General features: G+C 63.6%; 115 protein-coding genes, 3 tRNA genes, 1 pseudogene and 2 riboswitches (2 of these 121 cut by a window edge). Of the genes and pseudogenes, 45 read left to right on the top strand and 74 right to left on the bottom strand.

Translation table 11 applies throughout. The annotated features are described in order from the left end of the window. The 4 genes from ACVJ19_RS35835 to ACVJ19_RS35820 form a co-directional block, all read left to right on the top strand. A protein-coding gene (locus tag ACVJ19_RS35835; protein WP_453953748.1) for a hypothetical protein crosses the window boundary here: on the top strand, positions 1-259 show its 3' portion. 122 nt of this gene lie to the left of the window's left edge; 259 of the gene's 381 nt are visible here — the last part of the coding sequence; its start codon lies off the left edge, out of view; its stop codon occupies positions 257-259. A gap of 151 nt (positions 260-410) precedes the next feature. Further along, positions 411-611, top strand: coding sequence for a hypothetical protein (locus ACVJ19_RS35830; RefSeq protein WP_456739492.1), 201 nt, complete (start codon positions 411-413; stop codon positions 609-611). A 242-nt stretch (positions 612-853) separates the two neighbouring features. Then, positions 854-1987 carry a glycosyltransferase family 2 protein gene (locus ACVJ19_RS35825; protein ID WP_453953747.1) on the top strand — a complete coding sequence of 378 codons (1134 nt, stop codon included), beginning with the start codon at positions 854-856 and terminating at the stop codon, positions 1985-1987. 6 nt (positions 1988-1993) lie between these two features. Further along, a complete protein-coding gene (locus ACVJ19_RS35820) occupies positions 1994-3496 on the top strand; it encodes a glycosyltransferase family 39 protein (protein ID WP_453953746.1) in 1503 nt (500 codons plus the stop codon). Between the two features lie 180 nt (positions 3497-3676). On the opposite strand, the gene ACVJ19_RS35815 is transcribed toward ACVJ19_RS35820, so the two are convergent. Both ACVJ19_RS35815 and ACVJ19_RS35810 read right to left on the bottom strand, forming a co-directional pair. Next, positions 3677-5563, bottom strand: a complete 1887-nt coding sequence (locus tag ACVJ19_RS35815) for a CHASE2 domain-containing protein (protein ID WP_453953745.1) — start codon at positions 5561-5563, stop codon at positions 3677-3679. A 66-nt stretch (positions 5564-5629) separates the two neighbouring features. Then, complete coding sequence (locus ACVJ19_RS35810) at positions 5630-6151, bottom strand: FecR domain-containing protein (RefSeq protein WP_453953744.1); 522 nt, start codon at positions 6149-6151, stop codon at positions 5630-5632. Between the two features lie 651 nt (positions 6152-6802). On the opposite strand from ACVJ19_RS35810, the gene ACVJ19_RS35805 reads away from it, so the two are divergent. Further along, positions 6803-7876, top strand: a complete 1074-nt coding sequence (locus ACVJ19_RS35805; protein WP_453953743.1) for a DUF2778 domain-containing protein — start codon at positions 6803-6805, stop codon at positions 7874-7876. Positions 7877-7886: 10 nt separating this feature from the next. Here ACVJ19_RS35805 and ACVJ19_RS35800 read toward each other — a convergent pair whose 3' ends face one another. After that, entirely contained in the window at positions 7887-8516 is a 630-nt protein-coding gene (locus tag ACVJ19_RS35800) for a glutathione binding-like protein (RefSeq protein WP_453953742.1), read from the bottom strand. Positions 8517-8528: 12 nt separating this feature from the next. Beyond that, positions 8529-9122, bottom strand: coding sequence for a cysteine hydrolase family protein (locus tag ACVJ19_RS35795; RefSeq protein WP_453953741.1), 594 nt, complete (start codon positions 9120-9122; stop codon positions 8529-8531). Positions 9123-9250: 128 nt separating this feature from the next. On the opposite strand from ACVJ19_RS35795, the gene ACVJ19_RS35790 reads away from it, so the two are divergent. The 5 genes from ACVJ19_RS35790 (at position 9251) to lepB (ending at position 12810) form a co-directional block, all read left to right on the top strand. Further along, a complete protein-coding gene (locus ACVJ19_RS35790) occupies positions 9251-10084 on the top strand; it encodes a LysR family transcriptional regulator (protein WP_453953740.1) in 834 nt (277 codons plus the stop codon). A 193-nt stretch (positions 10085-10277) separates the two neighbouring features. Continuing rightward, positions 10278-10347: transfer RNA gene (locus tag ACVJ19_RS35785), tRNA-Phe, on the top strand. A 4-nt stretch (positions 10348-10351) separates the two neighbouring features. After that, positions 10352-10417 (top strand) — tRNA-Lys (locus ACVJ19_RS35780). Between the two features lie 335 nt (positions 10418-10752). Beyond that, positions 10753-11916, top strand: a complete 1164-nt coding sequence (locus ACVJ19_RS35775) for a slipin family protein (RefSeq protein ID WP_453953739.1) — start codon at positions 10753-10755, stop codon at positions 11914-11916. A 156-nt stretch (positions 11917-12072) separates the two neighbouring features. Continuing rightward, entirely contained in the window at positions 12073-12810 is a 738-nt protein-coding gene (gene lepB, locus ACVJ19_RS35770) for a signal peptidase I (RefSeq protein ID WP_453953738.1), read from the top strand. 16 nt (positions 12811-12826) lie between these two features. On the opposite strand, the gene ACVJ19_RS35765 is transcribed toward lepB, so the two are convergent. The 4 genes from ACVJ19_RS35765 to ACVJ19_RS35750 all read right to left on the bottom strand — a co-directional run bounded on the left by ACVJ19_RS35765 (position 12827) and on the right by ACVJ19_RS35750 (position 18787). Beyond that, positions 12827-14587, bottom strand: a complete 1761-nt coding sequence (locus ACVJ19_RS35765; RefSeq protein ID WP_456739491.1) for a B12-binding domain-containing radical SAM protein — start codon at positions 14585-14587, stop codon at positions 12827-12829. A 296-nt stretch (positions 14588-14883) separates the two neighbouring features. Beyond that, positions 14884-16260 (bottom strand): group II intron reverse transcriptase/maturase, encoded by a 1377-nt coding sequence (gene ltrA, locus ACVJ19_RS35760; protein WP_028144467.1) that lies wholly within the window; start codon positions 16258-16260, stop codon positions 14884-14886. 526 nt (positions 16261-16786) lie between these two features. After that, on the bottom strand, positions 16787-18427 hold the full coding sequence (gene groL / locus ACVJ19_RS35755; RefSeq protein WP_211403841.1) for a chaperonin GroEL: 1641 nt from the start codon (positions 18425-18427) through the stop codon (positions 16787-16789). A 45-nt stretch (positions 18428-18472) separates the two neighbouring features. Continuing rightward, positions 18473-18787 carry a co-chaperone GroES gene (locus ACVJ19_RS35750; RefSeq protein WP_453953737.1) on the bottom strand — a complete coding sequence of 105 codons (315 nt, stop codon included), beginning with the start codon at positions 18785-18787 and terminating at the stop codon, positions 18473-18475. Between the two features lie 399 nt (positions 18788-19186). On the opposite strand from ACVJ19_RS35750, the gene ACVJ19_RS35745 reads away from it, so the two are divergent. Beyond that, positions 19187-19474 (top strand): usg protein, encoded by a 288-nt coding sequence (locus ACVJ19_RS35745; protein WP_453953736.1) that lies wholly within the window; start codon positions 19187-19189, stop codon positions 19472-19474. 155 nt (positions 19475-19629) lie between these two features. Here the strand turns inward: ACVJ19_RS35745 and ACVJ19_RS35740 are convergent, their stop codons facing one another. Beyond that, entirely contained in the window at positions 19630-21756 is a 2127-nt protein-coding gene (locus ACVJ19_RS35740; RefSeq protein WP_453953735.1) for an O-linked N-acetylglucosamine transferase, SPINDLY family protein, read from the bottom strand. A gap of 218 nt (positions 21757-21974) precedes the next feature. Here ACVJ19_RS35740 and ACVJ19_RS35735 point away from each other — a divergent pair, with 218 nt between their 5' ends. Both ACVJ19_RS35735 and ACVJ19_RS35730 read left to right on the top strand, forming a co-directional pair. After that, positions 21975-22502, top strand: a complete 528-nt coding sequence (locus ACVJ19_RS35735; protein WP_453953734.1) for a cupin domain-containing protein — start codon at positions 21975-21977, stop codon at positions 22500-22502. A 107-nt stretch (positions 22503-22609) separates the two neighbouring features. Then, the gene (locus ACVJ19_RS35730; RefSeq protein ID WP_453953733.1) at positions 22610-23095 is read left to right on the top strand and encodes a hypothetical protein; all 486 of its coding nucleotides are present in this window, start codon (positions 22610-22612) and stop codon (positions 23093-23095) included. 23 nt (positions 23096-23118) lie between these two features. Here the strand turns inward: ACVJ19_RS35730 and ACVJ19_RS35725 are convergent, their stop codons facing one another. Further along, positions 23119-24369: a NupC/NupG family nucleoside CNT transporter gene (locus tag ACVJ19_RS35725; protein ID WP_456739490.1), complete on the bottom strand. Its 1251-nt coding sequence runs from the start codon at positions 24367-24369 to the stop codon at positions 23119-23121. A gap of 161 nt (positions 24370-24530) precedes the next feature. On the opposite strand from ACVJ19_RS35725, the gene ACVJ19_RS35720 reads away from it, so the two are divergent. Continuing rightward, positions 24531-25769 (top strand): MFS transporter, encoded by a 1239-nt coding sequence (locus ACVJ19_RS35720; RefSeq protein WP_453953731.1) that lies wholly within the window; start codon positions 24531-24533, stop codon positions 25767-25769. A gap of 152 nt (positions 25770-25921) precedes the next feature. On the opposite strand, the gene ACVJ19_RS35715 is transcribed toward ACVJ19_RS35720, so the two are convergent. The 7 genes from ACVJ19_RS35715 to ACVJ19_RS35685 all read right to left on the bottom strand — a co-directional run bounded on the left by ACVJ19_RS35715 (position 25922) and on the right by ACVJ19_RS35685 (position 32770). Then, positions 25922-26680, bottom strand: a complete 759-nt coding sequence (locus ACVJ19_RS35715; protein WP_453953730.1) for an SDR family oxidoreductase — start codon at positions 26678-26680, stop codon at positions 25922-25924. A gap of 26 nt (positions 26681-26706) precedes the next feature. Continuing rightward, positions 26707-27465, bottom strand: a complete 759-nt coding sequence (locus ACVJ19_RS35710; protein ID WP_057740901.1) for a proteasome-type protease — start codon at positions 27463-27465, stop codon at positions 26707-26709. Positions 27466-27694: 229 nt separating this feature from the next. Further along, positions 27695-28036: a carboxymuconolactone decarboxylase family protein gene (locus ACVJ19_RS35705; protein ID WP_453955271.1), complete on the bottom strand. Its 342-nt coding sequence runs from the start codon at positions 28034-28036 to the stop codon at positions 27695-27697. Positions 28037-28152: 116 nt separating this feature from the next. Next, positions 28153-29349 carry an acyl-CoA dehydrogenase family protein gene (locus ACVJ19_RS35700; RefSeq protein WP_453953729.1) on the bottom strand — a complete coding sequence of 399 codons (1197 nt, stop codon included), beginning with the start codon at positions 29347-29349 and terminating at the stop codon, positions 28153-28155. Positions 29350-29452: 103 nt separating this feature from the next. Next, on the bottom strand, positions 29453-30301 hold the full coding sequence (locus ACVJ19_RS35695; RefSeq protein WP_453953728.1) for a transglutaminase family protein: 849 nt from the start codon (positions 30299-30301) through the stop codon (positions 29453-29455). Positions 30302-30402: 101 nt separating this feature from the next. Further along, positions 30403-31347 carry an alpha-E domain-containing protein gene (locus ACVJ19_RS35690; RefSeq protein WP_122402567.1) on the bottom strand — a complete coding sequence of 315 codons (945 nt, stop codon included), beginning with the start codon at positions 31345-31347 and terminating at the stop codon, positions 30403-30405. Between the two features lie 4 nt (positions 31348-31351). Then, positions 31352-32770 carry a circularly permuted type 2 ATP-grasp protein gene (locus ACVJ19_RS35685; RefSeq protein WP_453953727.1) on the bottom strand — a complete coding sequence of 473 codons (1419 nt, stop codon included), beginning with the start codon at positions 32768-32770 and terminating at the stop codon, positions 31352-31354. A gap of 221 nt (positions 32771-32991) precedes the next feature. On the opposite strand from ACVJ19_RS35685, the gene ACVJ19_RS35680 reads away from it, so the two are divergent. From ACVJ19_RS35680 to ACVJ19_RS35670, 3 genes are all read left to right on the top strand, one after another. Next, the gene (locus tag ACVJ19_RS35680; RefSeq protein ID WP_283025482.1) at positions 32992-33729 is read left to right on the top strand and encodes a competence/damage-inducible protein A; all 738 of its coding nucleotides are present in this window, start codon (positions 32992-32994) and stop codon (positions 33727-33729) included. 37 nt (positions 33730-33766) lie between these two features. Beyond that, a complete protein-coding gene (gene gpt, locus ACVJ19_RS35675; protein WP_453953726.1) occupies positions 33767-34294 on the top strand; it encodes a xanthine phosphoribosyltransferase in 528 nt (175 codons plus the stop codon). 166 nt (positions 34295-34460) lie between these two features. Continuing rightward, on the top strand, positions 34461-35078 hold the full coding sequence (locus ACVJ19_RS35670; RefSeq protein WP_453953725.1) for a hypothetical protein: 618 nt from the start codon (positions 34461-34463) through the stop codon (positions 35076-35078). On the opposite strand, the gene ACVJ19_RS35665 is transcribed toward ACVJ19_RS35670, so the two are convergent. After that, the gene (locus tag ACVJ19_RS35665) at positions 35075-35308 is read right to left on the bottom strand and encodes a hypothetical protein (protein WP_453953724.1); all 234 of its coding nucleotides are present in this window, start codon (positions 35306-35308) and stop codon (positions 35075-35077) included. The two genes, ACVJ19_RS35670 and ACVJ19_RS35665, sit on opposite strands and share 4 nt — an antisense overlap. Continuing rightward, positions 35305-36327 carry a methionine synthase gene (locus ACVJ19_RS35660; RefSeq protein ID WP_453953723.1) on the bottom strand — a complete coding sequence of 341 codons (1023 nt, stop codon included), beginning with the start codon at positions 36325-36327 and terminating at the stop codon, positions 35305-35307. The genes ACVJ19_RS35665 and ACVJ19_RS35660 overlap by 4 nt, the downstream gene beginning before the upstream one ends. 136 nt (positions 36328-36463) lie before the next feature. Between ACVJ19_RS35660 and ACVJ19_RS35655 the strand changes: the two genes are divergently transcribed. The 4 genes from ACVJ19_RS35655 to ACVJ19_RS35640 all read left to right on the top strand — a co-directional run bounded on the left by ACVJ19_RS35655 (position 36464) and on the right by ACVJ19_RS35640 (position 40465). Then, on the top strand, positions 36464-37165 hold the full coding sequence (locus ACVJ19_RS35655; protein WP_453953722.1) for a glutathione S-transferase N-terminal domain-containing protein: 702 nt from the start codon (positions 36464-36466) through the stop codon (positions 37163-37165). Positions 37166-37299: 134 nt separating this feature from the next. After that, positions 37300-37908, top strand: coding sequence for a DsbA family protein (locus tag ACVJ19_RS35650; protein ID WP_453953721.1), 609 nt, complete (start codon positions 37300-37302; stop codon positions 37906-37908). Further along, positions 37908-38885 carry an NADPH:quinone oxidoreductase family protein gene (locus ACVJ19_RS35645; RefSeq protein ID WP_453953720.1) on the top strand — a complete coding sequence of 326 codons (978 nt, stop codon included), beginning with the start codon at positions 37908-37910 and terminating at the stop codon, positions 38883-38885. The genes ACVJ19_RS35650 and ACVJ19_RS35645 overlap by 1 nt, the downstream gene beginning before the upstream one ends. 329 nt (positions 38886-39214) lie before the next feature. After that, complete coding sequence (locus ACVJ19_RS35640; protein ID WP_453948482.1) at positions 39215-40465, top strand: IS110 family RNA-guided transposase; 1251 nt, start codon at positions 39215-39217, stop codon at positions 40463-40465. A gap of 205 nt (positions 40466-40670) precedes the next feature. Here ACVJ19_RS35640 and ACVJ19_RS35635 read toward each other — a convergent pair whose 3' ends face one another. The 4 genes from ACVJ19_RS35635 to ACVJ19_RS35620 all read right to left on the bottom strand — a co-directional run bounded on the left by ACVJ19_RS35635 (position 40671) and on the right by ACVJ19_RS35620 (position 45827). Continuing rightward, positions 40671-41561, bottom strand: coding sequence for a crotonase/enoyl-CoA hydratase family protein (locus ACVJ19_RS35635; protein ID WP_453953719.1), 891 nt, complete (start codon positions 41559-41561; stop codon positions 40671-40673). Positions 41562-41720: 159 nt separating this feature from the next. Continuing rightward, the gene (locus tag ACVJ19_RS35630; protein WP_453953718.1) at positions 41721-43142 is read right to left on the bottom strand and encodes an amidase; all 1422 of its coding nucleotides are present in this window, start codon (positions 43140-43142) and stop codon (positions 41721-41723) included. A 2-nt stretch (positions 43143-43144) separates the two neighbouring features. Beyond that, the gene (locus ACVJ19_RS35625; RefSeq protein ID WP_453953717.1) at positions 43145-44308 is read right to left on the bottom strand and encodes a M20 aminoacylase family protein; all 1164 of its coding nucleotides are present in this window, start codon (positions 44306-44308) and stop codon (positions 43145-43147) included. A 13-nt stretch (positions 44309-44321) separates the two neighbouring features. Continuing rightward, the gene (locus ACVJ19_RS35620) at positions 44322-45827 is read right to left on the bottom strand and encodes a M81 family metallopeptidase (RefSeq protein WP_453953716.1); all 1506 of its coding nucleotides are present in this window, start codon (positions 45825-45827) and stop codon (positions 44322-44324) included. A 395-nt stretch (positions 45828-46222) separates the two neighbouring features. Between ACVJ19_RS35620 and ACVJ19_RS35615 the strand changes: the two genes are divergently transcribed. Continuing rightward, entirely contained in the window at positions 46223-47179 is a 957-nt protein-coding gene (locus ACVJ19_RS35615; RefSeq protein WP_453948408.1) for an IS481 family transposase, read from the top strand. A 24-nt stretch (positions 47180-47203) separates the two neighbouring features. Here the strand turns inward: ACVJ19_RS35615 and ACVJ19_RS35610 are convergent, their stop codons facing one another. From ACVJ19_RS35610 to ACVJ19_RS35590, 5 genes are all read right to left on the bottom strand, one after another. Further along, positions 47204-48853 carry an ABC transporter ATP-binding protein gene (locus ACVJ19_RS35610; RefSeq protein WP_453953715.1) on the bottom strand — a complete coding sequence of 550 codons (1650 nt, stop codon included), beginning with the start codon at positions 48851-48853 and terminating at the stop codon, positions 47204-47206. 127 nt (positions 48854-48980) lie between these two features. After that, positions 48981-49868 carry an ABC transporter permease gene (locus ACVJ19_RS35605; protein ID WP_211403860.1) on the bottom strand — a complete coding sequence of 296 codons (888 nt, stop codon included), beginning with the start codon at positions 49866-49868 and terminating at the stop codon, positions 48981-48983. A gap of 18 nt (positions 49869-49886) precedes the next feature. Beyond that, the gene (locus tag ACVJ19_RS35600) at positions 49887-50828 is read right to left on the bottom strand and encodes an ABC transporter permease (RefSeq protein WP_018647027.1); all 942 of its coding nucleotides are present in this window, start codon (positions 50826-50828) and stop codon (positions 49887-49889) included. Between the two features lie 182 nt (positions 50829-51010). Then, entirely contained in the window at positions 51011-52312 is a 1302-nt protein-coding gene (locus ACVJ19_RS35595) for a D-amino acid dehydrogenase (RefSeq protein WP_453953714.1), read from the bottom strand. Between the two features lie 67 nt (positions 52313-52379). Further along, positions 52380-52485, bottom strand: a riboswitch (glycine riboswitch). Positions 52486-52488: 3 nt separating this feature from the next. Beyond that, positions 52489-52593: riboswitch (glycine riboswitch) on the bottom strand. Positions 52594-52787: 194 nt separating this feature from the next. After that, entirely contained in the window at positions 52788-53918 is a 1131-nt protein-coding gene (locus ACVJ19_RS35590) for a M20/M25/M40 family metallo-hydrolase (RefSeq protein ID WP_453953713.1), read from the bottom strand. Between the two features lie 270 nt (positions 53919-54188). On the opposite strand from ACVJ19_RS35590, the pseudogene ACVJ19_RS35585 reads away from it, so the two are divergent. The 3 genes and pseudogenes from ACVJ19_RS35585 to ACVJ19_RS35575 all read left to right on the top strand — a co-directional run bounded on the left by ACVJ19_RS35585 (position 54189) and on the right by ACVJ19_RS35575 (position 59379). Beyond that, positions 54189-55797, top strand: a pseudogene (locus tag ACVJ19_RS35585) (ABC transporter substrate-binding protein). A gap of 133 nt (positions 55798-55930) precedes the next feature. After that, complete coding sequence (locus ACVJ19_RS35580) at positions 55931-57538, top strand: ABC transporter substrate-binding protein (protein ID WP_453953712.1); 1608 nt, start codon at positions 55931-55933, stop codon at positions 57536-57538. Positions 57539-57783: 245 nt separating this feature from the next. Continuing rightward, a complete protein-coding gene (locus ACVJ19_RS35575) occupies positions 57784-59379 on the top strand; it encodes a glycosyltransferase family 39 protein (RefSeq protein ID WP_453955270.1) in 1596 nt (531 codons plus the stop codon). Positions 59380-59388: 9 nt separating this feature from the next. Here the strand turns inward: ACVJ19_RS35575 and ACVJ19_RS35570 are convergent, their stop codons facing one another. Together ACVJ19_RS35570 and ACVJ19_RS35565 are read right to left on the bottom strand one after the other, a co-directional pair. Then, positions 59389-59532 carry a hypothetical protein gene (locus ACVJ19_RS35570; protein WP_453953711.1) on the bottom strand — a complete coding sequence of 48 codons (144 nt, stop codon included), beginning with the start codon at positions 59530-59532 and terminating at the stop codon, positions 59389-59391. Between the two features lie 53 nt (positions 59533-59585). Beyond that, entirely contained in the window at positions 59586-60836 is a 1251-nt protein-coding gene (locus ACVJ19_RS35565; protein ID WP_453953710.1) for a multidrug effflux MFS transporter, read from the bottom strand. Between the two features lie 278 nt (positions 60837-61114). Between ACVJ19_RS35565 and ACVJ19_RS35560 the strand changes: the two genes are divergently transcribed. After that, positions 61115-62434: a hypothetical protein gene (locus ACVJ19_RS35560; RefSeq protein ID WP_453953709.1), complete on the top strand. Its 1320-nt coding sequence runs from the start codon at positions 61115-61117 to the stop codon at positions 62432-62434. 71 nt (positions 62435-62505) lie between these two features. Then, positions 62506-62712 (top strand): hypothetical protein, encoded by a 207-nt coding sequence (locus ACVJ19_RS35555; protein WP_453953708.1) that lies wholly within the window; start codon positions 62506-62508, stop codon positions 62710-62712. 170 nt (positions 62713-62882) lie between these two features. Here ACVJ19_RS35555 and ACVJ19_RS35550 read toward each other — a convergent pair whose 3' ends face one another. The 8 genes from ACVJ19_RS35550 to ACVJ19_RS35515 form a co-directional block, all read right to left on the bottom strand. Then, positions 62883-63317, bottom strand: a complete 435-nt coding sequence (locus ACVJ19_RS35550; protein ID WP_453953707.1) for a PPC domain-containing DNA-binding protein — start codon at positions 63315-63317, stop codon at positions 62883-62885. Positions 63318-63497: 180 nt separating this feature from the next. Then, complete coding sequence (locus tag ACVJ19_RS35545) at positions 63498-63872, bottom strand: PRC-barrel domain-containing protein (RefSeq protein ID WP_453953706.1); 375 nt, start codon at positions 63870-63872, stop codon at positions 63498-63500. Positions 63873-64092: 220 nt separating this feature from the next. Continuing rightward, positions 64093-64181, bottom strand: a tRNA-Leu gene (locus ACVJ19_RS35540). A 79-nt stretch (positions 64182-64260) separates the two neighbouring features. Continuing rightward, entirely contained in the window at positions 64261-65367 is a 1107-nt protein-coding gene (locus tag ACVJ19_RS35535; RefSeq protein ID WP_453953705.1) for a tyrosine-type recombinase/integrase, read from the bottom strand. 214 nt (positions 65368-65581) lie between these two features. Continuing rightward, positions 65582-65902 (bottom strand): hypothetical protein, encoded by a 321-nt coding sequence (locus ACVJ19_RS35530; RefSeq protein WP_453953704.1) that lies wholly within the window; start codon positions 65900-65902, stop codon positions 65582-65584. Then, positions 65902-66090 (bottom strand): hypothetical protein, encoded by a 189-nt coding sequence (locus tag ACVJ19_RS35525; protein WP_453953703.1) that lies wholly within the window; start codon positions 66088-66090, stop codon positions 65902-65904. The genes ACVJ19_RS35530 and ACVJ19_RS35525 overlap by 1 nt, the downstream gene beginning before the upstream one ends. A 265-nt stretch (positions 66091-66355) precedes the next feature. Continuing rightward, positions 66356-66610, bottom strand: a complete 255-nt coding sequence (locus tag ACVJ19_RS35520; protein ID WP_453953702.1) for a hypothetical protein — start codon at positions 66608-66610, stop codon at positions 66356-66358. Continuing rightward, positions 66607-67440: a hypothetical protein gene (locus ACVJ19_RS35515; RefSeq protein ID WP_453953701.1), complete on the bottom strand. Its 834-nt coding sequence runs from the start codon at positions 67438-67440 to the stop codon at positions 66607-66609. The genes ACVJ19_RS35520 and ACVJ19_RS35515 overlap by 4 nt, the downstream gene beginning before the upstream one ends. Before the next feature lie 479 nt (positions 67441-67919). On the opposite strand from ACVJ19_RS35515, the gene ACVJ19_RS35510 reads away from it, so the two are divergent. Both ACVJ19_RS35510 and ACVJ19_RS35505 read left to right on the top strand, forming a co-directional pair. Next, complete coding sequence (locus ACVJ19_RS35510; protein WP_453953700.1) at positions 67920-68333, top strand: MbcA/ParS/Xre antitoxin family protein; 414 nt, start codon at positions 67920-67922, stop codon at positions 68331-68333. Continuing rightward, positions 68327-69043, top strand: coding sequence for an RES family NAD+ phosphorylase (locus ACVJ19_RS35505; RefSeq protein WP_453953699.1), 717 nt, complete (start codon positions 68327-68329; stop codon positions 69041-69043). The genes ACVJ19_RS35510 and ACVJ19_RS35505 overlap by 7 nt, the downstream gene beginning before the upstream one ends. An 88-nt stretch (positions 69044-69131) precedes the next feature. Here ACVJ19_RS35505 and ACVJ19_RS35500 read toward each other — a convergent pair whose 3' ends face one another. Together ACVJ19_RS35500 and ACVJ19_RS35495 are read right to left on the bottom strand one after the other, a co-directional pair. Then, positions 69132-69398 (bottom strand): DUF3892 domain-containing protein, encoded by a 267-nt coding sequence (locus tag ACVJ19_RS35500; protein ID WP_453953698.1) that lies wholly within the window; start codon positions 69396-69398, stop codon positions 69132-69134. Positions 69399-69741: 343 nt separating this feature from the next. Then, positions 69742-70026, bottom strand: coding sequence for a DUF3892 domain-containing protein (locus tag ACVJ19_RS35495; protein WP_453953697.1), 285 nt, complete (start codon positions 70024-70026; stop codon positions 69742-69744). A gap of 447 nt (positions 70027-70473) precedes the next feature. On the opposite strand from ACVJ19_RS35495, the gene ACVJ19_RS35490 reads away from it, so the two are divergent. Beyond that, positions 70474-70842, top strand: a complete 369-nt coding sequence (locus ACVJ19_RS35490; RefSeq protein ID WP_453953696.1) for a hypothetical protein — start codon at positions 70474-70476, stop codon at positions 70840-70842. A gap of 3 nt (positions 70843-70845) precedes the next feature. Here the strand turns inward: ACVJ19_RS35490 and ACVJ19_RS35485 are convergent, their stop codons facing one another. Beyond that, positions 70846-71079 carry a type II toxin-antitoxin system HicB family antitoxin gene (locus ACVJ19_RS35485; RefSeq protein ID WP_453953695.1) on the bottom strand — a complete coding sequence of 78 codons (234 nt, stop codon included), beginning with the start codon at positions 71077-71079 and terminating at the stop codon, positions 70846-70848. A 333-nt stretch (positions 71080-71412) separates the two neighbouring features. Here ACVJ19_RS35485 and ACVJ19_RS35480 point away from each other — a divergent pair, with 333 nt between their 5' ends. Next, complete coding sequence (locus tag ACVJ19_RS35480) at positions 71413-71742, top strand: hypothetical protein (protein ID WP_453953694.1); 330 nt, start codon at positions 71413-71415, stop codon at positions 71740-71742. Positions 71743-71763: 21 nt separating this feature from the next. On the opposite strand, the gene ACVJ19_RS35475 is transcribed toward ACVJ19_RS35480, so the two are convergent. The 10 genes from ACVJ19_RS35475 to ACVJ19_RS35430 all read right to left on the bottom strand — a co-directional run bounded on the left by ACVJ19_RS35475 (position 71764) and on the right by ACVJ19_RS35430 (position 78449). After that, complete coding sequence (locus ACVJ19_RS35475; RefSeq protein ID WP_453953693.1) at positions 71764-71925, bottom strand: hypothetical protein; 162 nt, start codon at positions 71923-71925, stop codon at positions 71764-71766. Between the two features lie 14 nt (positions 71926-71939). Continuing rightward, entirely contained in the window at positions 71940-73757 is a 1818-nt protein-coding gene (locus ACVJ19_RS35470) for a terminase large subunit (protein WP_453953692.1), read from the bottom strand. Then, complete coding sequence (locus ACVJ19_RS35465; protein WP_453953691.1) at positions 73711-74061, bottom strand: phage terminase small subunit P27 family; 351 nt, start codon at positions 74059-74061, stop codon at positions 73711-73713. The genes ACVJ19_RS35470 and ACVJ19_RS35465 overlap by 47 nt, the downstream gene beginning before the upstream one ends. A gap of 558 nt (positions 74062-74619) precedes the next feature. Further along, positions 74620-75417 (bottom strand): LamG domain-containing protein, encoded by a 798-nt coding sequence (locus tag ACVJ19_RS35460; protein ID WP_453953690.1) that lies wholly within the window; start codon positions 75415-75417, stop codon positions 74620-74622. 18 nt (positions 75418-75435) lie between these two features. After that, on the bottom strand, positions 75436-75645 hold the full coding sequence (locus ACVJ19_RS35455) for a hypothetical protein (protein WP_018647102.1): 210 nt from the start codon (positions 75643-75645) through the stop codon (positions 75436-75438). A gap of 21 nt (positions 75646-75666) precedes the next feature. Next, a complete protein-coding gene (locus ACVJ19_RS35450; protein ID WP_018647101.1) occupies positions 75667-76809 on the bottom strand; it encodes a hypothetical protein in 1143 nt (380 codons plus the stop codon). A gap of 25 nt (positions 76810-76834) precedes the next feature. After that, entirely contained in the window at positions 76835-77566 is a 732-nt protein-coding gene (locus ACVJ19_RS35445) for an ATP-dependent Clp protease proteolytic subunit (RefSeq protein ID WP_018647100.1), read from the bottom strand. Continuing rightward, positions 77566-77778 carry a cold shock domain-containing protein gene (locus ACVJ19_RS35440; protein WP_018647099.1) on the bottom strand — a complete coding sequence of 71 codons (213 nt, stop codon included), beginning with the start codon at positions 77776-77778 and terminating at the stop codon, positions 77566-77568. Before ACVJ19_RS35440 ends, ACVJ19_RS35445 begins: the two co-directional genes overlap by 1 nt. Positions 77779-77790: 12 nt before the next feature. Beyond that, complete coding sequence (locus ACVJ19_RS35435; protein ID WP_018647098.1) at positions 77791-78027, bottom strand: hypothetical protein; 237 nt, start codon at positions 78025-78027, stop codon at positions 77791-77793. Next, a complete protein-coding gene (locus tag ACVJ19_RS35430; protein WP_453953688.1) occupies positions 78024-78449 on the bottom strand; it encodes a hypothetical protein in 426 nt (141 codons plus the stop codon). Before ACVJ19_RS35430 ends, ACVJ19_RS35435 begins: the two co-directional genes overlap by 4 nt. Positions 78450-78453: 4 nt before the next feature. Here ACVJ19_RS35430 and ACVJ19_RS35425 point away from each other — a divergent pair, with 4 nt between their 5' ends. Next, complete coding sequence (locus ACVJ19_RS35425) at positions 78454-78651, top strand: hypothetical protein (RefSeq protein WP_456739489.1); 198 nt, start codon at positions 78454-78456, stop codon at positions 78649-78651. A gap of 28 nt (positions 78652-78679) precedes the next feature. On the opposite strand, the gene ACVJ19_RS35420 is transcribed toward ACVJ19_RS35425, so the two are convergent. From ACVJ19_RS35420 to ACVJ19_RS35405, 4 genes are all read right to left on the bottom strand, one after another. Beyond that, positions 78680-79210 carry a hypothetical protein gene (locus ACVJ19_RS35420; protein ID WP_453953686.1) on the bottom strand — a complete coding sequence of 177 codons (531 nt, stop codon included), beginning with the start codon at positions 79208-79210 and terminating at the stop codon, positions 78680-78682. Positions 79211-79554: 344 nt separating this feature from the next. Further along, positions 79555-79779 (bottom strand): hypothetical protein, encoded by a 225-nt coding sequence (locus tag ACVJ19_RS35415; RefSeq protein WP_453953685.1) that lies wholly within the window; start codon positions 79777-79779, stop codon positions 79555-79557. Between the two features lie 19 nt (positions 79780-79798). After that, a complete protein-coding gene (locus tag ACVJ19_RS35410) occupies positions 79799-80551 on the bottom strand; it encodes a hypothetical protein (protein WP_453953684.1) in 753 nt (250 codons plus the stop codon). Next, positions 80548-81456 carry a hypothetical protein gene (locus ACVJ19_RS35405; protein WP_453953683.1) on the bottom strand — a complete coding sequence of 303 codons (909 nt, stop codon included), beginning with the start codon at positions 81454-81456 and terminating at the stop codon, positions 80548-80550. The genes ACVJ19_RS35410 and ACVJ19_RS35405 overlap by 4 nt, the downstream gene beginning before the upstream one ends. Before the next feature lie 528 nt (positions 81457-81984). Between ACVJ19_RS35405 and ACVJ19_RS35400 the strand changes: the two genes are divergently transcribed. Then, on the top strand, positions 81985-82413 hold the full coding sequence (locus ACVJ19_RS35400; protein ID WP_453953682.1) for a twin-arginine translocation pathway signal: 429 nt from the start codon (positions 81985-81987) through the stop codon (positions 82411-82413). A 100-nt stretch (positions 82414-82513) separates the two neighbouring features. On the opposite strand, the gene ACVJ19_RS35395 is transcribed toward ACVJ19_RS35400, so the two are convergent. Further along, positions 82514-83716 carry an FAD-dependent monooxygenase gene (locus tag ACVJ19_RS35395; protein WP_453953681.1) on the bottom strand — a complete coding sequence of 401 codons (1203 nt, stop codon included), beginning with the start codon at positions 83714-83716 and terminating at the stop codon, positions 82514-82516. Positions 83717-83735: 19 nt separating this feature from the next. Further along, the gene (locus ACVJ19_RS35390; protein ID WP_007602543.1) at positions 83736-83981 is read right to left on the bottom strand and encodes a zinc-finger domain-containing protein; all 246 of its coding nucleotides are present in this window, start codon (positions 83979-83981) and stop codon (positions 83736-83738) included. A 308-nt stretch (positions 83982-84289) separates the two neighbouring features. Here ACVJ19_RS35390 and ACVJ19_RS35385 point away from each other — a divergent pair, with 308 nt between their 5' ends. Together ACVJ19_RS35385 and ACVJ19_RS35380 are read left to right on the top strand one after the other, a co-directional pair. Then, positions 84290-85426 (top strand): hypothetical protein, encoded by a 1137-nt coding sequence (locus ACVJ19_RS35385; protein WP_453953680.1) that lies wholly within the window; start codon positions 84290-84292, stop codon positions 85424-85426. A gap of 163 nt (positions 85427-85589) precedes the next feature. Further along, positions 85590-86345, top strand: coding sequence for an alpha/beta fold hydrolase (locus ACVJ19_RS35380; protein ID WP_453953679.1), 756 nt, complete (start codon positions 85590-85592; stop codon positions 86343-86345). On the opposite strand, the gene ACVJ19_RS35375 is transcribed toward ACVJ19_RS35380, so the two are convergent. Next, the gene (locus ACVJ19_RS35375) at positions 86331-87707 is read right to left on the bottom strand and encodes a hypothetical protein (protein ID WP_453953678.1); all 1377 of its coding nucleotides are present in this window, start codon (positions 87705-87707) and stop codon (positions 86331-86333) included. The two genes, ACVJ19_RS35380 and ACVJ19_RS35375, sit on opposite strands and share 15 nt — an antisense overlap. Positions 87708-87983: 276 nt before the next feature. Here ACVJ19_RS35375 and cysE point away from each other — a divergent pair, with 276 nt between their 5' ends. Continuing rightward, positions 87984-88808, top strand: a complete 825-nt coding sequence (gene cysE / locus ACVJ19_RS35370) for a serine O-acetyltransferase (RefSeq protein WP_183240541.1) — start codon at positions 87984-87986, stop codon at positions 88806-88808. A gap of 121 nt (positions 88809-88929) precedes the next feature. Next, positions 88930-89148, top strand: a complete 219-nt coding sequence (locus ACVJ19_RS35365; RefSeq protein ID WP_007602550.1) for a DUF3126 family protein — start codon at positions 88930-88932, stop codon at positions 89146-89148. Positions 89149-89242: 94 nt separating this feature from the next. On the opposite strand, the gene ACVJ19_RS35360 is transcribed toward ACVJ19_RS35365, so the two are convergent. Genes ACVJ19_RS35360 through ACVJ19_RS35350 form a run of 3 tightly spaced genes read right to left on the bottom strand, consistent with a single transcriptional unit; the run spans position 89243 to position 92990 of the window. Continuing rightward, on the bottom strand, positions 89243-90559 hold the full coding sequence (locus tag ACVJ19_RS35360) for an FAD-dependent oxidoreductase (RefSeq protein WP_453953677.1): 1317 nt from the start codon (positions 90557-90559) through the stop codon (positions 89243-89245). Further along, positions 90556-90861, bottom strand: a complete 306-nt coding sequence (locus tag ACVJ19_RS35355) for a 4Fe-4S dicluster domain-containing protein (protein ID WP_453953676.1) — start codon at positions 90859-90861, stop codon at positions 90556-90558. The genes ACVJ19_RS35360 and ACVJ19_RS35355 overlap by 4 nt, the downstream gene beginning before the upstream one ends. 2 nt (positions 90862-90863) lie before the next feature. Then, entirely contained in the window at positions 90864-92990 is a 2127-nt protein-coding gene (locus tag ACVJ19_RS35350) for a molybdopterin-containing oxidoreductase family protein (RefSeq protein WP_453953675.1), read from the bottom strand. A 236-nt stretch (positions 92991-93226) separates the two neighbouring features. Here ACVJ19_RS35350 and ACVJ19_RS35345 point away from each other — a divergent pair, with 236 nt between their 5' ends. Beyond that, entirely contained in the window at positions 93227-94081 is an 855-nt protein-coding gene (locus tag ACVJ19_RS35345; RefSeq protein WP_453953674.1) for a helix-turn-helix domain-containing protein, read from the top strand. Between the two features lie 186 nt (positions 94082-94267). On the opposite strand, the gene ACVJ19_RS35340 is transcribed toward ACVJ19_RS35345, so the two are convergent. The 6 genes from ACVJ19_RS35340 to ACVJ19_RS35315 form a co-directional block, all read right to left on the bottom strand. Beyond that, a complete protein-coding gene (locus ACVJ19_RS35340; RefSeq protein WP_453953673.1) occupies positions 94268-94600 on the bottom strand; it encodes a cupin domain-containing protein in 333 nt (110 codons plus the stop codon). Between the two features lie 244 nt (positions 94601-94844). Further along, entirely contained in the window at positions 94845-96269 is a 1425-nt protein-coding gene (locus ACVJ19_RS35335; protein ID WP_453953672.1) for a TRAP transporter large permease, read from the bottom strand. Next, complete coding sequence (locus tag ACVJ19_RS35330) at positions 96266-96829, bottom strand: TRAP transporter small permease subunit (protein ID WP_453953671.1); 564 nt, start codon at positions 96827-96829, stop codon at positions 96266-96268. Before ACVJ19_RS35330 ends, ACVJ19_RS35335 begins: the two co-directional genes overlap by 4 nt. 112 nt (positions 96830-96941) lie before the next feature. Next, positions 96942-98048 (bottom strand): TRAP transporter substrate-binding protein, encoded by a 1107-nt coding sequence (locus ACVJ19_RS35325; RefSeq protein WP_453953670.1) that lies wholly within the window; start codon positions 98046-98048, stop codon positions 96942-96944. 398 nt (positions 98049-98446) lie between these two features. Further along, on the bottom strand, positions 98447-98842 hold the full coding sequence (locus tag ACVJ19_RS35320; RefSeq protein ID WP_453953669.1) for a PaaI family thioesterase: 396 nt from the start codon (positions 98840-98842) through the stop codon (positions 98447-98449). A 181-nt stretch (positions 98843-99023) separates the two neighbouring features. Further along, positions 99024-99731 (bottom strand): hypothetical protein, encoded by a 708-nt coding sequence (locus ACVJ19_RS35315; protein ID WP_456739488.1) that lies wholly within the window; start codon positions 99729-99731, stop codon positions 99024-99026. Between the two features lie 226 nt (positions 99732-99957). Between ACVJ19_RS35315 and ACVJ19_RS35310 the strand changes: the two genes are divergently transcribed. Next, positions 99958-100287, top strand: coding sequence for a DUF6949 family protein (locus tag ACVJ19_RS35310; protein WP_453953668.1), 330 nt, complete (start codon positions 99958-99960; stop codon positions 100285-100287). A gap of 82 nt (positions 100288-100369) precedes the next feature. Next, positions 100370-100900 (top strand): gamma carbonic anhydrase family protein, encoded by a 531-nt coding sequence (locus ACVJ19_RS35305; RefSeq protein ID WP_018647061.1) that lies wholly within the window; start codon positions 100370-100372, stop codon positions 100898-100900. Positions 100901-100903: 3 nt separating this feature from the next. Here ACVJ19_RS35305 and ACVJ19_RS35300 read toward each other — a convergent pair whose 3' ends face one another. Next, positions 100904-101068 carry a hypothetical protein gene (locus ACVJ19_RS35300; protein WP_453953667.1) on the bottom strand — a complete coding sequence of 55 codons (165 nt, stop codon included), beginning with the start codon at positions 101066-101068 and terminating at the stop codon, positions 100904-100906. A gap of 94 nt (positions 101069-101162) precedes the next feature. On the opposite strand from ACVJ19_RS35300, the gene ACVJ19_RS35295 reads away from it, so the two are divergent. After that, positions 101163-101480 (top strand): hypothetical protein, encoded by a 318-nt coding sequence (locus ACVJ19_RS35295; RefSeq protein WP_453953666.1) that lies wholly within the window; start codon positions 101163-101165, stop codon positions 101478-101480. 103 nt (positions 101481-101583) lie between these two features. Then, positions 101584-101937: a hypothetical protein gene (locus tag ACVJ19_RS35290; RefSeq protein WP_453953665.1), complete on the top strand. Its 354-nt coding sequence runs from the start codon at positions 101584-101586 to the stop codon at positions 101935-101937. Between the two features lie 196 nt (positions 101938-102133). On the opposite strand, the gene ACVJ19_RS35285 is transcribed toward ACVJ19_RS35290, so the two are convergent. Next, a complete protein-coding gene (locus tag ACVJ19_RS35285) occupies positions 102134-102622 on the bottom strand; it encodes a hypothetical protein (RefSeq protein WP_453953664.1) in 489 nt (162 codons plus the stop codon). A gap of 381 nt (positions 102623-103003) precedes the next feature. On the opposite strand from ACVJ19_RS35285, the gene ACVJ19_RS35280 reads away from it, so the two are divergent. After that, positions 103004-103963: an arginase family protein gene (locus ACVJ19_RS35280; protein ID WP_453953663.1), complete on the top strand. Its 960-nt coding sequence runs from the start codon at positions 103004-103006 to the stop codon at positions 103961-103963. Here ACVJ19_RS35280 and ACVJ19_RS35275 read toward each other — a convergent pair whose 3' ends face one another. Genes ACVJ19_RS35275 through ACVJ19_RS35255 form a run of 5 tightly spaced genes read right to left on the bottom strand, consistent with a single transcriptional unit; the run spans position 103964 to position 108870 of the window. Beyond that, entirely contained in the window at positions 103964-104701 is a 738-nt protein-coding gene (locus ACVJ19_RS35275; protein ID WP_453953662.1) for an aspartate/glutamate racemase family protein, read from the bottom strand. 4 nt (positions 104702-104705) lie between these two features. Then, complete coding sequence (locus ACVJ19_RS35270; RefSeq protein ID WP_018647069.1) at positions 104706-105584, bottom strand: ABC transporter permease; 879 nt, start codon at positions 105582-105584, stop codon at positions 104706-104708. Between the two features lie 3 nt (positions 105585-105587). Then, the gene (locus ACVJ19_RS35265) at positions 105588-106547 is read right to left on the bottom strand and encodes an ABC transporter permease (RefSeq protein WP_453953661.1); all 960 of its coding nucleotides are present in this window, start codon (positions 106545-106547) and stop codon (positions 105588-105590) included. Between the two features lie 4 nt (positions 106548-106551). Beyond that, positions 106552-107841, bottom strand: a complete 1290-nt coding sequence (locus ACVJ19_RS35260) for an ABC transporter substrate-binding protein (RefSeq protein WP_211403896.1) — start codon at positions 107839-107841, stop codon at positions 106552-106554. 42 nt (positions 107842-107883) lie between these two features. After that, positions 107884-108870 (bottom strand): ABC transporter ATP-binding protein, encoded by a 987-nt coding sequence (locus tag ACVJ19_RS35255; RefSeq protein ID WP_453953660.1) that lies wholly within the window; start codon positions 108868-108870, stop codon positions 107884-107886. 255 nt (positions 108871-109125) lie between these two features. Between ACVJ19_RS35255 and ACVJ19_RS35250 the strand changes: the two genes are divergently transcribed. Together ACVJ19_RS35250 and ACVJ19_RS35245 are read left to right on the top strand one after the other, a co-directional pair. Then, positions 109126-109833, top strand: coding sequence for a GntR family transcriptional regulator (locus ACVJ19_RS35250; protein ID WP_453953659.1), 708 nt, complete (start codon positions 109126-109128; stop codon positions 109831-109833). Between the two features lie 384 nt (positions 109834-110217). After that, positions 110218-110524 carry the 5' end (the start) of an FAD-dependent oxidoreductase gene (locus tag ACVJ19_RS35245; protein WP_453953658.1) on the top strand. The gene runs 1241 nt beyond the window's last position, so 307 of the gene's 1548 nt are visible here — the first part of the coding sequence; its start codon is at positions 110218-110220; its stop codon lies off the right edge, out of view.

Genomic DNA, 110524 nt, shown 5'->3' with positions numbered 1-110524 from the left:
CGATTACTGGCGTTGCCTGGCGCGGGAATATTCGCGCGACTCCAATCAGGGCCTGTCGGAGCAGGATTTCGGCCGCTCGGTCGCGAGCGCCTGTCCGTCCGAGCGGCAATATTATCGTGTGGCCTTGCTGGACTATCTCACCACGCAATATCCGAACATCGATGCGGGCGCTCATCTCGCGACCGCGAACAGGGCGGTGGAGTCGGCGCAGAAGGACATCGTGACGGCCTTCGTCAAGCACAGGCCGCCGGCGAAGTAGGGAGTGGGGAGTGGCGAACAGCGAGTAGGGCAGAAGCCCGGGTTGTCTCATTCGCTACTCACCATTCGCCATTCGCCCCCTTCGGCAGCCCTTCCGGCTGTACGTTCATCCGTGGTATCACTCGCCGCATCTGGAACAGGGATGGGTTTCCATGTCGTCTGAGTCGGTGGGTGGCATTCTGGGCGCGATCGTCGCGGCGGTCGTACTCGCGGTCGCCGTCGTCTTCGGGCCGATCGGCCAGTACGGCAAGCCGCCCAAGCCGGCGAAGGTCGAGCCTACTGCTGCGGCGCCCGCAGCCCCCGCCGCGCCCGCGCCGCGAGGGCCGGTCATCCGGGAAGTCCCCAACCAATAGGGCGCGAAATCGACCCATTTGCCCCCTTGCGAAGCGGTTTTGTCGTTCCTATCTAGCTTCTAACGGCGACGTTGAGCGAAAAACTCCGGCGCTGGGACGACCTTGGAATAGCTTGGGCCTGCGCCGGATGTACGCGCGGTCCGCCGTTCCGGGGTCGTTGGCATTTTAGGGCCCTTTTTTCGCCCGCACCCTTCCAAACCCCGGCTTGGCAGCGCAGGACGCGGCGGATATACGCTGCCGTCATGAATGAAGCGATCAGACCGGGCTCCGACCATCCGCCGCAGGCTCAAGAGGGGCCGGAACTGTCGGTCATCGTCCCGACCTTCAACGAGCGCGACAATGTCACGGTGCTGTACCGGCGCCTGGAGGCGACGCTCGTCAACGTCGCCTGGGAAGTCGTGTTCGTCGACGACAATTCGCCCGACGGCACCTGGGACGTCGTGCGTGCGCTGGCGCAGCGGGACAGCCGCGTGCGCTGCGTCCGCCGCATCGGTCGCCGCGGCCTGTCGGGAGCCTGCATCGAGGGCATCCTGGCCTCCAGCGCGCCCTATGTGGCCGTGATCGACGCCGACCTGCAGCACGACGAGACGCAGCTGCCGAAGATGCTGCTGCTGCTCGCCAGCGACCAGGCCGAGCTCGTGGTCGGCAGCCGCTATATCGAGGGTTACAAGAGCGAAGGCTTCAACAAGCAGCGAGCCGGCGCCAGCGCGCTGGCGACCGAGGTCGCCAGGAAGATGCTGCGGGTCGAGATCGCCGATCCCATGAGCGGCTTCTTCATGGTCCGCCGCGACCGTTTCGAGCAGCTCGCGCCAAAGCTGTCGGTGCACGGCTTCAAGATCCTGCTCGATGTCGTCGCGACCGCGCACGGCAGCTTGCGCGCCGTCGAGATTCCCTACACCTTCGGCGCCCGCCAGCACGGCGAGAGCAAGCTGGATTCCATGGTCGCGCTCGACTTCATGGGCCTCGTGCTGGCCAAGCTGACCAACGACATCGTCTCGCTGCGCTTCATCCTGTTCGCGATGGTCGGCGGCATCGGCCTCGTGGTGCATCTGACCACGCTGTTCATCGCCCTCCAGCTGTTCAAGGCACCGTTCGCGGAGGCGCAGGCTGCCGGCGCCATCGTCGCCATGACCAGCAACTTCATCCTCAACAACTTCCTCACCTATCGCGATCAGCGGCTGAAGGGCTTTGCGCTGCTGCGCGGGCTGATCGCCTTCTACATCGTGTGCAGCGTCGGCCTGCTCGCCAATGTCGGCGTCGCTTTCTCGGTCTACGACCAGGAGCCGATCTGGTGGCTGGCCGGCCTGGCCGGCGCACTGATGGGCGTGGTGTGGAATTACGCGATGTCCGGACTGTTCGTCTGGCGCAAGAAATAGCTCACAATGGGCGGAGCTGACGCGCGGATCGTCCGCAACACCGCGCTGGTGATTCTCGCGCTGGTGGCCCTGCGGCTCGTCGCGGCCGCCTTCACGCCGATCACCTTCGACGAAGCCTATTACTGGATGTGGTCGAAGAACCTGGCCGGTGGTTATTACGACCACCCGCCGATGGTCGCCTATGTCATCCGCGCCGGCACCATGATCGCCGGCGACACCGAGCTCGGCGTCCGTCTCGTCTCGATCCTGCTCGCGCTGCCGATGAGCTATGCGATCTACCGCTCCGCGGCGATCCTGTTCGGCGGTGCCCGTGTCGCCGCGACCAGCGCCATCCTGCTCAACGTGACGCTGCTGGCCTCCGTCGGCACGCTGATCGTGACGCCCGATGCGCCGCTGCTGGTCGCCTCGAGCTTCGTGCTGTTCTTTCTCGCCAAGGTGCTGGAGACCGGCCGCGGCGTCTGGTGGCTTGCGGTTGGCGTGGCGGTAGGTGCGGCGCTGCTATCGAAATACACCGCGATGTTCTTTGGCGCCGCCATCCTGATCTGGCTCGCGTCCGTGCCGAAGCTCAGGCGCTGGTTTCTCTCGCCCTGGCCCTATCTCGGCGGCCTCGTTGCCCTGGCGCTGTTCTCTCCTGTGATCCTCTGGAACGCGGACCACCAATGGGTCTCGTTCGCAAAGCAGCTCGGGCGCGCCAGGATCGAGGACTTCCGGCCGGTCTTCATCGCCGAGCTGATCCCGACCCAGGTCGCGTTCGCGACCCCGCTGGTCTTCATTCTCGGCGCGATGGGTCTGCACGCGCTGACCTGGCACCGGGCCGGCGCGCTGGCCTCGCGCGTGCTGATCGAGACGATGTTCTGGACCATCGTCGCCTATTTCGTCTGGCATTCGCTGCATGCCCGCGTCGAGGCCAACTGGTTCGCGCCGGTCTATCCGCCCTTCGTGGTCGCGGCCGCGGCCGCCGCCAACCTCGTGCAGTGGAAGCCGCGCCAGCGGCGCCTGGCGGACTTCTGCCTGCGCTGGGCCGCGCCCGTGGGCATCGTGATGTTTGCAGCGCTGATCGTGCAGGCCAACACCGGCTGGCTGTCCGGCTATCGCCGCGACGCGACCGTGCGCAGCGTCGGCGTCGGCTGGCGCGAGCTCGCCGCGGCAATCGAAGCCGAGCGCGCGCGCGTCGGTGCGACCTGCGTGCTCGCGCCGGATTACGGCACCACGGGCTGGCTCGCCTTCTATCTGCCGCGCGGCAGCTGCGTGGTGCAGCAGAACCAGCGCATCCGCTGGGTCAACATGCCCGAGCCCGATCCCAAGCTGCTTGCCGGCAAGCTGCTCTATGTCGACGAGCTGCGCGGCGACGGGCATCCCGCCCTCAACGGCCTTTTTGCGAAGGTGACGCAAATCGCGCAATTGCAGCGCAAGCGTGGTCCCCTCGTGGTCGAGACCTACGGCATCGATCTGCTCGAAGGCGCCAAGGGCGATGTGCTGGACCGCTCGCCGCCACCGGAAGCGCGGTAGCTCTGGATGGTCGTCCCGGCGAAGGCCGGGACCCATACCGCGTGATCTGTCGATAAACGCAGGTATCCGTACCGCGGGAAGATCTGTTCACAACGAGTCTTCGCCAAACCACTCCCTGTGGTTATGGGTCCCGGCCTCCGCCGGGACGACGGCGGAGTATTGGGCGAGCAGAGTGGCTGTTCAGTCCATCAACTCTGCCCCGGTGGCCGCCGCGCCCGGCTTGCTCTCATCGCGCCAGAACCAGACGGCGACTGTGCCGGAGCGGCCGCGGACCTGCGTGCGCAGCGGGCCTCGCAAAGTGCTGTCGGGATCGCCGAGGTAGTCGGCCGCATCCAGCAGCGTATCGCTCAGCGCGAGCCGCGCGCCGTTTTGGGCCGCCACCTCCATCAGCCGGTTCGCGACGTTGACGGTGTCGCCCGTCGCGGTGATGTGCTGGTGGCTGCCGCCAAGGCGCGAGGCGACGATGGGGCCGCAATGCGCGCCGATCTTGAAGTCGAGCTGATCCCCGATTGCGGGCGGCAGCGAGGCGATCCAGCGATCGACGCTGCGATGCAGCTCGATGGCGCATTTGAGCGCGCGCGCCGCATCATCGGGCATCGCGCTTGGCAGGCCGAACAGGATCATGGCGCCGTCGCCGAGGACGCCGGTGACGATGCCGCCGCACGCGGTCGCCGCCGTGTCGATCTGCGCGTGAAACGCATTCAGGATGTCCCGCAACGCATCGGGATCGGTCCGTTCGCTGAGCGCGGTGAAGCCCGAGAGATCGATGAAGACGACGGCCGCATCCTGCCGCACCGGCTTTGCCAGGAAATCGGGATCCCGCGCCAGCCATTCCTGCACCGCCGGCGCCTGGAACTGCGCCAGCGACCGGCTCTTGGCGGTGAGGTATTGGGCCTTGCGGCCTCCCGCCCACAGCTGCACGCCGGCAAAGAACGCAACCGGCGGGACCGTCGCTGCGAGCGTGGTCGCGGCGTTGAGCCAGACGCCGTGCGTGAAGGCGAACAGGTTGAGCCCGGCCCAGGCGATCATCACGGCGGCGGCCGCGATAAGCCCGAGCGCGCTGCGCCGCCAGGCGAGCAGGCCGACCAGCAGCACCGGCAACGGGATCGCGGTGAGCGCGTCGGCGATGTGAACCTTGTGGTTGCGCACGATGCCATCGCCGGCGACGAGATGCGTGATCGCAGTGGAGATCACTTCGACGCCCGGCATGAGGGAATCGAACGGCGTCGGATAGAAGTCGCCGCCGCCGGCGACTGAGGCGCCGATCACCACGATCCGATTCTCGATCGCCGCGCGATTGAGCGTGCCGTCGAAGATGCTCTGCGCGCTGACGGTGCGGATGGTGCGGCGCGGGCCGTAATAGGTGATCGGCAGCGCGAAGTCGCTGTCGGTCGGCACTGCGCGATCGCCCAGCATGAGACGGTCCGGCTCGATCGTCAGCGGCTTGTCGAGCGCGCGGGTGGCGACGCGCAAGGGGAATGACAGCTCGACCTTGTCGTGGGTCCGGAACAGCATCGGCACCGAGAGCGGCGAGCCCGACTGCCCGGTGGCGACGTTGACGACGCCGACCTCGGCATGGTCGGCAAACGCCGGCAGCGGCAGCAGGAAGCGCTCGGCCTGCGGCAGGACGGCGAGGGGGCCGTGGCTGCTTGGGGTCACGGTCTCGCTGGCCGACGGGAAGATCGCCGCGGCGGCAAGCACCATGGGGCCGGTGGCGAGCGTATTGGCCAGCGTGGCATCGCCGATCGCGGCGCTGCGGTCGACCAGCAAGAGGTCGATGGCGATGACCTTGGGCTTGAACTGCACGATGGTGTCGACGACGCGGGCGAGATCGGCGCGTGGCAACGGATAGCTGCCGCCGCGTTTGACGACGGTGTCGTCGATCGCGACGATGGTGACGAGATCGGGCGGCACCTGCACGCCGCGGACCTGTGTCCGCCAATCCGTCAGCGTCGCCTCGAGGCGATCGAGAAAGCGCAGATGACCGTTGGCGTGCGCGGCATAGATGCCGGCGCCCCACAGCGCGGTGAGGACGAGGGCCACCAGGATCTGAACGCGTCTAGTCATTACGTACTGCAATCTTCTTTGTCGCCCGGGCCTTGCTGCGCGAGCCTTAATTGTATTGTCGGAGCCTTATTGGCCCAGTCTTGCCATCAGGGCGTCGACGCGCGGCTGGCCCCATGTCTTGACGGTCAATGGACCGGTCGCCTCGACATCGACGCCTTCGCCCGGTCCGAGCACGACGCCGCGTCCGCCGCTCCTGCGGGAGACGCCGACACGGCCGTCGGCGACGAAGACCGCGGTCTTGGCCTCTGCGACATCGACGGCCCATTTCGTGCCGCGCACCGCGGCGATCGCCCGTGGCGTCAGCACCTTGAAAGGATTGCCGCCGGGCTTTTTGGGCACATCGACGAGCAGCGCCTTGCTGCTCAACTCCACGGAGTCAATATGTCCGTCGCGGTTGGCGTCCTTAAGTTCAAATCTGGCGCCATTCTCCGCAACAATCGTTATTCCGCTGTCGCAGCGCCAGGTCTGCGTTCCGGCCGCGGACGGCGACGGCGTGCAACCCGCATGGGTCGGCTGCGCACGCGCGTATCCCATCAACAACAACGACCACGCCAGAGCAATGAATCCGGCGCGTGCGATCCCTTTCATGCCAGCCTCCGTTTGCGTGCTCGGCACAGTTCAAGGCGATGCTGATACGGTACCGTATCACACGCAGAGGCTGCTGAATAGTGCCGCTTCTCGCAGCTATTTTCTCGCTGCGGTATTTTCCAGTCCGGCGCGATCAACTTTCAGTCAGGGCGCCGTGCTGCGTGAGCGCCAAGCTTCTCGCGCTCATCGCAAGCGGGGAGAGGCGCGAATGGGAGATGGCGCGCACCAGCCTCGCGCAATGCTTCCCCGTTATCATCAGGGCATTGAAGACCACGAAAATGACTTGGTTGGTGCGTTTAGAGAGGCGGCCGTAAGACGTCCGCGGATCGCCCGATCCAGCCGAGAATTATGGTTAACAAACGCGACTAAGTCCGTAGTTCTGCGGGCTTTTTTCTCAGAATGAGACAGCGTTAACGAGTTGCCCTACATCCGCCCGAACTTAATCTGCATTTAACTAAAAGTCGCCTTAATGACGCTCCGACCCTCTGCGAGATGCTGTTCCCGGATCGTGACCAGCGGCACTTCGAAGGGGGACTGAGTGACACCGTCCTGGACGCAAGGCGAATGAGTACGAGTATCGCTGCGCAGAGTAACGCGGCACGGAAGTCCAAAAATCCTGGCAAGAATTCTCTTCGGAAGCCTTCCCGGAAAATGAGCACGACCAATTGGCTTGGCGCCGCGGCGATCGGCTGCGTCGTGATGGGCGCCGGCTGGACCATCCACAGCAACATCTTCGGCGCGAGCGTCTATCCGATGGTCGGCAGCATCGGCTACGACGAGCCCGTGATCAAGCGCGCCCCCAAGGTGGCGCTGCGTGAGGCCGGCGAGGCCATCAGGGAAACCTTCGCCCTGCTGCCCGACCGGCTCCAGGTCGCTGCCCCAATCTCGCGCGAGATGTTCAACGAGCGCTTTGCCGCCGCTGCCACGCAGGGCGTGCCGTCGAATGCGGCGAGCGCAACGCCCGCGACCCAGGTTGCTACGGCCAAAGACGCCCCGAAGCAGAGCGTGATCGCGAAGGTCGCGGACGCGCTGAAGCCGGCTCCCGCCAAGGTCGCTGATGCGGCCAAGGCCAAGCGCGCGCCGGAGGGCCAGATGCAGCTCGCCTCGGCTGATCCGGCCGAGATCGTGTCGGCGCCCGAGGCAAAACCGAAGTCCTTCGCCGACCGCGCCAAGGCCGCGGTGATGTCGATCACCGGACCGCGCCAGTCGATGGTGGACAAGCTCTGGGGCAAGCGTGAGCCGTCCGGCGGGCTGCTCGCCTACGCCTCGGCCGATGCCAGCGTGACCGCATCCATCGCGCCGAAGGAGCAGAACCCGATGCTGGGCGGCGCGCCGCCCTATGAGCGCGACACCGCGGTCTACGACATCACCGCCAAGATGGTGTATCTGCCTGATGGCACCAGGCTCGAGGCGCATTCCGGCCTCGGCTCCAATCTCGACGATCCGCGCTCCTCGAAAATCCGCATGCGCGGCGTGACGCCGCCGCACATCTACACGCTCAAGCCGCGCGAGGCGCTGTTCCACGGCGTGCCGGCGCTGCGCCTGACCCCGATCGGCGGCGAGAGCGCGATCCATGGCCGCGACGGCCTGCTCGCGCACACCTTCATGCTCGGGCCGAACGGCGACTCCAACGGCTGCGTGTCGTTCAAGGACTATTACGCGTTCCTCGACGCCTACCGCAACAAGGGCATTCGCAAGCTCGCGGTGCTGGCGCGGGTGGAGTAGTGATCCGCGCCTAAGCCGCCACGGTCTTGCGCAGCACCATCTCGGTTGCGATCGCTTCCTTCACGGCGGGCCGCGCCTGCATGCGTTCGAGATAGGCCGACAGCGACGGCCACTCTCCGATGTCGATTCCTGCGGGGCGGAGTAGCAGCAAGGCCCAGGTGAGATGGGCATCCGCGACGGTGAAGCGGTTGCCGACGAGGAATTCGCGGTCTGCAAGATGCGCTGACGGCACCGACAGGGTCTGCGGGATTCGTGCACGCGGCTTGGCGAGCGAGCCGTCGTCCCTGTACCAGAAGGTGGGAAACAAAAACGCCTTGTGGATCTCTGCGCCGATGAAGCTTAGCCATTCCTGCAGGCGATAGCGATCGGGATCGCCGAACCGCGGCGCAAGACCCGTTTCCGGTTTCAGGTCGGCGATGTATTGCAGCACCGCCGCGCTTTCCGTCAGCCGCTCGCCGTTTTCCAGCACCAGGACCGGCACCGCGCCCATCGACGAAATGCCGCGAAAGTCGCTGTCGTCGTCCGCGACCTGTTTGGTTCTGAGATGCACCAGATGATAGCGCGCATCGAGGCTTGCTTCCATCAGCGCGATGCGGCTCGCAAGCGAGCAGGCCATCGGCGAGAAATAGAGTTGCAGCATCGCGTTGCTCCGTTATCTCAGCGCATCGCCGCGCGCGATGATGGCGAAGCGGTCGGATAGCTCGGCGAGTGCAACCTCATGGATGGTGCGAGCGTCCAGCGTGCCGCCGCGGCCGTCCGGCAGGTCGCGCGTGGCGCAGGCGTCGGCGTCGACCGTCGTGCGAAAGCCGAGGTCGAGCGCGGCGCGCGCCGTGGAGCTGACGCACATATGCGTCATGAAGCCGGCCAGCACGATGTTCTTCCTGTCGGTTGCGGCAAGGCGCGCCTGCAAATCAGTGCCGGCAAAGGCATTCGGCAACTCCTTCTCGATCACCAGCTCGCCGGCACGGGGGCTCAGTTCGGCGACGATGGCGCCGCGCTCAGTGCCGCGATCGAACAGGCTGCCGGCCTTGCCGCGATGGGCAATGTGGATGATCGCAGCTCCGCTCTCGCGCGCCCGTGCAAGCAGCGCAGCCGCCCGCGCGATCGCGGGTCTTGCGTCGGGCAATGCGAGAGGACCTGCGAGATATTCGTTCTGGATATCGATCAGCACCAGCGCGGCGTCGGCAAGACGCGGCGGGTTGAGATCGGCACCGGCGAGCTGCAGCAGGGTCTTTGCGGTCGTCATGGTCTTGGAGATCTCCAGGGCAAAAGGCGCGACAAACATAGCCCCGGGAAGGCCTGCCGATACGCAGGGATATTGCAGCGGGTGGCTGCGATATTGCAGGCTGCGCCCGGCCGGTATAGCCTCGCGCCATGAACTGGGACGATCTGCGCATCATCGCTGCCGTCAGGGACGAGGGCACCTATGCGGGTGCCAGTGCGCGGCTGCGCATCGACGAGACGACGGTCGGGCGCAGGCTGTCGCGCATCGAACGTGCGCTCGGTTTGCGTCTGTTCGAGGCCGCCGACGGTGTCCGCAGGCCGACGCGGAGTTGCGAGGCGGTGCTGGCGCATGTCGAGGCGATGGCCGCGCACGCCGCCGAGATCGGCCGCCTCAGTGAGAGCCTGGAAGGTCCGGTGGGACGCCTGCGCATCGCCTCCACCAACACGGCCGCCGAGGAGGTGCTGTCGCCGCGCGCAAGCGATTTCCTGCGTGCCAATCCCGGCCTGACGCTGCAATTCCTTACCTCGAGCGAGAACGTCAAATTCTCGCGCTGGGAGGCCGATCTCGCCATCCGCCTGCGCAAACCCGACAAGGGCGATTTCGCGATCTCAAAGCTCGGTGACATCAAGCTCTATTATTTCGAGCCTGATACGACCGAGGGCGAGCCGATGCTGTGCGCCTATCCGGACGAGCTCGGGGCCATTCCCGAGATGCAATTCATGCGCACGAAGAAAGCCCGCGCGCGCTGCGTCACCGACAACGTTCGCGTCATCCGCAATCTGATCCGCGCGCATCAGGCCGCCGGTGTGTTGCCGGAGTATGTTTGCGCGGACTTGCTCGGCGATCGTCGCCTGCGCGCCACCCTGCTGCCGAAACGGCGCGACGTATGGCTGCTGGTGCAAAACCATCTCAAGCGCGACGCTGCAGCGCGCGTGACCATCGACTGGGTGAGGGCGTGTTTCCAGGAGATGTCACGTAACTGACGTCGCGTCCTGGTGTGACGATCGCGTCACAGCGCGCAACCTGCGACGAAAAATCTTGAACCTCCCCCTTGCAACCCGAACGTGCCTGGTCTATTAGCGCCGTCCTTCGCTAGGCCATGGGTTCGGGCTCTCTGAGATCCCGACTGGCGCGGGCCGGTCTCCGGTTTCGTGTTCCGCCGAATGAAGGAGAAACGCAGGACGTAGCTCATGGAGAGCGTCGGGCTGAACACCCGAAGGCATCGGTTCGATTCCGGTCTCTTGCACAAAGGATAGCTCAGTTTGGTAGAGCAGATGACTTTTAATCATCCTGTCGCGGGTTCGAATCCCGCTCCAGCGCTCCGTTTCAGCCTGAAAAGCTGATACCTCTGAAGGGGACCGGACGCGCGCTTCAGTCGCCGTCCGGCCGCATTGCCCAAAAGGCATTCGTCCGAACAACGACACTGTGAGACCGGCTTTGCGCCGCGGGTAGATACCGCTTGCGCTGATGCCGGGTGGCTCCGCACGGCCGCGCGACACGCGTCGCGCGATCGCGCGCGTGCGCCCGTCGTCATGCAAGCTCAAGCCCCGGCCCGCCGATTTTTCAGGAAGCGTCGTCCGCGTCCTCAAATCCTTTGCGAACGAAACCTGTCGTCCGGCATCCGGCCGGGCGCAAACGAAGGAGGCGTGCCATGACGTCTGAGAAGACTTGGCACTTGCTGATGCTGAACGTGACGGTGAAGGATGGCGAGCGTGCGTTGCTGACGCGCAACGGGCAGCTCGTGCGCGTGCTCGCGCCCGGCAAGCATCGCCTGTTCGATCCCCTGCACGAGCTGAAGGCCGAGGTGCTCGACGTGGTCCGCAGCGAATTTTCTGCGGAGCGCTACGCGGTGCTGAAGGCTGCGCGGCCCGATCTTGCCGCCGAGCTGTTCGAGGCGGTCGAGACCAGGGCGGACGAGATCGCCATCGTCAGCCTCGACGGCCGGCCCGTGCATCTGATGACGCCCTGGCAGGTGCGCGTCTACTGGAAGGTCGCGACCCGCATCGATGTCGAGCGCATCGATGTGTCCGCTGATCCCAAGGTCAGCGCGCGGCATCTGGCCATGATCGAGCGCAACCGCTCGGCCGTGACGTCGGAGACGGTGGTCGAGAACCACGAGGCGGGCCTGCTCTACGTCGAGGGCCGGCTCGTGGAGCGGCTCGCGCCCGGACGGCACGCCTTCTGGACCGTCGGCCGCAAGATCGAGGTGAAGCGCCTCGACCTGCGGCCCCAGGCGGTCGAGATCACCGCGCAGGAGATGCTGACCAAGGATCGCATCGCGCTGCGGGTGACGCTGACGGCGTTCCGCCGGATCATCGATCCCGAGCGGACGGTTGCGACCGTGCCCGACGTGGATGCGTGGCTGTACCGCCTGGTGCAGTTCGCGATCCGCGAAGCGGTTGCGGGCCGGACGCTGGACGAGGTGCTGTCGGCGAAGGCGGCGCTGGATGCGGAGCTGCGCGACTATGTGCGCGCACGCGTCGCGGAGTCTGGCGTTGAGGTCACCGAGCTCGGCGTCAAGGACGTGATCCTGCCCGGCGAGATCCGGGAGCTGGTCAACAAGGTGGTGGAGGCGGAGCGGGTCGCGAAGGCGAACCTGATCCGCCGGCAGGAAGAGACCGCGGCGACGCGTTCGCTCCTGAACACCGCCCGCCTGATGGAGGAGAACCCCCTGCTGCTGCGGCTCAAGGAGCTGGAGTCGCTGGAGCGGCTGGTCGAGAAGGTCGGCCGCATCGACCTCCATGCCGGTGACGGCCAGGGCCTCGATGCCCTCCTGACCCGGCTCGTGCGCCTGAAGGCGCCCGAGAGCGCATGAAACAGAAGGGCCGCCCACGGGCGGCCCTTCACATATCCGTTGTCCTTGCTTGCAGTGAACGCGTGAGCGGGCCCGTGCGACCAAAATCCTGATGAGGGATTGCGCGCGCGCAAGGGTTGCGTAATCTCATGATGACGATCTTGATCAGGCAGGCGAATGACCACTCTTGAGCAAACGATCCGCCCCTCGGTACGATCCAGCGACTGGAAGGCGATCGTCGTCCTGATCCTGCTGATCCCGGTGCTATGGTCGCCGCCGTTCCTGGTTCGCTTCTTCCTGTACAAGCCGTTCAACATCCCGTCCGGCTCGATGACGCCGACGCTGGTCGTTGGCGACTATGTCCTCGCCGCCAAATACGCCTACGGCTATGGCCGCTATTCTTTCCCCTTCGCACCGTCGGGCCGCATCCTTGCCGCCGACCCCGAATACGGCGACATCGTGGTGTTTCGCACGCCGAAGGACACCTCGTCCGATTACGTCAAGCGCGTGGTCGGCCTGCCCGGCGACCGCGTCCAGATGCGGGGAGGGCAGCTCATCCTCAACGATCGCCCGGTGACGCGCGTGGCGCTCAAGGAGGTGTTCGCGGGCGCGGCCTGCGGAGGCGATGACGAGGCGAAGGCCAAACGCTGGCGCGAGACGCTGCCGAGCGGCGCGAGCTATGTAACCTATGACTGCATCGACAATGGCTTCCTCGACAACACCAGCGTCTACACGGTGCCGCCAGGCCACTTCTTCGTGCTCGGCGACAACCGCGACAACTCCACCGACAGTCGCATGATGAGTGCGATGGGCTTCATCCCGATGGACAATCTGATCGGCAAGGTGACGCGGATCTTCTGGTCGCTCGACGAGAACGGCGATCCGCACATGGAGCGGCTGGGCAAGGTGGAGTGAGGCGCGACGGAGCGCCTCACGTGGCGGGCAGCTTCCGCCCCTGCGCTTCTTCGATGTGTCGCCGCTGATCGAGAAAGGCCCGGCTTGATCTCGTCTTGAACAATTCGAGGCTCTCGGTTTGATCGGTCGAAGGCGTCAGCGCCTTGTCGGCATATGCGAGCCGATACGGATCGCGCTTGACCTTGCGCGCGAGCCGCTCGAGATGGATTGCGAGCGTCGCCCAGCGAGCTGCCTTGGTCGCCGTTTCCGCGACGAGGCGCGGATAGAACAGCCACGCCGGTTCTGTCGGCAGATGTGGACGGCGCTCATTCCGGCTCTTCAGGCGGAGCACACCACCCTCGAGCGGATGGACATGCTCGATAGGATGGTAGCCTTTGAAATAGAGAACGAAGGTCTTGATCCTGTTGACGCTGTTGCCGGTTGCTGCGGCCCGCCGCATGATCGTTTCGACATGCGCCCAGCTATAGTAGGTGGTCCAGGCCGTCGCATAGGCACTTTCCCATTCGGCCTGGGACATCGTCGCGTGCGCAACCGTGACATGGTCCAAATCGTACTTGTTGAGATCCGGATCCATCGCGACGCTCTTGGAGTACAGAGTCTTGTGGTCCTCTGACCCGGGCAGCGGCGTCAGGAAAAAGAATTCCAGCATGTCGATCGGCAACTCGTCCTGGATGATCTTGATGTCACGGACGATCGACGCCAGCGTGTCGTTCGGGAAACCCAGGATATAGCCGCCGACGGTGACGATCTTGGCCTGCTTCCAGGCAAGCATCATCTCGCGGTAATCCGTGATCTTGTTCTGGCGCTTCTTGGCGCCGAGCAAACTGTCCGGATTGATGTTCTCCAGACCGATGAAGCACCTTCGCACGCCAGCCCTTGCGCATTTCTCCACGAAATTCGGCAGCTTATGGCAAAGGGTATCGACCTGGATCGTGAAGCTCAACTGCCATCCTTCCTTCTCGCGAAGCTCGATGATGCGGTCGAGCAGCACCTCCCAGTCCTTGTTGCGGGCGAAATTGTCGTCGGTGATGAAGAAGGCATGAATGCCCTGCGCGACGTTGGCGCGGATAAGGGCCTCGATGTCATCAGCGGTTCGGCGTCGTGACTTGCGACCCTGCACGTTGATGATCGTGCAGAACGAGCACTGAAAGGGACAGCCGCGGCCGGCGTCGAAGCTGGTGGTGCGACCTATCACCCGCTTGATCTGCTCTCGGGGTATGATCGGCAGTGGCTGGCCTTCGAGGTGCGGGAGGTCATTGAGGAAATTGTATTGCGGCTGAAGCTGCCCAGCGACGGCATCCTTCAGGACCTGCTCGAGACGCCCCTCGGCCTCTCCGGCAAAAACCGACACGCCGAGATCCATGATCTTGCGAACGTCCGGGTCGCAATCCGGCAACATCGCCAGTGTTCCCGAAACATGGAAGCCGCCGACAGCGACCTGGATGCCCCGGCTTCGAAATTGTCGAGCGATATCAATCGCTCGTGGAAATTGGTTGGACTGTACGCCGACCAGCATCACCATGCCGGCTTTGGCGGCCTTGATCGAGCGCGCCAGAGCTTCGACCCGCACCTTCCGGTTGGTTTCGTCGATCGCTTCAATGTCGATGTCGAATTCAGCGCCGAGAACCCGGCGCTCGCGGCAATCGAGCGCGATGCCATGAAGACACGCCAACGAATTGGAAGGCAGGCCTCCCCGCCACCATCGGATCACATAGCCATCACTGTCGTAATGCGACGGCTTGATGAGAACAAGCCGGAATGTCTGGTTCGTTCGCATGCGCGGAGGGTATCCTGCGGACGCTCGATCGCCAACCTCGTTTTGATTGCATCTTGCGACGACAGAAATATTCGATCGATCGTGCGCGCCCTTGATCATACACGAATGGAGCGATCGGGATAGGAGCAGTCAGGAGCCATGGTCTCTGTCATTCCGGGCTCGGCGCTTCGCGCCGCCCGGAACGACGAAAGAGGGGGCCGCTGCACCGTGTGTCAAATCGGGATAGGGGGAAGCCTCGCGGCTCCGCCCCTCCCACACCACCGGACATACGGGTCCGTATCCGGCGGTTCAGCGGATTATGCGGGTCGCCGTGCCGCGACGGAAGCCAAGCCGAGTGAGGCAAAGAAGCCGTTTGGCAGAGCAATGGTGAGCGCGGGGCTGTTCGCGAGCCGCCAAGGGCCACGTGGGCTGCCGGCGGTTTGCGCCGCCAGATCCCGGCCGACGCCGCGGCGTCGCAACTCGGCAAAGCGAGCGGGTCCATACTTCCATTGCTTCCAGGCAACGGCGCGCAACCGTCGCCTGATCCACTGGTCAAGCACGCGCAACACCGACGGGGTTTGACAGAAGCCGAAGTAGCCGTGCCACCCAATCAGGTAGGTCGACAGTTCTTTGGCGATCTGCACGAGGCATCGACCACGCGTGCGTCGCGTGAGCTCCCGAACCTTCGCCTTGAAGCGGGCGAGTGCCTGCGGCGCGATGCGCCGCCGCGGTTCTTGCCCGCCGGTGAAGCTGAAGCCCAGGAACTTGCGAACACTCGGTTTGGCAACCGCGCTCTTCGCTTTGTTGATCTTGAGCTTGAGGCGCTTTTCGAGGAACCTCTCGACGCCAGCCAGCACCCGTTCGCCCGCCCGCTGACTGCGCACGTAGATGTTGCAGTCGTCGGCGTAACGCACGAAGCGGTGGCCGCGCTTCTCCAGTTCCTTGTCCAGCACATCCAGCATCAGGTTCGACAACAGCGGCGAGAGCGGACCGCCCTGCGGCGTGCCCTCTTCCGTCGGACTGACCAGCCCTCCTTCCAACACACCCGCATTCAGGAAGGCGCGGATGAGCTTCAGGATGCGCTTGTCAGCAACCCGCTTGGCAACCAGTCCCATCAGGATGTCGTGGTTGACCCGGTCAAAGAACTTCTCCAGGTCGATGTCCACCACGATGCTGTGGCCGGCCGCAATGTACGCCTGCGCCCGTTCCACCGCCCGATGTGCCGAGCGCCCCGGCCGAAAGCCGAAGCTCGTCTCGGCGAACGTCCTATCCCAATCCGCCTGCAGCACCTGCATCACCGCCTGCTGGATCAAGCGGTCGAGCACCGTCGGAATGCCGAGCGGCCGCAGGCCGCCCGACGCCTTCGGTATCTCCACCCGCCGCACCGGCTGTGGCTTGTAGGTGCCGTCAAGCAACTGGGCTCGGATCGCAGGCCAGTGCTCCTTCAGGTGGGCTGACAGCTCGCCGACGGTCATCCCGTCGACGCCCGCCGCGCCCTTGTTGCGCTTTACTTGCGCCAACGCTGCCTTCAGATTCTCACTCTCGACAACGTCTTCCATCGACGGTCCTGCGACCGCCGGGCGTTCGAGACAGACTTCCGCCGCACGCGCTTCAGGCTCTCGGGCGCCGGCGCTTCGGGCTTCACCCTCCGCTCCGGGGCTCAAGTTCAGCTCGACCTGATTCTTCTGCCGCATGGCTCGCACGAGATCGCCGCTCTACTGACCACTTCCACCGTTCAGGCCTTCAGCGGCGCGCTGCCGCCTACTGCGCCCTCGGCTGACTTCTGCGCTGCGGTCAGGCCGTCTTGCGACGGTCTCAGTCTCGTTGCCGAGACACAGCGCAGACCTCCCGAGGTAAGACCGACCGCCTTCACCGCACGCCCGCCGAATTTACCACCCCGACCTTTGATGACCTTGGACTTCGCGATCAATTGCTCGCTCGTCCGGCCGGGTAGGCCTCGTTATCCGGTGTTTGTCCATCGGGCCGCGGCTTTGCTCCACGCTTTCTTCAGACCCCACCTCACGATGACGCCCTTGCGCTTCGCTAATCCTTCGCCGCCATCAGGCTGGATAGAGGACTTCCACCTCCAAGCTGTCGCTCATACTCGGCACACAACAAAAACCCCGGCATCGCTGCCGGGGTTTCGTAGTCGTTGAACGAGATCCCGGATCTGCGGTGCACCGCTTTGCGCTGCACCGCGTCCGGGACGACTTCGTCGCCTTAGAAGTCCATGCCGCCCATGCCGCCGCCCGGGGGCATCGCCGGACCGGCGCCGCCCTTCTTGGGCAGCTCGGCGACCATGGCTTCCGTGGTGATCAGGAGCGCGGCCACCGAGGCTGCGTTCTGGATCGCGGTGCGGACCACCTTGGTCGGGTCGATGATGCCCTTCTTGACGAGGTCGGCATATTCGCCGGTCTGGGAGTCGAAGCCGTAATTGTAGGCCTTGTTCTCCAGGATCTTGCCGACGATCACCGAGCCGTCTTCACCGGCGTTGATCGCGATCTGGCGAGCGGGAGCCGACAGCGCCTTGCGCACGATCTCGACGCCGGTCTTCTGGTCGTCGTTCTTGGTGCGCAGGCCCTTGAGCTGCTCGGAAGCACGGAGCAGGGCGACGCCGCCGCCCGGGACGATGCCTTCCTCGACAGCCGCGCGGGTCGCATGCATCGCGTCATCAACGCGATCCTTGCGCTCCTTCACCTCGACCTCGGTCGCGCCGCCGACGCGGATCACCGCGACGCCGCCCGCGAGCTTGGCGAGACGCTCCTGGAGCTTCTCACGGTCGTAGTCCGAGGTGGTCTCCTCGATCTGCGCCTTGATCTGGGCCACGCGCGCCTCGATGTCGGCCTTCTTGCCGGCGCCGTTGACGATCGTGGTGTTCTCCTTGTCGATCATCACCTTCTTGGCGCGACCGAGCATGTTGAGCGTGACGTTCTCGAGCTTGATGCCGAGATCTTCCGAGATCGCCTGGCCACCGGTCAGGATCGCGATGTCCTGCAGCATGGCCTTGCGGCGATCGCCGAAGCCCGGAGCCTTGACGGCCGCGACCTTCAGGCCGCCGCGCAGGCGGTTCACGACGAGGGTCGCGAGGGCTTCGCCTTCGACGTCCTCGGCGACGATGACCAGCGGCTTGCCGGTCTGCACCACGGCCTCGAGCAGCGGCAGCAGCTCGTTCAGCGAGGAGAGCTTCTTCTCGTTGATGAGGATGTAGGCGTCGTCCATCTCAACGCGCATCTTGTCGGCGTTGGTGACGAAGTAGGGCGAGATGTAGCCGCGGTCGAACTGCATGCCCTCGACGACGTCGAGCTCTGTCTCGAGCGACTTGGCTTCCTCGACGGTGATGACACCCTCGTTGCCGACCTTCTTCATGGCGTCGGAGAGGAACTTGCCGATCTCGGCGTCGCCGTTGGCCGAGATGGTGCCGACCTGGGCGATCTCCTCGTTCGAGGTGACCTTCTTGGAGTTCTTCTGCAGGTCCGCAACGACGGCCTCGACCGCGAGGTCGATACCGCGCTTGAGGTCCATCGGGTTCATGCCGGCGGCAACCGACTTGGCGCCTTCCTTCACGATCGCGGCCGCGAGCACGGTCGCGGTGGTGGTGCCGTCGCCGGCCGCGTCAGCGGACTTGGAGGCGACTTCGCGCACCATCTGGGCGCCCATGTTCTCGAACTTGTCCTCGAGCTCGATCTCCTTGGCGACGGTGACGCCGTCCTTGGTGATGCGGGGAGCGCCGAACGACTTGTCGAGCACGACGTTGCGGCCCTTCGGACCGAGCGTGACCTTCACCGCATTGGCGAGGATGTCGACGCCGCGCAGCATCTTGTCGCGCGCTTCAACCGAGAATTTGACTTCTTTGGCTGCCATCTGGAATTTTCCTTGAGATGTTTGACTGGAGGGAGAGAGGGGCTCTTAGGCCGCCTTCTTCTTGGAAGCGGGGACGTCGAGGACGCCCATGATGTCGCTTTCCTTCATGATCAAGAGATCGACGCCGTCGATCTTGACCTCGGTGCCGGACCACTTGCCGAACAGCACGCGGTCGCCGACCTGCAGGTCGATCGGGATCAGCTTGCCGGCTTCGTCGCGGCCGCCAGGGCCAACGGCGACGACTTCACCCTGGGAGGGCTTTTCCTTGGCAGTGTCGGGAATGATGATGCCGCCAGCGGTCTTCTCTTCTGCGTCGATGCGCTTGACCACGACGCGGTCGTGAAGCGGACGGAATTTCATGCAGTCCTCCTAAGTAGTTGCACGATATGGGAATTTTTTGGCGTTAGCAGTCTGTGCCCGCGAGTGCTAGCACGAGCGAGGTTGAAATAGGACAGGAATTTTGCGGGGGCAAGGGCTTCTAGCAGAAAAATCAGCACCCGGAAGCCTGGACTGCCAGAATCTCTTTTCCATCGTTAACCAGCCTCGGAGGCCTCTTCGAGGCCCCCTGGGGGACCGTATTAGCACGGGGGCATGTCTGCTGCTAACGCATTGAATTTCAACAGCTTGTTAAACTTTTGGGCTTGAGATGGGTTGTCAGTTTGCGTCACATTTCTCTCATGTGAGCGCATCGTTTCCGGGTGGCTCCCGGGGCACGGATCAAGCCACCCCCTGTATGCGCTCCTGCAAAGGAGGTTTGGCATGGGACTGCGCGTTGGGGGCGTTTCCGAGGACTTCCGGAAACAGATGCTGGGCTACGGGCTGACGACGGCACAAATTCTCTACCGGATGCCGGATCATCCCTCGCTGCTCCAGACCTATGTCTGGCAGAACTACGACATGTTTCCGAAATTCCCGGCGCTGACCGACTTCCTGGCCTTCTGGCAGGAGAAGCTCGACGGTCCGCTCCATTCCGTCACCGTGGCGCATTCCAAGCTGATCAAGCCGGCCGAGTTGCGCGCCATCGACGGCGTGTTCCGGCTGCATTGAGGGCGAGCACCGGTCTCGTAGGGTGGGCAAAGGCGCGGCTTGCGCGCCGTGCCCACCATCTCTCCGCGATCGCATCCGGCATGGTGGGCACGCTTCCGCCTTCGCTCTTCGAGCTACGGCGGACAAGTCGCTTTGCTCACCCTACAAACACGCGATCAGACGCCGCCGCTGCAATAGCGCTTCCACATCGCGCGATAGGCCTCGTCCACCGCTTGCGCGTAGGCGACCGGGTTGCAGGCGGCCGCAGCCCTGACCTGTCCAGGCAGTTCGCGGCGCAACTTGTCGAGATCACCGAGCTCAGCCGCGCGGTTCACCGCGATGTCGACATAGGCCTCCTCGCTATCCGTAACCCAGTCCGGCAGGCCAAGCGCGGAGAGGATGGACCCGGCCGCACGGCTGGGCAGACTGTTCCCGAGCTTCGCCACCACGGGGACGCCCATCTGCAAGGCCTCCAATGTGCTGACGCCGCCATTCTGCGGGAACGGGTCGAGGGCAATATCGACGCGATTGAACGCCGCCAGATGATCGACGCGCAAGGTGGTTCCGAGCAGATCGACGCGTTCGGCCGGCACGCCGCAAGTTGCAAGCCGTGCCAGCAGATTGTCGCGGACCAGTTGATCGTCCAGCGCAACATCCTTGATCAGCAGTCGTGACCCCGGCACCCGCTCGAGAATCCTGGACCAGGCTTGCGCGGCCTGGTCCGAAATCTTGCTGATGCGGTTGAAGACACCGAAGGTGACGAAGCCGTTCGAGATCGCCGGCGTCGACGCCCGCGCAAGCTCGATCGGCAGCGGCTCCAGCGTCACAAAGCACGGCAGATCGACGACGGTCTCCGCAAACAGATGCCGGACCGCGGGAGGAATCGCGACCGGGTCCGAGAACAGATAATCGATCGTCGGCAGCCCGGTGCCGGTGCCGTGACCCCAGCCATGGGCCTGGATCGGCGCCGGCTTGCGCGCAAACACGCTGAGGCGGTTTCCCTTGGTATGGCCGGACAGATCGATCAGGATATCGACGCCATCGGCGCGGATCTCGGCGGCGAGGCGATCGTCGCTCCATTGCGAGGCGTCGCGCCAGCGATCGGCGATCTTGCGAAATTCGTCGGTCGCCGCATCCACTTTCGACGAACAGGAGTAGCACACGACCTCAAACTGTGCCCGGTCATGGTATTGCAGGACCGGCTTGAATATGAACGCGGCCGAATGCGCGTTGAAGTCCGACGAGACATAGCCAAGCACCAGAGGGCGATCCGGATCGCGGCTGTTGTCGTGCGGCCTCGCCGATTCTGAAGCGAACGTCGCGCCGATCCGCTCCCACCATACCTGCCGCGCTTCCTGATGCTGCTCGACGCTGGCATCGGCCACGAAGTCGAGCGTGAATATCTTGTTGGAGATCGCGCTCGGGAAGTCAGGCTCGATCTCGAGGGCTCTGTCGTAACTGGCCAGAGCTTCGTCGACCCGGCCAAGTCCGGAGAGACAAATGCCCCGTACCAGGTGAGCTTGAACGGCTTCGGGATCGACCGCGATCGCTTTCTCGCTATCGTGCAATGCTTCGGCCACTCGCTGGATCTGGAGCCAGACACTGGCGCGCCCGAGCCACCCGTTCATGTCGTCAGGCGCCAGGGCGATTGCCTGATTGCAATCCGCCATGGCTTCGTCAAATCGCAGAAGTTCCTGCAATGCGATGGCGCGGTTCGCCAGCGCCGAGGCATAGTCGGGCTTGATCGACAGCGCGCGGTTCAGGCTTGCGATGGCCTCGTCATAATTGCGCAGACGGCAGAGCACCCAACCCCGGCCGTTGTGGGCTTCGGCAAGGTTTCCGTCGATTGCGAGCGCCTTGTCGTAGCACTCGAGCGCTTGCTGAAGATCGAGGGTTACGCTCGCGTTGCCGAGATTGGACAGGGCTACGGCGTAGTTGGGGCGCAAGGCGAGGGCCCTTCGATAGCTCTCGCAAGCCTCATCGTGACGTCGCAGCTTGTTCAGCGCGATGCCTCGGCTCATGTGAGCGTCGGCAGATTGCGGATCCACGGCAACCGCCCGGCTCAGCAGAATTTCGGCTTCCTGATAGTTCTTGGTATCAGACTCCAAGCTGCCGAGCATATGCAGCGCGATGAACTGGTTGGGCGCGAGCTGCAGGACCCGGCGATAGCCAGCCCGGGCCTCGGGGACAAGCCCTTGCTTGTGCAATTGGAGGGCCAGCCCGAGCAATGGCAGCACCTCGGCTTTCTGCCGCTTCTGAAGCCGGGCATTTTGAAATGCGCGCTGACCTACGCTGTTGCTCATGAATCAATCCCCCAGAATCTCTTGCGGGAGATTAGGTCGGCGGGGGAACGAATACGAGACGACGGCCGCTCGCCACGACAGCTTCGGACAAGCTACGAGCGAGCGGGGCATCGCGCTTGCTGGCCCAAGCCCGCAATTGCTGCCCGGTCCAGGACTGGCTAGTCTGCCGTCGGGTTGTCCCCGTCCGGCGGGCGCGGCTCAGATCAGGGAGGTAGACAATGGCGAGGCAAAAGGCATCAAGACCCGCAACCAAGGCTGCCGTGAAGAAGCGGAGTGGCACCAAGACTGCGGCGCGATCCCCGGCGCGCAAGGCGGTGAAGGCAAAGGCGCGCACGGCCGCACCGAAGAAGCCCGCACGTCCCAGGCAGCGCATCGCAATCAGCCATCACCGCGAGGAAGATTTCAAGGCCGACGGCCTGCGCGCCTACGCGAAGTACCGCGACCTCGGCATTGCCGATGCGACCCATGGCCTCGCGCAGGCGCATGTGATCCGCCTGCAAGGCCCCTGCAATCCGGCGGAGGTCTCGAAGCTGCATTTCCACGACGTCGAATTCCAGATGGTCTACGTGCTCAAGGGCTGGGTGAAGACCTACATGGACGGGCAGGGCGAGACCTTGATGAAGCAAGGCAGCGCCTGGACCCAGCCGCCGAAGATCAAGCACATGATTCTGGACTATTCGGACGACGTCGAGCTGCTGGAGGTGATCCTGCCGGCGGAGTTCAAGACGGTGGAGTTGAAGGCGTAGACTCTCTCCACGTCATTGCGAGGAGCCCTTGCGACGAAGCAATCCAGACTATCTCCGCGGATGCATTTCTGGATTGCTTCGCTTCGCTCGCAATGACGGGGCCTTTGGTGATGCTGGAACTAGGAGAAGCGGTGTACGGATTTCCTAGCGATCAATTTTGGATATTTCTAACGGATTTGAACGAGCCCGAAGACAATTCTTTGCGGCTGATGGTTGCTGAAGCGAAGACGTTGGGGGACGTCGAGCATTCTCTATTTCCCGCCAGTTCGACACGACCAATCGTCATCACTGAGGACTCAAGGCGCTTTGAGTTTGTGTGGAAGGACTACGTTGCTTATCTGGTCCGCAATGAGTCATTTGCATCGCTCGAAGAAGGCCAACCGACCGGCATATTCCTTGAAAAGCAATCTTCAGCCTATCTACGGTTTCTCGATGAGACGACGTTCGCAACAGCGGTCATGAACAAGCCCATCAGGCATTGGGTAGTAAACTGTCTCAACCATTGCATCGATGTTGCCTCCTTTAGCGAGCCAGTAGTTAGGGAATTATTGGCCGAGCCCAACGACGGCGGCGGCGCGGTAAAGGCGAACTAGCCTCACGCGAACGCGGGGTCAGATTACACCACCACCCCCACCACGGCCCCCATCAGGCACGTCGTCAGCGTCCCCGACACGATCGACTTCAGCCCGAGCGCGTTGATCTCCTCGCGCCGCTCCGGCGCCATCACCCCCAGGCCGCCGATCATGATGCCGAGGCTGGCGAAGTTGGCGAAGCCGCACATCGCATAGAGCATGATCAGGCGCGAGCGCGGGTCGAGCGCATCGGGCGGCAGCTTCGAGAAATCGACATAGGCGATCAATTCGTTGAGCACGGTCTTGGTGCCCATCAGGCTGCCGGCCGTCACCGCCTGATCCCAGGGCAATCCCATCAGCCAGCACACCGGCGCCATGACGAGGCCAAGCAGACGCTGCAGCGAGATCGCGGCGCCGCCGATGTTTGGCAGGAGTCCGAGGACGGCGTTGACGAGATAGACCAGCGCCACCAGCACCAGCAGCATGGCGACGATGTTGAGCAGCAGCTCGAGTCCTGCGCTCGTGCCTTTCACGATCGCGTCCATCGTGCTGGCGACCTCCATCTCCGGATCCTCCAGTGCGCCCCCGGTGCGCTTGTCCGAGGTCTCGGGCACCATGATCAGGCTGACGAGGATTGCGGCCGGCGCGCCCAGCACGGAGGCGATGACGAAATGCGCGGCCGAATCGGGAATGAGCGGCGCCAGCAGCGTCGCATAGAGCACCAGCACGGTGCCGGCGATGCCGGCCATGCCCCCGGTCATCACCAGAAACAATTCGCTGCGGGTCATCTGCGCCAGATATGGCCGCACGAACAGCGGCGCCTCGACCATGCCGAGGAAGATGTTGGCGGCGGTCGACAGCCCGACCGCGCCGCCGACGCCGAGCGTACGCTCCAGCAGCCAGGCCATGCCGCGCACGATCGGCGGCAGCACGCGCCAATAGAACAGCAGCGTCGTCAGCACGCTCATGACCAGCACGATCGGCAGCGCCTGGAACGCCAGGATGAAATCCGCGCCGGGCACCTTCAGGTCGAAGGGCAGGGTGCCGCCGCCGATATAGCCGAACACGAAGGCGGAGCCGGCGCGCGAGGCCGCCGAGATGGCGCCGACCGCGTCGTTGATGGTGCCGAAGGCATGGGCGACGACCGGCAGCTTCAGCAGCACGATCGCCGCGGCGAAGGTCGCGGCGAGGCCGATCGCCGCCTGGCGCAGCGAGACCGCGCGGCGATTCTCTGCCAGTGCGAAGGCGATCAGCAGCAATGCGAAAATGCCGAGTGCCGATTGCAGGCGAAGCATGATGTCCCCAAAACCTCCAATGATTATGGCCGCGCGTGCGTTGCAAAGGCAATGCCGACAGGCCACGGAAGTGTCCCGTTGTTGACAAGCGGACCCGTCTCAGCCACGCGGAGGCCCATCGAGATCAAGGGGGCGGACAGTCCGAGGTGACCGAAGAGGCGATGCCAGAGCAGCCAATATCCCGAAATCCGCCGGTCAGCGCCGGCGCGCTCCTCGCCCACCGCGCCTTCCTGTTCTTCCTGCTCTCGCGCAGCCTGTCGCGCTTCTCCAGCCAGATCGCGGCGGTCGCGATCGGCTGGCAGATCTACGATCTCACCGGCTCGGCCTTCGACCTCGGCATGGTCGGCCTCGTGCAGTTCCTGCCCACCGCGCTGCTGGTGTTCGTCGCCGGCCACGCCGCCGACCGTTTCGAGCGCAAGCGCGTGGTCCAGCTCTGCCAGCTCGTGGAAGCGGCGACCGCGCTCTATCTCGCAACCATCACCTATCTCGGCGCGGTCAGCGAGGTGCAGATATTCATCGCGACCTTCGTGCTCGGCATTGCCGGCGCCTTCGAGAGCCCGACCACCGCGGCGATGCTGCCGCTGATCGCGCCGCAGGGATCGCTCCAGCGCGCGACGGCCGTGGCGAGCGGTGCGGGGCAGGTCGCGACCATCACCGGTCCCGCGCTCGGCGGTTTCGCCTACGCGATCGCGCCGCATCTCGCCTACGCCGTGATGCTGCTGTTCTGGATCGTGGGGATGATCCTGACCGGCTTCATCCGGCCGCGTCCGCAGGCTGTCGCCAAGGACATGGACGCCGCGGACAATATCTTTGCCGGCGTCCGTTTCATCCGCAGCAATCCCGCGATCCTCGGCACCATCTCGCTCGACCTGTTCGCCGTGCTGTTCGGCGGCGTCACCGCGCTCTTGCCGATCTATGCCCGCGACATCCTTCAGACCGGCCCGGTGGGGCTCGGCGTGCTCCGCGCGGCGCCTGCGGTCGGCGCGCTCCTGATGACCATGGTGCTGGCGCGCCACGCCATCTCGCGCCATGTCGGCCTGCGCATGTTCCAGGCCGTGATCGTGTTCGGCATCGCCACGATCGTGTTCGCGCTGTCGTCCTGGATGTGGCTGTCGGTGCTGTCGCTCGCCATCCTCGGCGCCGCCGACACGATCAGCGTCGTGATCCGCTTCTCGCTGGTACAGCTGTCGACGCCCGACGAGATGCGCGGCCGGGTCGGCGCGGTGAATTTCCTGTTCATCAACGCTTCGAACCAGCTCGGCCAGTTCGAGAGCGGAATCACGGCCGCACTGTTCGGCGCCATGCCCGCCGCCGTGCTCGGCGGCGTCTGCACCGTCGCGGTGGCGCTGCTCTGGATGAAGCTGTTTCCGAGCCTGCGGCAAGTGGAGAGCCTGGAGTAGGGGAAGGTCTCGTGTCCCGGACGCGGCGCAGCGCGCAAGCGGTGCGCCGCTGAGCCGGGACCCACGTCGCAGCGAGTGACGTCGGGGAGAGATGGGCCCCGGCTCAACAGCGCGTCATTTCATGCCGCGCAGCGTCCGGGGCACACGATCGGCTAGCCCCGTCCGACGAAGGGCATCTTGGTCGCCATGACAGTCATGGTCAGCACGTTGGCATCGAGCGGCAGGCCGGCCATGTAGGCAACGGCATCGCCGACCGCCTTGGCATCCATGCGCGGCTCGTGCTTGGTGGTGCCGTCGGGCTGCAGCACGCCGGGGCCGTTGACCATGCGGTCGGTCATCGGGGTCGCGGCATTGCCGATGTCGACCTGTCCGACCGCGATGTCATACATGCGGCCGTCGAGGTTGCTGGCCTTGGTGAGGCCGGTGATGGCGTGCTTGGTCGAGGTGTAGGCGGCCGAGAACGGCCGCGGCGCATGCGCCGAGATCGAGCCGTTGTTGATGATGCGGCCGCCGCGCGGGTTCTGGTCCTTCATGATGCGGAAGGCGTGCTGGGTGCACAGGAACGGGCCGGTGAGGTTGGTGTTCACCACCGCCTGCCACTGCTCGAGGCTGAGGTCCTCGAAGTTCACGGCGGGCGCGCCCATGCCGGCATTGTTGAAGAGCACGTCGAGGCGGCCATAGGTCGCCTTCACCTTGTCGAACAGCGCGGCGATCGAGTCCGGCTTGGTCATGTCGGCGGTGACGCACAGGCTTTTGCCCGCGGGGCCGAGCTTTGCGGTCTCCTCGAGCATGTCGAGCCGGCGGCCGGTGAGCACCACGGTGAAGCCGGCGTTCATCAGTGCCAGCGACGCTGCGCGCCCGACACCGGTGCCGGCGCCCGTCACCACTGCGATCTTTTTCGCTTCACTCATCGTTTCCTGCCTTTTCTCTTGAGTTGTCAGGTTTTGGGTTCTTTTTCGTTCTTGTAGGGCGGGCGCGGAATGTTCTGATGCGCGGCGCGTAAGGCCGCCGACCAGCGCGAGCGCAGATCGTGGAAATAGGGCTCGCCCGCCTCGATGCGGTGGTTGAGATCGGCCTCGCAGGCGTCCGTGCGCACCACCAGCACGTCGATCGGCAGGCCGACGCCGAGATTGGAGCGCATCGTCGAGTCCATCGAGATCAGGCCGGTCTTCAGCGCCTCGTAGAGTTCGACGTCGTAGTGCATGGCGCGGTCCAGCACCGGCTTGCCGTATTTGTGCTCGCCGATCTGCAGGTAGGGCGTGTCGGTGGTGCATTCGATGAAATTGCCGGCGGTGTAGACCATGAACAGGCGCATGCGCGCGCCCTTGATCTGGCCGCCGAACAGGAAGGAGACGTCGAAGGAGACGTCCTCGGATTTCAGCGCCGGCCCTTCGGTCGCATGCACCGCCCGGATCGCCCGGCCGATGCGCTGGGCGGCCTGGAACATGGTCGGCGCGTTCATCAGCGTCTCGATCTCGCCCGTATTGGGGTCTTCGAGGCCTTCGGTCAGCGTCGACAGCACCGACTGGCTGATGGCGAGGTTGCCGGCGCTGGCGATCGCCATGATGCGGTCGCCGGGCTTGGAGAAGATGTGCAGCTTGCGGAAGGTCGAGACGTTGTCGAGACCGGCATTGGTGCGGGTATCGGCGATCATCACCAGACCGTCCCGAACCAGGATTCCGCAGCAATAGGTCATTTCCCGTCCCCGAACGCGTTTGCGCGGAATTACTAGCGAATTTCGGGGAGGCATGAAACCCCCGATTCCCGCGGGGATGACCCTCATGGGGAGGAGCGTGCGGAGCACGCGTCTCTAACCATGAAGGCCCGGCTGTCGCCCGCGGCCATCCTTCGAGACGGCGCTGTCGCGCCTCCTCAGGATGAGGGTGTGCGCGTGACGGACCAGGCTCTAGTAACCGCGATCACCCTCAGTCAGCGGCATCGACGAGAAACGCCTCATCGACGGGAACGCCGAGGGCCGTGACCAGCCGGTTCGTTTCCGCGGCCATGCCGACGATGGCGAGCAGCTCGCCATATTCGGCCGCGGTCATGCCCTTGGCCCGGGCGCTCGCGGTATGCGAATGGATGCAGTAGCTGCAGCCATGCGCCACGGAAACCGCAACATAGAGCATTTCCTTGACCTTGGGATCGAGCGCTCCGGGCGCCATCACCTCCTTGAGGCTCTCCCAGGTCCGCCGCAGCGTCTTCGGATCATGCGCCAGCGCGCGCCAGAAATTGTTGACGAAATCCGACTGCCGCACTTTGCGGATGTCGTCGAAAACGGCGCGCGCCTCGCTGGAGAGCTCATCGTCCGAAAGCGTTTTACAGTTGCCATGAGGGCCTCGCGGGGTCGGGTGATCCCGCGAGTGTAGCACGGCTGATGCGTTCAGGCGGCATCCTCAGCCGAGCGGCGCAAGGCCAGTCTGCCGACGTCGACATATTGCCTCTGCTGGGCATGGGCGTGCTGGGCTCCGACGTGAAGGTCGCGCAGGCGCCGCTGCAGCGGCGAGGTGTCGTAGACCGCACTGCTTCCGGCCAGCGCAAAGCAGGCATCCGCGATGCCGACGCAGGTCGTCGCGAGCCAGACCGCGGATCGGGCCCCCTCGATCATGAGGTCTTCGTCGTTCAACGTGCCGGCCTGCGCGCGGCGCCAGTGGCTGGCAACCTGGACCTCGTGAAACGCCTGCGCAGCCCTGAGGTCGGCGCAAATCCGGCCGAGGCAGAACTGGAAGGTCTCGGACTCCCGCATCGGGACGGCCGCATACAATTGCTGCCTCCCGGTATGGGCCAGCGCGAGCAGGTCATCGACCGCGCCCTCGGCGAGGCCGACCGAGAATGCGCCGTGAAACAATGGCAGCCATTGCCGGAGCGCCTGATAGAGCGGGCCCGCCATGCGAGGCGGAGCTTCGAGGTCGAAGAAATGCACCTCCGGAACCAGCCTCTCCCGCAGCACGACGTGATGGCTGCCGGTGCCCTCGAGCCCCGCCGCGTACCAGGTGTCCTCGATCTCCCAGTCGCGCGCCGGCAGCACAACGACGCGAAGCTGCGGCTTGCCCTGCGGCCCGGGGACCGGTTTGCCATTCTCGGTGACGATGCAGAACCCGCCGATCCATTGGGCATGCGTGCAAGAGCTGGCGAACGGCCAGCAGCCCTTGACGCGGTAGCCGTCCGCCACACGCTCTGCCGTTCCGCCCGGTTGGGATGAGCCGCAGATCGCCACGTCCGGTCCGTCCTGATAGATTCGCTGATACATTTCGGGGTGAGACGTGGCGGCGAACAGGCTGCCGACTGCGCCGACGATCGAGCTCCAGCCGGTCGAGCCGTCGAGACGGGTCAGTGCCTTGATGACCTCGAGGCCATCAGGAAAATCGAGCTCCAGCCCGCCATGGCTCCGCGGGACGAACATGCGAAACAGTCCGATCGACCTCAGCCGCTCCACGAGGTCTGGCGGGATACGGCGCGCAGCTTCGATTTCGGCGGCGCGCGCCGTGATCTCGGGTGCCAATTCCCGGATGCCCACAAGCGTGGCTTTCTGGGGATCGCGCAGTGCGAAGTGATCGCTGAGTCTTTCTTGAAGCCGCATCTGTCTCAACCTCTGTTGCGGGAACGGATCGCAACAAGAATTGGACGGATCGTGCTACGGCGCGGTTTCAGCGCGGCGGTCGTCGGTTACGGCTGTAACGCTGCTAGCTCTGCCGCTGGGACTGCGACTGCGATTGCCCGCCGCGGCCGGCCTGCTCGACCTTGACCGCGACCGTCAGCGTCTCCGCGCCGCCGCCATAGCGGGTGCCTCGCACCGGGGCGGCGCCGAGATAGTCGAGCCCGATCGCGACGCGGACATGGGCATCGGTGGTGCAGATGCAGTTGGCGGGATCGAAGCCGACCCAGCCGAGATCGGGCACATACGCCTCCGCCCAGGCATGCCCGGCATCCTGGTGCACCGTGCCGTCGGAGCGCAGGAAATGGCCGGAGACGAAGCGCGCCGGCACGCCGCCGGTGCGGGCGCAGGCGATGAAGATATGCGCGTAGTCCTGGCAGACGCCGCGCTTGAGCGTGAACGCTTCGGCCGCTGAGGTGCCGCTGTTGGTCGGGTCCTCGTCGAAGGTCATGTGGTCGCTGATCTCGCTCATCAGCGCGTGCAGGAAGCCGAGCGTGTCGCTCTCGGCCTCGCTGCGCAACTGCCGTGCGACCGCCGCCATCGCCGGATTGACCGAGGTGAGGTCGGTGGGGCGCAAAAACATGCCGGCCGGAAAACGTTCGTCGGCGCCGCGCAGCACGCCGCCGGTGTCGTGGGTCTCGATCAGCCCTTCGGCGGTGATCTTGATGTCGCCGACGGGACCGCAGGACAGCACATGGGTGACGTTGCCGAAGGCGTCCTCATGGGTGTCGAGCTTGGTGTCGGTGGAGACGTCGATCTGCCATTCCGCCACATATTGTCCGTCATGGCTGCACGGCGTCATCCGCAGGATCTGGATCACGCTGGTGGCCGGCGGCTCGTAGCGATAGGTCGTGGTGTGCTGGATTCGCAGGCGCATGGTGATTTACTTGCTCCGTCATTCCGGGATGGTCCGAAGGACCAGACCCGGAATCTCGAGATTCCGGGTTCGCCCTTCGGGCGCCCCGGAATGACCGAAGGTCAGATCAAATACTGCTTCGTGATGATTTCGCCCAGCCTGGAATTGTCCGCGATGAATTCCTGAATGAATTCATGCACGCCATGCTGGAAAATGTCGTTCATATTGCTGTGTTCCAGCCGGTTGCGGATGCCGCGGGCGTGGCGCTGGGCCGGGCCCTGGCGGCCATAGGCGACGCCGATCTGGTCGAGGTTGCGCACCAGGTTGCCGTAGCAGCTCGCCAGCGAGCGCGGCAGCGTGTCGTTGAGGATCAGGAGATCCGCGATCAGCCACGGCTTCAGCGTCTCGCGATAGACCCAGTGATAGGCCGTCAGCGCCGAGACCGAGCGCAGGATCGAGCTCCACTGATAGAAGTCGAGCGGGCCGCCGACATGCTCTTCCTCGGGCAACAGCACATGGTACTTCACGTCGAGGATGCGCGCGGTGTTGTCGGCGCGTTCGAGGTGCACGCCCATCCGCGAGAACCAGTAGGCGTCGTTGCGCAGCATGGTCCGGTAGGCCGAGCCGTCGAAGCGCAGCGAGGTCTCCTGCACGAAGCGCAGGAATTTGGCGAGATCCTCGCGCGTGGAGGTGCCCTTGCTCCAGACCGCCTGGAGCTCGATCCAGGCCGAGTTGATGGTGTCCCACATCTCGCTGGTCAGCGCGGTGCGCACCGAGCGCGAGTTCAGCCGCGCCGCCTCGATGCAGTTCCGGATCGAGGAGGGATTGTTCGGCGAGAACGAGAGGTACTCGACGACGTTGTGTTCGTTGGCTTCCTCATAGGCCTGATAGAAGCTGGCGGCGACGCCGGCGGTGAGCAGCGCCGAGTCCCATTCATTGGTCTTGCCGATATAGGCGGCTGGAAGCGCGGTGACGCGCAGCGTCGCATCGATGGTGCGCGCGAGATATTCGGCCCGTTCGACGTAGCGGGCGAGCCAGTAGAGGTTTTCGGCGGTACGCGACAGCATCTCTCTACTCGTCCAGGATCCAGGTGTCTTTGGTGCCGCCGCCCTGGCTCGAATTCACCACTAGGGAGCCTTCCTTCAGCGCGACGCGGGTGAGCCCGCCCGGCACGATCGTGGTGCTCTTGCTGCCGGTGAGCACGAAGGGGCGCAGATCGACGTGGCGCGGGGCGAGGCCGGATGCCGTGCAGGTCGGACAGGTCGAGAGCGCCAGCGTCGGCTGGGCGATAAAACCTTCCGGCTCGCGCTTGAGCTTCTCGCGGAAGGCTTCGATCGTCGCCTTGGTCGCGGCCGGGCCGATCAGCATGCCGTAGCCGCCGGAGCCGTGCACTTCCTTGACGACGAGCTCGCTGAGGTTATCCAGCACATAAGCGAGGTCCTTCGGCTCGCGGCAGCGCCAGGTCGGCACGTTCTTCAGGATCGGCTCCTCGCCGAGATAGAATTTCACGATATCAGGCATGTAGGAGTAGATCGCCTTGTCATCGGCGATGCCGGTGCCGACGGCGTTGGCGAGCGTGATGTTGCCGGCCGCATAGGCCGACATCAGTCCGGGCACGCCGAGCACGGAATCGGGACGGAAGGTGAGGGGATCGAGGAAGTCGTCGTCGACGCGGCGGTAGATCACGTCGACCCGCTTCACGCCCTCGGTCGTCCGCATGAACACTTCATTGTTCTTGACGATGAGGTCGCGGCCCTCGACCAGCTCGATGCCGAGTTTGTCGGCCAGGAATGAGTGCTCGTAATAGGCGGAGTTGTAGACACCCGGCGTGAGCAGCGCGACGGTGGGCTCGCCCGAGGCGCTTTGCGGTGCGACCGAGCGCAGGGCCGCGAGCAGCTCGTCCGGATAGCGCTCGACCGGCGCCACCTTGTGGCGGGCGAACAGGTCCGGAAACAGCCGCATCATGATCTCGCGGTTTTCCAGCATGTAGGACACGCCCGAGGGGGTGCGCGCATTGTCCTCCAGCACGATGAAGTCCTCGGCGTCGACCCGGACGATGTCGATGCCGGCGATGTGCACGTAGACGTCGTGCGGCACCTGCTGGCCGTTCATCTCGGGCCGGAAGACCGGGTTCTGGAAGATCAGATCGTCAGGCACGATTTCGGCGCGGAGGATATCGCGGCCGTGATAGATGTCGCGCAGAAACATGTTGAGCGCGCGCACGCGCTGCTTCAGGCCCTTCTCCAGCAGCGCCCATTCCTTGCCGGACATGATCCTGGGGATCACGTCGAACGGGATCAGGCGCTCGGTGGATTCGGAATCGCCATAGACGGCGAAGGTGATGCCGATCCGGCGGAACAGGAGCTCGGCTTCCTGGCGGCGATATTCGAGCGCCTCGGGAGGCGTCTCCTTGAGCCAGCGTGCCAGCTCCTGATAGGCAGGGCGAAGGTCCCCGCCGGGAATATTCATTTCATCAAACGCGACTGCCATAGATCCCGACTTGTCTCCCTGGCCATGCGGCAAGAGTGCATGACTTTCATGTGGTAGCAAGGGCCGGGCCAGCGCGATAAGCATGGACTGGCAGGATTTACCGGGGATGGCCGAGGGCTTGCCTGAAAAAATGGCTGAGGACTGCTTATTTCGGCAGCAAAACCGCGTGACTTCAACGCGTTACCTCGGCAAAGTCGGCGCATTGGTGAGGGACTTAAGGCATGAGCGAGATCGTCACGGCGGGCATTCTGGTCATTGGGGACGAAATCCTGTCCGGCCGGACCAAGGACAAGAATATCGGCTTCATCGCCGAGTACCTGACCAATATCGGCATTGACCTCAAGGAAGTCCGGGTCGTCTCGGACGACGAGCCTGACATCATCGCCGCGTTGGATGCACTGCGTCATCGCTACACTTATGTCTTCACCACCGGCGGCATCGGGCCGACCCATGACGACATCACCGCGGACAGCGTCGCCAAGGCCTTTGGCGTCGGCATCGATCACCACCCGGAGGTGGTCGCCCGTTTCCGCGAGCGCTGGAGCGAGCAGGATCTCAACGAGGCCCGCCTGCGCATGGCCCGCATCCCCGACGGCGCCGAGCTGATCCAGAGCGCGACCATCCTCGCGCCCGGCTTCAAGATCGGCAATGTCATCGTGATGGCGGGCGTGCCCTCGATCATGCAGGCGATGATGGACATCGTCTCGCCCAAGCTGAAATCGGGCGTGCGCATGCTCTCCGAATCGGTTCGCGCCAATGCGCGGGAGGGTGACATCGGCAGCCCGCTGCGGGCGATCGCCGCCGCCCATCCCGACACCATCATCGGCAGCTATCCCTTCATGGACGAGGAGCAGAAGCCGAACACCAACCTGGTGGTGCGCTCACGCGATGCAGATAAGCTCGCGGCAGCGATGGCGGCGGTGAAGGACATGCTGGCGGGATTGAACATCACCCGCTAGCACCATGCTGCCGGCGGACGAATGGTAGGAGACGACGATGGCTGGTGAAGCACCGGAACTGAATGCGCAGGAGAAGGCTGGCAAGGCCTTCCCGGTGTCCTGGGACCAGTTCCACCGGGATTGCCGGGCGCTGACCTGGCGGCTCAACGAGGTCGGCCCGTTCCATGCGGTGATCGCGATCACCCGCGGCGGCCTGGTGCCGGCCGCGATCGTGGCGCGTGAGCTCGGCGTGCGCGTGATCGATACGGTCTGCATCGCCAGCTACGACCATAACAAGCAGGGCGAGCTTCAGGTTCTCAAGGGCATCTCGGAAGCCGCCATGAAGCTCGGCAACGGCACCGGCAAGGGACTCCTGATCGTCGACGACCTCGTCGACACCGGCAAGACCGGCAAGCTGGTGCGCGAGATGCTGCCCGATGCGCATTTTGCCACCGTCTACGCCAAGCCGATGGGACGCCCGCTGGTCGACACCTTCATCACGGAGGTGTCGCAGGACACCTGGATCTTCTTCCCCTGGGACACCGCGCTGTCGTTCCAGCCGCCGCTGCGCGACGGGGCGGCGTGATCATCTTCGCCTCTCCCCGCGTGCGGGGAGAGGCCGGAATTCAAGCGCTGCTTGAATTCCGGGTGAGGGGGAGCTTCCGCGAGTCCGTCTCTCACCATATTTGCGGAGGCAGCCCCTCACCCCAACCCTCTCCCCGCGAAGGGCGGGGAGAGGGAGAGGAGCCGTCATGCCTCTGCAAAACCGCGTCACGCCGACCGGCGATATCATCGCCACCCCGCATCGGGGCATGTTCACCGGCAACCGCGGCATCATCCACGATCCCTCCACGAAGACGCTTCTGAACAAGCGCTGGTCGTCGCCGGCCTGGCTCACGTGCACTTGCGAATTCCGCGGCCGTCGCCGCGAAGTGATGGCGCAGCGGAGCTGGACCGAGCTGTTCTTCCTCGACGAGGCCACCGCGCTCGCCGCCGGCCATCGCCCCTGCTTCTACTGCCGCCGCGATGATGCCAATCGGTTCCGGGGCGCATGGGAGAAGGGCAATCGCGTGCATGACGTCCGCATGCACGACATCGACACGGTGCTGCATCACGAGCGGCTCGATCATGGCAGGAAACGGCTGCACGCGCTGCTGGTGCCGCTCGAACAGCTTCCCGACGGGGCAATGGTGCAGCAGGGTGAGGAGAGCTTTTTGGTGACGCAGGGCGGGGCGTTGCTGTGGTCGTTCGCGGGCTACGCCCCGCATGCACGTGCCCTCGATCGTCCGTTGTTGCTGACGCCGCCGTCCACGCTGCGCGCGATCAGCGCCGGATATCAGCCGGTGCTACATCCGACGGCCTCGCGCTAGCGTATAGGCCGCCCCTGTTCGTCGACAATCATCCGCGCATCGCGCAGCGCCCATTCCCGGATCACCTGGCGGCAGCGGGTCAACTCGGCTTCGCTCGCGGCGGTCGCATTCTTCGATGCGCGCTCCACCGTCGTCTTGCAATTGACGAGCACCGAGCGGTCCTCCGCGCGCGCCGGCAATGCGGCGAGCACCAGCACGGCGACGATGCAGGCGACGCGCATCGCCATCATCCCAGCTTCTCGCGCGCCAGCGCCGCGCCGGCGCCGAGCGCCATCAGCTTGGCTTCGGCGATTTCGCGCCGCATCGGTGCCATGCCGCAATTGGTGGTGGCGATGATGTTGCTCCTGGGCACGAATTTCGACACCGCCTCGATCACCTTGACGACGTCCTCGGCGGTCTCGACCGTATCGCTGGCGACGTCGATGACGCCGGCCTGCACGATCTTGGTCTTCAGCAGCGCGAGGAGGTCGAGCGGCACCTTCGAATTGCGGCACTCGATCGCGACCTGCTGGATCGGGCTTGCGTCGATCGCGGGGAAGATCTGCTCGTATTGCCGCCACTGGCTGCCGAGCGTCTCCTTCCAGTCGGTATTGGCCTTGATGCCATAGCCGTAGCAGATGTGCACGGCGGTGGTGCAGGTGAGGCCCTGCGCCGCGCGCTCCAGCGCCTTGATGCCCCAGTCGTTGACCTCGTCCATGTAGACGTTGAAGGCGGGCTCGTCGAACTGCACGAGATCGACGCCGTCGGCCTGCAACGCCCTGGCTTCCTCGTTCAGCAGTTCGGCGAACGCGAAGGCCATCTTGACGCGGTCGCCATAATAGCGGTCGGCGATGGTGTCGATGATGGTCATCGGGCCGGGCAGGGTGAATTTCAGCTTCTTCTTCGTATGCGTGCGCGCGACGCGCGCCTCGAAGGCATGGACGCGGCCCTTCAGCCGCAGCGGCGCGACCACTTGCGGCACCATCGCCTTGTAGCGGTCCTTGCGGATGCCCATCTCGACCTTGTGGGCGAAATCGATGCCCTCGATCTTCTCCAGGAAGCCGTGCACGAAATGCTGCCGGGCCTGCTCGCCCTCGGTGACGATGTCGATGCCGGCGTCCTCCTGGACCTTCAGCCAGATCAGCGTCGCGTCGCGCTTGGCGCGGAGCAGTTCGTCACCTCCGGACTTCCAGGGCGCCCAGAGCATGTTGGGCTCGGCGAGCCATTCCGGCTTCGGCAAGGAGCCGGCGATCGTGGTTGGAAACAGCATGGCGGCCCTCCCGGCAGGTTGAGTTGCGCCCCTTCCTGCCATGTCCTAACGTCGAGGTACAGAACAACGAAAGTCGCTCTCTATTCCAGCGGCGGCGACAGGGAAGGCGCAAGGGAAAGGGCCCAAAGGAAAGGTCATGATCGACCTCTATTACGCACCGACGCCGAACGGCTGGAAAATCTCGATCATGCTGGAGGAACTCGGGCTTCCCTATAAGGTGATCCCGGTGAATATCCGCACCGGCGAGCAGTTCAATCCTGAGTTCTTGGCGATCAGTCCGAACAACCGCATTCCCGCGATCGTCGATCACGAACCCGCCGACGGCGGCGCGCCGTTCCCGGCGTTCGAGACCGGCGCGATCCTGATCTATCTCGCGGAGAAGACCGGCCGCTTGCTGCCGACCGATTTGCGCGGGCGCTCCACCACGATCCAGTGGGTGATGTGGCAGATGGCGGGGCTCGGGCCGATGCTCGGCCAGCACGGCCACTTCGCGCTCTATGCGGCGGAGAAGATTCCCTATGCGATCGAGCGCTACCGCGACGAGGCGGCGCGGCTCTACGGCGTGCTCGACCAGCAGTTGGCCAAGACCGGCGCCTATGTCGCCGGCGACTATTCCATTGCCGACATCGCCTGCTTCCCCTGGACCATGACCCACAAGGCGCAAGGTTTTACGCTCGACGACTATCCGAGCGTGAAACGCTGGTACGCCGAGGTGCGGGCGCGTCCGCAAGTGCAGGCGGGGCTCGCGATCGGAAAATTCGTGAAAGAGCCGTTCGACGAGGAATCACGCAAGATCATGTTCGGGCAGAGGGCTAAGGAAGTGTTGGGAAGGAAGTGACGGCAACGCCGTCATTCCGGGGCGCGCGAAGCGCGAACCCGGAATCCATCAGGCCGCAATAAGACTGGTGAAATGGATTCCGGGTTCGCGCCCAAAGGGGCGCGCCCCGGAATGACGAGAGCAAAGGAACCCCCATGATCGAATTCTTCTTCGACTGCTCCAGCCCCTGGACCTATCTCGCCTTCCACAACATCCAGCCGCTGGCCAGGGAGTGCGGCGCCGAGATCGTCTGGCGGCCGATCCTAGTCGGCGGCATCTTCAACACGGTCAATCCGAGCGTCTACGCCCAGCGCGAACGGCCGGTGCCGCTGAAGGCGCGCTATATGAAGAAGGACCTCGCCGACTGGGCGCGTTCGGCCGGCCTTGCGATCAAGATGCCGCCTACGGTGTTTCCGGTGAACAGCGTCAAGGCCATGCGCGGCTGCATCTGGCTCGGCAAAGACATGGTGCCGTTCGCGACCGCCGTATTCGAGACCTATTGGGGCGAGGACAAGGACATCTCGCAGGACGCGGTGCTCGCCGAGATCTGCAGCAAGGTCGGCATCGACGAGCAGAAATTCTTCGCCGGCATTTCCGAGCAGGGCATCAAGGATCAGCTCAAGGCCAACACCGAAGAGGTCGTGGCGCGCGGCGGCTTCGGCTCGCCGACGATCTTCGTGGGCAAGACCGACATGTATTTCGGCAACGACCGCCTGCCGCTGATCCGCGAGGCGCTTACGCGCAGCAAGGCGAGCGCGGCCTGATGGTGCGCGCTGTCGTCTGCCGCGCGCTCGGCGCGCCCGAGACTTTGCGGCTGGAGGAGTTTCCGTCGCGCGCCCTGAAACCCGGCGAGGTACGGGTCGCGATCCGCGCGGCTGGCTTGAATTTTCCCGACGTGCTGATGGCGGCCGGCGAATATCAGCTCAAGCCCGAGCTGCCGTTCACGCCCGGCATGGAAGCCGCCGGCGACGTCACCGAAGTCGGCGCGGAGGCGAGGGGCGTTGCCGTCGGCGACAAGGTCATCGTCAAGATGCGCCATGGCGCCTTCACCGATGAAGCGGTGGTGACGCCATCGCAGCTCACGCCGATGCCGTCCACGTTCGACTACGCGGAAGCTGCGACCTATCTCGCCGGCCATGGCACGGCCTACCACGCGCTGATCGATCGTGGCCGGGTCGAGCCGGGCGAGGTGCTGCTGGTGCACGGCGCCGGCGGCGGCGTCGGCCTCGCCGCCGTCGAGATCGGCAAGATGCTGGGCGCAACCGTGATCGCAACCGCTTCCAGCGACGAGAAGCTTGCGATCGCGAAATCGCGCGGCGCCGATCATCTCGTCCGCTACGATCGCGAGCCGTTTCGCGACGCCGTCAAGCGCATCACCGACGGCCGCGGCGCCGACGTCGTGTTCGATCCGGTCGGTGGCCAGGTCTTTGAAGACTCGATGCGCTGCATCGCCTGGGGCGCGCGGCTCCTCGTGATCGGCTTCACCGGCGGCATCGGTTCGGCCAAGACCAATCTGCTGCTGATCAAGGGTGCCAGCGTGCTCGGCGTGCGCGCCGGCGAAGCGGTGCGCAAGAACCCTGCGCTCGGCGAAGTCCGCCTGAAGGCGCTCTTGCAATGGGCGGAGGAGGGCAAGCTGCGCCCCAACGTCTCGCACCGTCTGCCGCTGGAGGATTATGCGAAGGCGATGCGGCTGCTGATCGATCGCAAGGCGATCGGGCGCGTGGCGCTGGTGATGGAGTGACGGTGGCGTGGTGCCGTAGGGTGGGCAAAGCGAAGCGTGCCCACCATTCAGGTTTCGGTTGCTGATAGATGGTGGGCACGGCGCAAGAGCGCCTTTGCCCACCCTGTACCCTTTTGGGGTTCGCATCCAGTCGAAGGTGTAGACTGGAACACGGGCCGATCCGCCGGGAGCAGCCTTGCCCACCTGTGTCTTGAACACCGACGTAGGCGCCGCGCCCCGGCAGAGCGGCCGCGGTCGAGATCCAGTAGGAGGTTCGCGCCGAGAGCGCCAGTACAGGGATCGATCAGGATCGCGGTGGCCCGCTTTTTGAGAGCAAGGAGGTCCCAACAATGCTCGAAGATGTACGCTGGTTCGTCGGGATCGATTGGGCAACGCAGAGCCATAGCGTTTGCCTGCTGGATACCGAAGGAAGACAGGTTGCTCACTGCGAGTTCGCCCATGAGGGTGCGGGCCTGACGGAGTTGCGCGACTGGCTGCTGCAGAAGACCAACGCCGCACCGGGGCAGATCGCCGTGGCGATCGAGATGCCGCACGGCCCGGTGGTGGAGGTGTTGCTCGAACACGGGTTTGCGGTGTTCGCGATCAATCCCAAGCAGCTTGACCGCTTCCGTGATCGCTTCACGGTGGCTGGTGCCAAGGATGACCGCCGCGATGCCCATGTGCTCGGAGCTTCGCTCCGCACGGATCGCGCGGCGTTCCGTCGGCTTGTGGTCGACGATCCCACGATGATCGAGCTGCGCGAGTGGTCGCGCTTGGCCGACGAACTGCAGCAGGAGCGCACACGTCTTGCCAACCGGCTGCGCAAGCAGTTGTGGCGATATTATCCGCAGGCCACCAAGCTGACCGACGATGTCGCTGACGAATGGTTCCTGGCGCTTTGGCAGATGGTGCCGACGCCGGCCCGTGCGGCCAAGGCCAGCGAGAAGGCAATTGCACGCGTTCTGAAAGCCCATCGCATCCGCCGCCTTGATGCGGCGGGGGTGCTTGAAACTTTACGCGAGGCCCCGCTGTTCGTGGCACCCGGCACCACCGAGGCCGCCTGCGCACACATCCGCAGCTTGGCGGCACGACTGCACCTGGTCAATCAGCAGATCAAGGAGGCGCATCAGAACCTGGACCGTCTGTGCGTCGCAATCGAAGGCGAGGAGAAGGCCTCGGGGCAGAGCTCGGAGCAGTGCGACGTGACGATCCTTCGCTCCTGGCCAGGAATCGGCAGGATCCATCTCGCCACACTGCTCGCCGAGGCCGCAGAGCCTCTGCGCAGGCGAGATTATCATGCTCTGCGCGCCTTGGCAGGGGCCGCGCCGGTGACGCGGCAAAGCGGCAAGCAACGCTTCGTGATCCGTCGCCTCGCCTGCAACAGGCGGCTACAGAGCGCCGTCCATCACTGGTCGCGGGTCGCCATCCAACACGATGAGGCCAGCAGGCGACGCTATGATGCCTTGCGACAGCGAGGACATGGCCACGCGCGTGCTCTGCGCACTGTAGGGGATCGCTTGCTCTTTGCCTTGTGCACGACGCTCAAGCGACACACCCCATACGAGGCGGACTATAGCGCAAGGACCTCCACTAAAGCCTGAGCCTCATTCCTTTGTTCGGCCGGTGTGACCATTCCTTCGTCCCGACCTGCCGATCGCCACAGCGCCGCGCGCAGACGCTGTCCAGGAGGCCGTCGGCACCGGCAACGCCGGCGCGAAGCGTCCTGGACGGCGGCGAGCACGGCGCTATGCTCGCCCATCAAGGACGTCTACCTCTTGACCACGGGTAGGAGGTCCTACGAGCGCGTCACTTATACTCCCGCTCCGTCCACCACGGGAAATAGTCCGGCATATCGCTGGACACCTTGTTCTTGAACTGCGCGGGACGCTTCTCCAGGAACGACACCACGCCTTCCCTGACATCGTCCGAGCGGCCGCGGGCGTAGATGCCGCGGCTGTCGACCTTGTGGGCTTCCATGGGATCGTCGGCGCCCATCATGCGCCACATCATCTGGCGGATCAGCGCCACCGACACCGGTGCGGTCTTGGCGGCGAACTCCTTGGCGAGGGCGCGGGCGGTCGGCAGGAGATCGTCGGGGGCGACGACCTTGCTGACGAGGCGGCCGGCGAGCGCTTCCTGCGCCGGGAAGACGCGGCCCGAATAGCACCATTCCAGCGCCTGCGCGATGCCGACGATGCGCGGCAGGAACCAGCTCGAGGCGGCCTCCGGCACGATACCGCGCTGGGAGAACACGAAGCCGAAGCGCGCGGCGTCGGACGCAATGCGTATGTCCATCGCGAGCTGCATGGTAACGCCGATGCCGACCGCGGGCCCGTTGACGGCGGCGATGACGGGCTTGAGGCACTTGAAGATGCGCAGCGTCACCTGGCCGCCGCCGTCGCGCACCTGCGGGTCGCTGTAATCGACCTTGCCGTCGGCGAAACGTTTGACGGGCCCGCGCCGCGCGTCGCGATCGAACGTATCCGCGCCCGACGAAAGATCGGCGCCCGCGCAAAAGCCGCGGCCGGCGCCGGTGACGATGATGGCGCGGACATTGTCGTCCTTGTCGGCGGCGTCGAACGCGTCGATCAGCTCTGCCTGCATCTGCGCGTTGAAGGCGTTGAGCTTGTCGGGCCGGTTCAGCGTGATGGTGAGGATCTGCTCGGCGACCTCGTACTTGATCGTCTCATACGCCATGGGTGGTTTCCTTCCTCGGTTCTTTGTCGGTTTTTCTAACACGTCATTCCGGGGCGCGCGAAGCGCGAACCCGGAATCCATTTCTCCACACCACTTGTGCGGATGAATGGATTCCGGGCTTGCGCCAAGAGGGCGCAACCCGGAATGACGACGGTGCGATTAGTTGGCCGGCGGCTTCGGCCAGGGCCGCTGCGCGCCGCGCAGGCCCTCGAACGCCTTGGCCATGCCGAGCACGCCGATATCGTCGAAGCGGCGGCCGACGATCTGCACGCCGATGGGAAAACCCTTGGCGTCGAAGCCGCCGTTGACGGAGACGGCCGGATTCTCCGACATATTCCACGGCACGGTATAGGCGATGTGCTCGAACGGCTTCATGGGATCGTTGGTCGGGGAGGCCCACTCCGCCGGATAGTTCACGTTCGGCGCGGTCGGCGAGATCACATAGTCGAGCTCGCAGAACAATTTTGACGCCGCCGCGCGGATCGTCATGGTCTGGTTGAAGCCGCGGATGACGTCGACACCCGAGAGCTTCGCGCCGGACTCGCCCCATTTGAAAATGTAGGGCAGCACCTTTGCCTGTTCGGCCGGCGTCAGCTTCGACAGATCGTCCCACATCCGCGCGCGCCAGAAATTGTCGAGGCCGTCGAGCATCTCGCGGGTGAGGATGCCGTCGACCTCAGTCACGACCGCGCCCGCGGATTCAAATGCCTTCGCGGCCTTCACCGCGATCTCGCGCACCGGCTTCTCCAGCGCCATGCCCGTGCCGGGATCGAGCATCAGGCCGATGCGCAATTTTCGCGGAGATTTTTCCAGGCCCTTCCAGTTGAGCGGCTCGGCGGGCAGGCTCATGCCGTCGCGCCGGTCGGGCTTTGCGATCGCGCTCATCATCAGCGCGCAATCATCGACGGTGCGGGTCATGGGACCTGCGACACGACCGACATAGGCGGGATCGATCGGCACGCGGCCAAAACTCGGCTTCAGGCCGACGAGACCGCACCATCCCGCGGGCAGCCGGACCGAGCCACCGATATCGGTGCCGAGATGCAAGGGGCCATAGCCCGCCGCGGCAGCGGCGCCCGCGCCGGCGCTGGAGCCGCCGGGGTTCTTGCTGAGGTCCCATGGGTTGCGCGCGAGCGCATGGAAGCTGGAGAGCCCGGACGACAGCATGCCGTAATCGGGCATGGTGGTCTTGGCGAAGATGATCGCGCCGGCCTCGCGCAACCGCGCGGCGGGCGGGGCATCTTTCTCGGCTGGCACCAGCTTGACGCTGGCAGCGCCCAGCGGCACCGGTACGCCCTTGGTCGCGATGTTGTCCTTCACCGTGACAGGCACGCCGTCGAGCGCGCCTGACGGCTCGCCCCCGGTCCAGCGCGCGGTCGAGGCCTTTGCCGCCTCGCGCGCGCTGTCAGGGTCGAATGCATAGAGCGCCTTCAGATGCGGTTCCCATGCCGCGACATGCGCGAGCACGTCCTCCAGCACCTCGCTCGGCGAGAATTGTTTCGCGCGATAGCCCGCGATCAGGTCGACCGCGGAGAGATCGTGCAGCGAGGTGACCGCTTCCTCAGGGCTCTTCTTATGCATTGCTAACCTACCGGCATACGGGTCTCGATGATCCGGGCGAACATGCTGGCGCCGATCGGCAGGATCTTGTCGTCGAGCACGAAGCCGGGATTGTGCACCGGCACCGAGCCGTCATGCCCCACCCAGAAATAGGCGCCAGGAATGGTCTGCAGCATGTCGGCAAAATCCTCGCTGCCCATCTTCGGCTGAGCGCGGGTGATCACGTTGGCGGGATCGATGATCGTGCGCGCGACCTCCTCGACCACCTTGGACTGCTCGACCTGGTTGACCAGAACACCGAACGTGTCGCGGATGTCGGCTTCGATCGTGCACTGATACGCGGCCGCGATGCCGGCGCAGATCGTTCGGATGCGGTCGGCGATCAGGGCGCGGACTTCATTCGAGAAGGTGCGGATGGTGCCGCAGAGATGCGCTTCGCCCGGAATGACGTTATAGGCGGAACCCGCATGGATCTGGGTGATCGAGATGACCGCGGCCTGCAGCGGCTCGACGTTGCGGCTGACGATGGTCTGGATCGCCTGCGCCAGCGTGGTCGCGATGATCACCGCGTCCTTGGAGCGCTCGGGCATCGCGCCATGGGCGCCGTAGCCGGTGATGCGGAGATCGAAGAAGTCGGCGCTGGCCATTGCCGGGCCGGGCAGGATCGCGATCTCACCATGATTGAGGTCGGGCGCGTTGTGCAGGCCATAGAGCTCGTCGCAGGGGAATTTCTCGAACAGGCCGTCCTTGATCATGGCGCGGGCGCCGCCGAGGCCTTCCTCGGCGGGCTGGAAGATCAGATGCACGGTGCCGTCGAAATTCCGGGTCTCGGCGAGATAGCGCGCGGTGCCGAGCAGCATGGTGGTGTGGCCGTCATGGCCGCAGCCGTGGAAGCGGCCGGGGATTTTCGAGCTCCATTTCAGGTTGGTGTTCTCTTCCATCGGCAGCGCGTCCATGTCGGCGCGCAGGCCGATGCGCTTGCCGCCCGAGCCCTTGCCCTTGATGACGCCGATCACGCCGGTGCCGCCGAGACCGCGATGCACCTCGATGCCCCAGCTCTTCAGCTTGTCGGCGACGATGCCGGAGGTGCGCACTTCCTCGAAGCCGATCTCGGGATGGGCGTGGAGGTCGCGCCTGATGGCGGTGAGTTCGTCGGCGTAGCCGTCGATGCGGTCGATCGTGGGCATGTGTCCTGTCCGGTTAGCGTGAAGGAGGATTGAAAACGGGGCCGTTCGGCTTGATGCGGATGCCCGGGCGCAGGCGCGTCCAGGGCAGGGAGGCGGTGTCGGCCGGCATCGCGCCGGGTGCGGCGCAGATCATCAGCTTTTCCGCGATCGGCTCGAAATCGGCGCGGAAGTGCACCGAGCTCTTGTTGACCAGGATTTTCTCTCGTGTCGGCTCGATGCCGACGTAGCGGTACATCGCCTGGTCGGCGAGCTGCGCCTTGTGCGAGGAGACGACGACACGGACATCGCCGATGCGCAAGGCTGCGGAGGGGCCCATCTCCATCTCGCGGCCGCCATAATAGGGACCGGGCGCGATGAAGCGGCCGTCGGAGAGCTTTTCGACCACAAAAGTCTCGCGATAGGGCTCGTCGCCGGGAATGCCGGACTTGCCGCCGAGCGCGAGCGTCACGGTCGCGCCGACGCCGGCTTCGTGCGCGGCCTTCGCCGATTCCGGATCGTAGATGGCGCCGGTCGCGGCGCTCGCCTTGTTGCGCACCAGCGCGCGCAGCATGCCCGTGGTGTCGGAATCGCCGCCGGCGCCGGGATTGTCCTGGGTGTCGGCGATGATGATCGGCTTGCTCGCGTTCTTCGAGAGTTCCATGGCATGGCGCACGCCATCGTCGGGCGACCAGATCCTGCCGTCGAAATCGTCCTCGTGGCTTTCGATCAGCTTGACGATCGCATCGGCGGCGCGATCAGCGTCGCCTTGCGTCTTGCCATAGGCGAACACGCTCGGGCCGCAATCGCGGAAATCGGCGGCGGGGAAGCCGGGCGCGAAAGAAAGCGTTGGAACCGCGTCGCTCTCGAGCGCAGCGAGCTTTTCGTAAATGCCCCTGGTCGGAAAGTCGTTGGTGCATTGCCAGCTGATCGCGATCAGGAACGGCAATTGCCGGAAGGATTTTGCAAAGCGCTGCTTGGTCTTCAGCAGCAGCGCCAGATGCTTTGCGCAGGCGCGGCCGGTGTCGGCCATGTCGACATGCGGATAGGTGCGGTAGGCGATCAGCGCATCCGCATGTTCCATCATTGCGGGCGTGACATTGGCGTGCAGGTCGAGGCTCGCGACCAGCGGAACATCCTTGCCGATGACGCGGCGCACGCGCGCTAGGATTTCGCCCTCACCGTCGTCGAGATGCTCGGTGACCATGGCGCCGTGCAGGTCGAGATAGACCGCGTCGATCGGACCCGCGGCCGCGATGCCGTCGACCATGACCTTCACGATGCGCTCGAAGGCGTCCTTGGTGACATGCGCCGACGGGCTCGCCCCGCAGGCAATCGTCGGGATGAGTTCCCAGCCGTTCGCCTCGGCACTGTCGACGAAACCGGCAAGCCCGACATTGATGCGCCGCATCACCTTCACGACGTCGGCACCTTCAGTCATCGCCGGCCAGCCGCCGCCATGCTGGAAGTCCGCAAACGTCGCCTTGGTCGGGGCGAAGGTGTTGGTCTCGTGCAGGAAGCCGCCGACGGCGATACGTGTCATCAATTCCAGTCCGGTCAATCAGGAGTGCGCGACGTTAGCCCCGGCTTTGCGAGGAGAGCAAGGCGGGAAGCAATCGCGCCACGCATAGGGTCAAGACGTTTTGGGAATGCTGCGGGGCGGTGGGTGTTGTGAGAGGAGGGGCTTCCACAAATTCAGTGTCGTCCCGGCCTAGTGCGCAATTGCGCACGGGGGCCGGGACCCATACCCCCAGGGAGATGTTTGGCGAAGATTGGTCGTTCGGGATTGGTACCGCCAGCAATCGATAGATCACGCGGTATGGGTCCCGGCCCCCGTGCGCAATTGCGCACTAGGTGTGGTCTCTCAGGAGGTTGTCCATCTGGTCTGAACCGAGGAAGCTGAGGTTGCGAAGCTTCAGTGTTCCAAGGAGAGACCAGATGAACGTGCACAAGAATGCGCCTTTGACGCCCAAAGGTCGAGAGGCGATGGTCCGAAGCGTGGTGCAAGGCGGGCTGAGCCAAGCTGGCGCGGCCGACCTGTTCAATACGACGCCGAAGACGGTCGCCAAATGGGTCAAGCGGTTCCGCGCGGAAGGTGTGGAGGGATTGCGTGATCGCTCCTCCAGGCCCCTTTCATCGCCAAGCCAAACCCCGGTCGCCACGTGCACCGCTGTGGAGGCGTTGCGCCGGCAGCGCCACACCGGCAAACAGATCGCTGCCGAGGTCGAGGTGTCACCGGCCACCGTCAGCCGCATCCTGCGCCGTTTGGGATTAAACCGGATACGCGACCTGGAGCCGGCCGAACCGGAGCGCCGCTATGAGCGCGAGACGCCCGGCGAGATGCTCCACATCGACATCAAAAAGCTCGGGCGTTTCGAGCGTGTGGGCCACCGCATCACCGGCGATCCGAGTGGTCCGAACAAGAGCCGTGGCGCTGGTTGGGATTTCGTCCACGTCTGCATTGACGACCATTCCCGCGTCGCGTTCTCCGAGATCAAGCCCGACGAGACCGCGGACAGTGCTGTTCCTTTTCTCAAGGCGGCTGTGGCTTATTACAAAAGCCTCGGCGTCACCGTCACGCGCGTCATGACCGACAATGGCAGTTGCTACCAGTCCTTCGCCTTCCGCGACGCTTGCCGGGACCTCGGCATCAAGCATATTCGCACCAAGCCCTATACACCCAGAACAAACGGCAAGGCCGAGCGCTTCATCCAAACCGCGCTTCGCGAATGGGCTTATGCCAAAGCCTATCCAACATCAGATCGGCGCGCCCAAGAGCTGCCGTTCTGGCTGCACCAATACAACTGGCACCGGCCCCACGGTGGTATAAAATCTCAAACGCCGATCAGCAGGCTCGGTTTGACCGAGGACAACCTCTTGAGGCTCCACAACTAGGCCGGGACGACACCGTGAGTGTTGCTACAGCGTGGCCGCCACGCCTTCCGTCACCGGCCGGAAGTTCGCAAAGTCCCAATTGCGTCCCGGCGCCGCGTCCAGCAGCGCCTTGGTGTAGGCCTCCTTCGGATGCGTCAGCACTTCGGCGGCGGGGCCCTGTTCGACGACGCGGCCGTGCTGCATCACCACGACCTCGTCGCAGATTTGCGCCGCGACGCGCAGGTCGTGGGTGATGAACAGGATGGCGATGCCGAGCCGCTTCTGGATCTCGTCGAGCAGTTCCAGCACCTGCGCCTGCACCGAGACGTCGAGCGCGGAGACCGCTTCGTCCGCGACCAGCACGTCCGGATCGAGCGCGAGCGCGCGGGCAATCGCGATGCGTTGGCGCTGGCCGCCGGAGAACTGGTGCGGATAGCGCGACACGGCGTCAGCCGGCAGCCCGACGAGCTCGAGCAGCTCGCGCGCGCGTTTCATCGCGTCGGCATGCGAGGTCCCGTAATTGATCGGGCCTTCGGCGATGCTCTCGCCGACGGTGACGCGCGGGTTGAGCGAGCGGTAGGGATCCTGGAACACGATCTGGATCTTCTGCCGATGCGGCTGCAGCAGGCGGCGCGAGATGTCGGCGATCTCACGGCCGGCAAGGCGCACGCCGCCGGAGGTCGGATCGATCAGGCGGACGATGCAGCGCGCCACGGTCGACTTGCCCGAGCCGCTTTCGCCGACGATGCCGAGCGTGCGGCCCTTGCGCAGGGTGAGCGTGACCTTGTCGGCGGCGACGACCTCGCGGCCTTTGCCGAAGAACGCGCGTTCCTTGTAGACCTTGCCGAGCTCGTTGGCCTCGAGCACCACCGGCTCGCGACTCTCCTCGCGCGGCGGCCGCGGCACCAGGCTCGGCACCGACGCCAGCAAATTGCGGGTGTACTCCATGGTCGGGTTGCGCAGCACGGTCTCGAGCGGACCGGTCTCGACGAGGCGGCCTTGCCGCATCACTGCGACGCGGTCGGCGATCTCGGCCACCACGCCCATGTCATGCGTGATGAACAGCACCGCCGTGCCGTGATCGCGCTGGAGGTCGCGGATCAGGGTCAGGATCTGTTTCTGCGTGGTGACGTCGAGCGCGGTGGTCGGCTCGTCGGCGATCAGCAGCTTCGGCTCCAGCACCAGCGCCATCGCGATCATGATGCGCTGGCGCTGGCCGCCGGAGAGCCGGTGCGGGTAGGAGGCGAAGATGCGCTCGACCTGGGGCAGGCGGACCTGCTCCATCATGTCGAGGATGCGCTTCTTGCGCGCCTTCGCGTCGAGCTTGGTGTGGGCGCGCAGCACCTCGTCGATCTGGCGGCCGACCGGCACCACCGGATTGAGCGCGGTCATCGGCTCCTGGAAGATCATCGCCATCTGCGTCGCGCGGAGCTGGCGCAGGCGGCGGTCGGTGGCGGTGAGCAGCTCCTCGCCGACCAGCTTGACGCTGCCGGAGGTCGGCACCAGCGTGCCCTTCGGCAACAGGCCCATCGTGGTGAGCGAGGTCACCGACTTGCCCGAGCCGCTTTCGCCGACGAGGCACAGCGTCTCCCGCTCGCGCACCTGGATCGAGATGCCGTCGATGATGTTGGCGCCCTTCGGCTTCTTGCCGACGGAGACGACGAGGTTGTTGATGTCGAGAACAGGGTTGGTCATGCGAGATCTCCACCGTCGTTCCGGGGCGCGCGCAAGCGTGAACCCGGAACCTCGAGATTCTTAGGTGCGCAATTGCGCACCATAGTTCGGTGCTTCGCACCGCCCCGGAATGACGGAATCAATGGTTTCACTTTCCTTCCCGCTGCTTCATGCGGGGATCGAGGGCGTCACGGGCGGCATCGCCGATCAGGTTGATGCTGAGGATGGCGATCGAGAGCAGCAGGCCCGGCCAGAAGATCAGCGAGGGTTTGATCTGGAAGTACTGGCGGCCCTCGGCCATGATGTTGCCCCAGGTCGGCGTCTCAGGTGAGATGCCGGCGCCGAGGAAGGAGAGGATCGCCTCGGTGAGGATCGCGGAGGCGCAGACATAGGTGCCCTGGACGATCAGCGGCGCGATCGTGTTCGGCATCAGGTGCCGCCACATGATCTTCGGCAGGCTGGAGCCGACCGAGATCGCGGCCTCGACGTAAGGCTCCTCGCGCGCCGACAGCACGACCGAGCGGACCAGGCGCGCCACGCGCGGAATCTCAGGGATCGTGATCGCGATCAGCACGGTCCAGATGCTGGCGCCGGAGAGCGAGACCACCGCGATCGCGAGCAGGATGCTCGGCATCGCCATCAGGCCGTCCATGATGCGCATCATCACGGAATCGACCAGCTTGAAGAAGCCGGAGACGAGGCCGATCGAAAGGCCGATGGCGATCGACAGGATCGCCGAGCCGATGCCGATCAGCAGCGAGATGCGGCCGCCATAGATCACGCGCGACAGGAGGTCGCGTCCGTAAGCGTCGGTGCCGAGCAGGAATTGCGCCGAGGCCGGCTTCAATCGCTGCGACGGCGCGAGCTGGATCGGATCATGCGGCGCGATCAGCGGCGCGAGGATCGAGATCACCACGATCAGGGCGAGCAGGAACGTCGCTGTCGCGATGATCGGCGTCGAGGTGAGGAATCCGAAGCGCGGCCGCAGCGGCGAGGTGATCGGAATGGACGACTGGGGAAGGGTATCGACCGACATTTTGTTCTTGTCCTTGCCTCAGTACCGGATCCGGGGATCGAGCAGGGTGTAGGCGACGTCGATGAGAAGATTGACGACGACGTAGATCAGCGACGTCAGCAGGATCATGGCCTGGATCACCGGATAGTCGCGCGCCAGCACCGCATCGACGGTGAGGCGCCCGATGCCGGGGATGTTGAACACGCTCTCGGTGACGACCACGCCGGAGATCAGCAGCGCAAAGCCGGTGCCGATCACGGTGATCACGGGCACGGCGGCGTTGCGCAGCGCATGCCGCATCATCACGGCAACCTCGTTGATGCCTTTCGCACGCGCCGTTCGCACGTAATCTTCACCGAGCACGTCGAGCATCGCCGCGCGCGTCATGCGCGCGATCAGCGCGATGTAGATGAAGGACAGGGCGCAGGTCGGCAGGATCATGCGCTCGAAGAACGGCCCAAAACCGTTAAAGATGCTGCGGAAGCCCTGCACCGGCACCAAGCGCAAATCGATCGCGAAGACCTCGATCAGGACATAGCCGACCACGAACACCGGCACCGAGAAGCCCAGGACCGACAGGCCCATGACGAAACGGTCGATCCAGGTGCCGTGCTTCCACGCCGCGATCACGCCGAGCGGCACGGCGACGATGACGGCGAGGATGATGGTGCACAGCGCGATCGAGATCGACGGTTCGACGCGCTGGCCGATCATCTTCATCACCGGCAGGTTGGAGATGAGCGAGGTTCCGAGGTCGCCGTGCAGCAGCTTGTTCACCCAGGTGATGAACTGCACGATCAGGGGCTCGTTGAGCCCGAGCGATTCGCGGATGCGCTCGAGCCGTTCCGGCGTCGCGTTGTCGCCGGCGAGGATCGCGGCGGGATCGCCAGGCGTCAGCCGCAACAGCAGGAACACGAACAGCGCGACGACGCCCATCACGGGCACCGCGGCCAGAACGCGACGAATGAGATAACCTAGCATGCACCTATCTCCGGCTGCGGAACTTGTGGGGCCCTGGGGCGCCCGTGGATTCGAACGTGTCTATCATGCGCGCCTGTACTCGGGCTGGGAAAGCGGGCCGGAGATGCCGGTCTTTCGGGGCAAATTGTGTGCCAAGGGCAGGGCGGTCGCAAGAGGCCGCCCCCGCGTCCGATCGAGACCACTCAGGATGCATGACGCAGCTCGCGCTCAACCCCAAGTGAAGGCACGGTCGGCGGCGCATTGAGCCCGCGCCAGCCGTCAATGGTCCCGGCGATCATCTGCGCGGTTGCGGCCGACAGGGTCCAGCCGAGATGGCCATGGCCGGTGTTGAAGAATACGCCCGGCATCCGCCCGGCGCGCACCACTGGCATCATGTTCGGCATCATCGGGCGCAGCCCGGCCCAGGGCACGACGCGCGATGTTTCGATGGCGGGGAAGTTGCTGCGCACCCAGTCGACCAGCGGCTGCACGCGGTCGGCGCGGATGTCGCGGTTGAAGTCGTTGAACTCGGCCGTGCCGGCCACCCGAAAACGATCGGCGCCGAGCCGGCTGGTGACGATCTTGGCGGCTTCGTCGAGCAGGCTCACGGTCGGCGTCGCGGCGCGGCTTTCGGCGGTGTCGAGCTGAACGGTGATCGAATAGCCCTTCACCGGGTAGACGTTGATGCGATCGTCGAGGAGGGCGGCGAAGTGGCGGCTGGCGACGCCGGCGCAGACCACGACTCCGTCCACCTTCAGCATGCCGCGCCCGGGGGCGACGGCATCGCTTGCGGCGAGATCGGCCCAGCCGAGCACGAAGCCGCTGCCGGCGCGCGCAATTGAATCGATATCGGCCTCGTGGATGAAGGTCGCGCCGCGCCGCTTGCAGGCGTCCGCCAGCCCGCGGGTGAACTTGTGGATATCGCCGGTCGCATCCGACGGCGTGTAGAAGCCGCCATAATAGGCCTTGCGCAGCGTCGGCTCGATCGCGCGGATCTCCTCCGCCGTCACCGGACGGCGATCGAGGCCGCCTTCCTGCAGCAGCGCGTTGACGCGCAGGCCGGATTCGAAACCCGCCTTGTCGTGATAGATGTGGAGGATGCCGCGGCGTTCGAGATCGAAGTCGATGCCTTCGCGCGCCGCGATCTCGAACAGATGCTTGCGGGCTTCGATCGCAAGCCGCGTGGTCTCGATGGTGTTGGCGCGGTAGTTGCCGATGTTGGCGACGAACTCGCTCATCCACGAATATTTGTGCCAGTTCGGCCGCGGGTTCATCAGCAGCGGCGCGTCGCGCCGGAACATCCAGCGCAGACCCTTCAGGATCGTCGCGGTGCTGTTCCACACTTCGGCATTGCTGGCGGAGAGTTGCCCGCCATTGGCGAACGATGTCTCCATCGCGGCGTAACGGTGCTTGTCGAGCACTGTCACCTTGAAGCCGCGTTCGAGCAGGGCATAGGCGGTCGTCACGCCGGTGATGCCGGCGCCGATGATGGCGATATGGGTCATGGCAGGGTCGGGGCTCCCGTGAGTTAGGATAGGTCGGCCGCCGGCCAAAGGCCGTTGGCGGCGCCCCATCTGTCACGGTTACCTGAGAGCTTGATCCGCTGCGGATCACGCAACGGACTATCCCCTTCGGTGGACGTCACGATTGCCTGAAATCGCGCCGTCTCTCTCCAGATCGTCCTGACGATACGGTCCTTTTGCCTGAGAGTTTCCGGGGCGGTTGCTCCGTCGGCGCCACAACGAAAGCTGAAAACCTTCGTTGCGATCTCTCCCGCATCGTCGCGTGGACAATCGAGCAGTACGATACGCCTCATTTTTAGACAAGGATAAATTTAGACCGCCACTGCCAACGCATTGTGCAATGCGAAGTTGATGACCGCGTCATTCCGTGCGCGACCCGGAATCCCGAGATTCTCAGGTGCGCAACTGCGCACCATAGTTCGCGTCTTCGACGCGCCCCGGAATGACTCGGGCCGTATCACTCCAGCGTCGCCAGCAATCCCGCCATCAAGCGCCCACGCTCGACCAGGCTATCGACCTCGATGAACTCCTCGAGTGTGTGGCCATTGCCGCCGCGCACACCGAGGCCGTCGAGAGTCGGAATGCCCATCGCACCGGTGAAATTGCCGTCGGAGCCGCCGCCGGAGCTCGCATGCGGTAATTCCGCGCCGAGAGATTTGGCGATGCCGCGTGCCTTCTCATACAGCGCCATGGTGCCGGCATCCGGCTCCCAGACCGGGCGCGTCACGCCGCGCGTGATCTTGAAGGTGACGTCGTTGTTGGTGCCCGACAGTGCCAGCATCCTCTCGACACCGCGGTCGAGATCGGCCTGGCGCTTGGCCATCGACAGCGCCTCGCCGGTGGCGGTCGTGGCAACGCAATTGACCCACTGGCCGCCATGCACGACGCCGACCGAGAAGGTGCAGTCCTCCGTCGTCATCGCGTCGATCGCGAGAATCTGTCGCGCCATTTCGCGGATCGCCGAGCGTCCCGCCGACAGCGTCGCGCCGGCGTGGCTCGGCCGTCCCGTCGCCTCGAGATTGAAGCGTGCGATGGCGTAACGTCCGGTGGTGACGCCGTTGTCGGCGCGGCCGGGCTCCGGCACCAGCACGTACTTATTGCGTGCCGCTTCCGCCTCGATGATGTCGCGCGTCGACGGCGTGCCGACTTCTTCGTCGGGTGTGAACAGCACGGTGATCGGCAGCGGCGTCGTGAACGAGGCGCGCGCCAGCTGCCGGATCGCTTCCAGCGAGAGATAGTTGCCGCCCTTCATGTCGTAGATGCCGGGGCCGTAGCACTTGTTGCCCTCGCGCCGCCATTTCAGCTTCTCGATGGTGCCGACGGGATGGACGGTATCCATGTGACCGGCGATCAGGATTCCGGGCTCGCCCTGTTTCGGATGCGGAAACCGGGCGCGGATCACGTCGCCAAAACCCTGGCGGCCGGCGATGCGCTCGATCGTCGCACCCATGATGGCCATATCCCGCGCCGCGACATCGAGCATGCGGTTCACCGCGCCCGCGTCCCAGGTCGGGCTTTCGCATTCCACCCAGGTGCGCAGGCCCTCGAGCATGGTCTCGGAATCGAAGGGAAGATTGGCTGGATTCATCTCAATGTCTCTCAAGCTGCGAAAGATGGAACGCGCATTGCATCGGCGCGCGGCAGGACAAGCGGAGAGCGTTGTAGAGCCAAACCGATCTTTGTGGAGCCCGTGCGCGCGCCGCGAGGGCTTGCGACGAAACCGGATTGACGCGCTCAACACTGTCTGCAAGTCTCGAAAAGATAAAGGCATTGCATGAGGTTAGTTCGCCCAAGGAACGAACCGGATGCTCAACGAATAACCTGCCTTTGAACAGTTTCACGTCAGGAGAAACTTTTTATGTCCAACTTCATGCGCCGGGGGCCTCGCGCGCTCGCCTCCAAACTTGCGCTGTCGGTCGTCGCGCTTTCAACGGCGCTGGCCTCGCCGGTGCTCGCGGCCGGCAAGACTCTTACCGCGGTGATGCATTCCGACCTTCGCATCATCGATCCGATCTTCACCACGGCCTACATCACGCGTGACCATGGCTACATGGTCTACGACACGCTGGTGGCCCCCGATTCGAATTTCAAGATCCAGCCGCAGATGGCGGACTGGAAGATCTCCGACGACAAGCTCACCTACACCTTCACGCTGCGCGACGGATTGAAATGGCATGACGGCGCGCCCGTGACGGCGGAAGACTGCGTCGCCTCGCTCAAGCGCTGGGCCGCGGTCGACGGCATGGGCCAGAAGCTCATGGACTTCACGGCGAGCATCGAGGCGACCGACGCCAAGACCATCACGCTGAAGCTGAAGGAGCCCTACGGCCTCGTCCTCGACTCCATCGGCAAGCCGTCCTCGCGCGTCGCCTTCATGATGCCGAAGCGTCTCGCCGAGACGCCGCCGGACAAGCAGATCCCCGAGCAGGTCGGCTCGGGTCCCTTCAAGTTCGTGCAGGGCGAATTCCAGCCCGGCGTGAAGGCGGTCTACGTCAAGAACACCGATTACGTGCCACGCAAGGAGCCGGCGAGCTGGACCTCGGGCGGCAAGGTGGTGAAGGTCGACCGCGTCGAATGGATCACGATGCCGGACTCGCAGACCGCGGTGAACGCGCTGCAGTCGGGCGACATCGACTTCATGGAAAACCTGCCTTACGACATGCTGCCGGTGCTGGAAGCGAACAAGGAGCTCACGCTCGAGGTCTCCAACAAATTCGGTTTCCAGACGCTCGGCCGGATGAATTTCCTCTATCCGCCGTTCGACAACGTGAAGGTGCGCCGTGCCGCTCTGCTGGCGATGAACCAGAAGGACGTTCTCGACGCGCTCGTAGGCAACGCCAAGTACCAGAAGATCTGCGGCGCGTTCTTCATCTGCGACACGCCGCTCGCGACCGACGTCGGCTCCGAAACCCTGGTGAAGGGCAACGGCATGGCGGAAGCCAAGAAGGCGCTGGCCGAATCCGGCTATGACGGCACTCCGGTGGTGATCATGGCGCCCGGCGACGTCACGACGCTCAAGGCGCAGCCGATCGTGGCCGCCCAGCTGCTGCGCGAGGCCGGCTTCAAGGTCGACCTGCAGGCGACCGATTGGCAGACGGTGGTGAGCCGCCGCGCCAGCCAGAAGCCGCCGAAGGAAGGCGGCTGGAACATGTTCTTCACCAACTGGGTCGCGGCCGACGTGTCCAACCCGATCGCAAATCTCTCGATCGGCGGCCAGGGCAAGAAGGGCTGGTTCGGCTGGGCTGAAAGCGCCAAGATCGAGCAGCTCAAGGACGCCTTCGTCCGCGCCTCCTCGATCGACGAGCAGAAGAAGATCGCGACCGACATCCAGAAGGAAGCCTATGAGCAGGTGATCTACATCCCGCCTCGGGCAGTACCTGCTGCCGAGCGGCTGGCGCAAATCTCTCACCGGCTTGCTCGACGGCCCCGCAACGCCGCTGTTCTGGAACGTCGACAAGTCTGAGTAAACCCCAGTCCAAGTAAGGAAAGGCGCATCGCGCCTTTCCTGCCGAACATTACGCGGCGCCGCTGTCATCAGCGGCGCCGCTTGCCAGGAGAACTGCCAAGAAAACTGCCAACAGAACTGCCAGGAGAACTTCGATGTTCCAAATCATCCGCCGGGGACGTCTCGCGTTCGCCTCCAAACTTGCGCTTTCGGTCGTGGCGCTTTCGGCACTGGCCTCGCCGGTTCTCGCCGCAGGCAAGACCATCACCGCCGTGATGCATTCGGATCTGCGCATCCTCGATCCGATCTTCACCAGCGCCTATATCTCGCGCGACCATGGCTACATGGTCTACGACACGCTGATCTCGACGGATTCGAACTTCAAGATCCAGCCGCAGATGGCGGATTGGAAGATCTCCGACGACAAGCTGACCTACACCTTCACGCTCCGCGATGGCCTGAAGTGGCATGACGGCGCGCCCGTCACCGCGGAAGATTGCGTGGCCTCCCTGAAGCGCTGGGCCGCTGTCGACGGGATGGGGCAGCAAATGATGCTGTTCACCGCGAGCATCGAGGCCACCGACCCCAAGACCATCACGCTGAAGCTGAAGGAGCCGTACGCGCTCGTGCTGGAATCGATCGGCAAGCCGTCCTCGCGGGTCGCATTCATGATGCCGAAGCGTCTCGCCGAGACGCCGGTGGACAAGCAGATCCCCGAGCAGATCGGCTCCGGCCCCTTCAAGTTCGTGCAGAGTGAATTCCAGCCCGGGGTGAAGTCGGTCTATGTCAAGAACACCGATTACGTGCCGCGCAAGGAGCCGGCGAACTGGACCACCGGCGGCAAGGTGGTGAAGGTCGACCGTGTCGAATGGATCACGATGCCGGACGCGCAGACGGCGTTGAACGCGCTGCAGTCGGGTGACGTCGATTTCATGGAAATTCCTGCCATCGAAATGCTGCCCACCATCGAAGCCGACAAGGAGCTCAAGCTCGAGATCCTGAACAAGTTCGGATTCCAGACGGGCGCGCGGATGAATTTCCTCCATCCGCCATTCGACAACGTCAAGGTCCGCCGCGCCGCATTCCTGGCGATCAAGCAGAAGGACGTGCTCGATGCGCTGATCGGCAATCCCAAGTACTACAAGGCTTGTGCTGCGGCCTTCATTTGCGACACGCCGTTCGCGACGGATGTCGGCGGTGAGACCCTCGCGAAGGGCGGGGACATGGCTGCGGCCAGGAAAGCGCTGGCCGAGTCCGGTTACGACGGCACTCCGGTCGTGCTCATGGCGCCGGGCGACGTGCTGACGCTGAAGGCCCAGCCGATCGTGGTGGCCCAGCAGCTGCGCGAAGCCGGCTTCAAGGTCGACCTTCAGGCGACCGACTGGCAGACGGTGGTGAACCGGCGCGCCAGCCAAAAGCCGCCGAAGGAGGGTGGCTGGAACATGTTCATCACCAACTGGGTCAGCGCCGACGTGGACAATCCGATCTCCAACGTCGCTGTCGGCGGGCAGGGCAAGAAGGGCGGCTGGTTCGGGTGGGCGGAGAACGCCAAGATCGAGCAGCTCAAGGACGCCTTCGTTCGCGCGGCCTCGGCGGAGGATCGCAAGAAGATCGCGGCCGAGATCCAGAAGGAAGCCTATGACCAGGTGCTTTACATGCCGCTGGGTCAATATCAGGCGCCGAGCGCGTGGCGGAAGTCGCTCACCGGCGTGATCGACGGCCCGGCAACCCCGGTGTTCTGGAACGTCGACAAGACGGAGTAAGGCCGAGTCCGAGTAGGGGAAGGCGCTTCTCGCGCCTTACGTCTCGACCATCGCGCGGCGCCGCTGTCATCAGCGGCGCTGTTTTAATTTGTTGTTGCGTTGATTGAGAAGGCGGGGCGCTTTTTAACTCTTCCAGTTTCCAATTGTTGCTATTTGTTTCTGTTCTGAAATAGATGTGGCGTCTTCGCGCATCGCTTTCCTTGTCCCATTTGCTTCCCGTGCCGTTCGATTTTGCATTCCAGGCGATGGCCGAACGGTCGGATCGCGCGCCGGCGCGCTGGCGCCGGCCTTTCCTTCGCTGGCTCGACCACGTCGATGCGGGCTGGGCCGTGCCGCTCCTCATCGCGTGCTTCGTCTTGGTCTGGACCCTCTATCTCGCCATCGCCTATGCCGGCGGCGGCCTGCATCCGGATACGCTCGAGGCATGGACCTTGGGCCGGAATTTCGCCTTCGGCTATCACAAGCATCCGCCGTTGATGGGGTGGGTTACGGCGGCGTGGACCTCGGTGTTTCCGCTCAGCGATTGGTCGCTGCAATTGATGGCGATGGCCAATGCCGGGCTCGCGCTGGTCTTCGTCGACCTGATCTCGCGGCAGTTCGTGACCGGACACAAGCGCGTCCTGGTGCTGCTGCTGTTGATGCTGACGCCGGCCTATCAATTCCACGCCCAGCGCTTCAACGCCAATGCGGTGCTGCTCGCGACCTGGCCGCTGGCGACCTGGTGCTTCCTGCGCGCGTTCGAGACGCGCACCGCGCTGTGGGCGGTTGCGGTGGGATGGACGACGGCGCTGGCGATGGTCGGCAAATATTACTCGATCTTCCTGGTCGCGAGCTTCGCCTTTGCCGCGCTGGCGCACCCGGGGCGGCGCGCCTATTTCTTCTCGGCGTCCCCCTGGATCTCGGTCGTCGTCGGGCTCGCGGCGCTGTCGCCGCATCTGTATTGGCTCGCGACGACAGGCGCATCGACCTTCACCTATGCGTTGGCCCACGCCAATGGCAATGTCGTGAGTTCGCTCGGCGACGTCAGAAACTTCCTGTTGGGACTGGCGGCGGCGATGAGTGTGTCCGCCGTGCTCTGGGTGTTGATCGCCGGCACGCGGCTGAAGCAGTTTCCGGCCGACTTTGCCGCGATGAGCCCGGGCCTGCGACTTCTGTTCTACGTTGCGATCGGAACGATCGCGCTGCCCGTGCTGACGTCGCTCGCGATGGGGACGGATCTGCCGTCGCTATGGGCGTTGCAGGGGCTGTTCCTGTTCGTCGTGCTCATTGTCTGCGGCACGCGCTATCCGATCGAGCGCTTCTACACGGTCAACGTCACGGTGATCGTGGCCGGCGTCGCGTTCGCCGCGGTTCTGGTCGCCGCCCCGATCCATGCCGTCTACCGCAACGAACATGGCTACGAAGAAGGCCGGAATTTCTACGCGCAGGCGGCGAGCGAGTTGACCCGCGAATGGCGCGAGCTGACCGGCACGCCACTCAGCGCCGTCAGCGGCGACGATTCGCTGGCGTTTGCGACCGCATTCTACAGCCCCGACCATCCGCGTTATGCACGGCCGTTCGCGTATCAATACAATTGGGGCTTGCCGCGCAAGACGACCCTGGACCGCGGCTGGGCCGCGCTCTGTTTCCGCGGCCAGGACCAATGCAGCCGCTGGATGGAGGGGGTGTCTTCGCGCGCCGAGCATTTCGTCAAGCGCGAGTTCACGGTGGAGGCAAGGCTTTGGGGCAAGCCGGGCCTGACGCGTGAGGTGGTGGTGCTGATGGTGCCGCCGCGTGGAAGAAGCTCGGCACCGGAGAGCGCTGCCGAAGAGTTCAGCGCCAGCAGGCGTGCTGCGGAGTAGAGTGCGCGCTCAGCAATGGCTGTCGCGCACCTGCTCAAGCCCTTCACTCGCGAATGGCAGGCTGGTGTCCGGCCGCTCCTCGGCAAGCTGTTGCTGTGGGGCGGGCCGCTCGGTTTCCCACGCGGGCTGATCCGGCTTCTTCTTTGGTTCCATCTCGCCATCCTCTCGATTGCTGCAGTACAACATCGAGGCCGCCGGGAAGTTCCTTAACTAACGGGACGATGATGCGGCTTGAACAGCCGTCCCTTCTCAACCACGAGCACGATTGCGAGCGCTGCCAGCGTCGACAGGAAGAAGCCGACCGAGAACGGCAGCAGCGTGCCGTCAAAGCTCTGGCCGATCGCCATGCCGACCACGATGCCGATCAGGGTCGTGATCGAGCCGTAGAGCGACGAAGCAGTGCCGGCGATGTGGCCCTGCGGCTCCATGGCGAGCGCGGTGAAGTTCGCGACCATCATGCCGAACGAGAACATCATCAGGGCCGAGAGCGCCATGAACAGCGCGAGCGGCAGCACGCCGAGGATCTCCGTCAGCAGCATCACGCCCGCCACCACGGTGTAGAGCGTCAGCGCGCCATGCGAGATCACGCGCATGCCCAGTCGTCCGACCAGCTGCGCATTGAGGAAGCCAGCCACGGCCGTGCCGGCCGCGATCGCAGCGAAGGCGAGCGGAAAATAGTGACCGAGATGATAGATGCCGGTGAAAACCTGCTGGGCGCAGAACACGTAGGCGAACAGCGCGCCGATGACGCTGCCGGCGGCCGTCGCATAGCCGATGGTCTGGCGGTTGGTCACGGTCTGGCGGAAGGCCGAGAACACGTCGGCGGGTGCGAGCGACCGGCGTTCGGATACGGGGAGGGTTTCAGGCAGCCGCAGCACGCACCATGCGAGCGCGAGCAGGCCGTACAGCATCAGCACGACGAAGATGCCGCGCCACGCCGTCACCAGCAATACCGCCTGCCCGAACGAGGGCGCGATCACGGGCACTGCGATGAACACCATCATGGCGAGCGACATCACGCTGGCCATGCGGCGGCCGACATAGCAGTCCCGCACGATCGAGGTCGCGATCACGCGCGTTGCCGAGGTACCGAGCCCCTGCAGCGCGCGCGCCAGCAGCAGCGTCTCGAACGAGGGCGCGGCGACCGCCAGCACGCTCGCGACCGCATAGACCGCCATGCCGCCGAGCAGCACCGGGCGGCGGCCGAAGCGGTCCGACAACGGACCCATGACGAACTGGCCCACGCCGAAGCCGATCAGGAAGGTCGACAGCACCAGCTGGAGATGATTGGCGACGGGAATCTTGAATGCCGCCCCGATATTGGGCAGCGCGGGCAGCATCATGTCCATCGCGAGCGGATTGAGCGCCATGATGGACGCGATCACGATGACAAATTCGGGAAAACCCATGGGGCGGTGTCCGGAGGACACCCAATCGTCGGCATTGACGTCGGACAAGAAGCTCACCTCTGAAATACAGGGCTTCTTCTAACGTCCATGCTGCGACGCACAACCCATGTTTCGGGATGGCTGTCAGGCGGGGCGGAGGCGGACACGAGTTGGTGAGGTAGCCCGTCACTCCGCCGTCCCAGCCACGCGCCGGCAACCAGTCATTCACCATAAGATCGCGGGCGCCGCACCGGGGAGATGAATCCGCAACTCATCCTGTCCATGGTGGCCTGACGGGGCGCCGCGCAGGCGCCCCGGAGGAACCCGGCAAGACAAGGTATTTCGCAGTGTCCGACGTAGCACGATGGTTGGGCCCCTCGGTCGACATGACCGCAAGGCGAAACATCTGGCTTGCCTGGCTGATCGGGCTGACGGCGCTGCTGGTGCTCGGCAATCTCGTCAGCGACGGCACGCTTCCCCTCAATTACGGCTGGGACGTTCGCGTCAATTGTGCCGCGGTCGATGCCTATGCCGACGGGCTCGATCCCTATTTCGTCAAGAACCTGAAAGGCACCAGGCTCTCCTATCCCTATCTGCCTGTGACGCTCGACGTCTTCCGTCCCGTGTGCGCGGGCGGCGTCCTCGTCGCTCATCACATGGGCGTCTATCCCGTCCTCGCCGTGCTCTGCGGCCTGCTCCTGCCGGGGCTTGGCCGGACGCGATCAAGCCCGCGCGATGTCGCGCTCAGGCTGCTCTGCGTGTTCGGCGCGTTCGTCGGCTTCGAATGGGTCTGGGCGACCGGGAATTTCGCGATCCTGGGCGGCGTGCTGACCGCGGTCGCGCTGAGGCTCCTGCTTCGCCCAACGGCATCTGGCGCATGGGACAGCGGCTTTGCCTTGCGCGTCGGCGGCGCCGCACTGCTTGGTCTCGTGACCTCGTTCAAGCTGGTGTTCTGTCCCGTGATCGCCGCGCTCTATTTCCTGCCGCTGCCGCGCGCGCGCAAGCTGGTGCTGATCGCGGTGGCCGCATTCGGCTTCGCATTGCCGATCCTGATCTCGAGAGTGTTCTACGCCGATCTGTTCTCGAGCTGGCTCGGTGCGCTGACAAAGCAGATCCCCGATCAGCATGCCGTCGAGCTCATGGAAACCAATCCGTCGCTGCTGCTGCTGGCGCGCAGCCTCATGGACCAGGTCGGGCTCGGCGACAGCAAGCCGGTGATGTTCGCGACCTATGCGCTCGCAGCCCTCGCGCTCGTGCTCGTGCCGTTCGTGCTGTCCGTCCTGCGCGCGGCCGGCAGCGGACCGGTTCGGGCAGGGGGATCGCTTCTGACGCGGCTCGATCGCTGGCTGATCGACCACCCCCGCGTGGCCGCACGCATCACGGTGCTCGCGATGTTTGCGCTCTATGTCAGTTCGCCGCGCCTCAAGGAATATGCCTTCTTCGAGCTCGCGGTCTATGCCGCGGTCCTCATCGCCGATCTTCCGGCCCTGGCACTCGCCGCCATGCTGACCGTCGGCCTCCTCGCTCCCGGCCTAGTGTCGATTTCGGGACACATGGTGGACGGCGGCTTCATGCTCCTCATCGTCGCGCTGGCAAGCTTCTGGATCCTGCTGCTCGATTTTCGCGCGGAGCCGATGCGACTTGAGGCGCAGGACGCGCGTTCATAACGAGCCTTGCCTCGTCCGCGGATACCGGATCCCTGGCCGCGAACACGTCAGGGAGCCGCTGGCTGACCTGGTTGATCCTGCTCGCGGCGGCGCTTGTCGCCATGTCCGTTACCGTCGACCTCGCCGCGGAAAATACCTTCCTTCTCTATCTCGACGGCCGGGACCTTCGCAAAGAGCCTCAGGTTGAGCGTAAGCGGCTGTTGAAGGAGCTGTTTGATGCGCATGGCCTCGAACCTCCGGCGGTCTACAGCGAGCACCTCGTTGGCGGCGGGCAGTAGATGTTCGAGCACGCCACCGTCGCCGCCTCGATCGGGCGGTCGGAGAGGGTGATATAACCACGTGCTGTCGGTGCTTCGGGTACCGCCTTCCGCACGTCCTGCGCCGAGAAGGCGTCGTAGGTGCCGCTCATGAAGTCGCTGTCTTGAAGGGGCGACGACCTAGCTTTGCTTTACAAGCGGATGAGGGCGATGCCCAGATCCGCTTGCTTCTTGCGACAGAGGTGCACTGCTGTTTCCTTGACCGTGACCTCAAGCGTGGGCTGGACGGCGCCTGAGAGGAAATGACCTCCGCGCACGGACCCGTCCTTGAGGCCAAGCACGGCGTGCAAATGCAGGCTGGCCCTGCCGTCATCGCCTTCTGCCACGTCGCCCAAGAGGCTCAAGACCTCGCACTGTTCGTTCACGTGGATCGGCTTGTATTGTTTCGCCACGAGATCAAACCAGCCAACCTTCGCTTCCGCAAACGCGCCAATCGCCGTAACCGATGCGCCGGCAATGTTTTCACGGTTGGCGAACTCGGTGATCGCTTTGAAGGCTTCCTCGCCCGGTTCCAGAATTAGGACGAACGTGCGGCCAGAATCGTCCTTGATGGATTTCGCTTTCATTGCGTGCTCCGGAAGATTGACGGCCGTTTGGCGCCTCGGATGGGCCGAGTAGGAAACAGGCCTAAAGAGCATCCGGTGTGCTGAGCTCGTGCTGGACCGCAGCCTCCCACAGCTCATAAGCCTTCGTACGGATCTCTTCCTCAGGCAGGTTCGACGCGGAGGTTCTCTGTACTTAAGCCGTTATAGACCTCGCGCCTCCCAGTACGTAGGCGTCCCATAGTACTGATGGGTGCGCGTTTCCCAGTCTCGATCCTGCCACGAGTCATCGCTGAACTCAGGCGCGTCCCTCAGCTGTTGCTCGGTGATGTTAGTTCGAAAACCACCAAGCGATGTGTCGTATGTCAGGGCGCTCCACGGAATGGGGTAATGGCTGTGGCCCAGTCCGACAAATCCGCCAAAGCTCATGACGGCATAAGCAACGCGACCTGACACCTTGTCGATAATGAGGTGATCAATCTCACCTATGTTCTTTTTATCTGCTCCGTAGACCTCGGTTCCTTGAATGTCTTCACTTGAGATGCATTGACGATCCGGATGGGCTGTTGCGCGGGCCATGGCTTCGGCTCCCTCTCACAGGTTTGTTTCGTCGCCTTAACTCGGCCCGTACCGGGTCGTTCCTGGTTTTCGGAGAGCATTTGGCCGCGCCTATCAACAGGCTCTGGCGATTCGCTGCTCTTGCAACTTCATGCGCGATGCTGCCGCAGCCTTTGGTCCGCTCTGCCGAGGTGGTGTGTCCTTGGTCCCACGGCTGTAGGCCTGCGCCGTCAGCTGTCGATGGTGCGGGCAGCCGGGGTCGAACCGGCACAGCGCTTGCGCGCCGAGGGATTTTAAGTCCCTTGCGTCTACCAATTCCGCCATGCCCGCCGCTTTGATTCCCATAGCGTTTTTGCCCTTTGCCCGTCTAGTGTTTTGCAGAAAAACCCTCGCGTTTTGCAAAATATGTTCACCTCTTGATCCGGTTGAATGCGCGAACGATGCTGACCTCGGATTCAACGTGCCTCGTATAGTGCGCCCCCATCCTGAGTGATTTGTCTCCGATCAGAGCCGCAATCTCAGAGTCGCTGGCCCCATTGCGCTTCCACCAAGCCGCATAGGAAACCCGTAAGCCGTGCAGGGTCGTCCCGGTTCCAATCAGACCTTTTGCCTCTTGGCCGCGCAGCCAATGGCTGACCTTGGTCTGCATCTCCTTCTCGGACTTCCATTCGGAGCCGTCATTTCGAACGGCGATAAGTCCATCGGCGCGCTGGACCGTGAGCGAAGTCAGGAAATCTTGGTATTCCTGCATGACCGGCAGGCGCACGGCGTTTTTGTTCTTGCGGGCAGTGTAGCGAACCGCCTTGCCCGTCAGAGGATGGTCCTCGAATTGGTTGCGATTGAGCCTAACGATAGTCTGACCGCGCAGCCCGATATAGCGAGCTGTCATCATCGGAATCAGAACCTCGAGCGGCGCGTTCTCGGCCGCAAACTTCCATTCGGGCGGCAGCCATTCCCGGTTGGAATCCGGGTCCGGTTCGTGGATCTTGTCCATGCCAAGACAAGGATTAAACGGCATCTTGCCGCGCTTCACAGCCTGCCTGAACATCGAGGAGAGCGCCGCGATCATCTGGTCAGCGAACCTCGGCCACTTGGCGTTGGCACATGCATCGCGAACGGCGTAAAGGTCAGGTTGCGTTATGTCCTTCAATACGACGTCGAACTCCGGCCGTAGATAGTCGAAACCCTCTAGGTAATCCTTGCGCGTAGCGTCAGCGAGCTTTTTCCATTTTGGATAGCCGTCCACTTCCTCGTCATCTATCGCGCCACAACTGAACCAGTGGATAAAACCGCCAAGCGTCTCCATTGGGAAATCGCCAGCTCGCCGCTTTAGTAGGCGAGGGCGGTTATAGGCGTTGATGAGGTCAGGCTGTTCTAGCCTCCTCATCAGTTCATCGCGAGTGCCGACAAAGCCCTTGATGAGCGCCGGGCCGCCCCCGCGCGGATAGACGTACCAAGTGTTGGGCTTGCGCCCATGGACGATGTTAAGGTGCCGCAGTCGCACTTCGACTATCACAACCGTTCCCCAAACCTTCGTGTTGGCGTTGAACCGTTAGGGTCGAGAGATTCTAACCAGGTATCGAGCTTTGATCGCAGCCATCTGTTGCCCCGCGTCGAATCCGTGAACCCGATTGGCTTAATGGGACACCTGGCCTTGAATACATCGACACTCAGCCCGCAATAATTTGCGGCTTGGTCGAGGCGCAGTGCTGCGGGCCAGCGCTCGGACATCAGTGTCTCAGATCCTGTTCGCCAAGCTCCTGCAACAGGGCTTGGGCCTGCGCTGCTTCGATGCAGGGTATGGCTGCCACACGGATGGTCGCATTCTCATTGTTTGCTAAAACCTGACGCGCGATCTGTTGGCCCTTGACCAAGATCCATCCGACGCCGTGCGGAAGGTTGGGGTCCTGCCAGATGGCGAACACCACGTCGGAATCGGAGACGCGACGCTTCACCATGGCCAAGCGCTTTTTTGCTGGCGCCGCCGAAAGCGTTTTTCGAAATGCGTTCGCCAGGTCGACGGCATGCTCAATCATCATTTCGACGCTCATCAGGCGGCCTCCGTTCGCGCTTCGGGCGCAGTCGACGACTTAGCGGCGATGACGACGATCTTGCCGCCCCGCTCGACCTCAACCCGGAGAACCTTGAGGTCCATCCGGTGCTCGCCGAGCCCCTCAATGACGCCGTTGACCGCTTTGCGAATGTCCGCCTGCTTCGTGTTGTGAGGACCGCGCGACATGGGAAAAACTCCTGATTGCACCTAAGCGGACATATCCGAATGCCTTTCGATAGGCCAAAAAAGGTGCCACTTATTCACAGTTAAGAAAATCGATCGAAAAACCATAATCAAAACAATGATCAAATAGGCGTCGAGCCCCTGTGAATATTTGACGCGAAAGCGGTTTTGATGGGTGAACGGGTGCCCCAGTTTGGGCAGACGACTGCTTTCCGGAAAAAAGCAGCCCGCCAGCCGAAACTGACGGGCAATGATCGCTTGGGGAATGTCAGTTCGCCCAGACAGTCGGCGCGTTCTCCAGCGCAGCCAAGGGCTCTCCGCCATCGTTGAGAATTGCTTGGGCGGCCTGGAATGCTGCATTAGCCGACAGTGCGAGTTTGACCACCGCAACCTGCTCTTTGGTGCCGTCGCTGCTTGGCACGGTGATAACGAAGACCAGCCGCCGGTTCGGCCCGATGCGCTCAACGCGCGCCAGCGCCTCGCAGAAGACCTCCTGCACACCAAATGTATCGAGGTGGCTCATGAGATGCCTCCGCCAGTGCCGAACCGCGCTAGATCATAAGCCACACCTTGCGCCATGAAGACCCTAGAACGGCCGTGCTTGCCGTCTTCGAAGACACAGACGAGGCAGGCCATGTGAATCAACTCATTCATATCGCGCGCCCTGTACTCAGCAATGACCTTCCGGGCGGCCTCGTGGGCTCGCACAGCCTCCACCTGTGCGGCCTGTGCGGCGAGGAAGTTGCTTCCTTCAATGTATTTCTGTTGGCGCCGATCCCACTTGTGCATTGCTCGCCGATTCTTGCCGCTCGGCGCGGGATGCCGCTTCAGCCACTCCTGATATCGTTCGTATTCTGCATCGAAGGCGGCCATGGCCGGCGTTAAAGCGTCGTCGGCATCTTGCAGAGCGTGGACTAGGTCCCGGAGCTGCGGGCTTATCTTGGTAGCATCCAGGGCCAGTGCAGACGCCCCCAGCTTGCCTGCAGGCGCCGCGGTGGTCGCGGCTGGCGGAATTGCCGCCAATGCCAGAACGGAGCCACCAGCGGCCACGCCAGCGGCTCGGGACAAGAAGCGTCGCCGCGACGGCGCCTCCGCGGATTCAACAGCGCCACCGGCGCCGCTCCGGTTGATCCTAACGCGCCAAGCTTTTACCGCGCCATAGCGGCCGTCGACCGCGTACACGCCGGCATCGTCGCCCTCAGCGTTGGTCCAGTTGCAGGAATCCGGGACTAGGTGGAAGCCCGCAGACTGAAGGAAGGCTTCGGCTTCGCCCAGCGTGGCGAACTGATTTGCCTCACGAATTTTGGGCGAGCTCGCCCGTGGCGTGATAGACACGCTTTCAGCTTCGGTCATTTTGAAAACCCTTTTCGATGATCGAGGTTAGGGCCGGCCGGAAGTTGTCACCTTCCGTCCGGCTCGCTTTTGTGCTAGCACAGTTTCATGAGAAAGAAAACCGTGCTAGCAAAGAAAAGACGGGGGCCGCCGCCTACCGGTAGGGGTGTGCAAATCGTCGTGCGGATGCAGCCGACCCCTCTCGCCGCACTAGACGAGTGGGTGGCTGGACAGTCGGACCGACCGACCAGAGCGGAGGCTATCCGCCGGCTGGTCGAGATCGGGCTAAAGGCGAAGAAATCATCCGCCGCGGCGCCATCCTAGTGTCCGCATTATTAAGCACTCGGTCGTCCTTGACTGCGGGAGTTTCGAGGTGCGGATGCCGCCAGGGAGCGTCAAGTTCCCGGCTTTCGTAACAAAAGGTGTTTTGATGTGTCATCGGAACATTGCCATTTGGCAGAGATTTCGATATATACCGCCATCTGGCACCCCGGGATCCCATGACCCAATTTTTGACAGTTGATACAACGCCCCGTGACTTTCGGCCCGAACCGATCTCGGATGAGGAGGCGGCTGCGATGTTTCGCGCTGTCCTCAATCTGTTCCGGCTGTGGGGCGTCACCGACGATCAGGCGGCCGTCTTGCTTGACATGCCGGTGCGCACCTATGGCCGCTGGAAGGCCGGCGAGCCGGGCAGGATAGACCGCGACGGCAAGGCCCGGCTCTCCAATCTGATGGGCATCCACAAGGCTCTTCGTATCATCTTCCGCGAACCCCAGCGCGCTTACGTATGGGTGAAGGCTCGTAATGCCGCATTCGGAGATCGGTCGGCATTGGACATCATGCTCGGTGGTGAACTGACCGACCTGATGCGAGTGCGGCGCTACGTCGATGCGGAGCGTGGCGGTTGGTGATCGACATTAACGCCGTCCCGACTGCTAAGGTTGAATGGCGGGGCGCTGTCAGGATTATCCGCAGCGTTTACCCGCCTATCGACCTGTTCGAAGACATCGCGGACCCCGCTGACTGGCCGCTTCTCATTTCAGCGGAGCAGAAAACAAATCCGAGGCTGATGGACACGATCGGCAACATCGATCTCGTGCCCCCGGAACGAAGGGTCGGCGGGTCCGGTGCTAGTTATCTCATGGCACCTTTCACCCACGTCAGCACGGATCGGCCCAGCCGATTTAGCGACGGCAGCTATGGCGTTCTCTACGTGGGAGACCAGTTCGAGGTCGCTCTGCTGGAGACGACCCACCATCATGCCCGCTTTATGGCCCGCACCAGCGAGCCACCAGGATGGGCGTCGCAGTTTCGCGAGATCGTCCTGACCGTGAATGCATCGTTGCACGATTTGCGCGGCGGAGATCCAGCCCATGCTCCGGCGCTCAATACGAATAGTTATAGCGAAAGCCAGCCGTTGGCCTCCCGGATGCGCGGCTCTCGATCTGAGGGAATTGTCTATCCAAGCGTTCGCTATTCCGGCGGGGAGTGTGTCAGCTTATTCTATCCCGATCTCGCATCCGGCCCGACGCAGGGACGCCACCTCGACTATCATTGGGATGGCAATCGAGTAGACCTATATCGCGACGCTGCCTCCGGTGAGGTCGTCCGTATCGTTTGATGCGGAGCGCTAGGTAGTAGGTAAGATCACGAGTGTCGCATGGCATGCATGCCGCGCACCTCGGCGATGTACTTCTGAGGTAAACGCTTCAACAATCCGGAAGGCTCAGAAGGTTATCAGGGAGAAAGCGATCATTCTCCGTCTTCAGATATTCTCTGCCATCGTGCTTTCTGACGACAACCCGAGCGGATTTGCCTTGCTCATTGACGCGATAAGCGTCCGGGTCGCGCTTGACATTGGCAATCGCAGTTTCTTCTGAATCCTTCCAACCGCTACCGCCGACAGCTTGAATGCGCCGATGGCGATCATGGTGATTAGGGAGTTTAGTGATGCACTTGATCTGGCGCGGGGCCATGTGGGTACACTCCAGCGACGCCACAGGAATATACGCTTGGGAAAAGACGAGAATACTACCAACCCAAGTAGGCGGCGGTCGGTCCTCTACGGGGCCGTCCGGTGATCATCGACGATCGCGAGCGCGGCCCGCCGGTGCGCCTTTGCCCCCGCGGGGTCTCGTCAGCTTTTGGAAAGCTAGCCCGAATACACAGCAGCCACATTGAGGTTAGCGGTACGTTACGGTCCGGCGCCGAGTCCGCTAATCTCAATCACAGCGCGGGCACGGCAGGGACAGCGCTGATCCTAATCCTGACCTGGCGCCAAGTCGTGCCCCGCTTCGTGCGATCTGGGGGCGATAATCATCATGGACACTCAGGGAGCGAAAGGAGATTGTCCGGTTGAATTCCGTCCACTGTGGTCTTGATGTACTTGTGTCGGCCGTCGGTGGCGACAATGACCTCGACGGTGACGCCTGATTCTTCGACGTAGTACTCCCACTGGCGGCTTTCGATGTCTTGTATAGTCTTCTTAACGGATAGCCTCCATCGCGTTCCGTCTGAATTCAGCCCGCCGACGTATTTGATTCTCTCATGAGCACTTCGCCGGTCGGTCTTGTTTATGCAACGAATGCGCACCCGTTTTGCCATGCGGATGTCTCCCCTCTCTGCAAGGCTGTCGGACGAGCTTAGAGCGTGTCTGACGAGGTGGGGCCGACCGGTTCTGGTAGTTGTGCCACGGCTTTTCCTGATGGATATATCCTGCCGTCAGCTTCTTCCGTCGTGGAGGCTGGCGGGGTTGAAGTTAGCGGCGCGTGGCAGGGACAGCGCCTTTATTCGCATGGGGTGCCGAGCCGCGTGGCCGCTAACTTCGACTGTGGGATGATCCAAACAGCCGTAAATCACCGCACGCGCTGCCACTCGCTAATGTTCTCCGGTATGCCCAGGTTTGATGGGTCTTCGGCCAAGTCTGAAGATGGCGAAGTATAATGCCCCAATGTCTCGCCATCAACGTGACCGCAAAACCCTTCCCGGTCGGAACGATCTCAGCCACCCCCGCGTGAGTTTTGTAAAACCACTTCACCATCTGCGACTTTCATGGAACGTGCTGTGTTTCGCGTCGGAATGTACCTCGACGGCGCCGAAGACGCTCGCACCACCTTACATTCTCGTCCCCACCTGGGACAGGCGTCGATCGATCCTTCTCACTCAAGGCGCCGAGTCACTACACACAGAACGATGGCATGTGCCGGCGGCGAGACGGACGAGGAAGACGCCGATCGCCAGACATTGCTCGATCACCTCATGGAAGGCCAGTACAGCAATCCAGTCCGGATCGTTGCTTTTAATACCGTCGAGGGATGGTCGCGCGATGTCACGGATGATATCGCCGACGAGCTGCGGCAGCGTTGCGCGGATGAGGGGGAGATGGCGGCAGCTTTGGCGGAGTTCTTGGACCGGAGCTAGGGCTTAGCCGAACTTGAGAGACTGAGGCGGATCTTCGCGCGTGGGCTCCGGCACCGGACGGCCCATCTCATGAGCAGCCTCAATCCAACACGCGATTGCGTCCTGAGCGTTCGCCAGAGCTTCCTGAGGTGTCTCGCCGTCAGACATACATCCCGGAAGATCCGGGACGAGCGCAACGAAGCCGCCGCCGTCTGCGGCCGAAAGCGGCCGGATCGTCACAGCATAATCAGTCGACATACTCACTTCAGCCTCCTGACCACCTCGAGGAACTTCACTAACCTGCGAATATATACAGGTTTGATGGGCCTTTTAAAGGGAACGGTTTGAATGTGATCGATGCGCGGGTGCGAAACCTTGTAATGGGAGCCGCCGCCGGTCGGAGGCTTGCAGGATACGTGATGTTCCGCACAAACCGTCTCTACATCCTTAATGGTCCAGTCCCCATGGGGGTTCCGTGCCATGCGTTCAAAGAGATCTGATGCCATGCTGGGGTGTACTTTGGCGGGAATCTACGTCCAGATTCTACCTAAGTTAACAACAACGGCAACCCGCATTCGAGGCTCTACCCACATGTCCCAAGCCCACCCCCTCTCCCTCCGCCCTACCCTCATCGGCGGCGAGACCGCCGAGGGCGACTACACGGTGATGCGGGAGGGCCGGCCGATCGGCCGCATCAGGCTCACCCAGGACCAAGTGGCCAATGCACCTGTGTGGGCCTGGACCATCACAGTGCCGCTTCCCATGGCACCCTGGTCCGCTGGCGGTGCGGAGAGCTTGGACGCCGCCAAGGTCGCATTCAGGGAGGCTTGGGAGCGCTTCTACGCCGGCCTGTCCGAGAAGGACATCGCGCTATGGCATCGCACGGAGGACGCGCGGAAGCCGTCCCGGCTCAAGGCGTAATGTTCCGGCTCCCCGCGAGGCTCATCTATTCACCTCTGAAATGCCGCCTTCCATTTGATCCATTTTCAGTAAGTCAATCATCGTCAGGCAGTGTCGTGCGTAATCGGGATCGACAAACTGACACCGTGCATACGTTCGCTGGTATGCTTTGATCGCCTCTTCAATGTCGAATTCCTGCTCCAATTTCGTTTCCTCTCTTATACAAAGATCATCTGGTATTTTTTGGGCTTCTTCTCGCCGCCGCTGCAGGTCGCGATGCCTATCGACATGGCAAGACTGACGGCGCCGTCAATGCGGTTGGTGGCCTTATCCTTGGCGAACATCCGGTGTCCCGTTCGGTTCGACTCGTAAATCACCCCGGCCAAGCACATCGTCATTGCAGGATTCTTCTCGATAACAATTCGCTCCTCAATGATCGCGGCCTCCAGTTTGTTGATCGAATCCGGCATCCATAGATAGATTTCGTCCGCCCCGGTCTCGATCTTCCCCTTGGTTTCAGAGACGACGCGCTTCTGAAAACCCTGCGGATGCACCACACACGGCAGCGACAGTCCGCGCTCAGCCATTTGCTCACGGAGGTTTTCAAGGCCGTACTGGTCACAGCCGATCGAGACAGGCTGATACTTCGCGCAAATCGTCCCGAGCGCATCTGCCACCCAGCCGTAGCCGATGCGGCGGCCAGGCACTGCCTCCATGAACTGCTTATCAACCCAAACCGGATACGGCGCTCGGTCCGCCTTTGCGCGCTCGTGCAGAGTGTCTTTCGGGGTCCAAAACCAAGTTCGCGACGCGAAGCGCCACTTGTCGACGGTCCTATCGAGCAACCACGTCAGCGTGAACGCGGTCAGGTCGTTCGCCCGGGATAGATCGAGGCCTCCAAAGCATGGATATCCCCGCTCCGTTAGTGCGTCTGCGTCGACCTCGCCGAATACGACCTCCAACGCGGTGCGTGAAAAGGCCGCGGTGATGCTGTCGGTCCATTCACAGAAGTGAAGGCGCCTAACCATGGCCTCTTTCGACGGCATACCCTTGGCTTCGTTGACTTGCTCGCGAATAAATTGGGGCTGGATGGTGACGCCGAGAGTCGGGTTTGCCTTCGGCCAGCACGCCTCGTCCTCGAATGGATTGTCGCCCTCGTCCAACGCGCAGACGTAGGCAAACCACGCATCATTTTCCGCCTCTCCGTGCGCCACACGGATCGAATATTCGTGCTCGCTAAAGCATACCGACTTGCGGTCGAAACCGGAGTTCGTGATCTCGAATATCAACGCGTCCTGGTTACCCTTGGTGCCGGCGCGCAGCATCTCGATCACTTCATTGTCGGGATGCTCGTGGATCTCGTCCACCAGGGCGCAGAAGGGCCTGATGCCCGATTTGCCGCGCTTGTCCGAGCTGATGGGCTTGAAGAATGACGACTTGGCCGTGTCGGTCAGTTGCCACACGGGGTTCACACCGGATGGAAGCAATCGCTTATTGAGTTGTGGCGATCGTTGCCACATTGCGACGGCGTCGCGGAAAAGGATAGCGGCCTGATCTTTATCGGTGGCGGCCGAGTAGACTTCAGCGCGCAGCTTGCCCAGCGCCGTCAGCATGTAGTGCCCGATGCCAGCAGCAAGAGGCGACTTGCCGGACCCCTTGCCCGCCTCGATATAGGCACGCCGGAATCGTCGGAGACCGTCCGAACGCTTCCAGCCGAATAGTGATCCCACGATGAACGCTTGCCACGGCTGCAACACGAAGGGGACAGCACGGCTTGTCACCGCGCCGTCGTCGGCGGTGTCCTCGATTTCCACGGTTAGGACATCACGAAAATACCCCACCACGCGCTTGACCGCGGCGGGATCCCATACCAGACCGCGCGCTTCCCCCGTCTCGAGGTCCTGCAAATGCCGCTTGCAGGCAGCCCGGACGTGCGGGCCGGCAATGATCTTGCCGGCACCAACAGCCAACGCATACGCCGTCGCTGGATCAGGACGCGAAGTAGTTTTCCGCGGGGTCTTCGTCTTCGTTGCCATCTGCTTTCACTCGCGCCCGTGCGCTTGGTGTCATCCCGAATTCGGCCAGCCAGGCGCGTATTCGCCGATCCGCGTCATTCCTTTGCGCGACGGCGGGATGCACCCGGTGCATCTGGTCGCCGGCCGCGGTCTGAGTTGCGTAATACTCAGAGCCGAAAGCCTTGAGCTCGGCCCGCGCGGCCAAATAGTCCGCATAAGCCTCGCACAGCATTTCCAGCGCTACGGCGTCTATCTCGGTCAGGATGCCCATTCGATCGAGAAGACCCGTAACGTACCCCCAAGTTTCGCGCGCCCGGTCAGACATGTGCACGGGTGCAGAGGGGCGGGATCGCTGGGCCTTCGGCTCCCGTTTGTTGACGGGTCGCCTACCCGGATTCCCCTTCACCAGCTTGAGGTGCGTTGGCGTCGGTCGTCGCCCCTTCACAACTATTTCCCTTTCAATTTCGCGACTGTGCGTACAAAGCCCCCCGTGCGATGTTCAGCCCCCGCGTCCGAAAGTTCGACAATACCCCCGTAGGGCAGGTATTCTTCCGCTGTTCGCGGGATGTCTCTCATCGATCGGCCAGCCGAACTCATCGACCGCACCGCTGTAGCCGCGACGTTCCGCTTGCTGCTTTGAGCTGTCATGATGCGTCTTGCACAGGCTCTGGAAGGGACCAGACCAGAACCGCACCGGATCGCCGTTATGCCGCTCGACGTGATCGCACACGGTAGCGCTCATATGCTCGCCGGCCTGAAGGCAGAACTTGCACCATGGCTCGGCCTTCAGCTGCGCGGCACGAACAGCACGCCACCTTGCTGTCCAGTACCATCTCTGCCATGGCCGGGCTTCGCTTGCTGTGGTGCTCATAATTTCAAATCCTCATGGCCTTGGGAACGCGCCGGTTGGCACCGGGAAGCCGGAATCGCTTGCGTAGCGTGCCACGCCCTTGGTGATGCGCAGCTCGTCAATCCATCCGTTCAGGGCAAAGGCGCCAACCAGGCCCGTCGCGCCGATATCGAGTCCCGAGCCGTCCTCCGTTTCAAAACTGCTATCTGCTGGCGTCGCACTTCCGACCATTACGCCATTCCGATAAAGCCGGATCTTGCCGGATGAGTCCTTATCGACGGCAAGGAAGTACCAATTGCCGGTCGCGATCGATGCCCCGCTTGAGATGATGGCGACGCTCGCGCCGCCGCCGCCAGGATGAAAGCCAAATCTCATCTCGCCCGCAGCCGTCACGCCAAAGTGCCAATCTACGTCAACAAAACTGTTCCCAACGATGACGTTCGGGTCGTGAGCGGCGATATTGGAGAATTTTACCCAGCACTCAATGGTGAATGCGTCGGAGTTGGAAGTCGAAAGCCAGAAATCGTGGCTAGGGCTGAAGACCGCCGCAAAACTATCGCCAACAGCGCGGAGCGATGACGATCCAAATTTACTGTCCGAGGTATCGATGTGTGCGCCGAAGGGTACGCTGGCGGTCCCGTGCTCACGCGAACTTTCATCCGTGAACCCCGGAGCGCCCGTCGACCCGTTAAGACCATCGAAACCCATCAACAGAACGACGTGGTCCCAGAACGCGTCGGCGACCTCGCATTTGAGGAGCGCCACCGCAGTGAACTCAACCGCGTAATTTGCGCCGTGCAAGGCGTCCAGCGCTTCGCATGATGTGCTCATCGCTTTTTTCCCTTCAGCTCAACTGTATCGATCGCGAGGCGGTGGCGGGTGCTCGTATTGCTCTAGAATGCCTCGAGCGATTTTGACCGCCTCTTCAGGCAGGATGGCGAGATTGATTGATTCTCTGTTGTCGAAATCGAACAGCAAAATAGTCGGCTTGGGATCGTCGCGGTCGGTTGGGAGGCCAACGGTCCATCTTTCCACCTTGATGCAGTCCACCTTGGTCATTTGCTTTCACCTTCGAAGCGGTTAGCCACCAATAATGCCGAAGAAGTGGCCGCCGCCACCCGTATCGCCCCCGCCCACACAGAGGCCTAGGAAATATCGATCGAGCTGGGAGTTTTGGGCCGCGAAGGCTCCTGTGTTTCGGCTGACCGCATATCCGTTGTCGCCACCTGGCACTGATGTGTGGTGAGCGACATTACCGAAAGTCAGGTAACTTAGAGACACGTTGGTTGCTGTAGTCGGCTTCATCGCGATGGCGTATGGCGTGTTAGCCGATAGCGTGAAGCCGAAACCGGTCGTGAACATTAAGGGATAGCTGGCGAGGCTGCTCGTCCCTACGGTGTTCGCATCGACCGATACTGACGCACGGACAGTAGGAGTGCCGAATGGGTCCTCATAGAGCACATAATCGACATCACCGCCGACATTCGAATAATGGACTACACCATACGCCTTGCAGGCATAGGGGACCTGGATAACGTTCGCGTACTCCTTGGTGGTCGATGTGTTGTTCCAGGACTGCGAGCTCGATGACGATGCGACGCTGGCACCGATAAGATAACCGCGAGTGCCATCCGATGCTCTGATGACGCAGTTCGGCATCAGACTCTGTCCAGAAAACGACGATCCGTTGTAAATGCAAAAGCTTGGAATGCCGTTAGAGAAACCAGCGTTCCCGATAGACCTAATTAAGACTGCATCAGATCCAGCGCGTGAGGTTAGTTGCCAGCAGACGGCAATCAGTTCGTTGTGAGCAATCGTTCTGGTGCCGGACGTCGGAACGCTTTCAATCCACGCATTGGAGGTCACGAGGCCGCTGTTTCCGAGGATCGAAGCGACAACGTCATAGCTGATGACGCCGGCCGAGTTAGACGGGCGTCCGGTGGGACCGTTGCTTGTGTCTACCGACGCGATGCCAACCTTCAACGTGGTGCCTGAGTTCGCGAATATACCGGACCCGCTTCGCCAACCGATCGCGGAACTCCCCGTCGTATCAACCGTGTGAGACGCGTGATCGTCCCACCAAACTTGGCCGATCATGACAACGGCCAAATTGGCGGCGTTGATGTTGCTATCTGTCAGCGATCCAGACGGGACCGGTGCCATCTGACGCAGCGGCATTCCGATCGGGCGATATTCGAAACCGGCAAATTCTGTGATGGACATCTAAACCTTCCTTACGATCCTGCATTCAAGCATCGATGTAGTCGACAAAGCCGCACTGAAACGCTTCCGCTGCCGACCATTTGCGGTCCTCGCGCATCCACGCTCTAGCTGTCTCCTCAGAGACGCCCAGCCGCGACGTCAGAAGAGAAATCGTCGCGTCGTCGATATCGTTTAACTGGTCGCTGATCGCCTCTCTGACCGCGTCAGGTAGGCGCATCAGTGCGTCCGTCTGCGTTCGTGTGCAAATGCGGGCCGCTCTGTGAACGAGCACGGTGCCGGCAGGGGCGATACTCCGTTGATCAGCCGCCAGCGCGATGAATACCGCGCCACTGCTACAGCGGCCTGCAATCCTGGCCGTGACGCGATACGGATGCCGCAGGAGCGCCGTCGCAATCGCCACCGCAGCGTCTCCGTCGCCGCCTGCATCGTCGATCTCGCAATGGATGCTGCGGTTGCCGGCCCCGCTGATGGCGCGCAGATAACGCTCCGTGTCGCGCTTGGGAACGCGCCCTAAGGCGAGATCGATGCCCTTGGACACTTCCGAATGGAATTCGAGCACCAACGGCGCCTCAGCGCCCTCTGGTCGGCTCGTGGGATTTGGAAATTCAGGCAGCGCCTTCGGCTGCTTTCGCGGCGATGCCTGAATCACGTATATGGTTTCGGCTGAAAGATCGGGCCGAGCCAAGTTTTCACCTTGCTCGTCCCGATCCGCTGGCGCCGGTACGTCCGCGGCTGCCAAATCGTTGACGTCTGCCATCAGGCAACAACCAACCTGATCGCGTCCGCGCGCTCGCGACCGTTGCGCTCATCAATCACCAGATCGAACATCACGGTCTGCCCAGATTCAGGCCTGAACACTGCCGACAGGTGTTTAATATGCGCGAACGCATCCGGGCCGCCGTCGTCGCGCTTGATGAATCCAAAGCCGCGATCGGAATCCCACATCTTGATTGTACCGCTGTACGTCAATCTTTTGCCTTTCTAGTTCAGGTCGGTTGCGCCGCGCTCCAGCCATGCGCGCACCTTTGCCAAGTTCTCTTTTAGTGAATCTTCCAGCACCGTTTCGCGGTGATCTCGGAGGACATTCACGGCTTCGTCAAAAGTCATCGCGCCGCTAGCCAGCACGTCTTCGACGAAGCGCTCTTCGGATTTGGCAATGAGCTCCAGACTCTTTGCGCGCACCCTCATCATTATGGCGTCGATATCGTTGACCCTCATCGCGCATCCCTGCCGGCCTTGACGCAAAGGCGCCATACGCCATCACCCGATCCGGGGCGGACGCCCTTCGAGTCGGTCATGGCGAACCACATCGCGCCGCGATCACTGCAAAAGGTGTTGCGCTTGAATTCCTTCTCTGCATCCCAGGTGCCGGCCCACGGCACAAGCGGTCGCTCTTGCAGCTCGAGCGTCTTCTGCTCCAGCTTGCAGAGACGATCGACCAGAGGCGCCACCGCCTTTTCTACGAAGGCTCGGACCACGGGGGCGATTGCATCCATCATGGCCTCGATCTCACGCAATTTTTGATCCGAGATTCCGGATTGCGCGATGAACTGCTTTTTCTGCGATTCGGTGGGATTCTTGATTTCACCCACCTGCTCGGCGGTGAGGAGCGCGCCGTCGATAAGATATTTTCGAGCCATTGCGTTGCCCCTATCGGATATCGGGCTCGCGCCCGTAGCGGCGCGCATAATCGAGCTCCAGCCGAGCGAGGTGCCGGGCCCTGACGCCCATCGGTCTATAATCGCCGACGCGGGCAAGATCGAGATCGCGCGCAAGCTCTTTCCGAAGCTTTCGAATCCGGTGCAGATCTTCGACCTCGGGCAGGATTTTTACGGGCTTTGATCTCTTCATTCTGACTACCGGCGGCATTTCAGTTTTTCTCCTCTTCTGGCGTTTTCGCCGAGATGACAGATTGAGCGATTGCCAGCATGCCGCTCAGCAGCGGCGCGGGCATCAGGACCGCTCGAATGCCGGCTTCCTTCAAAGCGAGGCCCGATGCGTTGAGGGCATCGATAGCCGACGTCAATTCGTTGATGTTGCTGACAATGCGCTCCGCTGCGGCTTTGCGGAGAGGGATTATCGCGTCGCGAACGGCGTTCGCGTTCTCCGAGCTGCAGGACCGCATCCGCTCACGAACCGCTGCGGCCGACCGCTCAAGCCTGACTGCCTCAGCGTTAAGGCTGTCGAGCCTAGATTGAGCCGCACGCCGATCACTTTCTGACACAAACCTCAGCGCAGACTGAAAAACGCCGCTGGCGATGTCCTGTTGAGTGCGAATTTCGGTGCACAGATCGCCTTGCGCTCGCTGGATCTCAGCGAGTTCTTCCTCTGCCGCGACCATGTCGACCGGCATCGCGCTTCGCGCTGCCGTCCTGATCGCCTCTTTGTTCGGTATCTGCATTCGGAATGCCCATGCTTTTCGCAGTCTTCGAATCATCATTAGCGCAGCTCGCTCCTCAACCCGCGTGTGCTGTCACGCGCCGTCACCGAACAAACGGTTGGCCAAGATGAATTTCGAGGCCGCGGCGCTAATTGCCTCACGGTCCTCGGTGTCCCACTCTGGGAGGTATCCGCGCTCTTGCAGGAAATCTGCGGTAGTCCGTGGGACGGTGACCCGAATGCTGATCAAGCCCAATTTTTTGCGAACTCGTGATTCCTTCGAGTGCTGGGCGTGCTTTTGCTTTTTCGCGAGGACCGGATCGGATTGGGGGCTCGCTTCCGCAGTCTCATCAACGGGAGGTGCGTTCACCGGCGCAGCACTCCGCCGGTAAAATTCGCAAGCATCCGCGCCGCCGCGTCGGCAATCTCCTCGGGCATGGTGGGCGATAGCCAGCGAAGATCGCCGCCAAGCGAATGCCAAGACACGCTGAAGAGATCCCCGTCCTCGCCCGTTCGATCGCGAACCCTGGTCAGGCTGATGATGCCGCCGAGCTGTTGCGGCTGATGACGATTGCGCGATGCAGGTTTCATTTCGCACCTCGAGCGCTGATCATTCCGCCCATCCAGTTTCTTTTGTCGGCGCAGCTCGCAGCGTTAGGAGCGGCTCCAACCGCTTTCGATTGGCCGCCTCCGTGGCCTCATCCACCGCGGTCGCGGCTAGTCGCCTGCGCGCCTCCGCAATGACTTCCTCGCCAACCCATCGACACTCGTCCCCACCCCGCAGGAGCCTCATGCTGGAGCAGACGCGCTGCTCGAACTCGCGGTCGATCCGGGTTTTGGCCTCAATGGCCGCGGCTCTGGCTCGCTCGAGGTGCTCCGGGAACGATTGAAGGTCGGATGCAAGCTGATCCAGCCGGACGATCTGCCTTGCCAACTCGGTCAATACCTCGGCGATGGTAGGGACGAAGTTTTTCCTTCGGCGGAGATGCCTGCACGCGTTCGAAAGAGCGCTGACGGCCGGCCGCTCCGCGACTACGTCCTCGAGGAGCGCCACCCCGTAGATCGCCAAATCCTGCTTGGTGGAGTTCGGGAAGGAGCCGATGAGGATCTGCAGATGACGCTTGATTTCCTGGGGCTCGGCTCGACGCTGCAACCCAGAGACTTCAGCGGCGAGGGCAGGGATGGAGATGGACCGGGCGACGGCGTCGGCCTCAGCTAAGGCACCTTCGATTTGGCGGATGAACGCCATCGAGTTCGCCACCGGTGCACGGACGGTCAGGTCGGCCAAGGCATTCGAAAGCCGGGCAACCAGTTCCAGGTCGGAGCCGGTGGTGTTGTCGATCAGCTTGAGATCGGGGGTCATAGTTCCACCCCCTCGATCGCAGCAATTGCCGACATCGCACCGACGATCGGCCGAGCGGGCCCCTGACGGAGGCAGCCGTTGACGAACGCAATCGGATCCTGCGCTTCCTCCCGCTGCGCCCGCTTGACCGCCTCGAAGATTTCGCCGTCCGAGTGGTCCCGCCGCCACTTCCCGACAACGCTACGTGCACTTCGGTCAGGCACGCCAGCAGCAACGAGAAATTTCCGACACTCGCCGAACAGCGCTCCGACGACGGTCGTCGGCTCTGCCGATGCCGGAAGCTGGATCTGTTCGGACTTCTGCCTTGGAAGCTCGATAACATTGCTGGCAGGGTTCGCGCGCGCAGTGCCGCTCTCTTCAGAGAGCGGAATATTATTATTAAAATTATTATTTCTTTCTCTTTGCGTCGATTTTGGATCACGGTGCGCGTCGGGCGGTGCGTCAGGCTGCGTTTCTTTTTGCGCGTCGTTCTGCGCGTCAGAACGACACTCTCCCGAATCGGACGTTTTCTGAAAAACATCGTAATTCCTTATCGTTATGATTGTCCCGTCGCGTGTAGCTTGCGCGTCAATCAGTGCGTCAAACTGTGTTTCTTTTTGCGGGCCGTTTGATGCGTCGTTCTGCGCGTCGTTTGCGCGTCGGCCAGAAATGCGCGTCAGGAAGCGCCGAACACGCGGTTCCGGCCACTGCCAACGCTCCGCTAGGAACCGTGTCGAAGCCAACAACTGGCCGCGCTGAAGGTCCACGGCGCCGCGAGCCAAGCGGACTCGCCGAGGCCTCCACCCGGCGTCGGCAACCAAGCCGATGAAGGCCTGCAACTCCGTGAACGGCTCAGGGCTGAAGATCGGGTTGTCGAATAGCTCGCGAGGAACGGCGATGAAACCGCGTTTGTTTTCGGTGCTCATCGCGGGCGCCCCGCGGCGCCCGCGAGGGCCGCTACTGTGGCGGCCATCTCGGCGGTTAACGCGTAGACATGGGCAAGCCGACGGGCTTGCCGTTCAGCGAGATCGGTGGCAATGTCGGATGTGCTGATGACATCCAAGTTGCGATCGGGGCCGCCTGGCAGGGCGGCCCTTTCGCTTGATGGGTCAGATGCACGCATGTTGATGCACCCCCCAAGTCGCCAAAAATGTTTTGCAAATACCTTGTTTCCCATCGGTTTTGATGGGGTCGGCGCAATTTGTTTTGCAAGAAAGTGTGGGGGGCTCAGTGGTCGCAGGGAATTTTAAGTCCCTTGCGTCTACCAATTCCGCCATGCCCGCTTGATCCAACGAGATCAAACACTTAAGTCCACCTGCGGCCGTCTGGAATTGGCGTTTTGCGGCCCGGCGGGTGTCCTTCCTTAAGCGAGCCGGGCGCACAAGGCAAAGCCTCAATCCGGACATCTGTTGCTGCTTTAGGCATTCTCAATCCACGGGGACTATTCATCCGGCATGGCTGCTTCGCTTTCCTCTCCGCTGCGCTGTTGCGGCGCGCTCCTCGTGCTGCTCGCGGGCGGCGCGGCCCTGGCCGGCTGCGCCGGCATCAGCGAGACGGTCGCGCCGGCCTTTGCCGATCCCGCCAGGTACGATTTGTACGATTGCAAGCAGCTCGAGAGCGAGCGCAAGGGGCTCGCCAGTCGCACGACCGATTTGCAGAGGCTGATGGACAAGGCGGAGACCGGGGCCGGCGGGGTCGTCGTGTCCGAGCTCGCCTATCGCAACGAGTACGTCGCGGTGCGTGGGCAGGCGCAGCTCGTTGAAGACGCCTGGCGCCGCAACAGATGCCGGGAGACGCCGCCCGATGCAAAACCGACGACCTCGGCGCCGCAGCCGCCGGTGATCAAGCCCGCCCCGGCAAGATCCGGCAGCGCCGCGCGCTGAGCTAGAGCATGATCCGGAAAAGTGTGAAGCGGTTTTCCCTCGCGACAAACGCGGAACGCGTTTGCGCGGAGATCATGCTCAAACAATAACTGCACCAGCTTCAGGGCCGCCAGCCGTAGATCCAGTCCTGCCGCGCCAGCATGCGGTCCGGGCCGAGCGCGCGGATCGCAAGATCGCGCGCGATCGCGAGCGGCCCGCTGAAATGATAGATGCGGCCCTGCTGCCGCGCGGTCCGCTGCACCCGCCGCACGCGGCCCTGGCGCGCAGCTCCATATTGCTTCAGCGCGGCGGTGATGCCCGCGCTGCTCTCGGCTGCCTCGAGGCTCACGCGCTGCGCGAGCACGGCGGCATCCTCGATCGCCATGCCGGCGCCTTGCGCGGCGAAGGGCAGCATCGCATGGACGGCGTCGCCGAGCAGCGCGACCGGGCCTTTGCTCCAGGGACAGCCGTCGGGCACGCCGAACAGCGCCCATTTGCGCCAGCCATCCACCGCGGACAGCATCATCCGCGCCGCTGGCGGCCAGCGCGGCGCGGCGAACGCCTCCATCACGTCGCGCGGATCGCCGGGCGTGCTCCAGCCCGGCCTGTTCCAGGTGCCCGGCAGCACCGCGACCACGTTGATCTGGCGTCCGCCTGCGATCGGATAGGCGACGAGATGAGCGTTCGCCCCCATCCAGAGCTGGACCCGCCGGGCGGTGTAGTCCTTCGGCAGCTGCGTGGCATCGAACGTGCCACGCCAGGCGATCAGCCCGGAGAAGCGCGGCTGCACCTCGGGAAACAGATGCTGGCGTACCGTCGACCAGATGCCGTCGGCGCCGATCAGGGCGCTGGCGAGATCGCTGCGGCGGATCGTGCCGCTGCGATGGACGACGGTCAGTCCCTTGGCATGAGGCGCGACGTCCTCGAAGGTTGCCCCTAACTTCAGGTCGATATCGGGATGATCGGAGACTGCGCCGGCGAGCGCGGATTGCAAATCGGCACGGTGCACCACCCAGTAGGGGGCGCCCGCGCGCAGGGAAGCGGCTTCGCCGAGCGGCATGCGCAGCAGCTCGCCACCGGCCCGCGCGCTCATGATCGAGACCGCCTCGGGAACAACGGCGCGCAGCTTGAGGCGGTCGGTGAGGCCGAGCTCGACCAGCACGCGGCTGGCATTGGGGGAAAGCTGCAGGCCCGCGCCGACTTCCTCGAGACGCTCGGCCTTTTCCAGCACGACGATGCGGAAGCCGCGGGCGGCCAGCGCAAGCGCGGCCGTCAGTCCACCGATGCCGGCACCGGCGATGACAATCGTTCGGGAGAGCGCCACCCCTGACCGATGGATGCGGTCAGGCCACCTTGTCCTTGAGGACGCATTCCGGCGGCCGCGCTTCGCCGGCCTTCAGGTCGGCGGCGAACCGGTACAGCGTCGAGCAGTAAGGGCAGATGATCTCGTTGTCGTTGCCGAGGTCGAGGAAGACGTGCGGATGATCGAACGGAGGGTTGGCGCCAACGCACATGAACTCTTGCGAGCCGATCTCGATGACGGGGACACCGGCATCGTTGTGGAAGTGCGGGACGACATGGTCGGACATCGTAGTTCATCCTGGAGTGGCAATGGCGGCAGGTACAATCAAAAACTGACGCGGCATCTTTGAGGCGCCGCGGACCATAAAGGCGGGTGCAGATGATTGCTAGTCCAGCGGAACCGAAAGCCCCGCAATTGCCCCATGCTCATTTGCTCATGCAAATTCGACACAATCTTGCCGCCTGAGAGAAGCCCTTCTTTCGTCGGGGACGTTGTGTCGCAATTTTGGCATACTATGTCTGAGGACGCGCGCAATTGAGGCAAAAGACGAATCATCAGGCGCTGGCGATCTTGGGACCCTCCGGGCTTTTCCGTATGAAATGGCTGCGAATCAGCACTGCGTTGACCGGTATTGCGGCTTGCAGCTTCCTGCTCGTGCAGGTAGCGCCGCATGCCCGTGAGGCCGGCGCGGTCCTCGCCGCCCAGGACGATCCGGCCGCGCTCTCCGAGCTCAGGCTCGATGCGCTGCTGCGACAGAACGACCACCTGGTCCAGGACAACATCGAGGCCGCGCTCGCCGCCGGCGACGCCGATCTCGCCGACAGTTTCGTGGCGCTGGCGCGTGACCGGAACATCGCGCTTCCGGACGACCTCCTCAACCGCGTGAGCGATGCGGTCAAGGCGGAAAACTCCACCTCGCATTTCGCGAAACGTTTTGCCACCGGCCTCGTCACTGGCAATGCCGACGACGTCGCGAGCCTGTCCGGAACCGTTGCCGGCGACCTCTTCGTGATCGGCGATGTCAGGGACGTCGTGCGCGAGGGCAAGCATCTGGCGATGGGCGAGGAGACCGACCGTCTGGTGCTCGGCCTTGCGACCGCGGGCCTTGCGGTGACGGCGGCAACCTACGTCTCCGTCGGCGGCGCCGCGCCGGTGCGGGCCGGGCTGACGCTGGTGAAGGATGCGCGGAAGGTCGGACGGCTCGGCGAGGGGTTAGCTGCATGGGCCGGCCGTTCCGCACGCGAGATCGTCGACACCCCGATGCTTCAGAACGCGGTCGCCAAGGGTTCCGTGTTCCGCCCGGGCGAGACCGTGAGCGCGATCAGGGCCGCGTTCCGTGCCGAGAAGGCGGGGGCGCTGGTCCGGTTCGGCAAGGACGTCACGCGCGTGGCCGGGAAGACCGGTACGCGCGGTGCGATGGACACGTTGCGCATTGCCGAAGGCCCCAAGGACGTCGCGCGCGCGGCGCGGCTGGCCGAAGCGCAGGGCAGCAAGACCCGCGCGATCATGAAGCTGCTCGGCCGCGGCGCGTTGCTGCTGATCGGCGGCGTGTTCGATCTGGCGATGTGGCTGTTCGGCGCGGCACTGACGCTGTTCGGCCTGTTGTCCTCGATCAAGGCGACCACCGAACGCCTCACCCAGGCCTGGTGCGATCGCAAGAGGGCGCAGCGGCTCCGCCGTGCCCAGATCGCCGCCGAAGCCGCTCTGGCGGATGCGGCCCTTAAGGCCTAAAGCGCGACGAGATTGAGGTCATTCGTCGTCGCGCCTGGGCTATTGTTTGGGCATGATCTCCGCGCAAACGCGTTCCGCGTTTGCCGCGAGGAAAAACCGCTGCACACTTTTCCGGATCATGCTCTAAGATCGATTGTCCCCCCTCAAGACCGCGGAACTGATGATGCCGAGCTTTCACAACGGCGCCGTTGAAATTGCCTATCTCGACGAAGGCGAGGGCGATCCGATCATCCTGGTGCACGGCTTTGCCTCGAGCAAGAACGTGAACTGGGTCTATCCGACCTGGGTCTCCGAGCTGCGCAAGAACGGCCGCCGGGTGATTGCGCTCGACAATCGCGGCCATGGCGAAAGCGCAAAGCTCTACGAGCCCGTGCAATATTCGATTCCGACCATGGCCGGCGACGTGCTGGCGCTGATGGATCATCTCGCCATCCCGCAGGCCGATATCATGGGCTATTCCATGGGCGGACGGATGACGGCCTGGCTCGGCCTCAACGAGCCGCAGCGCCTGCGCTCGGCGATCCTCGGCGGCATCGGCATCGGCGGCCTGATCGAGGGCACCGGCCCCGGCGAGAACGTGGCGAAGGCGCTCGAAGCCCCCTCGCTCGACGACGTCGCCGATCCCGTCGGCCGCACGTTTCGCGCGTTTGCCGATCAGACCCGGTCTGACCGCAAGGCGCTCGCCGCGTGCCTCCGCGGCACGCGCGATCTCATGACGAGGCAAGAGGCCGCGCAGATCGACGTGCCCGTGCTGATCGCGGTCGGCTCGACCGACGATGTCGCGGGCTCCGCCAGCGCGCTCGGCGCCATCATTCCGGGTTCGGAAGTGCTGGACATTCCGGGTCGCGATCACATGCGCGCGGTGGGCGACAAGGTCTACAAGACCGGCGTGCTCGATTTCCTCTCACGCCGCGGCTGAAGCCTTCTCCGCCGGCTCGTCGTCACCGAACGCGCGGGATAGCGCCATCAAGACCACGAAGGTCGCGACCCAGGCCATCCGCGCGCCATAGCGGTCGTGCGGGCCGGAGATGACGGCGCAGATGAAGGCGTTGCCGAGCAGCGCCAGCGTCACGGTCGCCGCCAGCAGGGTCAGATCGTCGAGCCGGCGGTTCGCGAGGCCATGCACGATCAGCGCGACCAGCGCCAGCATCGAGGCCAGCGCGACGGGGACATGCAGCCAGTTGACGTAGTCGAAATCGACGCCCCAGTGCTGCTGGCGCGCGGCGCGCATCGGCGCGACCTGGGCGGGGATATAACGCTCGATGATGCCATAGGTGTGCGGGATCCAGCCATTGGTGCCTTCGCCGGTCGCCACATGCAGCAATTGCTGGCCCATCGCCCGCAGCGCCGCGCCGGCCTGCCAGGCCGGGTAGTCGGCGAGCGAATGCACCACGATGTAGCTCATCTCGTCGTTCATGCCTTCGAAACGGCCGAGCGTGTTGAACATGCTCTTGCCCCACAGGAATTCGTCGGCGGTCGCCGGCAATTGGTTGCGATAGGGACAGAGCTTGAAGTTTTCGCGCGGGCAATGGTCGTTGAGAAACCGCGTGACGATGCCGTCCTGCATCATGCGGCCGAAGGCGACGCCATAGCCGCCGGGCGTCCAGGCCCATTTCCCCGACAGCGCGTGGTTCGCCGAGACCAGCATCAGGCCGCCGGCGACGATGGTCATGCTCGCCTGCGCCAGTCCTGCGCGCGGAAGCCTGCGGCCGAGGAGCGGCCGCGCCGTCCAGCCGGCGACGCAGAGGCCGAGCAGCACGCCGAGCGTGGCGCTATGGGTTGCGGCGGCAAAGGCGGTGAAGCCGAACAGCGAGATCTTTTCGAGCGTTGACGTCCGTTTTCCGCCGATGACCAGCAGGAACAGCGACAGGATCGACAGCCCGGCGAAGATGTCCGTGAGCAGCATGCTGGCGAGCCAGGGCAGCGCCGTCGATACGATCAGGAGCAGGCTGATCGCGACGAAGCGGGACGTCTGCATCAGGCCGAGCACGCGTAAGGTGAGCTGCAACAGCCAGAGCGCCGCCAGCGACTGGGCCGCGAGGTTGACCCAGAAGCCGAAGCTTTCGCCATAGTGCAGATAGAGCCCGAACACGGTGGATCGGCTGGGGACGAGATAGCCTTCGTACCAGCGCGCCAGATAGCCGCCGGTATCCCATTGCAACAGCGGATAGCCGTTCCAGAATGCCGGTGTGATCATCAGGAGGGGCAGAATGACGGCCGCCAGGCGCAGCCAAAGCGATCCCGCGGCGCCCGCGCGCAATTGATCGGTGGTGATGCTCAAAACCGCTCCGTCGTCGTCCGGACACTGCCCGCAATAAGGCTTGGGAGAGAATTCACCAATAGTTTGACGCCGGCCGGCTTGAAATTGGCAAAACCCTGACCACTTTGAGCCAACCTTGTCGCCTGGGGGCGCCAGAATAAATCGTTGTGTTTCAAGGTATTGGCATGCTTTCGTGGGGCAAGGTGCTGTTCACTCTCAGGCAAGCACGTCAGGACTTTGTCGCCTAGACTGTGCTATAGAGCCCGCAAAACGAGCCCATTCGAAAGAGCAAATCCCATGGCAGTGCATCAGGTCAATCCGGGAGGAAAGCTCGCCTCGCTCGATCCGATCTGGGACCGGATCCGGGGCGAAGCGGAGGACATCGTCCATCGCGAGCCCGAGCTTGCGACCTTCATCTACTCGACGGTGCTTCACCACAGCCGTCTCGAGGATTCGGTGATCCACCGTCTCGCCGACCGGCTCGATCACTCCGCGCTGTCGGGCGATCTCGTGCGCCAGACCTATGACGAGGCGCTGCGCGACGATCCCGATCTCGGCAACGCCTTCCGCGCCGATCTCGTCGCCGTCTATGATCGCGACCCCGCGACCTCGCGCTTCATCGATCCCTTGCTCTACTTCAAGGGTTTTCACGCGATCCAGACCCATCGCCTCGCGCACTGGCTCTATCTGAAGGGCCGCAAGGACTTTGCGTATTACCTCCAGAGCCGCGCCTCGGCGGTGTTCCAGACCGACATCAATCCCGCCGCGCGCATCGGCCGCGGCATCTTCCTCGATCACGCCACCGGCTTCGTCTGCGGCGAGACGGCTGTGATCGAGGACGACGTCTCGATCCTGCACGGCGTCACGCTCGGCGGCACCGGCAAGGAGAACGAGGACCGTCATCCGAAGATCCGCCATGGCGTGCTGATCGGCGCCGGCGCAAAGATTCTCGGCAACATCGAGATCGGCCATTGCGCGCGCATCGCGGCGGGCTCGGTCGTGGTGAAGCCGGTGCCGCACAACGTCACGGTCGCGGGCGTGCCGGCCAAGATCGTCGGCGAAGCCGGCTGCGCCGAGCCGTCGCGCACCATGGATCAGATGATCAACGCGATGGGGCTCTAAGCTCGTAACAAGGGCCGGATTCTCCGGCCCTTTCGTCCCCAAAATTCTTTGGCAATTCATGCTGGCGGTTCGTCGCGTCTCGTCCTAAAACCCGCCGACCAATTTTGATCGGAGACTTGCCGTGGACGTCAAAGAAGTCAGAAAGCTGGACGCGTATCTGAAGCGCGTATTCGGCAATCCCAAGATCCGCGTCGTGCCGCGGCCGAAGAAGGATGATTCCGCCGAGGTTTATATCGGCGAGGAATTCATCGGCGTGCTGTTCGTCGACGACGAGGACGACGATCGCTCGTTCCAGTTCCAGATGGCGATCCTCGAGGACGATCTCGTCGATCAGGAATAGGGCATGATCCGGAAAAGTGTGAAGCGGTTTTCCGAAAAGATCATGCTCAAACAATAACCTGAAGCGCTGTCCGGTGCTGTGACCCGGTTCGGGGTCACGCGCCCACCGCGGCGAGCATGTCGGGGATCGTGACGAATTTCTCCCGCGGCTTGCCGAGCAGCGCTCCCCTGCATTTCTCGGCCGCATCGATCGTCATCCAGTCCGGATAGCTCACGATTCGTGCGACGCGGCTGACCACGCGCGAAAGCAATGCCTCGGGCGTGTCCGAAGGCGTCCGCCGGTGGACGAGATCGGCCAGGACGGCCTCTGCGGTGGCGATCCCGCAGCCGCGATTGGTGCCGATCGTGCCGCTCGGCCCGCGCTTGCTCCATCCGCAGACATAGAGCCCCTCGATCACTGAACCACCGTTCGCGACACGTCCATCCATGTTGGCATGGACGCCGCGATCGTCATCGTAGGGAACGCCGGCGACAGGCATCGTTCGTCGGCCGACGCTGCTGAAGACGAGGCCGCAAGCGATGTCCTCGACGGCGCCTGACCGGTGCCTGAATGAGATCGTTTCGACCCGGCCGCGACCCTTGATCGCGACGGGCGACAGGCCAAAGCGAACGAGACAGCGCCGCGGCTTGGTCGCGGCATGCTGCGAGAAGTCGCGCAGCAGCGACAGCTTTTCGATCAGCTCCGGATCTCCGGGGTTCAGCGGTTCGAATTCGTCCGGCGCGACGTCGCGGACGTCGACAGCCGTGTCGCACGCGCGCAATTCGAGGAAGTCGCGCAATTCCTTCGCGCTGAATTTTGCCTGGGCCGGTCCGCCGCGGCCGACGATGGAGATCTCCCGAATCCGGCTCTCCGCCAGAACCTCGAGCGCGTGGCGCGCGATGTCGGTCTGGCGCAGCTCGTCGGCTGTCTTGGCGAGAATGCGTGCGACGTCGAGCGCGACATTGCCATGACCGATGACGATCGCAGCCTCATGGTCGAGATCGAACTGGAGGTCGCGGAATTCCGGGTGACCGTTGTACCACGCGACGAAATCACCTGCGCTGTGGCTCCCGGGCAGAGCTTCGCCCGGAATGCCGAGAGGCCGGCTCAGTTCGGCGCCCGTTGCAAGCACGACAGCGTCATAGGCCTCGCAGAGTTCGTCGACGGTGACATCGTCTCCGACTTTGACGCCGCCGATGAAACGAAAGCCAGGCGCTTTCGCGATCCTGTCGAAGGCGACGGTGACCTGCTTGAGCTTCGGATGGTCGGGCGCAACGCCGAACCGTACCAGCCCGTACGGCACGGGCAGCCGTTCGAACATGTCGACGGTCGCGGGCGCGCCGGAGCGCAACAGGGCCTCGGTCGTGTAGAAGCCGCTCGGTCCGCTGCCGACGACTGCGATGCGGAATTCGTTCGCAGCAGAACCCGTCATCGGCCCAATGCCAGCTTGCGCTCATCGGCGCCGGGCAGCGGCGCCAGGCGTGCGCTGATGACGGGAGTCTCCGCGGCGCGCTTGCGGTTGACGTCGATCCAATACTTCTTGTCCGCGGCCAGGCGATAGTCCGGCTCGATCGCGCCGACCGGACAGGCCGGTGCGCAGCCGCCGCAGTCGATGCAATTCTCCGGATCGATATAGGTCATGGCGTCGTCGACGTGAAAGCACTCCACGGGACAAACGGTGACGCACTCCGTGTATCGGCAGCCGCGGCAATTGTCGGTGACCACATATGTCATCGTCAGGCCCCGCTGACCTGAACGAGGATGTCGGAGAATGTCGGCGCACGGCCGAGGTCGGCGAAGGCGGGCGGTGTCAGCACGTGAACCGTCGCGCCTCTGCGGTTGGAGCGCTGCCAATAGCCGGACGGCGCCACCACGACGCCCGGCATGATGTCGGGCGAAACGGTGGCGAACGCCTCGAACGAGCCGCGATCGTTGAACACGCGGATCGGCGCGCCTGCGACGATCCCGCGCTTTGCCGCGTCATCGGGGTTGAGAAGCACCGCCTGCTCCTCGCCGGCTTGCGCGGTTTGCGCGGGCAGGTTGCCGTAGTTGGAATTCAGGAAGGCGTGGCTCTTCGGCGAGATCAGGCTGAGCGGATATCGCGTTGCGAGTACGGGTGCCGTGCGCGCGTTCTCGTTCGGTGGAATGTAGTGGGGCAGGGGATCGACCGGCGCGCCATCCTGGTCGCCGTTGTAGCCCTGGCGGAACAGCGGCACCACGAAGTTGCCGCCGCCGGCGATCGTCGACTTGAACTCGCACTTGCCGGACGCCGTCGGAAAATTACCCTCGCGATGCGGCGCCCAGTCGGCGGGCGCCGGCATGGTGAGGCGCACATAGCCCTTGGCCTTGACGTCGTCGAGCGTGATGCCTGATAGCACCGGGCTCGTCCAGTCGAGCGAGGTCTCGATGATCTCATCGTCGCTGCGGAAGAAGGACGGATCCGTGACGCCCATTGCGCGCGCGAGGCGACGGAAGAGCTCGGTGTTGGAGACGGCTTCGCCGAGCGGCGCGATCGCCTGGTTGTTGTAGGACAAGTAAAGATGTCCCCAGGAGAACATGATGTCCTTCTGCTCGAGCTGGGTGGTCGCGGGCAGGACGATGTCGGCATATCTGGCGGTGTCGGTCAGGAAGTGCTCGCTGACGACGGTGAAGAGGTCCTCGCGTTCGAGGCCCTTTTCAAGCTTGCCCTGTTCCGTCACCATCGCCATCGGATTGGCGTTGTAGACGAACAGTGCCTTGATCGGCGGGTCGAAGCCGAGCTCGCCGGTCAGCGCAGCTCCGAGACGCCAGGAATTCAGCACGCGCATCTTCTCCGGCTGGAGATCGGGACGCATCAAGACGTCCCATCTGACCGGGAATGCCCAGATCGGCAGCTGGAGCAGCCCGCCGCCGACATGCTTCCAGGCGCCGATCAGTCCCGGAAGGCAGGCGATCGCGCGCACGGTCTGGCCGCCGCCGGCATGCCGCTCGACCGCCACGCCGATGCGCACGACCGCGGGCGGCGTGGTCGCATATTCCCGCGCCAGCTTGACGATGTCGCTGGCGGGAATGCCGGTTTCCTGCGAGGCGAATTCGGGGGTGTAGCTCGACGCCCGTTCCGCGAGCTCGTCGTAGCCGACGGTGTATTTGTCGACGTAGTCGCGATCGACCAGGTTCTCCTTGATGATGACGTGGATCATCGCCAGCGCGAGCGCGGCGTCGGTGCCGGGCCGGATCGGGATATGCCAGTCGGCGAGGCGCGCGGTGCGGGTGCGGACGGGATCGATCACCACGAGCTTGGCGCCGGCCTTCTTCGCCTGCTCGATGAACGGCCAGTGATGCGAGTTCGTGCTCAGCGTGTTGCAGGCCCACAGGATGATGTATTTCGAATGCACGAAGCTCTCAGGGTCGACGCCCGGCGTGTGCCCGATCGTCATCATGTAGGCCGTGCACGAGGCGGAGTCGCAGAACGTGCGCTCAAGCACGGTCGCCCCTAATTTGTTGAAGAGGGGATCGCCGACGTTGAGCCCGTTGATGATACCCTGCGTGCCCAGATAGCTGTAGGGCAGGATCGCCTGCGCCCCGTGCTCGGCGATGATTGATTTCCAGCGCGATGCGATGGTCTGCAGGGCTTCGTCCCAGGAGATCCGCTGAAACTGCCTGGAGCCCTTCGGGCCGACCCGCTTTAGCGGGTAGAGAACGCGCTTGTCGCTATAGACGCGCTCCTCATAGTTGTTGACCTTGACGCAGAGCCGTCCGCGCGTGAACGGATGATCGGGATTGCCGCGGACCGCGATGGCCTTGCCATCCTCGACCGTGGTCAGGATGGAACAGGTGTCCGGGCAATCGTGGGGGCACGCGCCGATGACCGTGGTCCGGGCCATGGATCTCTCCGTCTCCTGATTCAAGACGGCTGAGAATGCGGCGGCCGGGCGTGGTCTGGCTTTTCAAAATGTGCGGTGTTGTTGTCCCGGACTGCTCTCGGCCCGTGGACGGCTGGCCGGATGTCTGGCATGCTAATTGCTGGACCCGGCAATACCTCTTTACCCACATCGCGCTATCGCGGAGATTCACGATGGGTATGCTTGGCAACTCTGTCGATAAATATGTTACCGGCAGAATGCTTCAGACGTCCAACGACCGGCGATGGGGGCACCTCCTGGCCGAGCGCTGGAGCCATGAGCCGGGCGATCTGCCGCCGCAATTGCCGCGCGACACCGAGATCGCAATCCTGCTGCGCGGCAACTCCGTCGTCGACCGGGAAGGCGCGGGCATGCGGCAGCGCACTTTCGGCAGAAAGGGCACCGTGTGGCTCTGTCCGGCCGGCATTCGCGAGGATTTCATCCGCGTCGAGAACCAGATGCAGGAGTGCCTGCATATCTTTCTTCCGGGACAGCCGTTCGACGACACCATGCTTCGGGATCTCGATATCGACCCGTCGGGCATGTCCATCCGCTACGAGAGTATCGACCGGGATAGCTTCATCGAGCACGTCGCGGAACGGATCCTTGGCGAGCTCGAGCAGGAGACATCGACCGGCCGACTCCTGGTCGAGAGTCTCGGACGCGCCTTGTCGGCCCATCTCGTGCACAGCTATTCGGCCACGTCAGTCCGGTTGAAGCAGTCCTACGCCGTCCAGAAGCCGCTCGATGCCAGGCGCCTGTCGCGCGTGACCGACTTCATCGACGCCTCCGTCGAGCGCGATTTCACGGTCAAGGATCTGGCGTCGGTGGCGTGCATGAGCCCGGCGCATTTCTCCCGCAGCTTCAAGGCCGCGACTGGAGCTGCGCCGCATGAATATGTCAGCCGCCAGCGTCTCGATCTCGCCAAGCGGCTCCTGTCCACCAGCGATAGCCCGCTGGTCGACATCGCCTATGCCGCGGGATTTTCGTCGCAGGCCAATTTCAACCGCGCCTTTCGCAAGGCGGTCGGGACGACGCCGAGCCTGTATCGGGCGCAGAAGGGGCGCGACTAGGAAGTCTGCCGATTAATGCGCAGATGTCGGGTTTTGGGGTGCTAAGCAGAAATCGGATGCTCGATCTGAGTGTTACCGCTTGTGACCCGACGCGGTCCTCATCCACGGCGGTGCATCACCGTGCGCGAATGCGGACCAATACACTGGTCGATCTCCGCACTCGGCTGATCCGATTGCGATAAGCGCTCACTCGAAATGGACGGCGAGCCAGACCGTTGGCTGTTGCGGCTCCGTCCACTCGACGCGATGGCGTGTCCTTGCAGGGATGAAGACGTAATCCCCCACGCCCAGCGATCGCGCGGCAAGCTCATGTTCGAACTGCAATGTGGCGCGCCCTTTCAGCACGATCACCCACTCGTTCCACGCCTGATCATACCAGAAGCCCGGCGGACTAGTTTGCCCCTGCGATATAATGCGCTCGATCTTCAAGCCAGGCCGCGCGAGGATTTCGCTGAACGCCTCTTCCCCTATGTTGGCGGCCGAAACATCCGCGAATAGATTGCCTGGCTGGATTGTCATCGATATTCCCACGCCTTTCCAGAGCCGAATTACCTGCAAGCCCACGTAGCGCCCCATTCAGGTCCGTTCAACGGTGCATAGCGGACCGGATTTGCTCACGTTGAGTTCTTCGCATTTTGACCCAGAGCGGCCGCGGAGCTTGGCTAGTGTCCGTTTGCCACCACAAGCGGCCGTTTCGGTAAAGTCCCCCTTTTGACCGGTACCAAGCGGAAATTGAGCAGCGCAGCGCACGCAATCGCGCGGGCTACTTCTTTTTTGGTGTCAACCAGTCGTCGTCTTCCAGGGACGGTGCTTGTTTCTGCTGTTCCAGGATTCTTCTGTACTCCTCGGGGATCACCTGGCTGCGAGATGCTTCATGCAGCGTGTGTGGGAACCAGGTCGCGATGCCCGGGAAAGCAATCATCAGGCCAACGCAGATCACCTGCAGCATCATGAACTGGAACATGCCGGCGTAAATCGTCGCGAGACTCCAGCCCTTGACCACCTGCTTGAGATAGTACGCTGACATGGCGACCGGCGGCGACAGGAAGGCGGTCTGTAGCACCACCGCAACCAACGCTCCGAACCATATGAGGTCGATGCCCATGCCCTTCACGACGGGATAGAAGATCGGCAGGAACACCAGGATGATGGCTGGCCACTCAAACGGCCACCCCAACAGGAAAATGAGAAAGAGCACGACAATCAGCATGAGGCTGGGCGGCAGCTGCAGGGCGAGCATCGTCTCGGTGATCCAGTTCGCCGAGCCGAGGCGGGCGAACACCGCACCGAAAATGTTCGACGTAACCGCCAGCAGCAGGACCATGCTCGACGTCGCCATCGTCGAGGTCATGGCACGCTGCAGTCCGCTGAACGAGAACCTGCCATATGCGATGGCCAGGATCAGCGCGCCGACGCTGCCGATCCCGGCGGCCTCCGTCGGCGTCGCGAGCCCCCCGATGATCGAGCCGAGCGTCGCCGTGATGAGCCCGAGCAGCGGCAGCGTGCCGACGATCACCTCGCGCGCAATGTATCCAACGGAGTGGATCCGCTCATCCTTTGGCACCGGCGGCCCGAGCTTGGGATTGATGAAGGAGCGGCCCATCAGATAGACGATGTAGATGCCGGCCAGCAGAAAGCCCGGTCCGAAGGCTGCAGCATAGAGATCGGCGACCGATACCCCGAGCACCGGCCCCATCACGATCAGCATGACCGACGGGGGAATGAGAATGCCGAGCGTACCGCCCGCCGTGATGGTGCCCGCTGAAAGCTTGGCGTCATAACCCGCCTTCATCATGATCGGCGAGGCCATGATGCCAAGAACGGTGACGGCTGCGCCGACGATGCCTGTCGCCATCGCGAACACGGTCGAGGTCAGGATGACGACGAGGAAGAGTGCGCCGCGCACCGGCGCAAGCAGCATGCGGAACGCCGTAAAAAGGCGCTCCATCAGTCCCGCCTGCTCGGTGATGAAGCCCATGAAGATGAACAGCGGCACGGCGGCGAGGAGTTCTTCCTTCATCATGCCGATGGTCTGGAAGTAACCAAGCTCGAAGACCGTCGCGCCCATGCCCCAGTAGCCGAACGTAAAGGCGAGAAACAGCAACGTGAACGAGATCGGCACACCGATGAAGATCGCGCCGAGCAGCACCAGCAGCATGATGAGGCCGATGAGCGCTTCTGCGGTCATATCTCGACCTTCTCCTTGTGCTCGAGCTCGACGCCGGTGCGCGCCATGTAGATGCTCTTGATCAGTTCGGATGCGCCCTGGATCAGAAGCAGCAGGCAGGCGAGCGGCACGACGAACTTGAACGGCCACAGCACAGGCCGCCACGGTGTCTGGTCCGAAGTCTCGTTGATTTGCCAGGCGTAGTGAAATTCGTTCCAGCTGATCAGGAACAGCATGATCAGGCTCGGGAAGAAGAAGACGACATAGGAGATCGTATCGATCCAACCCTTCCTGCGGATCGAGAACTTTTCCCAGAAGAAGTCGGTGCGGATATGAGCACCCTTGTGCAGCGCGTAAGCGGCGCCGAGCATGAACAGTGAGCCGTAAAGCATGTAGGTCGCGTCGTAGGCCCATATCGTCGGCGCGTTGAACAGGTAACGCGCTCCGACCTCGTAGGCGACGGCCAGAACCAGCGGCACAGAGAGCCACGAGATGATCGTGCCGGTCCGGTCCGTGAAGCCGTCGATGATCCTGATTATCGCCAGCAGCGCCGGCGGCTGCCTGCCTGTTACCTCAGCCATGCCTCGCCCCTTTCGCTGACCGTTCGGACGGCGCATTTGCGGCGCGACGCAGAGCGGCCGCATGAGCCGCATCAATGGAGGGCGGCCGGAGCGGCCGCCCTCGGAGGAAGCCCTATTTCTCGACCGGGAAGTAATAGTTCGCCATGAAAGAGTATGGCGGGAAATAGAACCGCTTGTACGGCACCACAGCGCTGGCATAGGCCTTCTGCGAGTCATGCACCTTCTTGAAGAAGGGGTTCCTGGCGCCCTCGGCCGCCGCGATCTCGTCCCACTTCTTGATGAAGGTCAGCAGGATCTCGGTCGGCGTGCGCAGGATCTGCACGCCGTGCTTCTGCTGCATCTCGATCAGCGCGTCGGCGTTCTGGCGCTGCCACTTGGTCCACCAGACGAGGAATGTCTCGTTGGCCGCCGACTTGATGATCTCCTGATGTTGCGGGCTGAGCTCCTTCCACACATCGCCGTTGATCACGATTTCGCCGACCGTCACGTTCTCATGCAGGCCAGGCGAATAGTGGTACTTCCATACGTTGTGGAAGCCGAGCTGCAGGTCCTCGATGCCGCCGACCCATTCCGCGCAATCGATCACGCCGCGCTGTGCGGAGGGAATGATCTCCCCACCCGGCATGTTGACCACCGTGAAGCCGAGCGCCTGCCACACCTCGCCGGCCATGCCGGTCTGGCGGCATTTCATGCCCTTCATGTCCTCGACCGTCTGGATCGGCTTCTTGAACCAGCCGAACGCCTGCGGCCCTGCAGGCAGGATTGGGAACACGACCAGGTTGAGCTTGAGCTCCTTCTGATAGAACTCGTTGTAAAGATCGAGGCCGCCGCCGTGATAGAACCAGCCCATCACGTCCATGTAGTCCATGCCGAAGGTGCCGCCGGGACCGCCGGTGAACAGGATCGCAGTCTTGTTCTTGCCGGTCCAGTAGCCGGCCCACGCATGCGCTCCGTCGAGCACCTTCTTGTGGGTTGCATCCAGCACCTCGAACGCCGGCACGACCTGGCCGGCGGGCATCGCCTCGATCTTCAGCGTACCGGCCGACAGCTTGTTCACCCGATCGGCGAAATAGGTGAAGTTGTCATAGAGCGTGAGCGACGCCGGCCATGTGGCCTGCATCTTCAACACTTTCGTCTGCGCCATGACTGCAGTGGTGGATACGACAAACGCCGAAGCGATCAGGGCAACGGCGATTACCCTCAGAAACAAGCGTTTCATGAGTCATCTCCTCCCTTGGACGACGTGACCGCGGCGAACTATTTTCTTCGTTGTTCTTGGGTCGCCAAATCGTCAAACCACGTCTGCCACCATTCTGCCACCATCGCCGCAAGTTGTCATCTTGCTTTCTGGCCGCAGCAAGCGCTGGAATTGGACATGGTCCAGACGTCAGCTCTTGGCCCATTGCGTCGAACCTCAATCCTCATCTTGGCGTCAGCTCTTTGGCGTAGACCGGACCTGGTCATGGTCCCAGCTGATCGACGAGAATGACCCCCGAACAGACATTGCATGCGTGCGCCCATTTGATCGAACGCGTAGAAGTGCGGCTAGTCTCGGGGACTGCAATTGACGGGCGCCAATGACGGGCGTCATCGACCGAGCGCCTGCGGCTTCGAGATCTACTTCTTTGCGAGAATGCGTAGCTGCGCAGTGGCGTCGGCCACCGTCACCTCGGCGGCATCGACGAGATCGGCTTGCACGACCATGTCGCGATCCGTCTGCGCGACGATGCGCGCTCGCGCTGTGATGGGCCCGACCGCCGCAGGTTTCAGGAAGCGTGTATCGAGGCTCTTGGTCACCGCGGTTTGATCGGGTGGGAGCGCAGCGAGTGCGCAAATGCCAGTGGCGGAGTCCAGCATCGCCGCCAGAAATCCGCCCTGGATTGTCCCGTGCCTGTTGGTGAAGGCGACCTGAGCCTGGAAGCGGATCAGCGCATGCCCGCTCTCGTCGAAGCCCAGCCATTCGCGCCCGAGCAGTTGCGCGCCGGGTGGGAGATGTGCCGCCGCATCATTCACATCGATTTCCCCATGATGCCATTATGCCCCTGTTTTGCCCGACGGGTCAACCGGACTTCGAAAAAGACGAAGTGGCGCCAGGCGCCTGGCTACTGTGCATGGGGTTGTTTTCGACTTTTTGTCCGGGAGGCGCCGGCCGATCCCTGCAAGCCGGTCTTGCGGCGGGGCAATGCAGCCTCGCTCAGCTCTTCGGCCCGCGCAATTGCGCCGTCAGCTTCTCCATCGCCTCGGCCACCTCGCGCCATTGCGACAGCCAGCTGCGGGGAAAGCGGAAGGTGAGGTCGGCGCCGCCGACGCGGCGCTCGGAGAGGCACATGCCGGGCGTTGCCGCATCGCGCGTGCAGCGCGCGGTCAGCGCGGGGCTTGCGGCGGAATAGAGGTCCTCGCTGCCGTAAGGTGTGTCGGCGCGGAACATCCGCATCGTCAGCCCTTCCTCGGGCTGGGTCGCGGCCCGGTCGAGATAGCGCGGATAGATCGTGGCGGTTCGCTGCTCGGGCGAGAGCGCATCGTGATGGGCCGCGATCGACAGGAAGATGCGGTCGATCGATTGCACCGCTGCTTCGACGGTGTCGGCGGTGACGTGCCTGGGCGCGCCGGGCGGCTCCAGCGAGGGATAGAGGAAATCGAGATCGATGCGCTCCTGCGGCCCGGTGTGCCGCTGGATCTTCATCCGGATCGCCGTCGTCGGCAGGTTGAACAGCGTGCCGCCGACGCTCACCGGCAGCTTGTCCGGGGCGCTGGCGCCGCCGGCCCCCCAGGTCGGCCACAGCAAATAGGCGACCAGCGCGACCGCGCCCAGCGCGGCAGCGCCGCCGAGCACGATCGGGACGACATGCGCCCAAGTGCGCGTCCTGGAGGACCTGAGGGGAACTGCCGAAAACACCGTCATGAGATGAGCGCGCGTAAAGACCCGAAGTCGGCCGATGGCCGACGAATCAGCGGCGAATATGCCATGCGGCGGCGAATTCGCGCAGGCCTTGCCGGTCGCGGGGAAGGGGGAGGGCCCTGCGCGGATCGACCGGCGCCGTTAACCTTCTCTTAAGGATAATGTAGCGTTAACCAGCACGATTTGTCACAGGAAGGCTCCGGCGTTGCGTAAGTGCGGACAGTTTCCGATGACACCTGAAGCTCTCAATTCCTTCTTCTCGATCTGCATCGGTTTCGCGCTCGCCGGCGCCCTCGTGAGCGGATACCAGGCGGTCGCGCAGCGGCCCGCGGGCTTCGGCCTGTTGCAGGACGGCGTGGCGCCGAAGACCTTCGCGGCGGTGCCGTTCCTGGTGTTCGCCGCGCCCTTCATCATCATGCGCAACACGCTGCGCGGCATGCGTGTGGAAAGCCGCCGGGTCGAATTCGTGATGATGGCGACCGTCATCGCCGGCTTCTGGAGCATGATGAGCGGCACCTTCTTCCTGATGACGCTGCGCGCCGCCGGCGTCCTGACCTGAGGCTCGCCCTGTAGGCCCCCGCGGCCCTTTGCGTCAGAGCCGCCGTTTCGCTAAGGCTGGGTCAACCCGACAGGAGACCTTGATGGCGATCTACGAGCTCGACGGGCAGGCGCCCGAACTTCCCGCCGACGGCAATTATTTCATCGCGGAGACCGCGACCGTGATCGGCCGCGTGCGCCTGAAGCCGGGGGCGAGCGTCTGGTTCGGTGCGGTGCTGCGCGGCGACAATGAGTGGATCGAGATCGGCGAGGGCGCCAACGTGCAGGACGGCTCGACCTGTCACACCGATCTCGGCTTTCCGCTTGTCATCGGCAGGAACTGCACCGTCGGCCACAACGTCATCCTGCACGGCTGCACCATCGAGGAGGGCGCGCTGATCGGCATGGGTTCGATCGTGATGAACGGCGCGAAGATCGGCCGCAACAGCATCGTCGGCGCCGGTTCCGTCATCACCGAGGGCAAGGAGTTTGCCGAACGCTCGCTGATCATCGGCTCGCCCGCGCGCGTGATCCGCACGCTCGACGACGCGCAGGTGCAGCGGATGGGGAGTGCGGCGAAGTTCTATGTCGCCAACGGTCCGCGTTTCAAGAAGGGCCTGAAGCGGATCGGCTGACGCTCAGCTTCCCTCGGATTCGCGCGCTTCGATCGCGCCTGCAACCTTCTCGTGGCCGGCCGCCCAGAGCGCGTGCTCGTCGCTGCCGTCTGCATATGGATTGGCTTCGGCGGGGATGCGTTCGCGCGCGGCGCACTCGCCCTCTGCAAAGGGATCGCGATCGGTCATCGTGATTTGGCCTCCTCGCTGTCAAGCCGATGTGACGGCATTGGTTCCGGAACGGCTCCAGGTCGGGGCCGTTGACGGATAAAGGAGCATCCCAATGGCCCCACCGCGCGCAAACGCTTCAATGAAGACGTTGGTCTTGATCTTCGCCCTCGCGGCGATGCCTGCCGTATCCTTCGCGCAAGCGACAGGCGGCACTGCTGGATCGACCGGCAGTTCGTCGGGACCGACCGGAGGTGTCGCCAACGCGCCGGCGCCGCCGCCCGGCACCAACAGCCTGGGTACGGCGCAATCGTCGGGCCCGGGCTCCGGAGTGACCACCGGATCCGGAGCCGGCGCAGCTGCCGACGCCACCGTCAATTCCGAGAACCGGCAGCTCGACAAGAAGATGAAGAGCATCTGTCGCGGCTGCTGATGCTCGCGCGGAAGTGAGACAGTGTGGCTGTCCGGATTGCCCCGACGACGCTAGCTTGATCCTGCTTTGAAGCGTGGAGCGTGTCCACGCGGAGGATCGAGTGATGTTACGTAAGACGATGATGGCGGCGCTGGCCGTCGCGGCAGTCGGACTGTCGATGCCGCAGGCGGCCCAGGCGGGGGGCGGTTTCGGACATGGCGGCGGCTGGGGCCACGGTGGTGGCGGTTGGGGCCATGGCGGTCACGGCCATTGGCATGGCGGCGGCTTCTGGCCTGGCGTCGCCATCGGCGCGGGCCTCGCCGGTGCCGGGTATTACGGCGCTTATTACGGCTACGGCGGTCCCTACTATTATGGTACCGGCTACGACGATGGCGGTTATGGCGGCTGCTACGTCGCGCGCAAGCGCGTGATGACGCCCTCGGGATGGCGATACCGTCGCGTCGACGTCTGTGAATGAGTCGGAAAGACGAATGAGGCCGGAAGATCTGCCGGCCCACTAAAAAACAAGGCCGTTGACGCAGTATACCGTCAACGACCTTGCCAGCCCCGGATATTGAAATCGGCTCACGCCATCCGGTAACGGGCAGCATCGCGCGGAATCATACCGGCGAATGTGATCCAGTTCACAAGTGGAGAAATTAAAGCCGGCCAGTTCAGCCGTGCGAGCGCTTGCGCGCGCTGACGCGGTGACGCGCCGGTTTCCTGCGGGTAACCGAGGGCGTCTCGGCTTCGGAGGCGCGGGCACTGGCGAAGGACTGGCGCAAGCCGTCGATGGATTCGTTCAGGGTCGTCACCTGCTCCGACAGGCGCTTGGTGTCGGCCTGTTGGGCCGCGAGCAGCCGCTTCACGGTCTGGAGCTGGTCCTGCACGACCTGGAGCTGATCGATCGATTCCTGCTGGGTCGCTTCCAGCCCCTTGGTCTTCTCGACCAGCTGCTCGGAGGCCTGGGCGGTGCGGGCCTGAAGCTGCCGCGATGCCACCACCCGATCGGCCTCCGGCGCGGAGCCAGTATAGGCGCGCCAGATCGCGATCGAAGTCACGCCGGCGATCAGCAAGAAAAGGGCGGCGGCGGTCAGCGCGATCGGCTGGGCGCCAAGGCGAAGCAGGGGGGTGGACCGAGTGTCCTCCACGAGATCGATCATCGCTGACAAAACCCAAATTGAAACTTGGTGAGTTGCGAAGACCGGCAGCCCAAAACGGCGACCGGGATGTCCCGAAAGTGTTACTGTTCGGCAACAATTGGGACCAAAAAGAGGCTAAGGGCCAAAAAAGGTATGGACAGGGCCCTTGGCGCTTCCCCGTGCGGGTCGAGGGGGGCCGAACGCGTCCGTCCGATCCGGCTCCGACGAGGCGTCGATCAGGACTGGCGGGGTCTTCGCCGGCACCGTGCTTCACGCCGTTGGTCCAACGCGCGCCACGCGACAGCCGACCCGGTCGGCGTTGGCGGCGCGCGGCAGCTCTCCCATCACCATAGGAACAACTGCAACGCCGGTCTGTTCGGGCAGGGATGCACTTCCCGGTTCATGTCGATGGACAACAAGCCGCAAGGCCGCACCTTCCTCGATGTCCCCGCAGCCGGACAACAGGTATTGTCCGGCGCCGACGTCGTGATCTTCGGTGCAGCGGAGGGGACGCCGCACTTGCCCGGTCGGGCCAGCCATGCTGCCCGCGCTCCTTCCGCCCTTCGCGACAGCACACGGTCGATCGCGTCAGATCCGTCGCGGTGGGATTTCGATCAGGATGGACCTCTGCTCTCACCCGAACTGCGCGTGGTCGATCTTGGCGATCTCGCGACGAGCCAGGCAACGCCGCTGGAGAACCGCGCATTGATCAGCGCCACGACCGCATCCATTGTGAACACGGGGGCCGTGCCCGTGCTTCTCGGCGGGGACGATTCCGTTCCGATTCCCTTCTTTGCCGGCTTCGAGCCGTGCGGTCCCGTCACCATCCTGCAAATCGACGCACATCTCGACTGGCGTGACGAGCGTGGTGGTCTCAAGCACGCGTTCTCGAGCACGATTCGCCGCGCCAGCGAAATGCCGTGGGTGGAGCGGATCATCCAGGTCGGGCAACGCGGCGTGGGCGGTTCGCGCGCCGGCGATCTTGCCGACGCTCGCGCCTGGGGCGTGCATTTGTTCGACGCCGCCTCGGTCCGGCGGCACGGCGTGCAGCCCGTCGTCGAGCAGATCGTGCCGGGCAGCCGCTGCATCGTCACGCTCGACTGCGATGGCCTCGATCCCGGCGTGATCCCTGCGGTGCTCGTTCCCCAGCCCGGCGGTCTCGGCTATCTCGATATCATTGAACTGCTGCATGGCGTTGCCGGTCGCGCGCGGATCATCGGCTTTGACCTCGTGGAATTGGTCCCCGACGCTGACGTGCGGGGCCTCGGCGTCCTCGCGGCATCCCGCATCCTCTGCGTGGCCCTGGGATGCATCGGTCGTCAGCATTTGGCGTCAAGGGAACGCCGCCCGGCAGCGAAATGACTAGGCTTCGGGCCGAAACGGTGAAAACGACCCGGAATAGGTCTTCGGCCGCGGTGCCGCGTAGGGGCCGAGCCGCGACGTCTTCAGCCCCAGCCGCACCAGCGACTCCGCCAGCGTCACCGCGGCGACGACGCCGTCGACCACGGGCAGGCCGTGGGCTGCGGCAAGCTCGGCGGCCAGATCCGCCATGCCGGCGCAGCCGAGCACGATGGCCTCTGCCCGGTCGTCACGGATGGCGGCGGTGATCTCCGCCGAAATCTTGCCGAGCGCGTCGGCATTGCGCTCCTCGAGCGCGAGCACCGGGACCTCGGCGGCGCGCACGCGGGCGCAGCGATCAGCGAGGCCGTACTTCTTCAGATTATGCTCGATCGGCACGATGGAGACGCTGAGCGTCGTCACCACGGCAAAGCGCGCGGCGATGAGGCTCGCCATGTGAAAGCCGGCCTCGCCAATGCCGATCACCGGCGCTTTGGCGGCGGCGCGCGCGGCATCCAAGCCGGTGTCGTCGAAGCAGGCGATGATGTGCGCATCCGCACTGTCGCGATCGGCGTCGCGGATGCAGCCGAGCATGCCGGGGACCGCAAAAGCCTCGTCGTAAAAACCCTCGATCGAGACCGGGCCCATCGCGGGCTGGCGCGCATCGATCACGGTGTCGGGCAGCGCAATGCTGCGCGCCGCAGCGGCGATCTTCGCCGTCATAGACGCCGTGGTGTTGGGATTGACGACGTGAAGCCGCATCAGATCAGACGAGCCCTTTGCCGGCGTCCGAGCCCTTGGCCGCCTGCCGCTTGTTGAGCACGTGGATGGTGCCGAGCGCAAGCGTGATCACCGTGAACGAGACCGCCGAGATCACGGTGCCGAGCGCGTAGATGTCGGGGTTGGTCACGGTGGTGGTGAGGCCCTGGAGATCGAGCGGCAATGTATTCACAGCACCGATCGCCTGGCTGGAGCGGGCAAGCTCGTCCCAGGACAGCGTGAAGCCGAACAAGCCGATACCGATCACCGAGGGCAGGATGATCGGCAGCACGACGTGACGGAAGGTCTGCCACGGCGTTGCCCCGAGATCGCGCGCGGCTTCCTCGAGGCGCGGGTCGAAGCGATTGAAGATCGCGAACATGATGAGCAGCCCGAACGGCAGCGTCCAGGTCAGGTGTGCGCCGAGCCCCGAGGTGAGCAGGCCCATCGAGGTCTCGAAGTTCTCGTTCCAGTGCGCCTTGATCAGATCGTCGATGATGCGGAATTCAAGCGAGATGCCCAGCGAGGTGATGATCGAGGGAACGATCAGGCTGGCGATCGCCGAATAGAACAGGATGCTCTGTGCCTTGAACTTTCTGCGGAAGGCCATGCCGGCGGCGACCGACAGCACGACGGTGACGATCATCACGATCACGCCGAGCAGCAGCGAGCGGCGGAAGGCCGCGCCGAGGTCGACGATGCCGGTGCCCTGGAACAGTTTTGCGATCCAGAAGGTCGACACGCCGTTCATCGGGAAGGTGAGGCCGCCCTGCGGTCCCTGGAACGACAGCACGTAGATCGCGATCATCGGCCCGTAGAGAAACAGCACATAGGCCGCGAAGAAGACCGCGAGCACGTAGAAAGAGCGCGGGCGTCCTTCCTTCATGCTCTACAGCTCCTTCTTGATGTCGACGATCCGCGACATCATGGTGATGATCAGGAAGGTGATTGCGAGCAGGATCACCGCGTTCGCGGCGGCGGCCGGGAACTGCAGCGCGTTGACCCGCGTCTCGATGATCTTGCCGGCCGCCGCAATCTGCTGGCCGCCCATCACGCCGATGGTGATGAAGTCGCCCATCACGATGGTGATGACGAAGATCGAGCCGATTACGATGCCCGGCTTGGCCAGTGGAATGATGACGTTGACGAGCGTCTGGAAGCCGGACGCGCCGGCGTCATAGGCGGCCTCGATCAGCGACTTGTCGATGCGCACCATCGAATTGAAGATCGGCACCACCATGAAGAAGGTGAAGAGGTGCACCAGTGCCAGCACGACGGAGAATTCGGAGAACAGCAGCCATTCCAGCGGATGGTTGATCAAGCCGGTCTTGACGAGGCCGGAATTGACGAGGCCGTTGCGACCGAGCAGCGGGATCCAGGCGATCATGCGGATCACGTTGGAGGTCCAGAACGGGATCGTGCAGAGCAGCGACAATCCCATCTGCCAGGTCTTGGACTTGACGTGGAAGGCGAGGAAATAGGCGACCCAGAAGCCGATGAAGAGGGTGATGACCCAGACCAGGAAGCAGAGCTTCAGCGTCTTCAGATAGGTCTTGGCGATGGTGCAGAGTTCGGGGAGCTGCGCGATGCAGCCTTCGAACGTGTCGGTGTAGCCGCGGCCGGAGAAGGCCGGCAGCAACTGGTATTCGTTGTAGTCCCAGAAGGACACGATGACGACGAACACCAGCGGAATCAGGAAGAAGGCGAGAAACACCAGCATCATCGGCCCGGCCTGGAGCCAGGAGATGAAGGACGGCGACAGGCGCGCCGCTTTCGCGGCGCGCTTCGTCTCCGATCCCCGGACGAGGTCCGGGGATGCCTGTTGCAGGATGTTCTCCGACGTGTCCATCAATTTAGGCCGCGATGAACTCGTTCCACTTGCGGACCATGTAGTCGTTCTCGTCCATCACGGCGTTCCAGCAGGCGACGCCGCCCATGCGGTCCTCATAGGAGCCGCCGTCGCGCACCGCGCCGGCCTTCTCCAGCAGCGAGCCGTCGGGCGCCTTGATGTCCTTCTCGGCCGGCTTGCCTTCCATCCAGTATGCCCACTCATAAGGCTCCATGTGCGCCTTCGCGGTGGAGAGCACGGCGGAGTAGTAGCCCTGACGGTTGAGATAGGCGCCGGCATAGCCGGACAGGAACCAGTTGACGAACTCATAGGCCCATTCGAGCTTGGCACCCGATACGCCCTTGGAGACGCAGAAGCCCGACGCCCAGGAGCGATAGCCTTCCTTGAGCGGCTGGAAGGTGCAGGGGATGCCCATCGAGCGAACCTTCGTCACCGCCGGCGACCACATCGACTGGATCACGGTCTCACCCGAGGCCATCAGGTTGACGCTCTCGTTGAAGTCCTTCCAGAAGGCGCGGAACTGGCCGGCTTTCTTGGCCTCGGTCATCACCTTCATGGTGAGATCGATCTCTTCCTTGGTCATGTTGCCCTTGTCGGCATATTTGTACTTGCCGGTGGCTTCCACGACCATCGCGGCATCCATGATGCCGATCGAGGGGATGTTGAGGATCGAGGCCTTGCCCTTGAATTCGGGATTGAGAAGTTCAGCCCAGGAGCTGATTGGGCGCTTGATGATGTCGGGGCGGATGCCGAGCGTGTCGGCGTTGTAGACGGTCGGGATCAGCGTGACGAATTCGGTCGCCGACGTCGCGAACTTCTTGGAGTCCTTGCCTTCGAGATAGAGCACCTTCCAGGGCGCGGTGCCCTGGTTGCCGATCTTCTTGCCGCCGGGCGTCTCGCCCTTGGTGAAGACGGGCGTGATGTTGTCGAATTCCTTGATCTTCTTGGCGTCGAGGGCAAGGATGTTACCCGACGGCACCAGCTTCTTCAGCGAGAAGTATTCGGTGTCCAGCACGTCGAAGGAATTCGGCTGGGTCATCACGCGCTTGGTGACGTCGTCGGTGGTCGCGGTGATGTATTCGATCTTGATGCCGGTGTCCTTCAGGCACTGCTTGGAGATGTCGTCGCCCTCGTTCACGGCGGTGCCGAGATAGCGCAGCACCTTCGCATCCGCCGACTTCACATAGGGAAAGCCGGTGATCGCGCCGGAGCCGGCGGCAAGGCCGGCGAGACCCGCGGTGCCCTTGAGCAGCGTGCGGCGGCTGACGCCTTTCGTCCTGGTGGTCTCGGTCATATCAGTCACTCCTCTGTTGCGCATTCCAGTGATCGATCGGCGCTATTGCAGGCGTTGCGCCTTGGCGGGATCCCAGGTGGCCAGCACGCGATCGCCCGGTCGGAACGGGTGGACGTCGAAGGCGGCCTCGGGGAGGTGGGAGAACAGGGCGGTGCCGTCGTCGAGCGTGAGCGAGACGGCGATGTAGGAGCCCTGGTACTCGGTCTGGGTCAGCAGCGCCGGCGCGCCGAAGGCGCCGTCGGCGAACGGCACGATGCCGAGCTGATCGGCGCGCACGGCGATGAGATTGCCGGCGTCGCTGAGCACGTTGTGGCCGCCGATGAAGCGCGCCACGAATTCGGTGCGGGGATGGTGGAAGATGTCACGCGCAGAGCCCTGCTGCTCGATCCTGCCGTGGTTCATCACCACGATGTGGTCGGCGAGCGCCATCGCCTCTTCCTGGCCGTGGGTGACCTGGATGAAGCTGATGCCGAGCTCGCGCTGCAGCCGCTTGAGCTCGCCGCGCATCTTCACGCGCAGGAACGGATCGAGCGCCGAGAGCGGCTCGTCGAGCAGGAGGATCTGCGGCTCGGTGATGAGCGCGCGGGCGAGCGCCACGCGCTGCTGCTGGCCGCCGGAGAGCTGCGCCGGCAGGCGGCCCGCATAGGGGCTCATGGCGACAAGCTCGAGCAATTCGCCGGCGCGCTTGTGGCGGGTCGGCTTGTCGATACCGCGCATTTTCAGGGCGAACGCAACGTTGTCGAGCACGGAGAGATGCGGAAACAGCGCGTAGGACTGGAACATCATCGCGGTGCCGCGCTTGGCGGGCTCGAGGTCGGTGACGTTCTGCGCGCCCAGGATAATGTCGCCCTCGCTGACCGCCTCGTGGCCCGCGATCATGCGCAAGGTCGAGGTCTTGCCGCAGCCGGAGGGGCCGAGCAGGCAGCAATAGGTGCCGGCCGGGATCTTCAGGTTGACGGTGTCGACCGCCAGCGTGGTGTCGTAGCGCTTGGTGACGGCGACCAGTTCGAGAGCGGCAGGAGTGGCCATGGCGTGTCCGAGGAGGGCGGTGCTTCCTGCCTCTCTCCGCAAGGTCCGTGCCAACAGCCCTTGTTCGGCCGATTTCCAAAACTGTGCAGTGGAGTCAGATCGTTAGATCGAATCCAGTGCTTTGAGGGTGCCCGCCGCCTGCTCAGGCACCTGCACACAAAACGGGCGAAGATTGTATAAAGTTTCGCCTGTGATTGGATACAGCTCGTCGACTAACATTGGAGGCCGAACGTCGTCGATCGAGCCCTCACACCCATGGCCGCCAAGACCCGCCAAAAACCCGATGCGCCAGACGCGAGCGACCGCGTGAGCCGTATCAGGGAGGGTGTGACCGCCGCGATCCTCGAGCATCGTCTGCTCCCGGGCACCAAGCTCGGCGAGGACGAGATCGGCGAGATCTATGGCGCGAGCCGTACGCTGGTGCGTACCGCGCTGCAGCAACTCGCGCATGAGGGCATCGTCAACATCGAGAAGAACCGCGGCGCGTTCGTCGCCCGCCCGACGCCTGCGGATGCCCGCGAGGTGTTCGAGGCGCGCCGCCTGATCGAGCCCACCATCGTCGACCACGCGATCGACGCGGTCTCGCCGGCCTGGCTCGATCGCCTCGGCCAGCACCTCGCCGAGGAGCGCGAAGCGGAATTGCGCGGCGACGCGCGCGCCTCGGTCCGGCTCTCCGGCGAGTTTCACCGGCTCGTCGCCGAGATGAGTGGCCACAGCATCTATCTCGGTTTCCTGAAGGAGCTGATCGCGCGCTCCTCGCTCATCATCCTGCTCTATCGCCGCCACGACACGCCGGCCTGCGGCACCGACCATCACGCCGGCATCGTCACCGCGATCCGCAAGCGCGACAAGCAGGCCGCGCGCGCGCAGATGCTGTCGCATCTGAACGAGATTGAAGCCGAGCTGTTCCTGAAGGATCCCGCCGCCGACGAGCTGCGGCTGGCGGATGTGCTGGGCGCCTGACCTTACCGTGAGACGTGCTGCGGGCCGCATCAGTGGCCGAGCTCGCGTTCTGCTGCGAGCTGCCCGTCTGGTGTGATCTCGTAGTCGCCGTCTCGGTTTGTCATCCATCCTGATCTGACCATCTCTCGTGCAAGCTGCACCGAGCAGATCGGATGGCTGCCTCCCGGGTAATACAGCCTGTCGTTTCGAACGAGCAAGTGGCCGTACAATCGGGCCTGACGTAATGCCCTGCGCATTCCGGGGGATGGATCTTTCATGCCGGTTCAAGCCTGAGCGCGATGAAGGTTCCTAATGGATGCGGTAACCCTCAATGGCGTTTTGTTCGACTGCGCACATAGGAACGGTCATTCTGCTGCATCGTTTGTTCCTTCGAGGAGCAGCACCATGAACGTACGGGATGAGTACACGCGGTCGCTCTGGATGGACGTACCCGTCGCCGAGGCTCCCGCGCTGTCGCGTGCGGTGGGTGTGGACGTCGCCGTCGTCGGCTCCGGAATAGCCGGGCTTTCGGTCGCCTATGAACTTGCCAGCCATGGACGTTCGGTCGCAGTCATCGATCGCGGCCGCATTGGCAGCGGGATGACGGCGCGCACCACGGCGCATCTGGCGACGGCGCTCGACGATGGCTACGACGAACTTGTCAGGGTTCGCGGTCTCGACTGTGCGCGACTTTATTATCGGAGCGTCGAAG

The organism is Bradyrhizobium sp. USDA 376, from assembly GCF_054063675.1.
Note: the sequence above shows the minus strand (reverse complement) of the source record. Positions and strands in the feature narration are given on the sequence as shown.

Excerpts from the sequence above, each read along its gene's own strand:
- ACVJ19_RS35270 (WP_018647069.1), bottom strand. The coding sequence starts at position 105,584 with ATGAAGGAAGGACGCCCGCGCTCTTTCTACGTGCTCGCGGTCTTCTTC.
- ACVJ19_RS35350 (WP_453953675.1), bottom strand. The coding sequence starts at position 92,990 with ATGGCCCGGACCACGGTCATCGGCGCGTGCCCCCACGATTGCCCGGAC.
- ACVJ19_RS35550 (WP_453953707.1), bottom strand. The coding sequence starts at position 63,317 with ATGAAAGCGAAATCCATCAAGGACGATTCTGGCCGCACGTTCGTCCTA.
- ACVJ19_RS35645 (WP_453953720.1), top strand. The coding sequence starts at position 37,908 with ATGGTGCGCGCTGTCGTCTGCCGCGCGCTCGGCGCGCCCGAGACTTTG.
- ACVJ19_RS35295 (WP_453953666.1), top strand. The coding sequence starts at position 101,163 with ATGGCCCCACCGCGCGCAAACGCTTCAATGAAGACGTTGGTCTTGATC.
- ACVJ19_RS35685 (WP_453953727.1), bottom strand. The coding sequence starts at position 32,770 with ATGGCAGTCGCGTTTGATGAAATGAATATTCCCGGCGGGGACCTTCGC.
- ACVJ19_RS35640 (WP_453948482.1), top strand. The coding sequence starts at position 39,215 with ATGCTCGAAGATGTACGCTGGTTCGTCGGGATCGATTGGGCAACGCAG.
- ACVJ19_RS35625 (WP_453953717.1), bottom strand. The coding sequence starts at position 44,308 with ATGCCCACGATCGACCGCATCGACGGCTACGCCGACGAACTCACCGCC.
- ACVJ19_RS35500 (WP_453953698.1), bottom strand. The coding sequence starts at position 69,398 with ATGGCCCCGCGCCAGATCAAGTGCATCACTAAACTCCCTAATCACCAT.
- ACVJ19_RS35605 (WP_211403860.1), bottom strand. The coding sequence starts at position 49,868 with ATGTCGGTCGATACCCTTCCCCAGTCGTCCATTCCGATCACCTCGCCG.
- ACVJ19_RS35660 (WP_453953723.1), bottom strand. The coding sequence starts at position 36,327 with ATGCTGTTTCCAACCACGATCGCCGGCTCCTTGCCGAAGCCGGAATGG.
- ACVJ19_RS35410 (WP_453953684.1), bottom strand. The coding sequence starts at position 80,551 with ATGACCCCCGATCTCAAGCTGATCGACAACACCACCGGCTCCGACCTG.
- ACVJ19_RS35700 (WP_453953729.1), bottom strand. The coding sequence starts at position 29,349 with ATGCGGCTTCAAGAAAGACTCAGCGATCACTTCGCACTGCGCGATCCC.
- ACVJ19_RS35525 (WP_453953703.1), bottom strand. The coding sequence starts at position 66,090 with ATGTCGCGCGGTCCTCACAACACGAAGCAGGCGGACATTCGCAAAGCG.
- ACVJ19_RS35615 (WP_453948408.1), top strand. The coding sequence starts at position 46,223 with ATGAACGTGCACAAGAATGCGCCTTTGACGCCCAAAGGTCGAGAGGCG.
- ACVJ19_RS35765 (WP_456739491.1), bottom strand. The coding sequence starts at position 14,587 with ATGCGAACGAACCAGACATTCCGGCTTGTTCTCATCAAGCCGTCGCAT.
- ACVJ19_RS35610 (WP_453953715.1), bottom strand. The coding sequence starts at position 48,853 with ATGACCAACCCTGTTCTCGACATCAACAACCTCGTCGTCTCCGTCGGC.
- ACVJ19_RS35385 (WP_453953680.1), top strand. The coding sequence starts at position 84,290 with ATGAAATGGCTGCGAATCAGCACTGCGTTGACCGGTATTGCGGCTTGC.
- ACVJ19_RS35590 (WP_453953713.1), bottom strand. The coding sequence starts at position 53,918 with ATGAATCCAGCCAATCTTCCCTTCGATTCCGAGACCATGCTCGAGGGC.
- lepB (WP_453953738.1), top strand. The coding sequence starts at position 12,073 with ATGACCACTCTTGAGCAAACGATCCGCCCCTCGGTACGATCCAGCGAC.
- ACVJ19_RS35445 (WP_018647100.1), bottom strand. The coding sequence starts at position 77,566 with ATGGCAGACGTCAACGATTTGGCAGCCGCGGACGTACCGGCGCCAGCG.
- ACVJ19_RS35460 (WP_453953690.1), bottom strand. The coding sequence starts at position 75,417 with ATGAGCACATCATGCGAAGCGCTGGACGCCTTGCACGGCGCAAATTAC.
- ACVJ19_RS35390 (WP_007602543.1), bottom strand. The coding sequence starts at position 83,981 with ATGTCCGACCATGTCGTCCCGCACTTCCACAACGATGCCGGTGTCCCC.
- ACVJ19_RS35330 (WP_453953671.1), bottom strand. The coding sequence starts at position 96,829 with ATGGCTGAGGTAACAGGCAGGCAGCCGCCGGCGCTGCTGGCGATAATC.
- ACVJ19_RS35830 (WP_456739492.1), top strand. The coding sequence starts at position 411 with ATGTCGTCTGAGTCGGTGGGTGGCATTCTGGGCGCGATCGTCGCGGCG.
- ACVJ19_RS35305 (WP_018647061.1), top strand. The coding sequence starts at position 100,370 with ATGGCGATCTACGAGCTCGACGGGCAGGCGCCCGAACTTCCCGCCGAC.
- ACVJ19_RS35800 (WP_453953742.1), bottom strand. The coding sequence starts at position 8,516 with ATGCTGCAACTCTATTTCTCGCCGATGGCCTGCTCGCTTGCGAGCCGC.
- ACVJ19_RS35790 (WP_453953740.1), top strand. The coding sequence starts at position 9,251 with ATGAACTGGGACGATCTGCGCATCATCGCTGCCGTCAGGGACGAGGGC.
- ACVJ19_RS35805 (WP_453953743.1), top strand. The coding sequence starts at position 6,803 with ATGAGCACGACCAATTGGCTTGGCGCCGCGGCGATCGGCTGCGTCGTG.
- groL (WP_211403841.1), bottom strand. The coding sequence starts at position 18,427 with ATGGCAGCCAAAGAAGTCAAATTCTCGGTTGAAGCGCGCGACAAGATG.
- ltrA (WP_028144467.1), bottom strand. The coding sequence starts at position 16,260 with ATGCGGCAGAAGAATCAGGTCGAGCTGAACTTGAGCCCCGGAGCGGAG.
- ACVJ19_RS35430 (WP_453953688.1), bottom strand. The coding sequence starts at position 78,449 with ATGGCTCGAAAATATCTTATCGACGGCGCGCTCCTCACCGCCGAGCAG.
- ACVJ19_RS35285 (WP_453953664.1), bottom strand. The coding sequence starts at position 102,622 with ATGATCGATCTCGTGGAGGACACTCGGTCCACCCCCCTGCTTCGCCTT.
- ACVJ19_RS35345 (WP_453953674.1), top strand. The coding sequence starts at position 93,227 with ATGCTTCAGACGTCCAACGACCGGCGATGGGGGCACCTCCTGGCCGAG.
- ACVJ19_RS35415 (WP_453953685.1), bottom strand. The coding sequence starts at position 79,779 with ATGAAACCTGCATCGCGCAATCGTCATCAGCCGCAACAGCTCGGCGGC.
- ACVJ19_RS35745 (WP_453953736.1), top strand. The coding sequence starts at position 19,187 with ATGGGACTGCGCGTTGGGGGCGTTTCCGAGGACTTCCGGAAACAGATG.
- ACVJ19_RS35465 (WP_453953691.1), bottom strand. The coding sequence starts at position 74,061 with ATGTCTGACCGGGCGCGCGAAACTTGGGGGTACGTTACGGGTCTTCTC.
- ACVJ19_RS35665 (WP_453953724.1), bottom strand. The coding sequence starts at position 35,308 with ATGATGGCGATGCGCGTCGCCTGCATCGTCGCCGTGCTGGTGCTCGCC.
- ACVJ19_RS35510 (WP_453953700.1), top strand. The coding sequence starts at position 67,920 with ATGACCCAATTTTTGACAGTTGATACAACGCCCCGTGACTTTCGGCCC.
- ACVJ19_RS35620 (WP_453953716.1), bottom strand. The coding sequence starts at position 45,827 with ATGACACGTATCGCCGTCGGCGGCTTCCTGCACGAGACCAACACCTTC.
- ACVJ19_RS35310 (WP_453953668.1), top strand. The coding sequence starts at position 99,958 with ATGACACCTGAAGCTCTCAATTCCTTCTTCTCGATCTGCATCGGTTTC.
- ACVJ19_RS35630 (WP_453953718.1), bottom strand. The coding sequence starts at position 43,142 with ATGCATAAGAAGAGCCCTGAGGAAGCGGTCACCTCGCTGCACGATCTC.
- ACVJ19_RS35735 (WP_453953734.1), top strand. The coding sequence starts at position 21,975 with ATGGCGAGGCAAAAGGCATCAAGACCCGCAACCAAGGCTGCCGTGAAG.
- ACVJ19_RS35420 (WP_453953686.1), bottom strand. The coding sequence starts at position 79,210 with ATGCAGATACCGAACAAAGAGGCGATCAGGACGGCAGCGCGAAGCGCG.
- ACVJ19_RS35360 (WP_453953677.1), bottom strand. The coding sequence starts at position 90,559 with ATGACGGGTTCTGCTGCGAACGAATTCCGCATCGCAGTCGTCGGCAGC.
- ACVJ19_RS35455 (WP_018647102.1), bottom strand. The coding sequence starts at position 75,645 with ATGACCAAGGTGGACTGCATCAAGGTGGAAAGATGGACCGTTGGCCTC.
- ACVJ19_RS35325 (WP_453953670.1), bottom strand. The coding sequence starts at position 98,048 with ATGAAACGCTTGTTTCTGAGGGTAATCGCCGTTGCCCTGATCGCTTCG.
- ACVJ19_RS35690 (WP_122402567.1), bottom strand. The coding sequence starts at position 31,347 with ATGCTGTCGCGTACCGCCGAAAACCTCTACTGGCTCGCCCGCTACGTC.
- ACVJ19_RS35655 (WP_453953722.1), top strand. The coding sequence starts at position 36,464 with ATGATCGACCTCTATTACGCACCGACGCCGAACGGCTGGAAAATCTCG.
- ACVJ19_RS35490 (WP_453953696.1), top strand. The coding sequence starts at position 70,474 with ATGGAACGTGCTGTGTTTCGCGTCGGAATGTACCTCGACGGCGCCGAA.
- ACVJ19_RS35280 (WP_453953663.1), top strand. The coding sequence starts at position 103,004 with ATGTCGATGGACAACAAGCCGCAAGGCCGCACCTTCCTCGATGTCCCC.
- cysE (WP_183240541.1), top strand. The coding sequence starts at position 87,984 with ATGGCAGTGCATCAGGTCAATCCGGGAGGAAAGCTCGCCTCGCTCGAT.
- ACVJ19_RS35250 (WP_453953659.1), top strand. The coding sequence starts at position 109,126 with ATGGCCGCCAAGACCCGCCAAAAACCCGATGCGCCAGACGCGAGCGAC.
- ACVJ19_RS35265 (WP_453953661.1), bottom strand. The coding sequence starts at position 106,547 with ATGGACACGTCGGAGAACATCCTGCAACAGGCATCCCCGGACCTCGTC.
- ACVJ19_RS35575 (WP_453955270.1), top strand. The coding sequence starts at position 57,784 with ATGGCCGAACGGTCGGATCGCGCGCCGGCGCGCTGGCGCCGGCCTTTC.
- ACVJ19_RS35710 (WP_057740901.1), bottom strand. The coding sequence starts at position 27,465 with ATGACCTATTGCTGCGGAATCCTGGTTCGGGACGGTCTGGTGATGATC.
- ACVJ19_RS35340 (WP_453953673.1), bottom strand. The coding sequence starts at position 94,600 with ATGACAATCCAGCCAGGCAATCTATTCGCGGATGTTTCGGCCGCCAAC.
- ACVJ19_RS35530 (WP_453953704.1), bottom strand. The coding sequence starts at position 65,902 with ATGAGCGTCGAAATGATGATTGAGCATGCCGTCGACCTGGCGAACGCA.
- ACVJ19_RS35725 (WP_456739490.1), bottom strand. The coding sequence starts at position 24,369 with ATGCTTCGCCTGCAATCGGCACTCGGCATTTTCGCATTGCTGCTGATC.
- ACVJ19_RS35570 (WP_453953711.1), bottom strand. The coding sequence starts at position 59,532 with ATGGAACCAAAGAAGAAGCCGGATCAGCCCGCGTGGGAAACCGAGCGG.
- ACVJ19_RS35580 (WP_453953712.1), top strand. The coding sequence starts at position 55,931 with ATGTTCCAAATCATCCGCCGGGGACGTCTCGCGTTCGCCTCCAAACTT.
- ACVJ19_RS35650 (WP_453953721.1), top strand. The coding sequence starts at position 37,300 with ATGATCGAATTCTTCTTCGACTGCTCCAGCCCCTGGACCTATCTCGCC.
- ACVJ19_RS35740 (WP_453953735.1), bottom strand. The coding sequence starts at position 21,756 with ATGAGCAACAGCGTAGGTCAGCGCGCATTTCAAAATGCCCGGCTTCAG.
- gpt (WP_453953726.1), top strand. The coding sequence starts at position 33,767 with ATGGCTGGTGAAGCACCGGAACTGAATGCGCAGGAGAAGGCTGGCAAG.
- ACVJ19_RS35795 (WP_453953741.1), bottom strand. The coding sequence starts at position 9,122 with ATGACGACCGCAAAGACCCTGCTGCAGCTCGCCGGTGCCGATCTCAAC.
- ACVJ19_RS35680 (WP_283025482.1), top strand. The coding sequence starts at position 32,992 with ATGAGCGAGATCGTCACGGCGGGCATTCTGGTCATTGGGGACGAAATC.
- ACVJ19_RS35480 (WP_453953694.1), top strand. The coding sequence starts at position 71,413 with ATGTCCCAAGCCCACCCCCTCTCCCTCCGCCCTACCCTCATCGGCGGC.
- ACVJ19_RS35515 (WP_453953701.1), bottom strand. The coding sequence starts at position 67,440 with ATGACCGAAGCTGAAAGCGTGTCTATCACGCCACGGGCGAGCTCGCCC.
- ACVJ19_RS35300 (WP_453953667.1), bottom strand. The coding sequence starts at position 101,068 with ATGACCGATCGCGATCCCTTTGCAGAGGGCGAGTGCGCCGCGCGCGAA.
- ACVJ19_RS35810 (WP_453953744.1), bottom strand. The coding sequence starts at position 6,151 with ATGAAAGGGATCGCACGCGCCGGATTCATTGCTCTGGCGTGGTCGTTG.
- ACVJ19_RS35450 (WP_018647101.1), bottom strand. The coding sequence starts at position 76,809 with ATGTCCATCACAGAATTTGCCGGTTTCGAATATCGCCCGATCGGAATG.
- ACVJ19_RS35775 (WP_453953739.1), top strand. The coding sequence starts at position 10,753 with ATGACGTCTGAGAAGACTTGGCACTTGCTGATGCTGAACGTGACGGTG.
- ACVJ19_RS35255 (WP_453953660.1), bottom strand. The coding sequence starts at position 108,870 with ATGGCCACTCCTGCCGCTCTCGAACTGGTCGCCGTCACCAAGCGCTAC.
- ACVJ19_RS35545 (WP_453953706.1), bottom strand. The coding sequence starts at position 63,872 with ATGGCCCGCGCAACAGCCCATCCGGATCGTCAATGCATCTCAAGTGAA.
- ACVJ19_RS35635 (WP_453953719.1), bottom strand. The coding sequence starts at position 41,561 with ATGGCGTATGAGACGATCAAGTACGAGGTCGCCGAGCAGATCCTCACC.
- ACVJ19_RS35595 (WP_453953714.1), bottom strand. The coding sequence starts at position 52,312 with ATGACCCATATCGCCATCATCGGCGCCGGCATCACCGGCGTGACGACC.
- ACVJ19_RS35720 (WP_453953731.1), top strand. The coding sequence starts at position 24,531 with ATGCCAGAGCAGCCAATATCCCGAAATCCGCCGGTCAGCGCCGGCGCG.
- ACVJ19_RS35820 (WP_453953746.1), top strand. The coding sequence starts at position 1,994 with ATGGGCGGAGCTGACGCGCGGATCGTCCGCAACACCGCGCTGGTGATT.
- ACVJ19_RS35600 (WP_018647027.1), bottom strand. The coding sequence starts at position 50,828 with ATGCTAGGTTATCTCATTCGTCGCGTTCTGGCCGCGGTGCCCGTGATG.
- ACVJ19_RS35315 (WP_456739488.1), bottom strand. The coding sequence starts at position 99,731 with ATGACGGTGTTTTCGGCAGTTCCCCTCAGGTCCTCCAGGACGCGCACT.
- ACVJ19_RS35435 (WP_018647098.1), bottom strand. The coding sequence starts at position 78,027 with ATGAGGGTCAACGATATCGACGCCATAATGATGAGGGTGCGCGCAAAG.
- ACVJ19_RS35470 (WP_453953692.1), bottom strand. The coding sequence starts at position 73,757 with ATGGCAACGAAGACGAAGACCCCGCGGAAAACTACTTCGCGTCCTGAT.
- ACVJ19_RS35750 (WP_453953737.1), bottom strand. The coding sequence starts at position 18,787 with ATGAAATTCCGTCCGCTTCACGACCGCGTCGTGGTCAAGCGCATCGAC.
- ACVJ19_RS35335 (WP_453953672.1), bottom strand. The coding sequence starts at position 96,269 with ATGACCGCAGAAGCGCTCATCGGCCTCATCATGCTGCTGGTGCTGCTC.
- ACVJ19_RS35485 (WP_453953695.1), bottom strand. The coding sequence starts at position 71,079 with ATGTCGACTGATTATGCTGTGACGATCCGGCCGCTTTCGGCCGCAGAC.
- ACVJ19_RS35355 (WP_453953676.1), bottom strand. The coding sequence starts at position 90,861 with ATGACATATGTGGTCACCGACAATTGCCGCGGCTGCCGATACACGGAG.
- ACVJ19_RS35825 (WP_453953747.1), top strand. The coding sequence starts at position 854 with ATGAATGAAGCGATCAGACCGGGCTCCGACCATCCGCCGCAGGCTCAA.
- ACVJ19_RS35275 (WP_453953662.1), bottom strand. The coding sequence starts at position 104,701 with ATGCGGCTTCACGTCGTCAATCCCAACACCACGGCGTCTATGACGGCG.
- ACVJ19_RS35290 (WP_453953665.1), top strand. The coding sequence starts at position 101,584 with ATGTTACGTAAGACGATGATGGCGGCGCTGGCCGTCGCGGCAGTCGGA.
- ACVJ19_RS35380 (WP_453953679.1), top strand. The coding sequence starts at position 85,590 with ATGCCGAGCTTTCACAACGGCGCCGTTGAAATTGCCTATCTCGACGAA.
- ACVJ19_RS35815 (WP_453953745.1), bottom strand. The coding sequence starts at position 5,563 with ATGACTAGACGCGTTCAGATCCTGGTGGCCCTCGTCCTCACCGCGCTG.
- ACVJ19_RS35495 (WP_453953697.1), bottom strand. The coding sequence starts at position 70,026 with ATGGCAAAACGGGTGCGCATTCGTTGCATAAACAAGACCGACCGGCGA.
- ACVJ19_RS35400 (WP_453953682.1), top strand. The coding sequence starts at position 81,985 with ATGGCTGCTTCGCTTTCCTCTCCGCTGCGCTGTTGCGGCGCGCTCCTC.
- ACVJ19_RS35520 (WP_453953702.1), bottom strand. The coding sequence starts at position 66,610 with ATGAGCCACCTCGATACATTTGGTGTGCAGGAGGTCTTCTGCGAGGCG.
- ACVJ19_RS35260 (WP_211403896.1), bottom strand. The coding sequence starts at position 107,841 with ATGACCGAGACCACCAGGACGAAAGGCGTCAGCCGCCGCACGCTGCTC.
- ACVJ19_RS35695 (WP_453953728.1), bottom strand. The coding sequence starts at position 30,301 with ATGCGCCTGCGAATCCAGCACACCACGACCTATCGCTACGAGCCGCCG.
- ACVJ19_RS35405 (WP_453953683.1), bottom strand. The coding sequence starts at position 81,456 with ATGAGCACCGAAAACAAACGCGGTTTCATCGCCGTTCCTCGCGAGCTA.
- ACVJ19_RS35715 (WP_453953730.1), bottom strand. The coding sequence starts at position 26,680 with ATGAGTGAAGCGAAAAAGATCGCAGTGGTGACGGGCGCCGGCACCGGT.
- ACVJ19_RS35670 (WP_453953725.1), top strand. The coding sequence starts at position 34,461 with ATGCCTCTGCAAAACCGCGTCACGCCGACCGGCGATATCATCGCCACC.